This is a genomic window from Stutzerimonas stutzeri (assembly GCF_024448715.1).
Lineage (GTDB): Bacteria > Pseudomonadota > Gammaproteobacteria > Pseudomonadales > Pseudomonadaceae > Stutzerimonas > Stutzerimonas stutzeri_AR.
Genome location: NZ_JAMOHZ010000003.1, coordinates 448,416 through 562,721, shown reverse-complemented (window position 1 = coordinate 562,721; position 114,306 = coordinate 448,416). Strand labels below are relative to the sequence as shown.

Sequence of the window (114,306 nt, the reverse complement as noted above, 5' to 3'; positions counted from 1 at the left end):
CGCGGAAATGAATGCCGTCATCGAGCATGCCTCGGTCGAGGGCAAAGACCAGGGTGATAAACGCGTCGAAGGATGAGGTTTTCGGGCGGGTTCGCTGTCGGATAGGTCGCAGGCGTCTGCGAACAACCTTCTGGAGCGGAGGTCCATTGATTTCATTGCAGAATCTATCCGGGAGTGGCCCGGCTTCGGCTCGGTGGGATCTGGCTGATTCGACCGCTGCTGGCGCTTGTCTCCAGAGGGTTTTGCATCGAGACCTCACGGAGACGCTCCATCTTGCATATCGCCGACATGACCATGTTCTACGCGCCCGCCAGCGGCGGCGTGCGTACCTACCTCGAGGCTAAACACCGCCGTTTGCAGCTGTATTCGGGGGTACGCCACAGCATCCTGGTGCCGGGGGACAGCTACAGCCATAACGCCGGCATTTACCAGATACCCGCGCCGGCTTTACCTTTCGGCAAGGGTTACCGCTTCCCGGTGCGGCGAGCGCCTTGGCGAAATCAGCTGCGTGCCCTGCATCCCGACGTGATCGAAGTCGGGGATCCCTATATGACTGCTTGGGCGGCGCTGGATGCCGGGCGGCGCCTCGACGTTCCGGTAATTGGGTTCTACCACTCAGATCTGCCGCTACTGGTGAGCAACCGCATTGGTGGCTGGCTGGGCACCAACATGAATGGATACGTCTCGCGGCTGTACGGCAGTTTCGATCGTGTGCTGGCGCCCAGTCGGGTGATGGCTGAAAAGCTGCTGGAACTGGGCGTCAGCAACGTTTATGTACAGCCGCTGGGTGTCGATCTGGAGATCTTCCGCCCTGATCGGCGCGACCCGAAGATACGCCGCGAGCTGGGGCTGAATGACGATACCCGGCTGATGATCTTTGCTGGCCGAGGTTCGAGAGAGAAGAATATCGATGTGCTGCTGGAGACCGCCCGATTGCTCGGCAAGCCGTATCACCTGCTGCTGGTGGGATCGAGCATGCCGCACCGCGTCCCGGACAACGTTTCGGTGATCGATCGCTTCTGCCCAGCGACCGACGTGGCGGGCTATATGGCCAGCAGTGACGTGCTGTTGCACGCGGGTAATCAGGAAACCTTCGGTCTGGTCGCTCTGGAGGCCATGGCCAGCGGCATTCCGGTAGTTGCCACGCGAGCCGGCGCGCTGCCCGAACTGGTGCCGTTCCATACCGGCCGTCTGTGCCGCCCGTTGGACGCCCGGGCGATGGCTCAAACCGTGCGCGAACTGTTCGAGGACGACTCCCGGCTGCTCGGCGCCCAGGCGCGTCAGCATGTCGAAGCGCACCACGCCTGGGACGCAGTGGTCGCGGGGCTGCTCGCTCATTATCACGCCGTGCTGGGTACAGCCGATCTGCCGGTCGCCATGCATGGCTGAGCGCAGCCTGATACTGGTGCTGCATGATGTGGCACCGGAAACCTGGCCGGACTATCGACACTTCGTCGAAGCGGTCGACGCACTTGGCCATGTGCCGATTTGCTGGTTGGTGGTGCCGAATTTTCATCGGCGCAATCGACTCGACGAACATCCCGAGTTCTGCCGCTTGCTCGATAGTCGACTGGCGCGCGGCGACGAACTGGTGTTGCACGGCTGCAATCATGCTGACGAGGCGCCAGCGCCGCGCTCACCGCGGGACTGGTTCATGCGTCGGGTGTTCACCCATGAAGGCGAGTTCTATCCGCTGGACCAGGCCGAATCCGCTCGGCGTTTGCAACAGGGCATTGGGTTGTTCGCGCAAAAGCAATGGCCACTGCACGGGTTCGTGGCGCCGGCCTGGCTGCTGGGGCCCGGCGCGCGGCGTGCGCTGGCGACGACCGGCCTGACTTATACCAGTGATCCCGGGCACTTATTCCTGCTTCCCGATTACACCGCCATAGACGCACCCGGGCTGGTCTGGAGCTCCCGCAGTGCCTGGCGCCGCGGCATGTCGCGGCTGGTCAGCGAACAGATGCTCAATCGCCATCGGCAGGCGCCAGTGCTGCGCCTGGGTCTGCATCCTGTGGATATGCGTCATGGGTTTTCGCGCCGCTATTGGCTGAACCTGCTGATCCGGCTGTTGGAAGAAGGGCGACAACCGGTGACCAAGATCGACTGGCTGAATCGCCATGTGCTGGCTCCGAGCGCGGCAGCATGAGCCGCCGTTGGTGGTTGCTGCTCGGCGCGTTGCTGGCGGCCGCCCTGATCCCACTGCTGTTGGGCGGCAGCGGCCTATTCGAGCGGCTGGTGCGTTTTCCGCCGTGGTTGCTGCTGACCATGCTCGGCATGATCATGCTTGGCTGGTACCTCAACTCGCTGCGCCTGCGCTTGCTGATCGGCAGAAGACGCTTGGGACAGCGTCGCGCGCTGGGCATCGTCATCTCCACCGAGTTCGCCATTTGTGCCACGCCTGGCGGTGCCGGCGGGCCGTTGACGATGATGGCGCTGCTGTTGCGTCAAGGCGTGGCGCCCGCTAAAGGCACTGCGACCTTTGCCGTCGAACAGCTGACCGATCTGCTGTTTTTCGCCTGTGCGTTGGTCGGCGTACTGATCTACGCGGTGACTCACTCGCTCAACACCTATATCGCCAGTCTGCTGGGTTTCAGTGCGGCGCTGCTGATCGGTCTTATGGTCGTGTTGGCGCTGCTTGGGCGCTTCCACCGGCAGGTGTTTCTGCTCAACGGCTGGCTGATCGGTCGGCTGGGAATGAAAGCGCCTCGCAAGCGCTATTGGGCGCGCAAGGTGCTGAGCTTCCGCAATGCATTGCTAGAGTGTTTTCGGCTGCCGCGGGCGATATTGCTCGGTGTCTTCATCCTGACGACGCTGCACTGGCTGCTGCGTTACAGCGTGCTCTATCTCACCCTGCAAGGGCTGGGCAGCCAACTCGCCTGGGCCTGGACGTTCATCGTCCAGTTGCTGGCATTGACGGCGGGGCAGCTGAGCTTATTGCCAGGTGGTGCTGGCAGCGCCGAGCTGGCATCGGCCGCTTTGCTCACACCGTTGGTGGGCACGTCGACCGCGGCGGCCGCGATTCTGATCTGGCGCTTCGTGACGTATTACTTTTACCTGATCGCCGGCGCGCCGTTGTTTCTGCATCTGGCTGGGCGTCCGCTATTCAACCGTCTGGTAAGAGCACGAAACGGCTAAGCTGGCGGGGCGCTCTGGAATAAGGCCGCAAGGTACCGTTCCTCGGAAAAGCGAAACTATCCGCCGACGCGCTCTGTCCACTGAACGTAACCAACAGACAGAGAGGAATAGCCATGAGCAGTACCGGAGACAAGATGAAGGGCAACCTCAATGAAGCCGCTGGCAAGGCCAAACAGGGTCTCGGCGAAGCTACTGACAACGAGCGCATGAAAGGCGAAGGTCAGCGTCAAGAAATCAAAGGCGACGCGCAGCAGGTGAAAGGCGAAGCCAAGGACACTTTGAAGAAAGGTGTTGATCGCGCCTAATCCATTGCTTCAACAAAAATGCCCGCATCGCGCGGGCATTTTTTTTCCGGCAGCGCTTAACGCTCCAGATATTGCAGCTTGTCCTTCACGCCGTCCCATTCTTCGGCATCCGGCAGCGATTCTTTCTTCTCAGTGATGTTCGGCCAGACGTCCGCCAGGTCCGCGTTCAGTTGGATATATTCCTGCTGTTCATCGGGCACTTCATCTTCCGAGAAAATCGCCTGGGCCGGGCATTCCGGCTCGCAGAGTGCGCAATCGATGCACTCGTCAGGGTGAATGACCAGAAAGTTCGGGCCTTCATAGAAGCAGTCCACCGGACAGACTTCCACACAGTCGGTGTATTTGCACTTGATGCAGTTGTCGGTGACGACGAAGGTCATTTCTAGCTATCTCCTCAGGCGTGTCAGGTGGCGTTGCATGACGCTCCCCGTTCGGCAGGGCTATAGCGGCACCAGGCAAATGCCGCATATATCCAAAAATGCGCGCGATTCTAGCAGCTTTTTTGTAACCGTCAGACTCGTGTTTTCAGGTTGTATAGCAGGTCCAGCGCCTGACGCGGGGTCATGTCATCGGGATTTACTCTTCCCAATTCCTCGATCACGGGGTGCGGCAGGCTGGCGAACAGGTCGTTCTGCAAGGGTGGTGCGGGCTGGCCGGCGGTTATCTTCGGTGTTTCGTGAGGCAGGCTAGTCGTTTCCAGCCGCGACAGATGGTCGCGCGCACGCTGGATTACATCGGCCGGTACGCCTGCCAGCTGTGCTACCGCCAGGCCGTAACTCTGGCTGGCGGGCCCCGGCAACACGTGGTGGAGGAAGACGATGCGTTCGTTGTGCTCGGTAGCGGACAGATGCACGTTGGCAACTACCGATTCGCTTTCCGGCAGCACTGTCAATTCGAAGTAATGGGTGGCAAAAAGCGTGAAGGCGCGCAGTCCGGCCAGGTGCTCGGCGGCGGCCCAGGCCAGCGACAGGCCATCGAAGGTACTCGTGCCGCGACCGACTTCATCCATTAGTACCAGGCTGCGGTCGCTGGCGTTGTGCAGAATGTTGGCGGTCTCGCTCATTTCCACCATAAAGGTCGAGCGGCCGCCGGCCAGATCGTCGGAAGAGCCGATTCGGGTGAAGATGCGGTCCACCAGCGACAGCTCGCAGGCCTTCGCCGGTACGAAACTACCAATCTGCGCGAGGAGTACGATCAGGGCGGTCTGACGCATGTAGGTGGACTTACCGCCCATGTTCGGTCCGGTGATCACTAGCATGCGCGTGTCGTCGTCAAGGCTCAGGTCATTGGCGACGAAGGGCGTCTGCAGCACCTGCTCGACCACTGGATGACGACCCTGCTCGATTTGCATGCAGGGGTGATCGACGAAGCGTGGACGATTGAGATCGAGAGTCAGGGCGCGTTCGGCCAGATTGCTCAGCACGTCGAGCTCGGCTAGCGCCGCAGCGCTTTCCTGCAGCGGGGCGAGATGACCGATCAGCAGCTCCAGCAATTGCTCGTAGAGTTGCTTTTCGCGTGCCAAGGCTCGGCTCTTGGCCGATAGCGCCTTGTCTTCGAATTCCTTGAGCTCCGGCGTGATGAAGCGCTCGGCGCCTTTGAGGGTTTGCCTGCGGATGTAATCGGCCGGTGCCGATTCGGCCTGCTTGCTTGGCAGCTCGATAAAGTAGCCGTGCACACGGTTGTAGCCGACCTTGAGGTTGGCCAGGCCGGTGCGGGCCTTCTCGCGGGTTTCCAGATCCATCAGGTACTGACCGGCGTTTTCGGACAGCGACTGCAGCTCGTCCAGCTCGGCGTCGTAGCCGGTTTTCAGCACGCCGCCGTCGCGTATGACCGCGGGCGGGTTGTCGATGATGGCCTTGGCTAACAGCTCGGCCAGCTCGGGATAGGTGCGGATGCTGCTAGCCAGATTGGCGAGGTGCGGCGCGACCAGTTCGCGCATACCGTCTTGCAGTTGTGGCAGCGCAGCGAGTGCATCGCGCAGGCGAGCCAGGTCGCGTGGGCGAGCGTTGCGCAGGCCAATTCGCGCAAGGATGCGCTCCAGATCGCCGATTTCCTTGAGCTGTGGCTGGATTTGCTCGAAGCGATAATGCTCAAGCAGGCAGGTAATCGAATCCTGGCGCGCTTCGAGCATGCTGCGGTCACGCAACGGACGGTTCAGCCAGCGGCTGAGCAGACGGCTTCCCATGGCGGTCTGGCAACGATCGACTACCGACTGCAGCGTATTTTCACGCCCACCGCCGAGGTTGATGTCTAGTTCCAGGTTGCGACGAGTCGCGCCGTCGAGTATCACCGTGTCGTCCAGGCGCTCATGGCGCAGGCTGCGCAGGTGGTGCAGGGCGGTACGCTGGGTTTCCTTGGCATAGGTCAGAAGGCAACCGGCTGCCCCGATGGCCAGTGTCAGTTTCTCGCAGCCGAAGCCTTTCAGGTCTTGGGTTCCGAATTGCTGGCAGAGGCCCTTGAACGCGCTGTCGCGGTCGAAATCCCAAGGCGCACGGCGCCTCACGCCACGGCGTTTCTCGACCGGCAGGCCAGCGGGCCAATCGTCTGGAATCATCAGTTCAGCGGGATTCAAACGTTCGACTTCGGCCAGGAGCGTTTCCCAACCGCCAAATTCCTGCACGCTGAAGCGACCGCTGGTGATGTCCAGTACGGAGAGCCCAAACAGCCGTTCATCGCCCACTACGGCGGCAAGTAAATTGTCGCGATGCTCGTCCAGCAGGGCTTCGTCGCTAACCGTGCCGGGCGTGATGATACGCACCACCTGGCGTTCAACCGGCCCCTTGCTGGTCGCCGGATCGCCGATTTGCTCGCAGATCACCACTGACTCGCCAAGTTTCACTAACCGTCCGAGGTAGCCTTCTGCAGAATGAAAGGGAATCCCGGCCATGGGAATCGCCTGGCCACCGGATTGCCCACGAGCGGTGAGGGTAATGTCCAGCAGTTTGGCGGCCTTTTTGGCGTCGTCGTAGAACAGCTCGTAGAAGTCGCCCATGCGATAAAACATCAACTGATCTGGATGCTCATGCTTGAGCCGCCAGTATTGCTGCATCATCGGCGTATGTTTGGACAGATCTTGAGAGTCTTTGGGCATGGGCGCTGGCATGGTTCTGCGTTTGAAGAGAAGCCGCCGTGCATCGCAAGGCAGGCGAAAAAAAGGAGCGCAAGGTTAACATGCAGCTGAGCCTGATCGCAGGAGCCAGGGATGCCTACGCGACAGTAAACGACGTTGGCGCAGTAGCTGACCCGTGCAGACTGCCGAGCCACATATCAAAAAGGAAATGCCTGTGGATCTAACTGAGCTGAGCGCCGAATTAGGGCGAAGATTGCAACACCTGAATGCGCAAGTCACCACAGCGGAATCATGCACTGGGGGTGGTATCGCCGAGGCCATCACCCGCATAGCTGGTAGCTCGGTTTGGTTCGAGGCAGGTTTCGTTACCTATTCCAATGTGCAGAAGACTCGTCAGCTGGGCGTGCCGGAGGAGCTGTTCGGTCGGGTTGGGGCAGTTAGCCGGGAAGTGGTCGAGGCTATGGCGCGGGGCGCGCTACTTATCAGTGGGGCGCGTTTCGCGGTAGCCGTCAGTGGGGTCGCTGGGCCTGGCGGCGGTTCAGCGGAAAAGCCGGTTGGCACCGTCTGGCTGGCGTGGGCGGACGAAGGGGAAGTCTTCGCCCAACGTTTTCAATTCATTGGTGATCGACAGGCAGTGCGCGAGCGGAGCGTGGAGGCCGCGCTTGTAGGCTTGATCCGACTCGCGACTGGAGAAAATCCGCTTCAGGGCTAGGCGCATTATTTTGCCTATGCTCTAATACTGTCTACTTATACAGTTGTCGTGGCCTCTGGCCCTCTTGATCAAGTGAGGATTGTAATGGACGAGAACAAGAAGCGCGCCTTGGCTGCTGCCTTGGGCCAGATCGAAAAGCAATTCGGTAAAGGCGCGGTCATGCGCATGGGCGATCACGATCGTCAGGCGATTCCATCTATTTCCACCGGCTCGCTGGGCCTGGATATCGCGTTGGGTATCGGCGGCCTGCCAAAGGGCCGGATCGTCGAAATCTACGGTCCTGAGTCCTCGGGCAAGACCACCATGACGCTGTCGGTGATTGCCGAAGCTCAGAAGATGGGCGCCACCTGCGCTTTCGTCGATGCCGAACATGCGCTCGACCCCGACTATGCCGGCAAGCTTGGCGTTAACGTTGACGATCTGCTGGTTTCTCAGCCGGACACTGGTGAACAGGCATTGGAAATCACCGACATGCTGGTGCGTTCCAATGCGGTTGACGTGATCATCGTCGACTCCGTGGCTGCTCTGGTGCCAAAAGCCGAAATCGAAGGCGAAATGGGGGATACCCATGTCGGTTTGCAGGCTCGTCTGATGTCTCAGGCATTGCGCAAGATCACCGGTAACATCAAGAACGCCAACTGTCTGGTCATCTTCATCAACCAGATCCGTATGAAGATCGGCGTGATGTTCGGTAGTCCGGAAACCACCACGGGTGGTAACGCACTGAAGTTCTACGCTTCGGTCCGTCTCGACATCCGCCGTACCGGCGCGGTGAAGGAAGGCGACGAAGTGGTCGGCAGCGAAACCCGTGTCAAGGTCGTCAAGAACAAGGTGGCGCCGCCGTTCCGTCAAGCCGAGTTCCAGATCCTTTACGGCAAGGGCATCTACCGCAACGGCGAGGTTATCGATCTCGGCGTGCAGCAGGGGCTGGTCGAGAAGTCGGGCGCCTGGTACGCGTACAAAGGCAACAAGATTGGCCAGGGCAAGGCCAATGCTGCGAAGTACCTCGAAGAGAACCCCGAAATCGGCCGCGAGATCGAGCAGCAAATACGTGACAAGCTGCTGGTTGTTTCGCCGAACACTAAAGCCAATCCGGCAGCTGCAGACCTGGTCGAAGCCGATATCTGATCCGTATGCCGGTCATGCTCGACACCCCCGCTGCGGTGCGGCGGGCTGCAATGGATCTTCTGGCCCGTCGTGAGCATGGGCGCATCGAATTGAGTCGCAAATTGCGTTCACGTGGTGCGCCAGCAGAGCTCATCGAGCCGGTGCTGGATCGGCTGTCCGACGAAGGTCTTCTTAGTGAAGCGCGCTATTTGGAAAGCTTCGTTCGTATGCGCGGCAATGCGGGTTACGGCCCCTTGCGCATACGAGAGGAGCTGGCGCAGCGTGGCTTGGTTCGTGAAAATATCGAGCAGGCGCTGCGTGACAGCGGCTTCGATTGGGGCGAACAGCTGCGTGCAGTCTGGATGCGCAAATTTTCTGGAGAAGTGCCGGGTGACCAGCGGGAGCGGGCCAGGCAGGGACGATTTCTCAGCTCTCGTGGTTATCCGCTGGATATGATTGGACGTCTCCTACGGGGTAGCTCGCTCGATTAGCTTAGGCGCAGTAGCATTGCTGCTCCGGCCCATTGGGGTGCTCTAACCATCCTTAGTCTTCGGCTCCCAGCGGCTCAGCCCAGTTCTCTTTCGCATTGATAAAGTCGGTCAGTTCGCGTAGTCGACCATGATCGCGGCCGTTGAACACGAAGCTCAGCCGCGGTAGCCGCTGCAGCTCCGGCTCGTCCAGTTCTAGCTCGCAGCATGCCTGTTGCTCGAAGCGACCTTTCAGACATAGATCGGCGAATTCGTTATTCATGAAGCGCAGGGCAGCATCGTTCAGCACATGGTTGATGCGCATGACGAATAAGCCCTTTAACCAGCGGCTCGAATGGAAGTTATTGTAGAAATTATCGATCTCTGCAGCTGCGTCTTCGGCGTTATCTACCAAGCGCATCAGGCGCATGTCGGTGGGCAGAATGTAGCGATTGCCTTCCAGTTGACGGCGCATGAAGCTCAACGCGTCCTTCCAGAAGGAACCACCGGGCTCGTCCAGCAGCACGATCGGTACCAGCGGACTCTTACCGGTCTGCACCAGCGTCAGGACTTCCAATGTTTCGTCCAGCGTGCCGAAGCCGCCCGGGCACAGCACCAGCGCATCGGCTTCCTTTATGAAAAACAGCTTACGCACGAAGAAGAAGTGGAACGACAGTAGATGGTCGGTGCCGTCTACCGTCGGGTTGGCATGCTGCTCGAAAGGCAGGGTGATGTTCAGTCCGATGCTGTTGTCCGTACCGGCGCCCTCATGCGCGGCGGCCATAATGCCGCCCCCGGCTCCGGTAATGACCATGAGGTCATAGCGCGCCAGCGTTTCGCCGAGCTCGCGCGCCAACGCATACAGAGGGTGCTCTATGGGTGTACGCGCCGAGCCGAAGACGGTGACCTTGCGACGGCGCTTGAATTGATCAAGTCGGCTGAAGGCGTGTTCCATCTCGCGCATGGTCTGCAGCAAAATCTTGGCGTCCCAGCGGCTCCGATCCGCTTGTGCCATGCGCATGACGGTTACCAGCATTTCCCGGTAGAGCGGCAGGTTCTGGCTGGTTGTGGAGGCGACTTGGGCGAGTAGCTCATCAATCTTTTTTGACAGGTCCGCGCCGCTGGTCTTGAAGTGTCGCGATAGGTAATCGTCCGGTTCGAAAGGCATACAACGTCTCCCCCTGTGTTGGAGCCGGCAGCGCTTGCGGCGTCGCCCTGCGCAGATCCTTGCTTTGCACGGTTTGTTGCAGCTAGTACACCTACTCCAAGGAACTTGAAGAATCGAGAGGTTCCGGCAGTGTCGGCGCGGCCCGGTTGCCCTGATCTAACACTAGCCCATCGCGTTGGTGCGATGCATGACGCTACGCTGGTCTGCACCAAGTCGGCTTGCCAAACGACCTCAGCAATCGCTGGCGCGGTAGCGTTCTGTAGTAATCGGTTTCTTGCTCTGGTATTCGCTGAATTCGAAGCGTAATACCGCGCCCTGGTTCATCAACTGGCGCAGGCCATCATTGCTGCAAACGCTCGCAGCCAGTTGCGTACGGACCTGCTTCGGATTGTCGCGCATCTGCGCGGCATGGCGAGGCTGGACGCTCAGATGATTGACCAACTCATTCCCGTCGACGCTGTAGCCTTCGTCGAGGAGGTCGGAATTGATGGCGCGCGGCGTGCCGACACTGCTTTCTCGAGCGACCTTCTCGAGTAGCTGATCGAGCGCCTGATCCTGTGCCGAAGCAGTGTGAGCAAAGGGCAGGGCGAGGCAGAGCGTGATTAGAGTGGTCAGACGGTGCATGGTGATCTCCTGATGACTGCCGTCGTTCGACCGGCGGCTGCCAGCGCGGTTCATTGGTGCCTGACATCGGTGCCGGTCTGCCTGCTAAACTACCGGCCCGCCCAGATCAATCCCAGTTTCCATGCCACATGCCGTAGCCCGTTTGCGCGATGCGCGCCTGGCCCGTAGCGCCAAGCCCTTTGTCGCGAGGGGTTCGCGTACGCCTCGTTGCGTCCGCTGCCGCGTCGCCAGCAGCCATTGCCTGTGCAGCTGGCTTCCGCAGGCGGAGGCGAGCAGCGGGGTGTGCCTGATCATGCACGACATCGAGCCGCTGAAACCGAGCAACACCGGCTGGTTGATCGCTGACATCGTTGCTGACACCCACGCCTTCACTTGGCAGCGGACCGGGGTCGATCCCGCGCTGCTAGCGCTTCTGGCCGATCCTCAGTATCAGCCGTTCGTGGTGTTTCCCGGCGAGTATGCCGAACCCGAGCGGGTGGTGACCGGTGTCGAAGTGCTCGCGCACAAGCGCCCGCTGTTTATCCTGCTCGATGCTACCTGGATCGAAGCGCGCAAAATGTTCCGCAAGAGCCCGTATCTGAATAGTCTGCCGGTGTTGAGCCTGCAGGCTGATGTACTTTCGCGCTACCGCCTGCGACGCTCGACTCGCAGCGAGCATCTATGCACTGCAGAAGTCGCGGCGCTGTGTCTGGCGTTGGCAGGCGACGGCCTGGCATCTGCAGCGCTGGATGCCTGGCTCGATGGTTTCACGGACCACTATCTCGGGGCCAAGCACCACCGTGAGCCCGATCCAAATGACGCCACCCATCGAACGCTGGCAGCGTTTGGCCAGCGCTGATTGCCTTAAGCGCGGTCAGTGCCTTGCCGGTTGCGGAATCTCGTCGCCGATTGTTGGCGGTAGTGCCTTGCGCGGCCAGAGTTGCGCCGTGAGCATGCCGACGAACATGAGTGCGCAACCAAAGTAGCCGCGAAGACTCAGACTTTCATCGAGGAACAGCGCGCCTGCGATCGCCGCGAACACCGCTTCGAGTGAGAGGATGATGGCGGCATGTGAGGCGATTGCATGCTTTTGCGCGACAACTTGCAAGGTATAACCCACTCCTACTGCGAACATGCCGCCATATACCAGCGCCGGCGCCGCGAGCCAAATGGCGTTCAGACTGGCGTCTTCGAACAGCGCTGCAAGCGCAAGGCTAACAACTGCACAGGTGGCGAATTGCAGAAACGCCAGGCGAATAGCGTCATGGCGGCTGACGAAGAAGCTCACCAGCAGTACATGAATCCCCCAGACGAAGGCGCCGGCCAGCTGTATCCAGTCGCCGGAAGCGACTTGAAAATTCTCTCCGATACTGAGAAAGGCCATTCCGACCACTGCCAGAACGGCACCCAGCCAGGTCCCCATTCCGGTTCGCTGGCCGATAATCAGGCCCAGCAACGGCACGACGATGACGTACAGGCCAGTGATGAATCCTGAATTGGTCACGCTGGTGAAGAGCAAGCCGACCTGTTGCAGGTTGATGCCCAGAGTGAGTGCAAGCCCCATGCAAAAACCTCCCAGCAACAGGCCCCGCTGAAAGAAAGGTTCATGCCGAGCGGCACCGCGGCCTTGATGCAGCACTAGAGGTAAAAGCACGATCGCACCCAAAGCGAAGCGCAGACCTGTGAACAGGAACGGACCGATGTTATCCATACCGACCCGCTGGGCGACAAAAGCCGTCCCCCAGATCATTGCTGTAATGAGCATTAGAAAGTCGGCTCGAAGGGCTTGGTTACGCATGCTTGGGCTCGGGTGGGAAAAGCCGGAAACTTTGCATCAAACCGATGCGCTTGACCACATGTTCATTGATCGGCACGTTCGCGCCGCCTGATTAAATACGGGCCGGTGATCGAATTTCGAGTGGTGGCGCGATATCATCACCTCGTTTCATCTCCGAGCTATATTCGGGGGTGTTGCCGACATGATGTCAGCATCCGGCTAAGGCCGGTTAAAGCGCCAATAAAAACTATAGGTCTGCCATGGCTGCTTACGAAATCCTTATCGCCGATGATCACCCGCTGTTTCGCAGCGCGCTTCAGCAAGCGTTGACACTGGGACTGGGAGATGGCGTGCGACTGTCTGAAGCAGCCAGCATCGCCGAGCTTGAAGTCCTGCTGACCCGAACCTCGGATTGGGATCTGGTGCTGTTGGATCTGAACATGCCGGGCGCCTACGGATTTTCCGGGCTGGTACTACTAAGGGGACAATATCCTCAGCTGCCGGTAGTGATGATTTCCGCTCTGGAAGACGCTACGGTTGTTGCGCGGTCTCGCGAGTTCGGTGCCAGCGGCTTCATTCCCAAGTCCAGCTCGTTGCAAACCATCCAGGAAGCTGTCCGGGTCGTGCTTGATGGCGACGTCTGGTGGCCCACCAATATTCAGGACGTGGCCCATGTCAGTCCCGAAGCCAAAGCGGCCAGCGAAGGCCTCGCCAGCCTCACGCCCCAGCAATTTCGGGTGTTAACGATGGTTTGCGACGGCTTGCTGAATAAGCAGATCGCCTACGAACTCAGCGTTTCCGAGGCGACTATCAAGGCCCACGTCACGGCAATTTTCCGCAAGCTTGGCGTCCGCACTCGGACCCAAGCAGCATTGCTGTTACAGCAAATGGGTTCGATTCCGAGCAACTGATTTCGACGTTTCCGTGTGTCGAGCAGTCGGCTGATGAAAAACCGTCGCGCGAAGCGCGCTTCTTTCATGGCCGACTAGTTCATCCCTTTCAGGCAATTGTCGGCAGCACGATTTCATCACTACGCCGGATTCCGGCCGTAAGCGCCCGGCACTGCTCGACGAACTCACGCATCGCCGCCGTCTGGTATTTCAGCGAATGCCAGATGAAATAGAACTGCCGCGTCAAATCCAGCTCTGGGGTTGTTACCGCAACCAGGCTGCCACGGCGAAATGCGTCACGCAGCGCCAACCTCGAAATGCAGCCAATCCCCAGTCCTGACTCGACTGCTCGCTTGATCGCTTCGGTATGTTCCAGCTCGAGTCGGATATTCAGCTTTGCTGGGTGATGACGCATGGCGTGATCGAACGTCAGGCGAGTCCCTGAGCCCTGTTCCCGAAGAATCCAGGCTTCGCGCGACAGCTCGTCCAGGCCTACGTCCGCGCGCCCAGCCAGCGGATGCTGCGGTGCGCAGAACACTACCAATTCGTCCTCGACCCAAGGAAGCACCTCGATATCTGGGTGCTGGCAATCGCCCTCGATCAGCCCGAGATCCATCTCATGCTGCGCGACTTGCATGACGATATGCGCCGTGTTCTGGACATGCAGCTTCACCCGGCACTCCGGATGGCGCTGCATGAAGCTACCGATCAGCAAGGTCGCAAGGTAGTTGCCCACTGTCAGCGTCGCGCCGACATTGAGTGAGCCAAAGCCGGACTTACCAGCTAGCAGATCCTCAATGGCCTTGGCCTGATCAAGCAGGCTCACCGCTTGCGGCAATAGCTGACGCCCCAGCGCATTGAGCCACAAGCGCTTGCCGGCGCGGTCGAAAAGTTGGCAGCCGGACTGGCGTTCCAGCTCAGCCAGCGAAGTGCTCGTCGCGGATTGCGATAGGGCGAGACTTATCGCTGCGCGGGAAACGCTTTCCTGGCGAGCAATCGAGACAAAGACTTCGAGCTGGCGCAACGTAAAATGCATATCTATATAACCGATAACATATATCGTTAATATTCAGTTCACGGATATTAAAGGTGCCGGTAGACTATCGTAAATATTGAAGTGTCACTGCGCGCTAATAGGGGAATCCGTACATGAGCAACCTGAACGTCGAGCGAGTCCTCAGTGTGCATCACTGGAACGACACGTTGTTCAGTTTCAAAACCACCCGAAACCCGGGGCTGCGCTTTGAAAATGGCCAGTTTGTGATGATCGGCCTTGAGGTCGAAGGGCGGCCCCTGATGCGTGCATACAGCATCGCCAGCCCCAACTATGAAGAGCATCTGGAATTCTTCAGCATCAAGGTTCCGGACGGCCCGCTGACTTCGCGTCTGCAGCATCTTAAGGAAGGCGATTCCCTGATGATTAGCCGCAAGCCGACTGGCACCCTCGTGCTGGATGACCTGCTGCCAGCCAAGCACCTCTATCTATTGAGTACGGGCACCGGCCTGGCGCCGTTCATGAGCGTGATCCAGGATCCGGAAACCTACGAGCGCTTCGAGAAGGTCATTCTCGTTCATGGGGTGCGCTACGTGAACGAAGTTGCCTATCGCGAATTCATCACCGAGCATCTGCCGCAGAACGAGTTCTTTGGCGAAGCATTGAAGGAAAAGCTGATCTATTACCCGACCGTGACTCGCGAGCCGTTCGATAATCAAGGACGCCTGACCGACCTGATGCGTAGCGGCAAGCTGTTCAGTGACATTGGCCTGCCAGCCATCAATCCAGAGGATGATCGCGCGATGATCTGCGGTAGCCCGAGCATGCTGGCCGAAACCAGTGAGGTGCTAGATAGCTTCGGTCTTAAGGCGTCGCCGCGCATGGGCGATCCAGGACACTATCTGATCGAAAGGGCGTTCGTCGAAAAGTAATTCCGCCGGTAGATACAAATAGAGGCCGGCTGGCGTGATGCGCTCGCCGGCCTTGTCATATATAGGCAGCACAGCACTTCTTATATTTTTGGCCGCTGCCGCACGGGCAGGGATCGTTACGATTGGCTTTTAGTGGGATGGTCGGGTCGATGAAGTACCACCGGTCGCCGTGCTGCACAAAGGCCGAGCGCTCGTGCTGGACGTGCTCTCCCTCCAAGTCATGCCAGCGAGCGGTGAAGCTCACCAGCGCATGCTCCGGCTGCCCTCCGATCAGCTGGCTCTCCTCGACTTCCAATCCCAGCCAGGTACTGGTGGCGCTCCAATCCCTCATGGACTGAAGGTCCAATAAAGGCTGCTGAATAGGTAATGTGGTTGCCCTCAGGTAGTCAATCAGCCCCAGCACATAGGCGCTATAACGCGACCGCATAAGCCGCTCGGCGCTCGGTGCTGGCAGCCCGGCATGGAGGCGGCCACAGCACTCTCGGAGTGGATCACCACTGCCGCAGGGGCAATTGGCGTCATGTAGCGGTTCGCAGGTCAGCATTTGGGTCACCACCAGTATCTGCCAAACATTTGTGGGTTGGCCCAGAACTTCGCATTCAGCCAGTCCGGAACCTGCTTGTAATCCAGCAGGTCGTAGGTGAAGAGGGTCAAGGTCTGTTCGTCACGTTCGAAGCGCGCACTGACCTGCAGAGCGAGGGCAAAGAAATCCGTGGCCTGCCAATCGCAGGCATTCAAATCAACCAGAACCGCAATGCGGCTGGCATTGAGGTTACGGATGCCGCCGAGCAACTGTAGGCCGTCTCGCTTCGGTAAGTGTTCCAGGCAGTCGGCAACGAGCGCCAGATCATACCGGCGGCTGGCCAGCTCTTTGGATAGTGGAGGAGTTGGTGCGCGGTCGATCTGGCTGTGTTGGTGGCTGCGGCTGAACGCCTCGATTGCGGGAAGATCGCTAAGGCCTACATGCAACAGGCGCGCTGGGGCGTATTGCTCAAGGAGTGCGGCCAGTGCCTGTTGCGGACTTTGTGATGAGCTGGTTGCGATCAAACCGGGATCCTCGGAGTCAGGCATCGAAAGTTGCAGAGATGCAATTCGTACCGTCTGGCAAAGCGTAAAGACTAGCGCGGCAGCGCATGCCGGCCTAGTCTCGTTACAACTGGAGTCGCTTATGCCCGTCTGCATGGCGCTCTGGCCGATCCCATACTAGGAGATTTTACCGATGAGTAGCTTACGGACAGCAGTACCCGTGATTGTGATGACCACCTTTCTGGCCGGCTGTGCAGGGGTGCAGAAGCAGGATTGGCCCAGCTGTGCAGCTGTCGGCGGCGCCACCGGTGCCGCGCTGGGTGCGATAGAGAGCAGCACCTATACAGGTTACGGCGCATTGATCGGTGGCGGTATAGCGGCTGCTTATTGCTGGGCCAACGGTACCGAGCAGGAGACGGTCGCTATGGTCGAAACCGTCGAGCCGACACCGGTTGCCGAGCCTGAGGAGCCCGAGCCAATGGCTGAGCCCGTTCGTGTCGAGCTCGACGTCAAGTTCGATTTCGACCGTGCGCAGGTCAAGCAGGACAGCATGGACGACATCCAGGATCTGGCAGACTTCATGAAGCAGTATGGTCAGACCTCGACTGTTGTCGAAGGGCATACCGACTCGGTTGGTACTGACGCCTACAACCAGCGCTTGTCCGAGCGTCGTGCCAACGCGGTGCGCGATGTGCTGGTCAATCAGTATGGTCTGGAGGGCAGCCGAGTCGACGCCGTTGGCTATGGCGAATCCCGTCCGGTTGCCGACAACTCAACGGATGAAGGCCGCGCGATCAACCGTCGCGTAGAGGCTGAAGTCGAAGCGCGTCCTTGAGGCGGTGCTGATCTGATGAAGCCGGGCACTTTGCCCGGCTTTTTCTTACTCGTTCGGGTTAGAACAGGGGGCGCGCACTGGCCAACGCCACCACCAGCAATCCCAGCAACAAATTGATACCCACTAGCTTGCGGATCCGTCCCAGCGCCGCGCCGCCTTCCGGCCAGTTCTGCGCAGCGATCGCTCGCTTGAGTTCCGGCAGTTGTAGTAGCTGAATGCGCAGAAACAGCGCCAGCATTACCAGAAACAGTCCCGCCATGATGTGAACATAGCGAGGCGCCGCCGCCAGACCGTCGAAGCGCATATGCCACATGCCAATACCGCTGATCGGCAAGACCGCTATCGTGACCCAGACCCAAATGAAGAAGCGGCGAAACACCTCGGCCCAGAGCTTGAGCCGCTCGGGCGCCTGTAGCTCCGAGACGGCAGCGGGGCGCAGCACCATCCAGGCGAAGAACATGCCACCCACCCAAACCACGGCGGCCAGAACGTGTAGTGAATAGGGCAGAGCGAAAGCGGTCATGACAAATCTCCGGTGGCAGTTGGGAAAACGCGCGCTATCATAGCCACCCGTTCGAAATACTGAAAATATATACAGCTTCCGCGCCCATGCTCAGCACCGAACTTAAGACCCAGATCCAGGGCGCCTACTCACGCTTTCTCGAGGCCAAAGGCCTCAAGCCTCGCTACGGCCAACGCCTGATGATTGCAGAAGTGGCGAAGGTGCTGGGCGCGATCACGGCCGACGATGAAGGCCGCCGGGATGGCGAGCCGGCAATCGTTGCGGTTGAGGCTGGCACCGGTACCGGCAAAACCGTGGCCTATAGCCTGGCTGTGATTCCTACAGCGAAAGCCGCTGGTAAACGTTTGGTAATTGCTACTGCAACCGTCGCGTTGCAAGAGCAGATTGTGCATAAGGACTTGCCGGACCTGATGCGCAATAGTGGTCTGAACTTCTCATTTGCCCTGGCCAAAGGCCGCGGCCGCTACCTGTGTCTGTCCAAGCTCGACGTGCTGTTACAGGAAGGTCAGGCGCAAAGCGCCACCGCGCAGCTGTTCGAGGAAGATGGTTTTCGTATTGATGTGGATGAGCGCAGCCAGAAGCTCTTCGGCAGCATGATCGAAAAGCTCGCAGGCAACCGCTGGGATGGCGATCGCGACAGCTGGTCGGAAGAGCTTGCCGATCCCGACTGGGCGCGCCTGACTACTGACCACAGCCAGTGCACCGGTCGTCACTGCCCCAACTTTCAGCAGTGCGCTTTCTATAAAGCACGTGAGGGCATGACCAAGGTGGACGTCATCGTCACCAACCATGACATGGTGCTCGCTGATCTGGCGCTCGGCGGCGGCGCGGTATTGCCGGATCCGCGAGATACGCTCTATGTATTCGACGAAGGCCACCATCTGCCAGACAAGGCCATCGGCCATTTCGCACATTTCACCCGTCTGCGCTCGACTGCCGATTGGCTTGGTCAGGTCGAAAAGAACCTGACCAAGCTGCTGGCCCAGCATCCGTTGCCTGGTGATCTTGGCCGCTTGATCGAGGCGGTCCCGGAGATCGCCCGTGATTTGCGCAGCCAGCAACAGTTCATGTTCAGTGCCTGCGAGCAACTGGCTGATTTCAAGGCTGGTGAGGACATGGAAGGCCGCGAGCGGCCGCGACATCGGTTCGTCGGCGGGATCGTGCCCGAACACCTGATCGAATTGGGCATCGAGTTGAAAAAGGGCTTTGCCAGGCTTACCGACCTGTTCACCCGGCTCGCCGAGCTGCTCAAGGAAGCGATGGATGGCGAAGCGGGCGTCGGCATCGCCAGCCATCAGGCCGAAGAGTGGTACCCGCTATTCGGCAGCCTGCTCACCCGTGCCCAGGGCAATTGGGAGCTGTGGACCGCCTTCACCGTCGATGACCCTGAGGATAGCCCTCCAATGGCACGTTGGCTGACGCTGGCAGAAGGAGGCGCCCTGTTCGACATCGAGGTCAATGCCAGCCCGATCCTTGCGGCAGAGACATTACGACGCAATCTATGGAATGTCTGTTACGGCGCGCTGGTGACCTCCGCGACCCTCACCGCCCTGAATAGCTTCGATCGGTATCGCATGCGGGCGGGATTGCCGCGTTGTGCAGTGACGGCCGTGGTGCCAAGCCCATTCCATCATGCAGACGCAGGCGTGCTGCGGGTGCCGAATCTCAATGCCGATCCGCGTGATGCCACTGCGCACACGGCAGCGATCGTTCGCGATTTGCCGCAACTGGTGGAAGGCTCGCGTGGCACGTTGGTGTTGTTCTCGTCGCGCAAGCAGATGCAGGATGTTTTCGATGGGCTTGAGCGGGACTGGCGTCGGCGGGTGCTGATCCAGGGCAATCTGTCGAAGCAGGAAACGCTGAACAAGCACAAGGCACGTGTGGACGAGGGTGAGGAGAGTGTGCTGTTCGGCCTCGCCAGCTTCGCCGAAGGCGTCGATCTGCCGGGCGCCTATTGCGAGCACGTCGTGATCGCGAAGATCCCCTTTGCGGTGCCCGATGATCCGGTCGAAGCGGCATTGGCGGAGTGGATTGAGGCGCGCGGCGGCAATCCCTTCATGGAAATTGCGGTGCCTGACGCTTCACTGCGCCTGGTGCAAGCGTGCGGGCGGCTGCTGCGCACCGAAGAGGATCGCGGCAGTATTACGTTGCTCGACCGTCGGGTCGTAACTCAGCGCTACGGCAAGGCAATCCTCAATGCCCTGCCGCCATTTAGACGTGAAATCGGCTAGTTCCGGTGGGCCGGACGTTCTGCCGACCTTGCTGAGCCATGCATGGTTATTCAAGCTGCTGATTGTCCCGTAATTGGCGTCGAGGCGGTTCCCTTGCTCCGGCGCGGCTGAAACAATGCATCGGTCATACTTGATAAGAGGCGCTAGCGTGCAGATCCAGGGATATTTCGATCTTCGTTTCGAGGCGGTCAGAGACACCTTCAGTGATCTGTTCGAACAAACGCAACAGCGTGGCGCGGCGGTCTGTGTGAAGATCGGCGGCGAAACCGTTGTCGACCTCTGGGCGGGCGTGGCAGATAACGCCGGCGAGCAAGCCTGGCAAACCGATACGTTGGTCAATCTGTTCTCCTGCACCAAGACCTTCACCGCCGTAGCTGCGCTGCAGCTGGTAGGTGAAGGCAGGCTGCAACTGGATGAACCGGTGGCGCGGCTCTGGCCGGAATTTGCCGTCAACGGCAAGCAAGACATTACGTTACGGCAGCTGCTCAGCCATCAGGCCGGCTTGCCCGCCGTGCGGCAGCCACTTCCTGCCGAGGCGTTGTACGACTGGGATGCGATGACTACTGCGTTGGCAGCGGAGAGCCCCTGGTGGACGCCAGGTGATGGCCATGGTTATGCCGCGATTACCTACGGCTGGCTGGTCGGCGAGCTGATTCGCCGTGCCGATGGCCGCGAGCCGGGCGAAGCGATCGTCGCGCGCACTGCCCGCCCTCTGGAGTTGGACTTTCACATTGGTTTGGCCGACTCAGAATTTGATCGTGTCGGTTATCTGACCCGGCAAAAGAACAATTTCGGCGATGCAGCTGCGCAACGTCTGTTCAAGGCACTGACCGGGGAACCGCAATCGCTCAGCGCACGAGCTTTTACCAACCCGCCTTCGATCATGAACAGCGCTAACAAGCCCGAGTGGCGCAGGATGGCGCAGCCCGCTGCCAATGGGCACGGTAATGCACGCGCGCTGGCCGGCTTCTATGACGGGCTGCTGCGGGGTGATCTGCTCGATCCAGCGCTGCTGACCGAGATGACCCGCGAGCATTGCCTTGGTGAAGATCGTACGTTGCTGGCCCGCACCCGTTTCGCCTTGGGCTGCTGGCTCGATCAGCCGGACGTGGAAAATGCAACATTTGGCGTGGGACCCGGCGCCTTCGGCCATCCAGGAGCCGGAGGCTGCATTGGTTTTGCTGATCCGCAACGGGATTTGGCGTTTGGTTACGTCACGAACACGCTTGGCCCTTATGTTCTGATGGACCCTCGTGCACAGGCGCTGGCGCGTACGGTAAAAGCCTGCTTGGGCTGAACCGCTCGTCTGTTTGCAATGGTGAGACTTTTCATAACAATGACCTGCGTCCACAATTTGAGGCAAATCCTTGCTTAAGCTGCCGGCTGTCACGCGCAGCTTGTCTTCGCAAACTCATCTTCACGGAACTTGCTCATGAACCTGCTGAAAAGCGCCTCCCTGATTCTCTGCATGGTCATTTCCGGCTGCAGCTCCAACAGCGAAAAGCCTGTCGAAGCAGCCGCTGCGCCGGGCCCTGTGATCGATTATGCCTGGCTGGACGACTACGAGCCCCGGCTTAAAGACGCCTTGAAAGACAGTCGTTTCGAGGTCGAGCGCCGCGAGGGTGTCCTAGTGGTTACTGCGCCGGTCGATGCATCATTTAATCCTGACCGTCCGGGCATGCTGCTTCCCGTCACGCTTGGCCCAATCAGTCGCGTGGCGAAACTGGTGGAAGGTGACGAGAAAACAGCCGTGGTCGTGCTTGGTCACGCGGACAGCACCGGGTCAGTTGAAATCAACCGCGACATCAGCCGCCAGCGAGCTGGTGCCGTTGCTGCGATCTTCCGTCTCAGTGGCCTGAAGCACGATCGGCTGCGCATTCGCGGGCTGGGTTCGGACATGCCCCGCGCGTCTAACGAACATGAAGAAGGCCGTGCCCTGAATCGCCGTGTCGAGATGGTCTTCACTCCTCAGCCCACGTTGCTGGCGTTGATTGCGCAGTACAGCGAGGCACCTGCCAAGTCGACGCAGGTGGCCGCAGCGGAAGTGACCAAAACCAAGTAGCACTCGCCACACCTGTCGTCGGTGCGGCGCCTTCGTTTTGGAGTTGTTTTCCGTTGGATCAATCGGGACTCGGGGCTAAACCGGCTAAGCTGTGGCTTTGACTGTTTCCAGGAACTCGTGCGATGACCCAGACCTTGGCCGATATGCGCCGCGACTACACCCGTGAAGGGCTCAGTGAGGCGAATGCGCCGGACGAACCGTTCGGCCTGTTTCGTCAATGGTTCGATGACGCCGTGCAGACCGAGCAGCTCCCGGTCGAGCCGAACGCCATGACCCTCGCCACGGTTGACGCCGAGGGCCGCCCACATTGCCGTGTACTGCTGCTCAAGGCGCTTGATGACCGCGGTTTCACTTTCTTCAGCAACTACCAAAGCGCCAAGGCCGAACACCTTGAGGCGCGCCCGTTTGCCGCGATGACCTTCTTCTGGCCGAGCCTGGAACGCCAGGTGCGGATTGAGGGACGGGTCGAGAAGGTCAGCGCTGCCGAGTCGGATGCGTATTATCAGATGCGGCCATTGGGCAGTCGTCTCGGCGCATGGGCTTCGCCGCAGAGCAGGGTGATCGGCAATCGCGCCGAACTCGAACGACTGCTCGCTGAAACCGAGCAGCGCTTTCTTGATCAGGCTCCTAATTGTCCGCCCCACTGGGGTGGCTACCGGTTACTGCCGGAACGGATGGAGTTCTGGCAGGGACGTCCGAGCCGGCTACATGACCGGCTCAATTATCGACGAGTCGCCAGCATCTGGCAGCGCGAGCGCCTAGCGCCCTGATTCGCTGGACGATTACCGTCTGATCGGTCTGAAACACAGCGGTAAGCCGGATATCCGGCTTCATCGATGCAGCCCTTTGGTTCGTCTCGTGAAGCAGTTTGAGCGTGCTTCCTGCATGCGGGGCGGGATAGCCTCGGGTAAAGTGGGGTCCTAACCTCATGAATGCTGAGCCAGGTCGAGGCAGTTACCGGTCGCCTTTTCTCCGCAGCGCCTGCCCGATGCGATCGGGATTAACACCCGTTTCCCCAGGAGAGTACCTATGCGCAATTCCATTTTCGTCGCTTCGTTTACCGCCATTGCGTTGGCCATAAGCGGCTGTACATCCAACCTCACCGGGGATTCCTATTCTCGGGACGAGGCGCGAACGGTCCAGACGGTTCGTTACGGAACCATTGAATCCCTGCGTCCGGTCAAGCTCGAAGGTACCAAGACGCCGATCGGCGGCGGTGCTGGCGCGGTAGTTGGCGGTATCGCTGGCAGCGGCGTCGGTGGTGGCCGTGGTAGCGCGGTTGCGGCGGTGATCGGCGCGGTGGCGGGCGGTTTGCTCGGCGCGGCGGCGGAAGAAGGCATCACGCGTGCGCAGGGTGTCGAGATCACCGTTCGTGAGGATGACGGCAACATGCGCGCCTATGTACAGGAAGTAGAGCCCAATCAGGTCTTTCGTGTCGGGCAACGCGTACGGATCATGACCGTCAACGGCACCAGTCGCATAGCGCCTTGATAGCGAACGGACGATAACGACCAGAAAGGCCCCGTTTATCTTCCGCCGCTGCGTCGTGATCGTTGCCGCGTCTTACTGTCGCGACTATGAGGTCGGTGGCTGCATAACTCCTTAGGCGCAGCCTGAGTGCCAACCGGCACGCTCGGGCGGCGCCTTTTGTTTTTAGAAATACATGAATTCATGACGTTGCTGCGGTCGGTGTGGATAATCGGCGCACACCGCGATGCCTCTTTGGGCTGAGATCTGGTTTACCAAGGATATAACTGCCGTGCACTTGCGCGGCTCAAGGGGTTTCTGCTCATGGCGCTTGCGCTGATAATCGCTATGCCGTTTCTGGGGATCTGCCTACCGCTACTGCTCGAACGTTTTGGACGATCCGCCTGTGCATTCGGTGCCGGGCTGGCCCCGTTGCTAGCGCTGGTACTGCTGATGTCCAAGCGTGCCGCCGTGTTTGGCGGAGAAACGGAAGTGCTGACGTTGCCGTGGTTGCCAGAGCTGGGCTTGAACCTGAGCTTGAGACTCGACGGGCTGGGTTTTCTATTTGCTCTGCTGATTCTTGGTATCGGTCTGCTGGTCATTCTCTATGCGCGCTATTACCTGTCGAAGAGTGAGCCGATGGGGCGCTTCTTCGGCTTTTTCCTGTTGTTCATGGGCGCAATGCTCGGCGTCGTGCTGGCAGAAAACCTTTTATTGATGTTGATGTTCTGGGAGTTGACTAGTCTCTCCTCGTTTTTGCTGATCGGCTTTTGGAGCCATCGCTCCGATGCCCGTCAGGGCGCCCGAATGGCCCTCGTGGTGACGGGCGGTGGCGGGCTTGCATTGTTGGCCGGCGTTCTGTTGATCGGGCATATTGTTGGCAGCTACGAGTTGAGCGCCGTTCTTGCTTCAGGCGATCTGATACGGACGAACGCGTTATATCCGCTTACGCTTATTCTCGTCCTGCTTGGCGTATTCACCAAGTCTGCACAGTTTCCGTTCCACTTCTGGTTGCCGCAGGCAATGGCGGCGCCGACCCCGGTATCGGCCTTCCTGCACTCGGCAACCATGGTCAAAGCCGGGGTTTTTCTCTTGGCCCGCCTGTATCCGGCGCTTTCGGATTCTGAATGGTGGTTTTATCTGGTCAGTCTGACCGGCCTCGCAACCCTGCTGATTGGCGCGGTGATGGCGCTGTTTCAGCATGACCTGAAAGGCTTGCTGGCCTATTCGACAATCAGCCATCTGGGCCTGATTACCCTGCTGTTCGGCCTCGATTCGCAAATGGGTGCGGTGGCTGCAATCTTCCACATCATTAACCATGCGACGTTCAAGGCGTCATTGTTCATGGCCGCCGGTATCATCGATCACGAGACCGGGACGCGCGACATGCGGCGCATCAACGGCATGTTGAAATACATGCCGCACACAGCGGTGCTGGCGATGATCGCCTCGTTGGCCATGGCCGGGGTGCCGTTGCTCAATGGTTTTCTCAGCAAGGAAATGTTCTTCGCCGAAACCCTCGATCAGCACCTATTGGGCAGCTTTTACTGGACCATTCCGGCACTGGCGACCCTGGCAGGCGCCTTTTCGGTAGCCTATTCGCTGCGTTTCGTGCATGACGTGTTCTTCAATGGCGAGCCGATCGATCTACCTAAGTACCCACCGCACGAACCAGCGAGGTACATGAAAATCCCGGTGGAAATCCTGGTGCTGCTCTGCCTGCTGGTGGGGATGTTGCCGGCATATACCGTGGCGCCATTGCTGTCGGCAGCAGTTGCCGGAAGCCTCAATGGTCCGATCCCTGAATACAGCTTGTCGATCTGGCACGGCTTTAACCTGCCGCTGCTGATGAGCTTTGTCGCTTTGGGCGGTGGTCTGCTTATTTATTCGCTGCGCAAGTGGGCGTTTCGCTGGTACGAAGGGCTTCCCAGGGTCGATTCGCTACAGGTTTTCGCCCGCGTGATCAGTGATATTGCAAGAGGCGCGTGCTGGATTACCGCGCGCATGGAGAATGGCTCATTGCAGCGGTATTTGGCACTCGTTCTGCTCAGTTCGCTGCTGCTCGTAGTTTATGCGCTGATGCCACTGGAAGCGCTGGGTGGTCCGGTCGCACTCACTCCGCCGGATGTCGTCACTGTGTTCGGGATGTTGATTCTTTGCTTGGCATCGCTGCTGACGGTATTTTTTCACCGTCGGCGTCTGGTGGCGTTGATGGTGTTGAGTGTGGCTGGTCTGATGGTGGCGTTGGCGTTTGCCCGTTATTCAGCACCCGATCTGGCACTGACGCAGCTCTCGGTTGAAGTGGTGACTATCATTCTGCTGATCCTGGCGCTGTACTTCATGCCCGACCGAACCCCGGTGGAGTCGAGTAGTCTGCGCAGCTTCCGCGACCTGGTTCTGGCCAGTAGCTTCGGCACCATGATCGCCTTGCTTACTTATGCCGTACTGACACGACCTTACGACAGCATTGCATCGTTCTTTCTGGAGAACAGTGTTCCAGGCGGCGGCGGAACAAATGTGGTCAACGTTATTTTGGTCGATTTCCGTGGTTTCGATACCCTTGGCGAGATATCGGTACTGGCGATCGCCGCGGTGGGCATCTATGGATTGCTCTACGGGCTGCATCTGCCTCATCCGATTCGAGACTACCGTGGCCGGCTGTGGGCCACCGATAATCATCCGATGATCCTGGATGTGCTGTCGCGTGCGCTACTGCCGATGGCCTTGCTCATTTCCGTGTTCATTTTCCTGCGGGGACACAACCTGCCGGGTGGTGGCTTCATTGCCGGTCTGATCACTGCCGTCGCGCTGATCTTGCAATACATTTCGCACGGTGTTGCCTGGGCGCAGCAACGGCAGCCTTTCAGCTATCACGGCATAGCCGGGCTTGGCGTTCTGATTGCTGGGCTGACCGGTCTGGGCAGCTGGCTGTTCGGCCGTCCATTCCTGACGTCAGCCTTCGGCCATTTTCATCTCCCGTTGATTGGTGATTTCGAACTGGCTACGGCAATGCTTTTCGATCTTGGCGTGTATCTGGCAGTGGTTGGGGCGACGCTGTTGATCCTGTCCAATATGGGCCACGTCAGCCAAGATGAATCGTCCAAGGAGGTGCTCTGATGGAGGCTGTGCTGGCGATAACGCTCGGAATAATGATGGCCAGCGGGGTTTATTTGCTGCTTCGCGCGCGAATATTTCCAGTGGTGATGGGGCTGACGCTGATTTCCTACGCGGTGAACCTGTTTATTTTTTCCATGGGCCGCCTCGCCACAGGCGTGCCGGCAATTATCGGACGGAGCACCGAGTACGGAGACCCCTTGCCGCAGGCGCTGGTGCTAACCGCTATCGTCATCGGCTTCGCGATGACCGCGTTCGTCGTGGTGTTGTCATTGCGCGGTCTGGGTGAACTGCACACCGATCATGTGGACGGCCGGGAGCCGCGCGAATGAATCATGCGTTGATCTTCCCGATCCTGCTTCCGCTGTTCGCCGGTTGCGTACTGCTGCTGAGCCATAGGCAAGGACTACCATTCAAACGTCTGCTGTCACTGGTAGCGACCTGGTTGCTGGTGCCGTTGGCCATATGGCTGCTGTTGCTGGCAAACACGGGTGCGCTGTCCGTATACCAGCTGGGAGACTGGCTGCCACCGTTCGGGATCATGCTCTTGCTCGACCGGCTAAGCGCGCTAATGCTGTTGGTCACCGCAGTGCTTGCAAGCTTTTCGGTAATTTATGCGTCGCGCGGAGACGACAAGCGGGGGCCCAATTTCCATGCGTTGTTTCAATTTCAATTGGCCGGCATCAATGGCGCGTTTCTGACAGGTGATCTGTTTAACCTGTTCGTGTTCTTCGAAATTCTGCTCATTTCATCCTATGCGCTGTTGCTGCACGGCAACGGTGCGAAGCGTGTGCAGGCCGGCATTCATTATGTCGTGCTGAATTTGCTGGGCTCGGGGCTTTTTCTGATCGGGGTCAGTATGTTGTACGGGCTCACCGGGACGCTGAACATGGCTGACCTGGCCATCCAGGTCGGTGCGGCTGATCCAAGGGATGCACCGCTGCTAGCCGCCGCGGGTTATCTGCTACTGGTGGTGTTCGCCCTCAAAGGTGCGATTCTGCCGCTGTATTTCTGGCTTCCGCGTACCTATGCCTCGGCGACGGCACCGGTTGCAGCGCTGTTCGCGATCATGACTAAAATTGGTCTTTATGCGATTGTCCGGGTGTTTACGCTGATTTATGGCAGCGAGGCGGGTGTCCTGAGCAATATGGTGCTCGACTGGCTGTGGCCGCTGTCAATGCTTACCCTTGCCGCTGGTGTGGTCGGTGCGCTCGCTTCGCGCAATCTACAAATCCTGCTGTCGTATCTAGTGGTGGTTTCGGTGGGCACTTTGCTGGCCGGAGTTGCGCTGGGGACTGAGCAGGGGTTGGCGGCAGCGTTGTATTACCTGCTGCACAGTACCCTAGTGACGGGTGGGCTGTTCCTGTTAGCGGACATCATTGCTCGTCAACGCGGCGATACGGCATCGGAGCTGATCTCAGCGCCGGCATTAAGGCAGCCGTTGATGTTGGGCGCACTGTTTTTTGCCGGAGCGATTTCCGTCGCAGGGTTGCCTCCTTTTTCCGGCTTTCTCGGTAAAGTGATGCTGTTGCAGGCGGTACCGCCTGGTATTGGTGCCTCGATACTGTGGTCAGTGGTGCTGGTTTCGGGGCTGGGCATGTTGATCGCTCTGAGTCGCGCCGGAAGCATGGTGTTCTGGCGCCCGAGCGAGGCGGCTACCGTTGGAAAGCCCGCAGATTCGATATGTGTAGCTGCGACCGCCGGCCTATTGCTGGCCAGCGTGGGTCTGGTTGTCGCCGCGCAGCCGATTCAGACGTATATCCAAGCCACGGCTGCACAACTGTTCGATCTCGGCTCCTATCTGCAGATCATCCAGGGAGGAGCTGCATGAAATCTCGTGTTTTGCCGAACCCTGCGTTGACGCTGTCGCTGGCCGCGCTATGGCTGTTGCTCAATAACACTCTGAATCTTGGTCATCTCTTGCTGGGGCTGTTTCTCGGCTGGGCGATTCCGCTACTCGTCGGTGGCTTTCTGATTAAAGTGCCGCGGGTACGCAAACCGCTCAAGCTGTGTCTGTTCATGTTGAAGGTGTTCCATGACATCGTGATCGCCAACGTTCATGTGGCCAAGTTGGTAATTGGCCCCACACGGAATTTGCAGCCCGCGTTCGTCGAGGTGCCGATGTTGATCGAGGATGAGTTCGTCTTGGCGGTGTTGACGAGCATCATCTCGCTGACCCCTGGCACAGTGTCCGCCGGCCTGAGTGAAGATCACACGATGCTGATTCTGCATGCGCTGGATGCACCCGATATCGAGGCGCTGATCGCTGAGGTAAAGAGCAGCTATGAGACGCCGCTGCTGGAGATTTTCGAATGCTAGCGTACGTGATTCCCCTCTGTATGGGCTTGCTGGCCCTGGCGGCATTGCTCAACATCGTTCGCTTGGTCAAGGGGCCGGATATGCCCGACCGGGTGCTGGCGCTGGACACGTTGTACATCAATGGTCTTGCGCTAATCGTGTTGTTCGGTATCTGGCTGGCCTCCGATTTATTCTTCGAGGCCGCGCTGCTGATAGCAGTGATGGGGTTCGTCAGTACCGTTGCCGTGGGCAAGCATTTGCTGCACGGCGACATCATCGATTGAGGGAGAACACATGCCGTTCTGGGTCGAATTGCTGGTCAGCGTGTGTCTGGTCATCGGAAGTATCTTCGCGCTGATCGGTGCGATCGGCTTGTATCGTCTGCCCGACTTTTATACTCGTCTGCATGGACCGACCAAGGCCACCACTCTCGGTGTGGGCGGCATCGTCATCGCATCGATGATCTTCTTCGGTAGCAGGAATGACGGTCTGAGTCTGCACGAGCTGCTGATCCCCCTGTTTTTGTTCATCACCGCTCCGGTCAGTGCCCACATACTGGCGAAGGCGGCCATGCAACAGAAGCTGTCTTGCGTCGAGCAAACTCGCGGCAAGCCTTGGGATTGATCGGGTCATGTACCCGTTCGGTCACCGTTGCATGCTTACCGGCTGTCTGCGCAATTTACCGGATGGGCGCTCAGATGACGATGCTGCTCGGTGACGGTTGACGCTCGTTTTCCTGCGACAGCTGCTTGATCATCGCCTGTTGCAGCTTGAGGCACAGCTGCGGATCTGACAGCGGCTGATTCTCGGCATTGGTCACAAAAAATACGTCCTCGACGCGCTCGCCAAGCGTGGCGATTTTCGCGTTCTGCAGAGATAGATCGAAGTCCAGAAACAGCTGTCCGATGCGAGCCAGCAGCCCGGGGCGGTCGGGTGCGATGACTTCGATGATCGTCTGGGGGCGTTGCATATCGTTGTGAATGGTGACCTGCGGCGGAAACGCGAAGTGCTTGAGCTGTCGGGGCACGCGTTTCTGGATGATCGTCAGGTAATCGTCCGGGTTGCGCAGCGCATCGATTAAGCCTTGACGAATTTCCTCGGTGCGCTCGGGATCGTTGCCGATAGGGCTACCATCGGCATCTAACACGATGTAGGTATCCAGCGTGAACTGGCTGCTCGAGGTAATGATGCGGGCGTCGTGAATGTTCAGGTTCAGCTGATCCATTGCCGCCACGGTCACGGCGAAGAAGTCGTGCTGGTCCGGTGCATAGATGAAAATCTGCGTGCCGCCTTCGAATTCGCGCTGGGTGGTTTCCTTGATCAGAACCAGCGGGCCGCCGTCGCTCGGATGTTCGATGATGGCTTCAGTATGCCAAGCGACGTCTGTGGAGCTGTGACGCATGAAGTAGTCGTCACCCAGTTGCGACCACAATTGCTCGGCGTCGTCTGGATCAGTGCCGTTGCGTACCAGATTGTCGAGCGCGGCACGCTGGGTCTGGCGAATCTGTTCCTCTCGCCCTAACGGATTTTCCAGGCCGCGTTTGAGGGCTCGTTTGGTTTCTGTGTACAGCTGGCGTAGCAGGCTTGCTCGCCAGGAGTTCCACAGCGTTGGGTTGGTGGCGTTGATGTCCGCTACGGTAAGTACATACAGGTAATCGAGGTGGGTCTCGTCGCCGACCATCTGAGCGAAATCATTGATTACTTGCGGGTCGGATAGATCCTTGCGCTGCGCTGTGGTGGACATCATCAGGTGGTTCTCCACCAGCCAGACCACCAAACGCGTATCCCACGCCGGCAGCTTGTGGCGCACGCAAAAGGTATGGGCATCCACGGCGCCAAGCTCCGAATGATTGCCGCCGCGGCCTTTGGCGATATCGTGATAAAGCCCCGCGATATAAATGAGTTCCGGCTTGGGCAGGCGTTCGACCAGCTTGCTGGCCAGCGGATACTTCTCGGCAACGCCGGGCTTGCTGAGCTTGCGCAGATACTTGATGACGTTGAGCGTATGGGCGTCGACGGTATAGATGTGGAAGAGATCATGTTGCATCTGCCCGACAATATGACCGAACTCCGGCAGGTAGCGTCCGAGGATGCCGTAGCGGTTCATTCTGCGCAGGTTGCGGTGTATACCTTCCTTGCACTTGAACAGCTCGATGAACAGGCTGGTGTTGCGGATATCGCTACGGAAATCATCATTGATGAGATGGCGGTGGTCGCGCAACAAACGGATGGTTTCGGCCCGAACCCCTTGGATTTCTGGATGTTGCGCCAACAATACGAACACTTCGAGGATCGCGAAGGGTCTGCGCTTGAAAACCGAATCATTGGCCACTTCGAGATAGCCGTCGCGTAAGACGAAGCGGCTATTGAGCGGCACGGCATCGCCGCTGTCACCTTCCCAGAGAATGACCTCGGCGAAATGTTGCCCCACCAGATCGCCAAGTTCGGAAATGCTCATGACCACGCGGTAGTACTTCTGCATGAAGCGCTCAATGGCCAGTTTGGCGTCGCTGTCTTCATAGCCGAGGAGGGCGGCGAGACTGCGTTGGTGGTCGAAGAGCAGGCGGTCTTCGGCGCGCCCGGCCAACATGTGCAACCCGTAGCGGACGCGCCAGATGAATTCCTGGCTGGACACCAACAGCGAATATTCGCCTTCGGTTAGAAAACCCTGATCGACGATTGCGCTCAGATTCAGGCTGCCGAACTGGCGTCGCGCGATCCACAGAATTGTTTGAATGTCGCGTAGCCCGCCGGGCGAGCCTTTTACGTTGGGCTCAAGGTTGTACTCGGTGTTGTTGTATTTGGAATGACGCGCCGCTTGCTCGTTGCGTTTGGCAAGGAAGAATTCTTTGCTCGGCCACATTTCCGATGGGCTGGTGACCTTCAGCATGTTTTGTCGCAGGCGCTCGGGCCCGGCGATGGTGCGGCTTTCCATCAGGTTGGTGATCACCGTCAGGTCTGCTCGTGCCTCTTCGGCGCATTCCGCCACCGAGCGTACGCTCTGGCCGACCTCCAGACCGATATCCCAAAGCAGGGTCAGGAAGCCTTCGATAGAGTCTCGGAATTTCTCCTGATCGCTATCATCGAGCAGGATCAGCAGATCGATATCGGAGTATGGATGCAGCTCTCCGCGACCATAGCCGCCCACTGCGACCAGTGCGATCTCGGCATCGCTGTTCCAGTCGAAACGCTGCCAGGCTGCGCGCAAGATCTGATCGACGAACCAGGCACGGTCTTCAATCAGGCCACGGATATCGCGGCCTGCTAAAAATCGTGTGTCGAGCACTTCACGTGCTTTGCGGATAACCTTCTTGAAAGCAGCGATGGGACTGGCTTTAAGCGCCAGCTCTGCCTGGAACTGGCTGCGGTCGAACAGTTCGGGATCAACCTGAGGCATGCCAGCGCCCTCCATCAAGGCAACATTGTTGATAACTGATCAGGACGAGGTGCGGGCGATGGTGTCATCGCTGCGCAGGGTAAAGATTTCATAACCATCGGTAGTCACCACAATGGTGTGTTCCCACTGTGCAGACAGCTTGCGATCCTTGGTGATGGCTGTCCAGCCGTCGCCCAGCAAGCGCGTTTCCGAACGGCCCTGATTGATCATCGGCTCGATGGTAAAGGTCATGCCTTCCTTGAGCTCCAGGCCAGTCCCGGCGCGCCCGTAATGAAGCACCTGCGGTTCCTCGTGAAAGACCTTGCCAATGCCGTGGCCACAATATTCACGGACCACGGAGAAGCCGTTCTTCTCGGCATGCTTCTGGATCACTTCGCCAATATCGCCAAGATGGATACCGGGGCGGACGATCTCGATACCTTTATAGAGGCATTCCTGCGTGACCTTGCATAGACGCTCGGCCCATTCCGGTGCTTTGCCGACAATGAACATCTTGCTCGTATCGCCGTGGTAGCCATCTTTGATGACGGTAATGTCGATATTGAGAATGTCACCATCCTTTAGCGGCTTGTCGTTGGGGATGCCATGGCAGACGACGTGGTTGATAGACGTACAGATCGACTTCGGGTAGCCCTTGTAATTCAGCGGGGCGGGTATGGCCTGCTGCACGTTGACGATGTGCTCATGGCAGAGGCGGTCCAGTTCTTCGGTAGTGATACCCGGCTTGACGTGTTCGCCGATCATCTCCAGCACCTCGGCGGCGAGTCGCCCCGCAATGCGCATTTTCTCAATATCTTCGGGCGTCTTGATGGTGACAGTCATTCGAACCTCATTGGCGCCGGGAAGCGCATCAAAAACGAAAGCGCAAATGATAAACCAAATAGACGTGGAGCCGATAAAAGCGCCGAAGGCTGGAAGGCTGAGCGAGACAGCATGCGTGCGGGATGCGCGAGTCGTGCAAATCAGTCTGGCCTCTAGCCTGTCTTTATGCTATAAAACGCGCCGCTCTGCGGGACTGCCCGCCGAGCCTGACCCCACACACGTGTCGACACGGTATCCTGGGTGCTCGCAAGAGTTGGATATCGGGACGCGTGGAGGCCTAACCCGACTATCTGAGGAAGTACCATGACTCAAGTCACCATGCGCGACATGCTGAAGGCCGGTGTGCACTTCGGCCACCAGACCCGTTACTGGAATCCGAAAATGAACAAATACATTTTCGGTGCGCGCAACAAGATTCATATCATCAACCTTGAGCAGACCCTGCCGATGTTCAACGACGCTCTGCGTTTCGTTGAGAAACTGGCTGCTGGCAAGAACAAGATTCTGTTCGTCGGTACCAAGCGTTCCGCTGGCAAGATCGTTCGCGAAGAAGCCGCTCGTTGCGGCTCTCCGTATGTCGATCACCGCTGGTTGGGCGGCATGCTGACAAACTACAAGACCATCCGCGCTTCGATCAAGCGTCTACGTGATCTGGAAGTTCAGTCTCAAGACGGTACCTTCGAGAAGCTGACCAAGAAAGAAGCCCTGATGCGCACTCGCGATCTCGAGAAGCTCGATCGCAGCCTGGGTGGTATCAAGGATATGGGCGGTCTGCCCGATGCTATGTTCGTCGTCGATGTCGATCACGAGCGCATTGCCATCTCTGAAGCCAACAAGCTGGGCATCCCGGTCATCGGTATCGTCGATACCAACAGCAGCCCGGAAGGTGTGGACTACATCATCCCTGGTAATGATGATGCCATCCGTGCCGTGCAACTTTATCTGGGCTCGATGGCCGACGCTGTACTGCGTGGCCGCCAGAACGGCGCTGGCGGTGCTGACCAGTTCGTCGAAGAAGCTGCCCCCGAGGCCGCTCAAGGCTGAGCGCGTTTGCCGCATAGCTGATACCCGTTGAACAGAAAGGGGGCTATGCCCCCTTTTTGCCACTTCCGAATTGATCGCCTGATTAACGAGGCGATGATCGAAAATCGAATCGAGAGGATTTGCGAACATGGCAGAAATCACTGCAGCCCTGGTTAAAGAACTGCGCGAGCGCACTGGCCAAGGCATGATGGATTGCAAAAAAGCACTCACCGCTGCTGGCGGCGACATCGAGAAGGCCATTGATGACATGCGTGCTGCTGGCGCCATCAAGGCAGCCAAGAAAGCCGGCAACATCGCTGCCGAAGGCTCCATCGCGGTCAAGGTTGCCGATGACAACAAGCGTGCCGTGATTATCGAAGTCAACTCGCAGACCGACTTCCTGGCACTGCAGGACGACTTCAAGAATTTCGTCAGCAGCAGCGTTGAGAAAGCCTTCGCCGAGAAGATGACCGACGCCGCGCCGTTGATCGCCGCTCAGGAAAGCAACCGCGAAGCGCTGGTTGCCAAGGTTGGCGAAAACGTCAACATCCGTCGCTTGACCAGTGTAGAAGCTGATTTGGTCGGCTCCTACCTGCACGGTCACCGCATCGGTGTTCTGGTCGCTCTGAAGGGCGGTAGCGTCGAGCTGGCCAAGGAAATCGCCATGCACGTTGCGGCCAGTAACCCGCAATTCCTGAACCCCTCGCAGGTTTCCGAAGACGCAGTTGCCAAGGAGAAGGAAATCTTCCTGGCGCTGAACGAAGACAAGATCAAAGGCAAGCCCGCCGAAATCGTCGAGAAGATGGTTGCTGGTCGCATCAGCAAGTTTCTCGCCGAGGCAAGCCTGGTCGAGCAGGCTTTCGTCAAGGACCCCGAGATCAAGGTCGGCGACCTGGCCAAGAAGGCCGGTGCGGAAATCGTTTCCTTCGTTCGTTACGAAGTAGGCGAAGGCATCGAGCGCGCGGAGGTCGACTTCGCTGCTGAAGTTGCCGCTCAGGTCGCTGCTACCAAGCAATAAGACGCTTTTGCTGTCCTCGAAGAGGCTGCCCGCTCACGCGCGCGGCCTCTTTGTCGAACTGGAGAGCAGAATTATTTTTTTGTCACGGTATAGTCATCGCTAGGCACCAAGCCGCAGTTTCGCTGTCATAGCGCAGATATTTTCTGGCTGTACAGCATGTCAGTCATATAAACGCCGCAGGAGAAACAACGCCAATGGCTCAGCAGATGAGTGCACGCAATCCTCGCTATAAACGCATTCTGCTCAAATTAAGCGGCGAAGCCTTGATGGGCTCGGAAGACTTCGGCATCGATCCCAAAGTGCTGGATCGCATGGCCTTGGAAGTCGGTCAGTTGGTTGGAATAGGCGTAGAAGTTGGCTTGGTCATCGGTGGCGGTAATCTGTTCCGTGGTGCAGCGCTGTCAGCCGCCGGTATGGATCGTGTCACCGGAGATCACATGGGTATGCTGGCTACCGTGATGAACTCACTGGCGATGCGCGATGCGCTGGAGCGTTCCAACATTCCCGCGCTGGTAATGTCATCTATTTCCATGGTTGGCGTCACCGATCATTACGACCGCCGCAAGGCGATGCGTCATCTCAAAAGTGGTGAGGTCGTGATCTTCTCGGCGGGAACCGGCAACCCGTTCTTCACGACCGATTCGGCGGCATGTCTGCGCGCTATCGAAATTCATGCTGACGTCGTGCTCAAGGCCACCAAGGTCGACGGCGTTTACACAGCGGATCCGTTCAAAGACCCGAACGCTGAGAAATTCGAGCAGCTGACTTATGATGACGTGCTTGACCGCAAGCTCGGCGTGATGGACCTGACGGCCATTTGCCTGTGTCGTGATCACAATATGCCGCTGCGGGTATTCAACATGAACAAGCCCGGTGCCCTGCTCAATATCGTGCTCGGCGGCGCTGAAGGAACCCTGATCGAGGAACCGAATCAATGATCAATGAGATCAAACAAGACGCACAGGAACGCATGAAGAAAACCCTGGAGTCCTTGGGTCATGCACTCGCCAAGATCCGTACCGGTCGTGCCCACCCGAGCATTCTCGATAGCGTGATGGTGTCCTACTACGGCAGTGATACACCGCTGCGTCAGATCGCCAACGTTACCGTTGAAGACTCGCGCACCTTAGCACTGGCGGTCTTCGACCGTGGCATGATCCAGGCCGTGGAAAAGGCCATCATGACCTCCGATCTCGGCCTCAATCCGGCCACTGCTGGGACCACCATACGTGTACCGATGCCTGCTCTGACCGAGGAGACGCGTAAGGGTTATACCAAGCAGGCGCGCGCCGAGGCCGAGAATGCCCGCGTTGCTGTACGCAATATCCGTCGCGATGCTATTGCGCAGCTTAAGGATTTGGTGAAGGAAAAGGAAATCAGTGAAGACGAGGAGCGTCGTGCTCAGGATGACATTCAAAAGCTGACCGACAAGCACGTTGCGGAAATCGACAAGACGCTGGAAAGCAAAGAAAGCGACCTGATGGCCGTTTGACGTTGTTGTACCGGGCTTTGTTCGTATCGCTCGTGTCGGAGCGTGCCGGCTTCGTTAGGGGTGGCGCGCGAGGGGCTATTCAGTCGTATCCCCAGGTATTGCCATCGGCAATTCTCCTATTGTTCGCAGCGTGATTGAGCGCAGGTAGAGTCGTTTCATGGAAAAGGTCAGGCAGGTTGCCGGACGGAATGTACCCCGTCATGTCGCAATTATCATGGATGGCAACAACCGCTGGGCAAAGAGGCGCCTTTTGCCGGGCGTGGCCGGACACAAAGCGGGCGTTGATGCGGTCAGGGCTGTCATTGAGGTCTGTGCCGAGGCGGGGGTCGAGGTGCTGACGCTGTTCGCGTTTTCCAGTGAGAACTGGCAACGTCCGGCCGAAGAGGTCGGCGCGTTGATGGAATTGTTTCTTACCGCTTTGCGCCGGGAAGCTCGCAAACTCAACGAAAACGGCATCAGCTTGCGCATCATAGGCGACCGCTCGCGCTTTCATCCTGAGCTGCAGACCGCGATGCTTGAAGCTGAAGAGATGACGGCGGGAAGCAGCCGCTTCGTGCTTCAGGTGGCAGCCAACTACGGTGGTCAGTGGGATGTCCTTCAGGCCGCACAGCGGATGGCCCGTGAGGCGCAGAATGGTCGTCTGAACCCTGATGAGATTACTCCGGCGCTTTTTCAAAGTTACTTGGCCACCGGTGATATGCCGGTGCCGGATCTGTGCATCCGCACCGGGGGCGAGCGTCGGATCAGCAACTTTCTGTTGTGGCAGCTGGCCTACGCTGAGCTGTATTTTTCCGACCTGTTCTGGCCGGATTTCAAGCACGATGCAATGCGCGCCGCGTTGGCCGATTTCGCCAAGCGTCAACGGCGTTTTGGCAAGACCGGTGATCAGGTCGAGACAGAGGTTCGCGCAGAATGTTGAAGCAACGCATTATCACCGCTGCCATTCTCCTGCCGATTGCGCTGATCGGCTTCTTTCTTCTCGAGGGTCTCGCATTCGCCTTGTTCATTGGCGTGGTGGTGGTTCTTGGAGCCTGGGAATGGGCGCGTTTGGCCGGTTGTGCTGGTCAATTCGCGCGGGTCGGTTATGCAGTGATCGTCGGCCTGCTGTTGGCGGTGCTATACCGGTTTCCGGCACTTGCACCTTGGCTGCTCTCGATCAGCGTGGTGTGGTGGTTGGCTGCGACATCCTTGGTGCTCAGTTATCCGCGTAGCCAGCGTCATTGGGGTGGCCGTTTCGGTAGTTTGGTGATCGGCTTGCTGATTCTGCTTCCGGCTTGGCAGGCGTTGGTGCTGCTCAAGCAGTGGCAGCAAGGCAACTGGTTGATCGTGGCGGTTATGGTGTTGGTTTGGGCTGCCGATATCGGTGCATACGTTTCCGGCAAGACCTTTGGCCGGCGAAAGCTCGCGCCGCAAGTCAGTCCCGGCAAGAGCTGGGAGGGGCTGATCGGTGGTCTGATTACAAGTCTGCTTATCACCTTTAGCGTCGGGCTTTATCAGGGCTGGTCGACGCGGGAGCTGGTGTTGGCAGTGCTGGGCGCGGCTCTGGTCGTGGTCATCTCGGTCGTCGGTGATCTGACCGAAAGCATGTTCAAGCGCAGTTCGGGGATCAAGGACAGCAGTCAGTTGCTGCCCGGACACGGCGGCGTGATGGACCGCATCGACAGCCTTACCGCCGCGGTGCCTGTATTCACTGTTCTGTTGTGGCTCGCTGGGTGGGGTGCCTGGTGAGCGAAATCTTGCAGGTGACGGTGCTTGGCGCAACCGGTTCGATCGGTTTGAGCACGCTGGATGTTGTCAGTCGCCATCCCGAATGCTACCAAATCTTCGCGCTGACTGCTTTCAGCCGAATCGCCGAATTGCGTGAATTGTGCCGCTTGCATCGTCCCCGTTACGCTGTGGTGGCCGATAGCTGTCAGGCTCGTGACCTGCAAGGTCGGCTCAGCGACGACGGTGTGCACACTCGCGTCCTGGTGGGGGAGGGTGGCCTGAGTGAAGTGGCAGCGCATCCCGAAACCGATGTGGTAATGGCGGCGATCGTCGGCGCCGCAGGCTTGCGCCCAACACTCTCGGCAGTGCAGGCAAACAAGCGCGTGCTGCTGGCGAACAAAGAGGCGCTGGTTATGTCCGGCGGGTTGTTCATGCAGGCGCTGCGCGACAGCACGGCCGTGCTGCTGCCCATCGACAGTGAGCACAACGCGATATTTCAATGCCTGCCAGGCGACTATTCCGCCGGGCTTGCCAACGTCGGAGTCAGGCGAATCCTGCTCACTGCATCTGGTGGGCCATTCCGTGAGCTTCCACTGGAGCAGCTTGCGGCTGTCACAGCCGAGCAGGCGTGCGCACACCCCAACTGGTCCATGGGACGCAAGATTTCGGTTGATTCGGCCAGCATGATGAATAAAGGGCTTGAGCTCATTGAGGCGTGCTGGCTGTTCGATGCGCGCCCAGACCAGGTCGAGGTGGTCATCCACCCGCAAAGCGTCATTCACTCAATGGTCGACTATGTCGACGGCTCGGTTCTAGCTCAGTTGGGCAATCCCGACATGCGCACGCCGATCGCCCACGCGCTGGCCTGGCCGGAGCGAATCGATTCCGGTGTGTCGGCGCTGGATCTTTTGCAGATAGGTCGTCTGGATTTTCAGGCGCCCGATCAGCAGCGGTTTCCCTGTCTTCGCATCGCCCGGCAAGCTGCGCAGGATGGCGGAACGGCGCCCGCAATGCTCAATGCGGCTAACGAAGTGGCGGTGGATGCGTTCCTCAATGGTCGCATTCGCTTCATCGAAATCGCGAGTATCATCGAAGACGTTCTCGATCTCGAGGCCTCGGTCCCGGCTCGCTGTCTTGCAGATGTGCTTGCTGCCGATGCTCAGGCTCGCATGCTGGCTTCGCGCTGGTTACACAGACGCGATCGGTAGTTGCTGAGAGCGTCGTCCAGCCAACCGCGTGACAGCGGGGCGTCTGTATAGGCTTCGAGTTGCTGGAGCCGGTGACTTCTAAACAGCCTTTCGAGGCAGAGGGGAATATGGGCGCGCTGTACATGATCATCGGCACTCTTGTTGCTTTGGGTGTGCTGGTAACGTTCCACGAATATGGCCATTTCTGGGTCGCGCGCCGCTGTGGCGTCAAGGTGCTGCGTTTTTCGGTGGGCTTCGGTCGTCCACTGTTGCGTTGGCATGATCGCCAGGGCACCGAGTTCGTGATTGCAGCGATACCGCTCGGCGGCTACGTGAAAATGCTTGACGAGCGCGAGGGTGACGTGCCGCCGGCACTGCTTGATCAGGCATTCAATCGCAAGACCGTGAAGCAACGTTTTGCCATCGTATCGGCTGGGCCATTGGCTAACTTCCTTTTAGCCCTGGTGTTCTTCTGGGCGTTAGCGATGCTCGGCAGTGAGCAGGTACGGCCGGTGGTTGGTGCTGTCGAGGTTGGGAGCCTCGCCGAACGTGGCGGTCTGGTCGCAGGGCAGGAAATCGTAGAAGTCAACGGCAAGCCCACCGCTGGTTGGGCAGAGGTCAATCTGCAGTTGATCAGGCGGCTTGGCGAAAGCGGCTCACTGGAAATGCTTGTGCGGGAGGGCGATCACACTCAGGCGCAGCGGGTACAACTGGAGCTGAATGAATGGCTCAAAGGTGTCGAAGAGCCAGATCCGATTAGCTCGCTGGGCATCAGGCCATGGCGCCCGGAAATCACACCGGTGGTGGCTCAGCTTGATCCCGAAGGACCTGCACAGGCAGCCGGCGTACGCCTCGGCGATCGCCTGGTCAGCCTCAATGGCGAGTCGCTGAATCAATGGCAGGAAGTTGTCGACCGAGTCAGGCCGTTGGCGGGCAAGCCGGTGCTGTTGGAAGTCGAACGTGATGGCAAGGTGCTCGAGCTTCCTTTGACCTTGGCCTCGCGCGACGAGGGGGACGACCGTCGCGGCTACCTTGGAGCAGGCGTTGCGGCCGGCGAATGGCCGGCGGGAATGCTTCGAAATGTTAGCTATGGACCACTTGAAGCGGTCGGTGAAGGGCTCCGTCGGACCTGGACGATGAGCGTTTTAACGCTCGATTCGTTGAAGAAAATGCTCTTCGGTGAGCTCTCGGTAAAAAACTTGAGCGGCCCGATAACCATTGCTAAAGTGGCGGGCGCTTCTGCACAGTCCGGCGTGGGCGACTTTCTGAACTTCCTCGCCTATCTGAGCATTAGCCTTGGAGTACTCAATTTATTGCCTATCCCCGTCCTGGATGGAGGGCATCTGCTCTTCTATTTGGTCGAGTGGGTCCGTGGACGTCCCTTGTCGGACAGGGTTCAGGGTTGGGGAGTACAGATCGGTATCAGCCTGGTTGTTGGGGTGATGCTGCTTGCGTTGGTCAACGACCTTGGCCGCCTTTAACCGCCATATACCTTGATGTCGCCGCGCCCAGCGCAGGTTCAATTATCAGGTTTGAAAAGAAAGGACTTCATGAAACGTCTGCTGCTACCTGCGGTAATTTCCGCGCTGATGATTGCCGAAGTTCACGCCGAGTCCTTCACTATTTCAGATATACGCGTTAATGGCCTGCAGCGAGTCTCCGCCGGCAGTGTCTTTGGCGCTTTGCCGTTGAATGTCGGGCAGGCTGCTGATGACAGTCGTCTGGTAGATGCCACCCGTGCATTGTTCCGCACCGGTTTCTTCGAGGATATCCGGCTCGGTCGCGAAGGCGACGTGCTGGTCATCAACGTGGTGGAGCGGCCGTCGATTTCCGGTATCGAGATCGACGGCAACAAGGCTATCAAGACCGAAGATCTGCTTTCCGGCTTGCAGCAGTCGGGCCTCGCCGAAGGCGAAATTTTTCAGCGGGCCACGCTTGAAGGTGTGCGCAACGAGCTGCAGCGCCAATACGTTGCTCAGGGTCGCTACTCAGCCACTATCGAAACCGAAGTCGTGCCGCAGCCACGTAATCGCGTCGCGTTGAAGATTAATATCAACGAAGGCTCGGTCGCTTCGATCAAGCACATCAATGTGGTCGGCAATACGGTTTTTCCTGACGAAGATTTGACCGACCTGTTTGAGCTGAAGACCACCAACTGGCTGTCGTTCTTCCGCAATGACGATAAGTACGCTCGTGAAAAGCTGTCTGGCGACCTCGAGCGCCTGCGTTCCTATTATTTGGATCGCGGCTACATCAATATGGATATTACCTCCACCCAAGTGTCCATCACGCCGGACAAGAAAGACGTTTACGTCACCGTTAATATTGCCGAAGGCGATCGCTATACCGTCAGCGACGTAAAGCTGAGCGGCGACCTGAAGGTGCCGCAAGAAGAGCTGCAATCACTATTACTGGCGAAGGAAGGTCAGATTTTCTCGCGCAAGGTGATGACCACCACCTCCGAACTGATCACGCGGCGATTAGGCAATGAGGGTTACACCTTCGCCAACGTCAACGGAGTGCCGGAAACCAACGACGAAGACAACACCGTCTCGATCACCTTTGTGGTCGACCCAGGTAAGCGGGCCTACGTCAATCGCATTAACTTCCGCGGCAACACCAAGACCGAAGATGAAGTGCTGCGTCGTGAGATGCGCCAGATGGAAGGCGGCTGGGCGTCCACCTATTTGATCGATCAGTCCAAGACCCGTCTCGAGCGCCTAGGCTTCTTCAAGGAAGTGAACGTCGAAACCCCGCAGGTACCCGGCACCGATGACCAGATCGACGTTAATTACAGTGTCGAAGAACAGCCGTCCGGCTCGATCATGGCAAGCATCGGCTTCGCCCAGAACGCCGGCCTGATTCTTGGTGGTTCCATCAGTCAGAACAACTTCTTGGGTACCGGGAACCGTGTCAGCCTGGGCCTGACTCGCAGCGAATACCAATCGCGCTATAACTTCGGTTTCGTCGATCCCTATTGGACCGAAGACGGCGTCAGCCTCGGCTACAATGCCTTCTATCGCACTACCGATTACGATGAGCTTGACTACGACGTCTCCAGCTACTCCGTCGATAGTCTGGGTGGCGGTATCAACATCGGTTATCCGATCAGCGAGACTTCGCGCTTGTCGTTCGGCCTTTCCGCTCAGCAGGACACGATCGACAGCGGGCGTTATACGGTTGATGAAATTTTCGACTTCATGGAAGAGGAAGGTGACAGCTATCTCAACTTCAAAGCGTCGGTCGGCTGGTCCGAATCGACCCTAAATCGTGGGGTTCTGGCGACGCGAGGTCATTCGCAAAGCCTTGCGCTGGAAACCACCCTACCAGGCAGCGACTTGTCGTTCTATAAGCTTGATTACAACGCGCAGCTGTTCGTTCCGGTAACCAAGACGTACACCATGCGTTTTCATACTCAGTTGGGCTATGGGGATGCCTACGGCTCCACTTCGCGACTGCCCTTCTATGAGCACTACTATGCTGGTGGTTTCAACTCGGTTCGCGGCTTCGAGGACAGCAGTCTCGGTCCGCGCAGCACACCAAGCCGCGGCGAGGACGTGACTGGGAACGAGGGCACCATTGCCGACCCGGATCAGGATGCGTTGCCTTATGGTGGTAACGTACTGATCCAGGGGGGGATGGAACTGCTTTTCCCGATGCCGTTCGTAAAGGACCAGCGCTCGCTGCGCACCTCGGTGTTCTGGGATGTTGGTAACGTCTACGATACTAACTGCCCTTCGGAGTCGGACAACTGCAGCGACATTGATTTCGGCGAGGTGGCCAGCTCGGTCGGTGTCGGGCTGACCTGGATCACCGCCATGGGCCCCTTGAGTTTCAGCTTGGCGATGCCTGTGGTTAAGCCTGACGAGGCCGATACTCAAGTCTTCCAGTTCTCGCTGGGACAAACCTTTTAACGACTGGGGCGTCTCGCTCTAGCGCTTTCTTTGAAGAGTGGTAAATACCGTGCGTAAGTTGACCCAATTGCTTCTTGTTGCCGCTGTTATGGTGGCAACCCCCGCGTTCGCCGAAATGAAAATTGCGGTGATGAACTATCAGATGGCATTGCTCGAATCCGACGCTGCCAAGCGCTACTCGGTCGATGCGGAAAAGAAATTCGGGCCGCAGCTGGAAAAGCTCAAAGGGCTCGAGAGCGATGCCAAGCGCATTCAGGATCGTTTGGGCAAAGACGGCGACAAGATGCAGCAGGCCGAGCGCGAGCGCCTTGAGCTTGAATTCAAGCAGAAGGCGCGTGACTTCCAGTTCCTCTCCAAGGAGCTCAACGAATCGAAGGCCTCAGCTGACCGTGACATGCTCAAACAGCTCAAGCCGAAGCTCGACAAGGCTGTCGAAGAAGTCATCAAGAAGGGTGACTATGACCTAGTACTCGAGCGTGGCGCCGTGGTTGATGTCAAGCCGCAGTACGACATCACTCGCCAGGTCATCGAGCGCATGAATCAGCTGCGCTGATGAGCCAGGTCGTCTATACGCTCGGTGATTTAGCCGAGCAGCTGGGAGCTGCATTGCGCGGCGATGCTGCGCAAACGGTTTCGAGCCTGGCTACGCTGCAGGAGGCTGGTCCTGATCAACTGAGCTTCCTTGCCAACGCCCAGTACCGCAAGTTTCTCGCCATCACCCGTGCAGGCGCCGTATTGCTTACACCCGAGGATGCTGAGAGCTACGCCGGTGCCGCGCTGATCGTCGCCAATCCCTATCTTGCATATGCGCGAATCTCACACATGTTCGAGACGCGGCCGCATTCCCCCTGCGGTATTCATCCAAGCGCCATAGTCGAGCCCAGCGCTCACATCGATCCATCCGCAAGCATCGGTGCTCAGGTGGTGATCGAGGCAAACGCGTGGATCGGTCCGGATGTGGTGATTGGCGCTCAGTCCTTTGTCGGTGCGCGTAGCCGTGTTGGCGCCGGGGGGCGCCTGGCTCCGCGAGTGACCCTCTGCCACGACGTTTGCATCGGCGAGCGGGTAGTAATCCAGCCAGGCGCGGTGATTGGCGGCGAAGGTTTCGGTTTTGCCAACCAGCAGGGCAGCTGGGAAAAGATCGCCCAGCTTGGCGGCGTTCGCATCGGCGATGATGTCGAGATTGGCGCCAACACGACCATCGATCGGGGAGCGCTATCGGACACCGTAATTGGCAACGGTGTGAAGCTGGACAATCAGATAATGATCGCCCACAACGTCCAGATCGGCGACAACACCGCCATGGCTGGTTGCTCGGGCATTTCCGGTAGTACAAAAATTGGCCGCAACTGCATGATTGCCGGCGGCGCCGGGCTCGTTGGACATATCGAAGTTTGTGACAACGTATTCATTACCGGTATGACCATGGTGACCCGATCGATTACCGAACCGGGCAGCTATTCGTCAGGAACGGCCATGCAGCCAGCCGGCGAGTGGCGCAAGAGTGCCGCCCGAATTCGACACCTAGACGACATGGCGCGTCGTCTGCAGCACGTGGAAAAACGCCTGGCTGCCGTGACCCCAAGTGGGGATTCGTCTTCAGATGCCTGACCTTATCGTCTGATAGCCCCGCTAGCGGCTGTTTATCAGCGGGGTGTACGGCTGATGTGTGCCAGCTTCCCTAATCATTACAGGCTTTTTCCTCACATGATGGATATCAACGAGATTCGCGAATACCTTCCCCACCGTTATCCGTTCCTGCTGGTCGATCGGGTAGTGGAGCTGGACACGGAAGCCAAGCGAGTTCGCGCGTATAAGAACGTCACCATCAACGAGCCGTTCTTTAACGGTCATTTTCCGCAGCATCCGATCATGCCGGGCGTGCTGATCATCGAAGCCATGGCGCAGGCAGCCGGGCTGCTCGGTTTCAAAATGATGGGAGTCAAACCGGCCGATGGCACGCTTTATTATTTCGTGGGTTCGGACAAACTGCGTTTCCGTCAGCCGGTAGTGCCAGGTGATCAGCTGGTTCTCGAGGCGTCTTTCATCAGCGCCAAGCGCGGGATCTGGAAGTTCGACTGCCGAGCCAGTGTCGATGGCAAGCCTGTATGCTCTGCCGAGATCATCTGTGCGGAACAGAAGATATGAGTTTGATCGACCCTCGTGCCATCGTCGATCCTGCGGCCCGACTCGCGCATGACGTTCAGGTCGGACCATGGTCGATCATTGGCCCGGATGTCGAGATAGGCGAGGGGACGGTGATCGCGTCTCACGTGATTATCAAAGGTCCGACCCGCATCGGTCGCTACAATCGCATCTACCAGTTTTCCTCAGTAGGTGAGGACACGCCTGACCTGAAATACAAGGGCGAGCCGACACGTTTGGTGATCGGCGATCACAACGTGATCCGCGAAGGCGTGACCATTCACCGTGGCACCGTGCAGGATCGCAGCGAGACCACCATCGGCGATCACAACCTGATCATGGCCTACGCACATATCGGTCATGACAGTGTCATCGCCAACCACTGCATTCTGGTCAACAACACCGCGTTGGCGGGTCATGTGCATGTAGGTGATTGGGCAATCCTGTCGGGATATACCTTAGTGCACCAGTATTGCCATATCGGCGCGTACAGCTTTTCCGGAATGGGTACTGCGATCGGCAAGGACGTTCCGGCGTTTGTCACCGTCTTTGGCAACCCGGCCGAGGCGCGCAGCATGAACTTCGAAGGTATGCGTCGCCGTGGTTTCAGTGCAGAAGCCATTCTGGCCCTGCGCAACGCCTACAAGATCGTCTACCGCAAAGGGCTGACGGTTGATGCCGCACTCGCCGAGCTTGCCGCGGATGCGCTGACGTTTCCTGAAGTTGCATTGTTCCGTGACTCGGTGCAAGCATCGAATCGCGGCATCACGCGCTGATATGTCCAGACCATTGACAGTCGCACTGGTGGCCGGCGAGGCATCTGGCGATATTCTCGGTTCAGGCCTGATGCAGGCCCTCAGAGCCCAACGCCCCGATGTCGAATTTATCGGCATCGGTGGGCCGCGGATGGAGGCGCTAGGACTCAAGTCCTATTTTCCGTTGGAGCGTCTCGCGGTGATGGGGCTGGTGGAAGTACTCGGTCGCCTGTCTGAGTTGCTAATGCGGCGCAAGCGCTTGCTGCAGACACTGCTTGACGTGCAGCCCGACGTGTTCATCGGAATCGATGCGCCGGATTTCAATCTGGACCTGGCGCTCAAACTGCGGCGGGCCGGTATCAAGACGGTGCATTACGTCAGTCCCTCGGTCTGGGCCTGGCGGCAGAAGCGGGTACTGAAGATTCGTGATGCCTGCGACTTGATGCTCACGCTATTCCCATTCGAGGCGAAGTTCTACGATGCCCATCAGGTTGCGGTACGCTTCGTCGGGCATCCACTGGCCGATACCATCCCGCTGCAGCCCGATCGCGCCGCCGCACGTGCTGCGCTGAACCTGCCGCAGGAAGGGCTTGTAGTCGCGCTGATGCCGGGTAGCCGTGGTGGTGAGGTGGGCCGCCTTGGCGAACTCTTTCTCTGCGCCGCGGACCGGCTTCGATCGATGCGTCCAGGCATCCATTTCGTGGTTCCCTGTGCCAGTCCCGAGCGCCGTCTGCAGCTGGAACAAATGCTAATTGGGCGAGATCTGCCGCTGACGCTGCTCGATGGCCGCTCCCACGAGGCGCTTGCCGCCTGCAATGCTGTGCTGATTGCCTCTGGTACTGCGACGCTCGAAGCCTTGCTTTACAAACGTCCGATGGTGGTGGCCTATAGCGTCGCGCCGCTGACCTTTCATATCCTCAAGCGCATGGTGAAAAGTCCCTACGTCGCGCTGCCCAATCTACTCGCCCAGCGCTTGCTGGTGCCAGAGCTGTTGCAGGACGCGGCGACTCCAGAAGCGATGGCTCAGCTACTGTCACCCCTGTTGGATAACGGCGACGTACAAACCGAGGGCTTCGACGCTATCCATCGAACCCTGCGATGCGATGCGTCGAGTCAGGCGGCTAGCGCGGTACTTGAGTTGGTCGAGGCGAGCTGATGCAGATTGGTCTGGATTTCAATCTGGTCGAAGAATTGGTTGCCGGTGTCGACGAGGTCGGCCGTGGGCCACTCTGCGGGCCTGTCGTGACCGCTGCTGTAATTCTCGACCCGAAGCGCCCGATCGAAGGGCTCAACGATTCGAAGAAGCTAACCGAGGCGCGGCGTGAAGCGCTGTTCGATGAAATCTGCGAGAAGGCCCTAGCTTGGTGCGTTGCGCGAGCCGAGGTGCATGAAATCGATCAGTTGAACATTCTGCACGCGACCATGCTGGCGATGCAGCGCGCAGTTGAAGGCTTAAGCGTGACGCCGCGATTGGCACTGATCGATGGCAACCGTTGCCCGCAGCTCGCCGTGCCTAGCTCGCCGGTGATTCAGGGTGACGGCCAGGTTCCGGCCATTGCCGCCGCCTCGATTCTGGCCAAGGTCAGTCGCGACCGTGAGATGTGCGCGCTGGATCTGTGTTATCCCGGCTACGGTCTGTCGTCGCACAAGGGCTACCCGACGCCGAACCATCTGGATGCGTTGCAGCGCCTCGGTCCGTCGGTCATTCATCGCCGATCGTTTGCGCCGGTACGCAATCTGCTGGAACAGGCCACTCTAGCCGAAACTGCAAACATCGAAACTGTCAGCGTTCCGACCGCCTTGCTGGTGTGACCTGCACTTCCCTGCGGGTGCCGGCGGATCTGGAGCGCAAACGCGCTGTCGATCCACGCCGGCGTAGAACCCTTCACCAGCAGCCTTAAACCGATCAGGCTTTCCGGTACAATCCCGGGCTTGTCGTTTCGCCAGTCCAAGGTTCGTTCATGCCCGTCTCTTTCGTCCATCTCCGCCTGCACACCGAATATTCTTTGGTAGACGGGCTGGTGCGCGTCAAACCATTGGTCAAGTCGGTGGCGAGTGCAGGCATGCCGGCCGTGGCGGTAACGGATCAGAGCAACATGTGCTCGCTGGTCAAGTTCTACAAGGCTGCGCAAGGGGCTGGAATCAAGCCGGTCTGCGGTGCCGATATCTGGCTTGCCAGTCGCGACGAAGATGGCCCGCTCAGCCGGCTGACATTGCTGGCGATGGATATCAAGGGTTATCGCAATCTTACCGAGCTGGTGTCGCGCGGCTGGACAGACGGCCAGCGCAACGATCAAATCATCATCGAGCGTGAGTGGGTCAAGGGAGCTGCCGAAGGCCTGATCGCGCTGTCCGGCGCCAAAGAAGGGGAGATTGGTCATGCCCTGCTCGAGGGTGACGAGCCGGCAGCCGATGCGTTGTTAGCCGAGTGGCAGGCGGTGTTTCCCCAGCGCTTCTATCTCGAAGTACAGCGTACTAATCGTGTCAATGACGAGGAGCACTTGCACGCTGCAGTCGCTTTGGCTCAGCGCTGCGACGTCCCGCTGGTGGCGACTAACGATGTACGTTTCCTCAAACAGGAGGATTTCGAGGCGCACGAAACACGCGTCTGCATCGGAGAAAGCCGAACGCTCGACGACTCGCGTCGGCCGCGTAACTACTCCGACCAGCAGTACCTGAAAACGCCCGAAGAAATGTGGGAGCTGTTCAGCGACCTGCCGGAGGCGCTGGAAAATACCGTAGAAATCGCCAAGCGTTGCAATATCGAAGTGCAGCTGGGTACCTACTTCTTGCCCGATTTCCCGGTGCCGGAAGGCATGACCATGGACGAATACTTCCGCAAGGTCTCGTTCGATGGCCTTGAGGAGCGTCTCGAGGTGCTGCTGCCCAAGAGCACCCCGGACTACGAAGCGAAGAAGCAGGTCTACGTCGACCGGCTGAATTTCGAGCTGGATATCATCATCCAGATGGGCTTCCCGGGTTACTTCCTGATCGTTATGGACTTCATCCAGTGGGCCAAGAATAACGGCGTTCCGGTGGGGCCTGGGCGTGGATCGGGTGCGGGTTCGCTGGTTGCCTATGTGCAGAAGATTACCGATCTCGACCCATTGGCCTACGACCTGCTGTTCGAACGCTTCCTCAACCCTGAGCGGGTCTCCATGCCCGACTTCGACGTCGACTTCTGCATGGATGGCCGTGACCGGGTCATTGATTACGTGGCCGAAAAGTACGGGCGCAACGCGGTCAGCCAGATCATCACCTTCGGCACCATGGCGGCCAAGGCGGTGGTGCGTGACGTGGCGCGGGTGCAGGGCAAGTCCTACGGGCTTGCCGATCGCCTATCGAAGATGATTCCCTTCGAGGTCGGCATGACTCTCGAAAAAGCCTACGAAATGGAAGAGCCGCTACGCGATTTTCTTGCGGTCGATGAAGATGCCCGGGAAATCTGGGACATGGCGCTCAAGCTCGAAGGCATCACCCGCGGCACTGGCAAACACGCAGGCGGTGTGGTGATCGCGCCGACCAAGCTCACCGATTTCGCGCCCATCGCTTGCGATGATGAAGGCGGCAGTCTGGTAACTCAATTTGACAAGGACGACGTCGAATCTGCCGGCCTGGTCAAGTTCGACTTCCTCGGGTTGCGTACGCTGACGATCATCAAGTGGGCCATGGAGACGATCAATCGCGAGCAGGCCAAGAAGGGTCTGGAGCCGCTGAACATCGATTTCATTCCCCTGGACGACAAACCGACTTTCTCGCTGCTGCAGAAGGCTGAAACCACGGCGGTGTTCCAGCTCGAATCACGTGGCATGAAGGAGCTGATCAAGAAGCTCAAGCCAGACTGCCTGGAAGATCTTATCGCCCTGGTGGCCCTGTTCCGGCCCGGTCCGCTGCAGTCGGGCATGGTCGACGACTTCATCAACCGTAAGCATGGCCGAGCAGAAATTTCCTATCCGCACTCGGACTACCAGTACGAGGGGCTCAAGCCGGTACTGGCGCCCACTTACGGCATCATTCTGTATCAGGAACAGGTGATGCAGATCGCTCAGGTCATGGGCGGTTACACGCTCGGCCAGGCGGATATGCTGCGCCGCGCCATGGGCAAGAAGAAGCCCGAGGAAATGGCCAAGCAGCGCGGCGGTTTCATTGAGGGTTGCGCCAACAACGGTATCGATGGCGATTTGGCGGGTAACATTTTCGACCTGGTGGAAAAGTTCGCCGGTTACGGCTTCAACAAGTCGCACTCTGCCGCTTATGGCCTGGTGTCTTATCAAACCGCCTGGCTCAAAGCGCATTATCCTTCGCCGTTCATGGCCGCGGTGCTCTCGGCGGATATGCACAACACCGATAAGGTGGTCACGCTGATCGAGGAATGCCGCAGCATGAAGCTGCGCATCGACGCACCAGACGTGAACAACTCCGAGTTCAAGTTCACCGTCAGCGACGACGGGCGAATCATCTATGGCCTGGGTGCGATCAAGGGCGTCGGTGAAGGACCGGTAGAAGCCATCGTCGAATGCCGCGGCGAGGGCGGGCCTTTCAAAGATCTGTTCGATTTCTGCAGCCGCGTCGACCTCAAGCGGATCAACAAGCGCACCCTGGAAGCGCTGATTCGTGGTGGTGCGCTAGACCGTCTCGGCCCCTACTTTTCCGACGAGCCCAAGACCTATCAGGCCAATATTGATCGCAATCGTGCTGTTTTGCTGTCGGCCATGGAGGAAGCCGTCCAGGCCGCCGAGCAGACGGCGCGCAGCCTCGACAGCGGTCATATGGACCTGTTCGGCGGTCTCTTCGCCGAGCCCGAGGCAGACGTTTATGTCAATCACCGCAAGGCGCGCGAGCTGTCGCTGAAGGAGCGCCTCAAGGGAGAGAAGGACACCCTTGGACTTTACCTTACCGGACATCCGATCGATGAGTACGAAGGTGAGGTGCGTCGCTTCGCCCGACAGCGGATCATTGATCTGCGGCCGGCGCGGGGCGAGCAGACCATCGCCGGGCTGATCGTCAATCTGCGGGTAATGAAGAACAAGAAGGGCGACAAGATGGGCTTCATCACCCTTGATGACCGCTCCGGGCGGATCGAGGCGTCGCTCTTCGCTGAGGCTTTCAACAGCGCACAAGCATTGTTGCAGACCGATGCGCTGGTAGTGGTCGAAGGTGAGGTCAGCAATGACGATTTCTCCGGTGGCCTGCGCCTGCGTGCCAAGCGCGTGATGAGCCTGGAGGAAGCACGCACCGGGCTCGCCGAGAGCCTGCGTGTCAAGGTCGCCGGCGATGCGTTGAAAGGTGACCGGGTGCGCTGGCTGGCGGACGTCTGCGGGCGTCACCGCGGCGCCTGCCCGATCACGCTGGAATACACTGGCAGCGATGCGCGGGCTCTGCTGCAGTTCGGCGAAAGCTGGCGAATCGACCCAGCCGATAACTTGATTCAGGCATTGCGTGACCAGTTCGGGCGCGACAACGTCTTTTTGCAATACCGATAGCGGGAGCCAGCGGGTCCGTGCCGAGAAAGGCGTGGAGCCAGGCTACCGAGCGACCCGATCCTGGATCGGGTCATGATTGCGAACATTTTGTTCGACCTGAATGCGTCCGTCCCGTAAGGTAGGGCGCAAAAAACGGAACAGCTTCCCGGCCGCCTGGCCGTCGACGCATGACGGATGCCTATGAACCCGAATTTTCTCGATTTCGAACAGCCGATCGCCGACCTGCAAGCCAAGATCGAAGAATTGCGCCTGGTTGGTAATGACAACTCGCTGAATATTGGCGATGAGATTGCCCGCCTGCAGGACAAGAGCGAGTCGCTCACCGAGAGCATCTTCGGCAACCTCACCAGTTGGCAGATCGCTCGCCTGGCTCGACACCCGCAGCGCCCCTATACGCTGGACTACATCAACCACCTGTTTACCGAATTCGAAGAGCTGCACGGCGATCGTCACTTCTCCGATGACGCTGCGATCGTTGGCGGTACTGCTCGCCTCAACGGTGAGCCAGTAATGGTCATTGGTCATCAGAAGGGTCGCGAAGTCCGCGAGAAGGTTCGCCGCAACTTCGGCATGCCGCGCCCCGAAGGCTATCGCAAGGCCTGCCGCCTGATGGAAATGGCCGAGCGTTTCAAAATGCCGATCCTGACCTTCATCGATACCCCTGGCGCCTATCCGGGCATTGACGCCGAAGAACGCAACCAGAGCGAGGCGATCGCCTGGAACCTTCGAGTCATGGCGCGTCTGAAGACGCCGATCATCGCGACCGTGATAGGTGAGGGTGGTTCGGGCGGGGCACTGGCGATTGGCGTCTGTGACCAGCTGAACATGCTGCAGTATTCCACCTATGCGGTGATTTCGCCGGAAGGCTGTGCCTCGATTCTATGGCGCACTGCCGAAAAGGCGCCAGAAGCCGCCGAGGCCATGGGCGTTACCGCTGAGCGCCTGAAGGACCTTGGTATCGTTGATAAAGTCATTTCCGAGCCATTGGGCGGCGCCCATCGTAATCCGGCGGTGACGGCTGCTTCGTTGCGTGAAGAGCTGACCGCCCAGCTCGACATGCTCAAAGGCCTCGACACCGAGGCGCTACTGGCGCGTCGCTACGAGCGTCTGATGAGTTATGGCATCGCCTGATAGTTGCGCTATCGGTTAAGAGAACGGCGGGCCTTCCCGCCGTTTTTTATGCCTGCCAAATAGGCTTTGCCAGCAACTGTCAAACTTAAGCTTGGGGTTAATCGATTGGCTGGCGTGTAACTATTCCGGTTTATGCTGGCGTCACTATTTCTGAGCTGCTATCAGATGTCCCTCGAGTCTCGTCTGCTTGAAGCATTGCAACCCTGTCGTGGCGCGCCGCGTTGGCACGTCGCGTTTTCCGGCGGGCTCGATTCCACCGTGCTGCTGTATTTGCTGGTGCAGTTGTCCGCTCGGGAAAAGCTTCCCCCGATAGGCGCGATCCACATTCATCATGGGCTGCAGACAGTTGCCGATGGTTGGCCAGCGCGCTGCCGTTCGGTCTGTGAACAGCTGGGCGTGGAGTTGCAGATTATCAGCGTGCAAATCGCGGCAGGCCCCAGTTTGGAGCGAGCGGCGCGGGAGGCGCGCTATGCCGCATTTACCGAGATTCTGGGACAGGGCGAAACGCTGCTGACGGCCCAGCATCGCGATGATCAGGCCGAAACCATGCTCTTTCGCCTGCTGCGCGGCGCCGGTGTGCTCGGGCTGGCCAGCATACCTGCCGATCGAGCCCTTGGCGCTGGGAGACTGGTGCGGCCACTGCTGGGCGTCGGTCGGGACGAGCTGGAAGCCTATGCACGGGAGCAGGGGCTCGATTGGATCGAAGATCCTAGCAATCAGTGCCTCGACCATTCGCGTAACTATCTTCGCCATCAGGTTCTGCCGGTGATACGGCAGCGCTGGCCACGAGCCTCTGTCAGCATGGCTCGCGCCGCTGCGCATCTAGGCGAGGCGCAGGCGTTGCTAGGCGAGCTGGCCGCGGTCGATCTTCAAGCTGCCCAGGCGTGCCCCAGCCTTCAGTGGCTGCCTATACCAAGCCTCTCCCTGCATTCGTTGAAAGCGCTCGGTCCCGCGCGTCAGCGCAACGCGCTGCGCCACTGGCTGGGACCTTTCACGACGCTGCCCGATACCGATCATTGGGCTGGCTGGGACGCGTTGCGCGACGCGGCTGCGGATGCCGCGCCGATTTGGCGGCTGGCTACAGGCGAGTTGCACCGGGGCGATGGCTATATCTGGTGGCTATCCGGCCCCTGGCTGGCGGCGCCTGCTGATATTGTCGAATGGCTGCAGCCGGATATGAATCTGCCACTCCCGAACAATGGCAGCCTGCGTTTAGCCGGTGATTGCGGTGCCGGGGATTTACAGGTGCGCTACCGTCAGGGCGGAGAGTCGTTGCGATTGCCCGGGCGAGGGAAGCGTGACCTCAAACGGCTGCTCAACGAAGTTGGCGTGCCGGTTTTTTTGCGCTCGCGACTGCCGCTGCTCTACCGCGATGATGAACTGATCGCTGTCGCCAATCTGCCGCAGTTCGATACTGAAGGACTATCGTTGATCTGGAAGCCGCCGGTGACGCCCAGTTTGAGCTGATAGGGTCTTTCGAGTAGACTACGCTCCCGTCCCAATACAGCTTCTGTGGTTTTCTTCGAAAGCCGTGGCAGTTGCGCTATTGTCGCCTTCGGCGCAGTGGCACCTTCGCTTTTCCCCGGCGGCGCTGACCGCTTAACGCAGACTTCTAGGGTTTTTCATGACGCGCTACATCTTCGTCACGGGTGGTGTTGTTTCTTCATTGGGGAAAGGCATCGCCTCGGCTTCATTGGCGGCCATCCTGGAGGCGCGGGGCCTGAAGGTCACGATGCTCAAGCTGGACCCTTACATCAACGTCGATCCGGGCACCATGAGCCCGTTCCAGCACGGCGAAGTGTTCGTCACACACGACGGCGCCGAGACCGACCTCGACCTGGGCCATTACGAGCGGTTCATCCGCACCACCATGACCCAAAACAACAACTTCACCACCGGTCGCGTCTACGAAGACGTGCTGCGTCGCGAGCGTCGCGGTGATTATCTTGGTGCTACCATCCAGGTGATCCCGCACATCACCGATGAGATCAAGCGCCGCATCATTAAGGGCGCCGGCGATGCGGACGTGGCGCTGGTGGAAGTTGGCGGCACCGTAGGCGATATCGAATCGCAACCATTCCTGGAGGCGATCCGTCAGCTGCGTGTCGAAGTCGGCGCCAAGCGCGCGATGCTGATGCACTTGACGCTGGTCCCCTACATTGCGACCGCTGGCGAAACCAAGACCAAGCCGACCCAGCACTCGGTCAAGGAACTGCGTTCCATCGGCCTGCAGCCGGACGTGCTTGTCTGCCGCTCCGATCACCCGGTCGATGTCTCCTCGCGCCGCAAGATCGCGCTATTCACCAACGTTGAAGAGCGCGCGGTGATCAGCCTGGAAGACGTCGATACCATCTACAAGATTCCGGGCGTGCTGCATGCCCAGGGTCTGGATGATTTCGTAGTCGAGCGTTTCGGGCTGGAATGCGGCGGTGCCGATCTGTCCGAGTGGGATCGCGTGGTCGATGCCAAGCTGAACCCGGAAAAAGAAGTCAACATCGCCATGGTCGGCAAGTACATGGAACTTCTGGATGCCTACAAATCTCTGATCGAGGCAATGAGCCACGCTGGCATCCAGAGCCGTACCAAAGTGAACCTCCGCTATATCGACTCCGAAGACATCGAAAATCAGGGCACCGGCTTGCTGGAAGGCATGGACGCGATCCTGGTTCCGGGTGGCTTCGGTCTGCGTGGCGTGGAAGGCAAAATCGCTACCGTCAAGTACGCACGTGAAAACAAGATTCCTTACTTGGGCATTTGCCTCGGGATGCAGGTCGCGGTAATCGAGTTCGCTCGAGACGTGCTCGGCTGGACCGACGCCAACTCCACCGAGTTCGACAAGGACTCGACCCATCCCGTTGTCGGTCTGATCACCGAGTGGGAGGACGCCGCTGGCACCGTGGAAACCCGCACCGATGCCTCCGATCTGGGCGGCACCATGCGTCTCGGCGCACAGGAGTGCGGTCTCGAAGCCGGCTCCAATGTGTTTGCCTGCTACGGCAAAGAACGCATCGTCGAGCGGCACCGCCATCGCTACGAAGTGAACAATAATCTGCTGCCGCAACTGCAGGCTGCAGGTTTGAAAATTACTGGCCGCTCCGGCGACGGCGCCCTGGTCGAAGTAGTCGAGGCGCCGGACCATCCGTGGTTCGTGGCTTGCCAGTTCCACCCCGAATTCACCTCCACCCCGCGCGATGGCCACCCGCTGTTCAGCGGCTTCGTCAAGGCGGCGCTGGACTACAAGGCGGGCAAGGCATGAGCCAGAAGACCATCCGCGTCGGCAATATCGAGATTGCCAACGACAAGCCGTTCGTGCTTTTTGGCGGTATGAACGTGCTGGAGTCCCGTGATCTCGCGCTGCAGATCTGCGAAACCTATGTGAAGGTGACGGAAAAACTCGGTATTCCGTACATCTTCAAGGCCAGTTTCGACAAGGCCAATCGCTCGTCGATCAACTCCTTCCGCGGCCCGGGCCTGGAAGAGGGCATGCGCATTTTCGAAGAGGTGAAGAAGTCCTTCGGCGTGCCGGTAATTACAGACGTGCACGAGCCGCATCAGGCGCAGCCGGTGGCTGAAATGTGCGACATCATCCAGCTACCGGCTTTCCTGTCGCGCCAGACCGATCTGGTGGTGGCCATGGCCAAGACCGGTGCGGTGATTAACATCAAGAAGGCGCAGTTCCTCGCGCCGCAGGAAATGAAGCACATCCTTGCCAAGTGCGAAGAGGCCGGCAACGATCAGCTGATTCTGTGCGAGCGCGGCTCGTCCTTCGGCTACAACAATCTCGTCGTCGACATGCTCGGCTTCGACATCATGAAGCGGATGCAATATCCGGTGATCTTCGACGTTACCCACGCCCTGCAAATGCCTGGTGGCCGTGCCGATTCTGCCGGGGGGCGCCGTGCTCAGGTGACCGATCTGGCCAAGGCCGGGCTCAGCCAAGGGCTTGCCGGTCTGTTCCTCGAAGCGCATCCCGATCCGGAAAATGCCAAGTGCGACGGTCCTTGCGCCTTGCGTCTCGACAAGCTCGAACCTTTCCTCACCCAGCTCAAGCAGCTGGATGACCTGATCAAGAATTTCCCGCCAATCGAAACTGCTTGAAGCTTTTCAGCTATCTACGGAGTGTTAATAAAAATGGCAAAGATCGTCGACATCAAAGGGCGTGAGGTTCTCGACTCCCGTGGCAACCCCACTGTGGAAGCGGACGTTATCCTGGATAACGGCATCATCGGCAGCGCCTGCGCGCCGTCCGGTGCGTCCACCGGTTCCCGCGAGGCACTGGAGCTGCGCGATGGCGACAAGAGCCGTTACATGGGCAAAGGTGTGCTGAAAGCTGTCAGCAACATCAACGGCCCGATCCGTGATCTGCTGTTGGGCAAGGATCCGCTGGATCAAAAGGCGCTGGACCGCGCCATGATTGAGCTGGACGGTACCGAGAACAAGGCGTCGCTGGGCGCCAACGCGATCCTGGCCGTATCCCTGGCCGCTGCTAAAGCCGCTGCGCAGGATCAGGATCTGCCGCTGTACGCGCATATCGCCAACCTCAACGGCACACCTGGTCAGTACTCCATGCCGGTACCGATGATGAACATCATCAACGGCGGCGAGCATGCCGATAACAACGTCGATATCCAAGAATTCATGGTTCAGCCGGTCGGCGCCAAAACTTTTGCCGATGCGCTGCGCATGGGCGCTGAAATCTTCCATCACCTCAAGGCCGTGCTCAAAGCACGTGGTCTGAGCACTTCGGTCGGTGATGAAGGCGGCTTCGCCCCGAATCTGGCGTCCAATGAAGACGCGCTGGCGGCCATCGCCGAAGCCGTGGCTAACGCCGGGTACAAGCTCGGTGATGACGTGACCCTGGCGCTCGACTGCGCCTCCAGCGAATTCTTCAAAAACGGCAAATACGACCTGGCCGGCGAAGGCAAGGTATTCGATGCCGCCGGTTTCGCCGACTACCTGGCGGGTCTGGCTGAGCGCTATCCAATCATCTCCATCGAAGACGGCATGGACGAGTCCGACTGGGACGGTTGGAAGGTGCTGACTGACAAGATCGGCAAGAAGGTACAACTGGTTGGCGACGACCTGTTCGTGACCAACACCAAGATTCTCAAGGAAGGCATCGAGAAGAGCATCGGTAACTCAATTCTGATCAAGTTCAACCAGATCGGCTCGCTGACCGAAACGCTGGAAGCCATCCAGATGGCTAAGGCTGCCGGCTACACGGCGGTGATCTCGCATCGCTCCGGCGAAACCGAAGACAGCACCATTGCTGACCTGGCTGTCGGTACTGCCGCAGGCCAGATCAAGACCGGCTCGCTGTGCCGTTCGGATCGCGTCTCCAAGTACAACCAGCTGCTACGCATCGAAGAGCAGCTCGGCGGAAAAGCCGCCTACAAGGGGCGTGCCGAGTTTCGCGGCTGATCCCTTGCATGTTAGAAAGGGGCGGCGTTAGTCGCCCTTTTTTATGGGGCACGGTCAGCACTGTTGCGGTGGACCGGAACATACCGGCTATGCCGCAGGATCGCTTGTCAGCAAAGGAAGCCGGCCATGTCGCTGATCGCCACTTACATACCGTTATTGGAAACCAACCGAAGTCGTTCCATGCCTTCCATGCGCAGCTCTAATTGGTTATTCGTCGTATTGCTCCTGCTGCTGGGCGGTCTGCAATATCGTTTATGGGTTGGCGAAGGAAGCCTCGCTCAGGTCAGCGGGTTGAGCAAGCAGATCGCTGAACAACAGGGCGAGAACCAGCGGCTGCTCGAACGCAACCGCATTCTTGAAGCCGAGGTGAGGGAGCTCAAGCAGGGTATGGAAACTGTCGAAGAGCGCGCCCGTCATGAACTCGGGATGGTCAAAGAGGGCGAGACTCTCTACCAGCTTGCCGAATGAGTGCGGCCATGCTTCCACGGTTCTGGACCGTAATACCGGCTGCCGGTATCGGCAGCCGCATGCGCTCTGATCGGCCCAAGCAGTACCTGCAGCTGGCCGGCAAGACCGTCATCGAACATACCTTGGCCTGCTTTCTCAGCCATCCCCAGCTACAGGGGTTGGTGGTCAGCCTGGCGGGTGACGATCCTTATTGGTCGGATCTTCGTTGTGCCAACGATCCGCGTATCCAGCGCGCCAATGGCGGCAGCGAGCGTGCCGATTCGGTGCTTGCTGGTCTGCATCGCCTATCCGAGCTTGGCGCACGCGACGAAGAATGGGTGTTGGTACACGATGCGGCACGTCCCAACCTGTCGCGCGACGATCTTGACCGACTTCTTGCCGAGCTGGTGGATGATCCCATCGGCGGCCTTCTCGCTGTGCCTGCACGAGATACCCTGAAGCGTGCCGGGGGCAACGGACGGGTGCTGAAAACCATCGATCGCAGCGTGATCTGGCAGGCTTTCACGCCACAGATGTTCCGTCTCGGTGCGCTGCGTGATGCGCTTGCCGGTGCGCTCGAAGCTGGTGCGGCAGTTACCGACGAAGCCTCGGCGCTGGAATGGGCGGGGCACAGCCCGCGGCTGATCGAAGGGCGGACGGATAACCTGAAGATTACCCGCCCGGAGGACCTGCAGTGGCTGGAGCAGCGCTGGCGGTCCTGACTGCCAGCGCTGTCATGTCTGGCTCCTGTTAATAACGATATATTGCTGCGGCACCGCTCTCTGTTGGCATGCGCTCGGTGGGCACCGAAATAACTTCGCCGCCTTGCTCCAATGTCCATATGGTCAGTTCGTCGAGCAAATCGGGAGTAGTTGCCGAATCATTCCCGACCGCTAACGCCTTGCCTTGCTGCTTGTCCGTCACGCCCGGAATCTGCCGTTCGGCTTCTACCAGCAGGGTCGCTACGCGCCCTTCAATGGTTGCCTGACCGATTTGATCGAGCTGATCTGTGGCGAGGCCTTGACCATGCGATTCTCCGTACTGGTTGATGAAGCCTTCGAGACGCTTGATATAGCGCGGCTGCATGACCATCCAGCTCTTTTCCCGTAATTCGTCGTGGCTGAGCAGCGATGCGTCGCTCTCAATGCCTTCTGGCAGTAGATGCTCGTTGTGGCTGTGCTTGCGGAAGTGAAATTGATGTTCGGGAAGCGCAGCGAGAATCAACGGCAACCGAGACTTGCGGCTGTGGTGTTCAAGTATCGCGCGGTCCACCTCGCGGAAGAAGCGTTCGCGATCCCGATCGATTTCGTCCTGTCGGCCAGCGCCGCCGCTCTCGACCTGCATCGGATCTCCGCGCTCGCTGGCGCGGCTATAGCCTTGAGGAAAACCGGTCTGGCCCTTCTCGGTCAGCTCGCGCCCAAGCGCCTCCTCCACCGTTTTCGGTACGCCATCGGCCAGCGTAATTTCATCTATACCGTCACGGTTGCCTTCGAACAGGCGAACCGCATCTAGCGTAATCGTGAGGATCTGGTAGCGGTCGGCGGACTGGGCGATACGCAGCAATGGCTTGAGGTGCATGCGGTCGTTGGCGACTGCCAGTTCCGGCACGCTACGCTGCAGGCGAAACACCTCGAAATAACCAGCGGCACCGAATACGGCAAGTCCGTCGCGGTTGGAGTTCCAGAAGTCGGCATCGTCGATCAGGTCATGGAAGGGTTTGAGCAGTGTCTTGGCCTGATCAGTGCGGCCTTGTTGTTTGAGTGAGTCCTCCAGTTGTCGAACCAGATGTTTGAAGCGTATGGGATCCTGCTGGCGCTCGGGAAAGCTGCGGTGAGTGGGCTGGTATAGCGATAGGCATGGCGCGTCGCGCTTTGCAAGCAGTTGGGACATGGTTTCACGATCGAGCAATCTGTTCATGCACGGCCTCTCTCGTAGTCAGGTGGTTCGGTCCCTCGTGGGTTCATCAACGGCCTGGTTAGGCCGGTTTTTTATCGGTGAATGGTCAGTGGTGATTGAGCTTGTCCAGCGCATGGGCCAACGCATGGCTGAGCTTTTCCGCGGCACCATCAATGGCAAGCGTCATTGAGTCTGCCTTGTGGGTCGTGGAGATGGGCTCATGGCCCTTGACCCTGGCTTCCATCTGACAGCGTTTGTCCTGGGGGCCGCTTTTGCCGCTGTTCTCGTCGTTGAGATGAACTTCGACTCGGGTCAGCTGATCATCGAAACGTTCCAGTTCGCTCTCCACCGTTGCCTTTACGTGCTCCTCAAGGTTGCTGGTCACGTTAACGCTGTGATTGCTGTTCACCAGAATCTGCATGATGTCCTCCTGAATGAATCGCCGAGTACCCAGGCAAAGCGCAAAGGCCATCGGCTACAGAATTTCGACGTGGCCGGCAGGGGCGGGTTCCTCCGCCAGCTTGGTAGTCGGACGCGCGGCGTAGCTGCAACTCAGTCGCGTTCGTTACGGTACTCGGGACGTATGGCGAGCCCGTCTTTTAGCGCCTGAATCAGTAACCGTACCTTCGGCAATGGATAGCGCCGCTGCGGATAGACGGCCCAGACCGCCGTATTAGGAGGCTGGTTAGCTTCCAGTAGCGAAACCAGTTCGCCACGGCGCAGCGGCTCTTGCACGTAATAGTCCGGCAGCTGACAGAGGCCAAAACCGCGAAGCGCAGCATCAAGCACGGCCTGACCGCTATTGCAGCGCCAGTTCCCGGTGGGTTTGAACGGCTGCTCGCGCCCCTCTAATTGAAGCATCCAGGTGTCGCCCGTGCCCACCAGGCAGTTGTGCCGCGCCAGTTCCGAAAGTGTATGGGGGCGACCGTAACGTTCGAGATAGGAGGGGGCGGCACAGAGATACATGGCGCGCGGGGCGATTCGCGTCGCCACCAGCCGCGATTCGCTCAGGCGACCCAGGCGTATTGCCAGATCGTAGCCTTCCTGAACCAGATCCAGCGTGCGATTCGAGAGTTCGATATCGACGCGCAACTGTGGATGCTGCGCCATGAATCCATTCACCAGCGGCACGATGAAACGTTCGCCATAAGCCACCGCGGCAGTCATGCGCAGTAGGCCGGTTGGGGCACTGTGCAAGTCGCTAATGGCATGAAAGGCCTCGTCGCGTTCTTCGATCAGCCGCTGGCAGCGCGCCAGAAAGGTATGACCGGCTTCGGTCAGCGACACGCGGCGAGTGGTGCGGTAGAACAGCCGGGCCTGCAGGCGCTCCTCGAGGCGCGCTACTTGGCGACTGATGTGTGAGGATGAGACGCGCAGTAGCTCCGCGGCGCGCATAAAGCTCCCGCACTCGGCTACCGCAACGAACTCGTCCAGGCCTTCCCAGCGATTCAAAAGCTGCACTCCTAATAAATGCCGCGCTCTATCACGACGCTGGCAGGATGGTCGCACCGAGGTTGGACAGCTTGAGCCCACCAAAATCAGACTCTTGGCCGCCGGGACTGCGCCGCGGAACAGTGGAGAATGATGAATGAACGGACTGCGATGCTGCCCGTTAGGCGGCAAGACGCGAATTATCCCCATGTGGCAACAATGTTTCCACAAACGGCCCATTAACCCAACCTGCTGGCCAAACTACACTGCCCCGATCACCACGCATGAGTAGAGTCCATGACCATTAAATCCCGCGCCGCAGTCGCTTTTGCCGCCAACCAGCCCCTGCAAATCGTTGAGGTGGACGTCGAGCCGCCCAAGGCAGGCGAGGTACTGGTGCGGATAATCGCGACCGGCGTTTGTCATACCGATGCGTACACCTTGTCTGGAGAGGACTCCGAAGGTGTTTTCCCCTGCATCCTCGGGCATGAAGGTGGGGGTGTCGTCGAGGCCATCGGCGAGGGCGTGACCTCCGTAGCGGTAGGCGACCACGTCATACCGCTGTACACGGCTGAATGCCGCCAGTGCAAATTCTGCAAATCCGGCAAAACCAATCTCTGCAGCTCGGTACGCGCAACCCAGGGCAAAGGCCTGATGCCGGACGGCACAACGCGCTTCTCCTATAAGGGCGAGCCGATCTACCACTACATGGGCACCTCGACCTTTTCTGAGTACACGGTGCTGCCGGAAGTCTCTGTGGCGAAGATTCCCAAGGAAGCGCCGCTGGACAAGGTCTGCCTGCTCGGCTGCGGTGTCACGACCGGCATCGGCGCGGTGCTCAACACAGCCAAGGTCGAGGAGGGCGCGACCGTGGCGATCTTCGGTCTCGGCGGGATCGGTTTGGCGGCAATCATTGGCGCCAAAATGGCCAAGGCTAGCCGCATCATCGCGATCGACATCAATCCGTCGAAGTTCGCCATTGCCGAAGAGCTGGGCGCTACCGATTTCGTCAATCCAAAGGATCACGACAAGCCGATCCAGGAAGTCATCGTCGAGATGACCGACGGCGGCGTGGACTATTCATTCGAGTGCGTCGGCAATGTGCAGTTGATGCGCGCCGCGCTGGAGTGCGCGCACAAGGGGTGGGGCGAGTCCGTGATCATCGGCGTGGCCGGTGCCGGGCAGGAAATCAGCACCCGTCCGTTCCAGCTGGTAACGGGCCGAGTCTGGCGCGGCAGTGCCTTCGGTGGCGTCAAGGGTCGTACCGAGCTGCCGAGCTATGTGGAGAAGGCGCAGAAGGGTGAAATCCCGCTGGATACCTTCATCACCCACAACATGGGGCTGGAGGACATCAACCAGGCGTTCGATCTGATGCATGAAGGCAAGAGCATTCGGACTGTCATTCATTTCTAAGAACGGCTGGAAACATGAAGCCAGAAGCGCGAAGAGAACGGCAACGAGGTAAACGCTTCTGGCTTCAAGCCCTTCCAGCTTCGGAGAACCCCAAATGACTCTTGAAATCATTGCCAGCCAGAAAAGCTTCGGCGGCTGGCACAAGCGTTACCGGCATCGATCCAGCAGCTTGAACTGCGACATGGTTTTCGCCGTTTACTTGCCGCCACAGGCGGAGCAGGGCGATAAACTGCCGGTGCTGTACTGGCTGTCGGGGCTGACCTGTACCGATGAGAACTTCATGCAGAAAGCTGGCGCACACCGGCTGGCCGCCGAGCTCGGGCTGATCATCGTCGCGCCGGACACCAGCCCGCGCGGTCCGGGAGTGCCGGATGATCCGGACGCGGCCTACGATTTCGGTCTGGGTGCCGGCTTCTACCTCAACGCAACTCAGGAACCCTGGGCCAAGTACTACCGCATGTATGACTATGTGGTGAACGAGCTGCCGTCGCTGATCGAGGCGAGCTTCCCGGTATCGGACAAGCGCGGCATCAGCGGACATTCCATGGGTGGTCACGGGGCGCTGGTATGCGCGTTGAAGAACCCTGGCCGTTACCAGTCGTTGTCAGCCTTCGCGCCCATCAGCAATCCGGCAGCTTGTCCCTGGGGCGAAAAGGCTTTCTCTCGCTACCTGGGCGAAGATCGCTCGCGCTGGCGGGAATGGGATGCCTGTGCGTTGCTTGACGAAGCGGGCGAAAAACTGCCGATTCTGGTGGATCAAGGTGATCGTGATGACTTCATGGCCAGCCAGCTCAAGCCCGACGCGCTGGAGGCTGCGGCCAAGACAGCAGGGCATCCGCTGACGCTGCGCATCCAACCCGGTTATGACCACAGCTACTATTTCATCAGCAGTTTCATTGATGATCATCTGCGCCATCATGCCCAGGCGCTGAAATCCTGATACCAACCCCTCGAATGTAGGAGCGAGCTTGCTCGCGGACCGCCTCAGAAGCTTCGCCAGCAAGGACTAGGCGTCCCACTGGGCTCCTGCGAGAAGAGTTGGCACGACAGCTCAAGGTTACCGAAACGAAAAAAGGCCCGGCCGGAACATCCGGTCGGGCCTTTCCATCGCAAGGAGCTAGAGCGACGGGTAATCGGTATAACCCTCGGCACCCTTGGCGTAGAACAGCTCTGGGCGCGGCTCGTTGAGCGGAGCGTCCTGGCGCAACCGTTCCGCCAGATCCGGGTTGGCAATGTAGGGGATGCCGAAGGCCACTGCGTCGGCCTTGCCTTCTGCCAGCCAGGCGTTGGCCTGATCTTTGGTGAATCGCTCGTTGGCGATATAGACGCCGCCGAAGATCTGCTTCAGCTGTGGGCCGAGGCTGTCTTCGCCCGTCTTCTCACGGGTGCAGATGAAGGCCACGCCACGCTTGCCCAGCTCGCGGGCAACGTAACCGAAGGTCTCGGCGCGGTTGGAGTCGCCCATGTCATGGGAATCCGCCCGCGGCGCCAGATGCACGCCGACACGTCCAGCGCCCCAAACGCTGATCGCGGCATCGGTCACTTCCAGCATCAGCCGTGCACGGTTTTCCAGCGAGCCACCGTATTGGTCGGTGCGCTGATTGGTACTGTCCTGCAGAAACTGGTCGAGCAGGTAACCGTTGGCGCCGTGAATCTCGACGCCATCGAAACCGGCTTCTTTGGCGTTTTCCGCACCCTTGCGATAGGCCTCGACGATGCCGGCGATTTCGCTGGTTTCCAGTGCACGCGGAGTTTCGTAGCCCTTCATCGGACGAACCAGGCTGACATGGCCGGCTGGCTTGATCGCGCTCGGTGCGACGGGAAGCTGGCCGTCGAGATAGATCGGGTCGGAAATACGACCGACGTGCCAAAGTTGCAGAACGATCTTGCCACCCTTCGCATGTACCGCGTCGGTGACCTTCCTCCAGCCTTGAACTTGCTCGGAAGACCAGATGCCGGGCGTGTCTGGATAACCGACGCCCATCGGGGTGACAGAGGTGGCTTCGCTGATGATCAGGCCGGCGTCGGCGCGTTGGCCGTAGTACTCGGCAATCAGATCACCGGGGGACGCGGCCTGGTTCGGCGCGGCAGCGGGTCAGTGGGGCCATGATGATGCGATTGGCCAGTTCTAGTTCGCCAATCTTGATCGGGTCGAAAAGTGTAGGCATAGCGATGCTGCTCCTTTTACACGGAAGGGGTGCGATGGAAATTCAGAGGTCCTGGCCGATGCGTACCAAAAAGTTCTGGATGGCCTGTTCGTTGCGTTTGAAGAAGTGCCACTGACCGACCTTGCGATTGGTGATCAGCCCGGCACGCTGCAACGTTGCCAGGTGTGCCGATACGGTTGATTGCGACAGCCCGGCGCGCTGATCGATTTGCCCGGCGCAGACGCCGTTTTCCAGCGAGTGGTGCTGTTCGGAAAAGTAACGTTCGGGCTCCTTTAGCCACTGCAGGATGTCCCGGCGTAGTGGATGGGCAAGCGCCTTGATGATGTCGTCTAGTTCGTCGGGCATGGGTTCGCCTGGTTCGGTATATCGCGATGGACCGAACTATATATCGCTAAATTACGATATGTGATCGATTCGGTTAATGGTGTTTATCGGGCTTATCGATACGCGTGGCGATTCGTCGGCGGTGTGCGTTGGTTCACCGGGCGGCTGCGTCCTGTAGAATCCTCGGCTGATCTTTCCAGGGCGTTTTGACTATGCGTATCGGCCACGGCTTTGACGTGCACCGTTTCGCCGAGGGTGATTTCGTCACCCTCGGCGGCGTGCGGATTCCTCACAGGTTCGGCCTGCTCGCGCATTCGGATGGCGACGTGTTGCTGCATGCGCTGAGCGATGCACTGCTCGGTGCCGCGGCGTTGGGTGATATCGGCAAGCACTTTCCTGATACCGACCCTCAATTCAAAGGCGCCGACAGCCGAGTGTTGCTGCGACATGTGCTCAAGCAAGTGCAGGCCAAGGGCTGGAAGGTCGGCAACGTCGACGCCACTATCGTCGCTCAGGCGCCGAAAATGGCCCCGCATATCGAGTCGATGCGCAGCGTTATCGCGCAAGACCTGCAAATTGATCTGGATCAGGTCAACGTCAAGGCCACCACTACCGAGAAGCTCGGCTTCACCGGGCGTGAAGAGGGTATCGCGGTGCACGCTGTCGCCCTGCTGGTTGGCGCATGAACGAAGATCAGCTACTTGGCCCCTGGGCTCACGGTGGACCCTGTGGCACAGCGGTGCTCAAGGCCGTCGCCGAGGATTTCCAAGTGGACGAGGTGCTCGATATTCCCTTGTCCGGCGCGGGCGAGCACCTCTGGCTGTGGGTGGAAAAGCGCAACCTCAACACCGAGGAAGCGGCACGTCGCATCGCTCGAGCTGCTGGCGTACCGGTACGTAACATCAGTTACGCCGGCCTGAAGGATCGCCAGGCGCTGACCCGTCAGTGGTTCAGCCTGCATCTGCCCGGCAAGGCAGATCCGCAGTTGGGTAAGGCCGAGGACGAAACGCTCAAAATTCTCAGCACCGGCCGGCACCAGCGCAAGCTGCAACGCGGCGCGCACTCGGCCAACGGCTTCACCCTGCGTCTGACCCAGATGCAGGCCGACCACGCCGAATTGGATGCCCGTCTCGAGCGGATCAAGGCGTGCGGTGTGCCCAATTATTTCGGTCTGCAACGGTTCGGCTTCGAAGGCAGTAATGTTCACGGCGCCCGCGAGTACGCCGAGCGGCACGAGCTGCCCGGCCAGCGCAACCTGCGCTCGCGGCTGCTGTCAGCCGGGCGCAGCTACCTGTTCAATCGAGTGCTGGCCGAGCGCGTTGCTGTCGGTACCTGGAACCAGGCGCAAGTGGGTGATCTGCTCGCGTTCACCGATAGCCGAAGCTTTTTCCAGGCGGGGTACCCCGAGTGCAGCGATCCGCGGCTGGCTCTTCTCGATCTTCATCCAACCGGTCCCTTATGGGGCATGGGCGAGTCGCCTGCAGCTGGCGAAGCTCGGGCGGTGGAGGCCGGAATCGCAGCGGCCGAACCGTCAATCGCCAAGTGGCTCGCAGAAGCCGGAATGAAGCATGAACGGCGCATTCTTCGCCTCCCCATCGGGAGCTTGTCGTGGCATTATCCCGAGCCTGACATTCTGCAACTTGAATTCGTCCTGCCGACCGGATGCTTTGCCACTGCTGTGGTACGTGAACTGGTCAGCCTGGCAGGGCAGACGGACATTTGATGCGTATTTTGATCGCCAACGACGACGGGGTGTATGCACCTGGGCTCGCCGCGCTTTATGACGCGCTGGCAGATTATGCCGAGTGCAGGGTAGTTGCCCCAATACAGGACATGAGTGGCGCCAGCAGCGCATTGACGCTGGATCGCCCGCTCCATCCGACGACCATGCCGAACGGTTTCATCGGCGTGAACGGCACACCCACCGATTGTGTCCATCTGGGCCTCAACGGGCTGCTCGAAGAGGCGCCGGATATGGTGGTCTCCGGTATTAATATGGGGGCCAACCTGGGCGACGACGTGCTGTATTCCGGCACCGTGGCGGCGGCAATCGAGGGACGCTTCACCGGCAAGCCCGCGTTCGCCTTTTCCCTTGTGTCACGGCTGACCGATAACCTGCCAACCGCCGCCTATGTGGCGCGCAAGCTGATCGAGCAGCAACAGGCGCTCGATTTGCCGCCACGTACCGTACTCAGCATTAACGTCCCCAATCTGCCGCTAGATCATATTCGCGGCATTCAGCTGACTCGACTCGGGCATCGTCGTCGGGCTAAGCCGCCAATCAAGCAGGCGAACCCGCGTGGTAAGGACGGTTACTGGATTTCGGTAGCAGGCGACGTCGAAGACGGTGGGCCGGGGACCGATTTTCTCGCGGTGATGCAGGGTTACGTTTCGATTACGCCGCTGCAGCTCGATCGGACCTTCCATGAGGCCTTCGAAGGCCTCGATAGCTGGCTGGAGGGCGTGCTGTGAACCATCGCGGACCTGACAACCTGTTGCGTCACGGAACCGGTATGACGTCGCAACGCACCCGCGACCGTCTGATTCAACGGCTGTACGAGGAGGGCCTGTCCGACCCTCGAGTACTCGAAGTCATCCGGCGTACACCGCGCCATCTGTTCGTCGATGAGGCACTGTCTCATCGTGCTTACGAAGATACCGCTCTGCCAATCGGCCATAACCAGACCATTTCGCAGCCCTTTATGGTCGCGCGCATGAGTGAACTGCTGCTGGCTGACGGTCCGCTGGACAAGGTGCTGGAGATCGGCACCGGTTCTGGTTATCAAACCGCGGTGCTGGCGCAATTGGTCGAGCGTGTATTCTCCGTCGAGCGCATCCAGGCTCTGCAGGACCGAGCGAAAGAGCGCCTGGTCGAACTCAAGTTGCGCAATGTGGTCTTTCGCTGGGGTGATGGCTGGGAAGGTTGGCCTGCATTGGCTCCCTACAACGGCATCATCGTTACTGCGGCGGCAGCCGACGTGCCACAGGCCCTGCTCGATCAACTGGCTCCCGGCGGGCGGCTGGTGATCCCGGTTGGAGTTGGCGAAGTCCAGCAATTGATGCTGATCATTCGAGAGGAAGACGGTTTTTCCCGCCACTTGCTGGATACCGTGCGCTTCGTGCCGCTGCTCAATGGACCTGTAGTTTGATCTCAGCGGAAGGAAGCATGAAAAACACGTTGTTGCTGTACGCCAAGGGCATCGCGATGGGTGCGGCGGATGTGGTGCCGGGAGTGTCCGGCGGTACCATCGCGTTTATCACCGGGATTTATGACGAATTACTTCGGTCGATCGGCGCGGTACCTGGCGCTGCCGTGCTGTTGTTCCGTGGCCGCATTCGGGACGCATGGCAGGCGGCCAATGCCAACTTTCTATTGATTCTTTTGGGCGGTATTTTCACCAGCGTGCTCAGCCTGGCCAAGCTGATCACGTATCTGCTTGACGCTCATCCGATCCCTGTGTGGTCGTTCTTCTTCGGCCTGATTCTGGTTTCGGTGCATCTGGTCGGTAAGGAAATCCAACGCTGGGATTGCTCGCGAATCGTCGGGTTGATACTCGGCATCGCCTTCGCCTACGTGATAACCGTGGCCGCTCCGGTACAGTGGAGCGACAGCGGCTTGAGCTTGTTTTTCGCCGGCGCCATCGCGATCTGCGCAATGATCCTGCCGGGTATTTCCGGTAGCTTCATCCTGGTACTGCTCGGGCTGTATCCGGTTGTGCTCGGCGCGGTGAAGAATCTCGATATAGCTGTACTGGCGATTTTTGCGGCAGGCTGTCTCGTGGGTATTCTGAGTTTCGCACGCGTGCTCAGTTGGATGCTCGAACGTTGGCGCGATCTCACTCTAGCCTTTCTAACCGGGCTGATGCTTGGCTCGCTGAACAAAGTGTGGCCTTGGAAAGAAACGCTGACCTGGCGCATCGACTCCCACGGTGCGCGCGTGCCCCTACTGGAGCAGAACCTGCTGCCCGGTACCTTCGGCGATCTGACAGGGCAGGATCCTCAGCTGCTGTTGGCAATGCTGCTGGCGGTAGCCGGTATCATCCTCGTGCTCGGGCTCGAATGGTTCGCCGGACGGCGTCAGCCGTTGGCAGAAACTGCCTGAACATATTGTCGATCAAAGGGAGCGGGCATTGAAGCTCACAGCCAGCATGCAGTGGATACGCACCTCGTCAGTCCATTGCGCGCTTGCCGCCATCCTGGCCGGCATATTGCTCGTCGGGTGCGCCAGTTCACCGTCCGGTGGCGTGCATGTCGTGGATCGCAACAGCCGCGACCGAGTCACCAGCGGCCAGTATGTTGTCCAGCGCGGCGATACCCTGTGGTCGATCGCCTTTCGCTTTGGCTGGGATTGGCGGGACTTGGCTCGGCTCAACCGCATCAGCCCGCCTCATGTCATCTATCCCGGACAGACGATTCGCTTCAGCGGGCAAGCGCCTCGTGTTGTAACCGCTCGTCCGGCTCCGCCACCAAGCGCTAGACCGTCTGTGGTTGCGACGCCGGTGCCCATCCCGCCGCCGCTGACCAGGCCCAGCGTACCGGCACCCAAGGCGCCTGTGGCAACCACTCCGGTCAAGCCAGTAACCCGCTCCGCGAGCGGCTGGGCCTGGCCTACAGGCGGCACGGTTATCGGTAGGTTTTCCTCAAACGGCAGTTTGAATAAAGGCATTGATATCGCCGGGGAATTAGGACAGCCTGTTTTAGCTGCTTCTGATGGGGCTGTTGTGTACGCCGGCAGTGGTTTACGGGGTTACGGCGAACTTGTGATCATCAAGCACAGCGATACCTATGTAAGTGCCTACGGCCACAACCGCAGGCTGCTGGTTCAGGAGGGTCAACAAGTCAAAGCTGGGCAGACCATTGCCGAGATGGGATCGACTGGAACCGACCGGGTGAAGCTGCACTTCGAGATTCGCCGCCAAGGCAAGCCCGTGGACCCGCTGCAATATCTGCCAAAGCGATGATTTGATACTGCCTGTTCTGGCACTAGGAGGGGCTTGAGCGATGCCAGGGAGTGCGCGCCGCCCGAGCCTGTTGTCGAACTCAGAACAGGAAAACAATAATGGCTCTCAAAAAAGAAGTGCCGGAGTTTGACGTAGACGATGCTGTTCTACTCATGGAACCATCCGCGGACGCCGATCTCATCAGCGACATTTCCCGCGTCGGTTCAGTTGGCACTCGATCCAAAACCACGACCGTCAAGCAACACAAGTTCATCGACTACACCCGGGCGCTAGACGCCACTCAGCTGTACCTCAACGAAATCGGTTTTTCCCCCCTGCTGACTCCCGAGCAAGAGGTGCACTTTGCACGTCTTGCGCAAAAGGGCGATCCGGCGGGGCGCAAGCGCATGATCGAAAGCAACCTGCGACTGGTTGTGAAGATTGCCCGGCGCTATGTCAATCGCGGGCTGTCCTTGCTGGACTTGGTCGAGGAGGGCAACCTGGGTCTGATACGGGCCGTCGAGAAATTCGATCCCGAGCGTGGCTTCCGTTTCTCCACCTATGCTACCTGGTGGATTCGGCAAACCATCGAACGGGCGATCATGAATCAGACCCGCACCATCCGCCTGCCGATACATGTGGTCAAGGAGCTGAACGTCTACCTGCGCGCTGCTCGCGAACTGACGCAGAAACTCGATCACGAACCCAGCCCGGAGGAAATTGCCAACTTGCTCGAGAAGCCGGTTGCGGAGGTCAAGCGGATGCTAGGGTTGAACGAGCGCGTAACCTCTGTCGATGTCTCTCTCGGCCCGGATACCGACAAGACATTGCTCGATACCCTGACCGATGATCGGCCGAGTGATCCTTGCGATCTGCTGCTCGATGACGACTTGTCGGAAAGCATTGACCAATGGCTATCCGACCTGACCGAGAAGCAGCGCGAAGTGGTTATCCGGCGCTTTGGGCTGCGTGGACATGAAAGTTGCACGCTCGAAGAAGTCGGTCAGGAGATTGGACTGACCCGTGAGCGGGTACGGCAGATCCAGGTCGAAGCGCTCAAGCGCTTACGCGAAATTCTCGAGCGTAATGGTCTGTCGAGCGAGTCACTGTTCCGTTAGGCTCGGTTGCCCCTTACCGCTCTGGTAAGGGGCCGCACCACCTCCTTTAATTGCTAATCCTTTTCCCTTGCTCGGGCAGTTTTGGGCTGATTATGTGGGGCGCCAGATGCCAGGGTTGATCCACCCATAAGGTTAATTCTCGCTCTTTCCTAGAAAGCTTTTTGGCATGTAAGCATTCACTTACAAAGCATGTAAGCAAAGCCTGTAAAACAGCTCAGGTAGAACGCTTGGCGAAATATTTTTATGTGTAAGTTATTGATTTTTATTGAAATAAATATCAGATTGCATAATTACTCGTTTGCCATCATGCATTTTTCCGAGTTGCCGTTGTCGGCCGAAGCCTTAATATCGCACCTGTGCTCAGGGACAAGCACAACCGGCAAGGATGTTGGTCGGGACCAATCGCAGGATGCGGTTTCATCAGGACGATGAGCAGGAAATAAAGGGAAGCATGGAAGGAGGCGGGCGGGGCTTAAACCCCGCCCCTTTTTTTGTCCGCAATAATGTAGCGGTGGACGGTTCGCCGAACGACTCCTTTGCACAGTGGCCTAACGTTCGTGACACACTCAGAGGAGTTCATCATGAACGGTAAAGACACCAACGAGCCTACCCAGCCTGGGCAGAATCAGGAAGACCAGATAAAACGCCGCCCAGACGAGGCCGACGAGGATCATCTGGACGAAGCCCTGGAAGAAACCTTTCCTGCCAGCGATCCCATCTCGCCATAGGCTGGAACAGCCTGAGCGGTGCTCAGCGTGTTATCGCGATGAGCCGCTCACGCAATACGGGGAGTACCTGTTCGCGAAGCAGCGGGGCGACATGTTCCAGCTGTTGCGCGTGCAGCTCCAGCCAATCTAGTACCTCAATTTCCGCTTGCACCTTCACGTCGCTTGCAAGATGTCCTACGAAGACATCCGCTTCGACCCAGTGGTCCGGCTCGTTAGCTGCGCGCGCTTGGAAGTGCCCGAGCGATTGCAGCTGGGATTCCTCCATCCGTAAATCAAGCTCTTCGTGAAGTTCGCGCCGAAGTGCCTGTAGCGACGTTTCTTCTGGTTCGATCTTGCCGCCAGGCAGCATGAAGAAGCGGGTGCCACGCTTGCGTACTACCAGTAGTCGGCCGTCATCGTTGAACAGGCAGGCTGTGGCAATTTTCAGAACGGTAGGGGGCATGCATATCTCTTGTCGTCGTGCCATAGCGCTATGAGCGCCTTGTTTCGGTTGTAGCGCTGTAGACGCGCGGCGAGCGCTTCAGGCAGTACGCTGGCCGGCTCACTGAAGCCGAGCTGCTGGTAGAAAGCTTTTAGCTTCGGATCGCAGAACAACCACACAGGGCCTTCGCTGTTGCTCAGCGCCTGCTCGATCAGTTGCTTTGCCAAGCCCTGATTGCGCTGGCCGGGCGCGACCAACAAACCAGTCAGCCAGTGCCCATCGTCGATTCCGGTCAAGCACAGCCCCGCAACGATCTCAGTATTCCCTGCTATCCAACAGCGTGCCCCGGCTGGTACGCGCATGTGGCTGCGATGGGCTCGGTAAAACTTGTTCAGTAAAGGCCGGCATTCGGCCGGTAGCTGACGCAGTTGAATTTCAAACATAAGCACATCCTGCGAGACCGTGGATGGTAGCCCATCTGACTGCGGCACAGCGGCTTTCACGCCCCTGTGGCGCAGATCGCTCCGTTCATCCGAACGCTGCAATCTTTCGTTATTTCGCAGGTTCTCAAGCAGAACAGCTCTCCAACAAGGACAAAACCAATATGTTGGATTTACTGATAGTGACGGCTTTCATCCTGTATGGCCTGGGTTCCGGTCTGCGTGCTCGCGGTAAAGCTTCGCAGAGCCTTGACGAATATTTTCTGGCAGGCAGGACGATCAAGGGTTGGAAGGCTGGCTTCTCGATGGCTGCGACGCAGTTCGCTGCAGATACTCCGTTGCTGGTTACCGGTCTGGTTGCGACGGCAGGTATCTTCGCCCTCTGGCGTTTGTGGATCTACGGCATCGCGTTTCTGCTGATGGCATTCGTGTTTGCAGTTGGTTGGCGCCGTGCCGGGGTGTTGACCGACGCCGAGCTGACCCGCGTGCGTTATAGCGGCAAGGGTGTGACGCCGTTGCGTCTGCTCAAGGCCATTTATTACGGCACCGTAATCAATTGCGTGGTGCTCGCCATGGTACTGGTAGCGGCGGTTCGCATCGCTGAAGTATTTCTACCGTGGCATTTATGGCTGCCTACCGGAGTTTACGAGCCTATAGTCGGCTTCGTTACCAGCGCTGGGCTTCAGCTAGGCGAAAGCATTACGGGCCTTGAGCCGAGCATGATGACGGCCAACAACCTCATCTCGATTCTGCTAATTCTTGCGTTTACCGCCATGTACTCGATCACGGGTGGGCTGCGCGCGGTGGTCCAAACGGATGTGGTGCAGTTCAGCCTGGCAATGATCGGAACGCTGCTTTACGCCTGGTTCGTCATCGATGCAGTGGGAGGGTTGGGCGGGCTGACGGACCGCATCGTCGAACTCTACGGTGCCGAACAGGCCGGCAAGATGCTCTCCTTCGCGCCGCCAACCGATGCCGGGGAGTTGTTGATGCCGTTTTTGGTGATCATTGGGCTACAGTGGTTTTTCCAGATGAACTCCGATGGCACCGGCTATCTTGCGCAGCGAAGCATGGCCTGCCCGACCGACCGCGACGCCCGAATCGCCGGATTGGTATTCACCTGGTTACAGATTCTCCTGCGTAGCCTTTTCTGGCTCGCGATCGCCGTCGGTCTGTTGGTGCTTTATCCCTTCACGCCGAGTGAGATGGCCGGCGAGGGGTTCACTGCGGCCCGAGAAGCCTTGTTCGTGACAGGCATCGAAGATCTGCTACCGCCGGGTGTACGCGGATTGATGCTGGTCGGCTTGCTTGCAGCACTGGCCTCGACTGTCGATACGCATCTCAATTGGGGTGCGTCCTACTGGAGCAACGATGTCTATGGCGGCGTGTTCGCACCCCATGTGCTCAAGCGCAAGCCCAGGGACCGAGAGCTCGTGGTCGTTGCGCGTTTATCGAATGTGCTGATTCTGGTGATCGCGATGATCATCATGGCCAACCTCGGCTCGATCCAGACTGCCTGGTTCATCTCGCTGCTATTCGGTGCGGGAATGGGTTCGGTCCTGGTGCTGCGCTGGCTGTGGGAACGAATCAATCTGTATTCGGAACTGACCGCCATGGCGGTGTCGCTGATCACCGCGCCGCTGCTGCTCTATTACCTGGGTACCGACCCAGAGCGTGAATGGATTCGCCTCGGCATCATGGCCCTGACCACAACATCCGCGGCCATTCTGGTGACCTTCATCACGCCAACGACAGATGATGCGACGCTCAAGCGCTTCTATCGCCGGGTGCGTCCGTTCGGGTTCTGGCGGCACGCAGCGATGCTCAACGGTGTCGCTGCAGCTGTGTCAGTCAAGGCGCTCGGCACTCGGTTGCTTGCGGTCGCAGTGACCGCGGTTTCGCTGTTCTCGCTGTTGGTTGGCGTGGGCCGCTTAATGTTTCCGCCGCCTGACGGCAGTTCGGTTATCAGTTGGGTGTGTCTGGCACTCGGTCTGCTGTTGGTACCCGTATGGCTGCGCATCGCCATGGGTCGCGACTTCGACACGGACCCGGAAGGCGAGCCACTGCGTGAAGATATTTCAAGCAGGCAAGGTGGCTCTGCCTGATTAATAGGCGCTACTTCCGGCCCCGATTCGCCATCTGCTAGTGAGTCGGGGCCGTTTCGTTAATTAGCTTAATATAAAAGAGCCGCTCTGTTTGTTGGTGAAGGACTATCGCTGTTGCGCTTTTTAATGTGGCTCGGTTTAGTATTAAAGGTTAACTACCGAAGCGGTTGATGAAAATAAAAGTCTTGTAAAATTAACGAGTTGCTTCATATACCTAAAATAAAATGAACAGTCTTGGTGTGCTTGGGTCATTAGCATACGCATCGCGTCAGCGACTTGCGTATTTCGCCATAGCAGAACAAGAGGTGGTGTCATGAACCGACTTTTCAAAACTTCCCTGCTGGTAGCCGCTATGTTTCCAACCTTCGCAGGTGCCGCTCCGATGGCAGGTGATCGCGAAGTTACTCTGAGCGGCGCGGGCAGTAGCGACAGGGACTTCGACGACACAGTGTTCTCCGTACAGGGCAGTTGGGGTACGTATTTGGATGAAGCTTCCATGTGGGGCATCCGACAAACAGTCAATGCGCGTGACTCGGAAGGTGAGAGCGTCCAGTTCGACGGCTCCACGCGAGCGTTTTATGACTATCACTTCGGTAGCGGAAAAACCCGTCCATTCATTGGTGTGAGCGTCGGCGGGCTCTATGGCGAGGAGGTTGACGAGACCTTCATGGGTGGCCCTGAGTTGGGCATCAAGTACTGGGTGCAAGACAAGACATTCATCACTGCAATGGCCGAGTATCAGTTCCTGTTCAAGAGCGGGAGCGATGCGCAAGATCGTTACGATGATGGAGCGTTCTTCTATAGCGTCGGTATTGGTTATAACTACTGATCGCTACGTGTGCGATGCCAACGGCATCGCACACCTTGTTTCGCCTCGCTTGATCAGGTTGGACTTGAAACTTTGCCGGAGTGTTAATCACGCCTCTACCAGCTCCCTCAGAAAATTCTTCAAAGCCAGCCCTGGTTCATCATCTTCCGAAGTAACCATCTGAATACCCCATTGGCTGAGAATCTCTTCCTGTACGGGATTGGGTTTGTGCGAGAAGACATAGGAAATCGGCCGAACACCGAGCGTCTCATGCTCATTCCACATCTTCGAAAGCTTGTAGAACAACAGCCGAATATTGGTATCGGAAAGGCTATAACCAATAAATAACACTGCTTTGCTCAAGGTGTCTGCGCGCAGTTTGATATCCAGCGGCGTCTCGAACTGCAGGCGCTCGTAATAACTGGTCTCATCCAACACGATCGAGTCATCGTCATCGAAATCCCCGTGGAACTTAACGATCTGCCGGACTCCGTCACGGGCTTTTACCAGGTCGCTCGCATTGGCGATCTTGATATAGCTGACGCCATGAGCGTCGTGAGCGTTCTCCAGCCAGCGGTCATAATTGGTCGTATAGATTGCAGGAAACCTGCCCTGAACGATCAGTCGGTGAATTTCCGAGTCGCGGATTTCGATATTCCGGTGCCACTCACGGTCCATCCAACTGCGCAAAGGGCCGATATTGCCTTTTTTGATGCGGTAGTACTCGGCTAGCGAGAGGAAATTGCCATAGGTGTCGAATACGTCGGGGTCGTAGTCGAGTTGTAGAGCGATCTCGTTGATCAGGTCTCGCCAGGGGGGCAGCCCGATATTGGCCGACACTCCGGAGCCAACGAAAAGAATCAGACGATCGTGCCGGTAGGCTTCCAGAAGCTTCTGCATCGATTTGCCCTCAGGTTTCGCGCAAGTGGGTCACGAAGGCATCCAGTGCCCGCTTTCGCATGGACAGATCGTTATGGACCCCACCCAACTCGGCGAACGTACAAGAGTAACCGTCGGGGATGAACACGTTGTCCCACTCGAAGCCTTCACCGCCCGCCGGTTCGCGGGAAATCTTCCCGGCAACCTCACCTTCGAAAAAATGCCGTTTGCGTCCGTCGCAATAGCCGATTAGGGTTCGCGCCACCGCTGAAGGATCATCCAGACCGCCAATCAGTTCGGAAAAGCGCACGGCGTGCAATCGATCCCAGAATGTCTGGGTCAGACCGCCGGGAAAGCCGTTCAGGCTATTGATGAACAGCCCGGAATGTTCGACGAAGACCGGTTTACCTATCAGCTTGAAGGCATCCAGCAATTTATCGCTGACCAGTTGATACAAGTCTTCCGTCTGGGTTTCAACGATCCGCACCGGAAAGTTGATGATCTCTATGCCGCTCTGCTCTAGAAATTCCCCTATGTCACGGATTTTCTGCTCGTTGACCGAGGCAAAGCGGATCTTCATCTTGATTACCTGACAGCGCGATTCGAAGCGTCGATGCTGCAGGGCGCGCATTTTTACCCCGCTAGGGATAGACGCATCGATGCGCTCAGGGGTTCAGCTAACGCTAGGGCTGAAGTGATTGGGGGCGTGCCGGGCATGCCTGCCGTCCGGCCTGGAGGATGCGCTCTGCCGGCACTCGCAACTGCGCCAGCAGATAGGCGGCGAAATCCGCTGTGTAATCCTGTCTGGAAATGGCGAGCGCCATGCAGTCGAGCCAGGCGTCCCGTTCGGCTTCGCCTACCGTCCAGCGAGTATGGAATTGCGGAATGCTGATGCTGCCGTACGTCTCCGCATAACGACGCGGCCCACCCAGCCAGCCGCTGAGAAACGCCGCCAACCGTTCACGTGACGCGCTCAAGTCCTCAGGGTACAGGAGGCGCACGCAAGCGGCTGTTTCGGTTTCATCCATGATCCGGTAGAAATCCGCGACCAGACACTCGATGCCGATTTCGCCGCCGGCTGCCTGAAATGAAGCGTCACCGACGCCAAACGGGGTTTTACAAGTTGTACTCATCAGCTGGCCTATGAGATAGGGCGGTTCGCAAAAGGAGATTTAAGAAGCGGTCGTGCTGCCGGACGTGATTAAGCATTGGTCTATGCTGATTTACACTCTCCATGGAGGTCTACATGCGCACCGTTCTTTTAGCTTACGACGGTTCGGACAATGCCAAGCGGGCATTGCAATACATCATCGATTTCGCAGCTGACGCATCTAAGGCGCTCAACGTGCATGTGCTGAACGCGCAACAGGAACCGGTTATCTATGGTGAGTTCGTCACCCCCAGTACGGTTGAGGAACTCAATAACGGCCTCCTAGCCAAATCGCACCATACGCTTGAAGAAGCCGCTACAGCGCTGCAAGCGGCCGGGGTTGCGCACCAGACCCATGCTGTTTTGGGCAACGTGGCGGAGCAAGTGAATGACGCGGTGAAGCGACTCGGATGCGACACCGTGGTGATGGGCACTCGCGGCCTGGGTGGTTTCACCGGCATGCTACTTGGCTCGGCGGCCAACCGAGTGATTCATGAAGTTTCGGTGCCGGTACTGCTGGTGAAGTGACAGGCACCGAAAGGCAGGTTTTGGTCAGTCCTGTTTGCCCTTGAGCAAATCGCCCAGGTTGGCGAAGGCCTTGAACGTCTCCTTTGGGCCCAGGTCGCTGCCGGGCCTGGCTTCCGCCTGGTACTGATTGTCCGTATAGCGCGAGTGTTCGTTGTCGTGGCAGTACAGGCAAAGCAGCTCCCAGTTAGAGCCGTCCTCCGGATTGTTGTCGTGGTTGTGGTCTTTATGGTGGACGGTCAATTCGCTCAGGCGCTTGCCCGAAAACTCTCGCGCGCAACGCCCACAGACCCAGGGGTACATCTTCAGTGCTTTCTCGCGATAGCCCTGTTCGCGCTGAGCGTAAGGCGTATTCGGTTTGTTTGTGCTCATCGTGTTTGCCTCTACTGAACTCGATCCGGACTAAATCAGCCCGCCAATCCGACGTATACGTTCTGCACGTCGTCATGGGCATCGATGGCGCTAAGGAAGGCTTCGACTTCCTCGAGCTCCGCGTCGGACAGGGTTGTGACCGGATTCTTCGGCCGATAGCCGAGTTGCGCTGCCTGCACGGTAAAACCGTGATCGGGGAGGGCGCGGCAGACCACGTCCATGTCCGTGGCATCGCTGATGAATAGTGTGGCGCCGTCTTCAGCAGCTTCGAAATCCTGTGCGCCGGCTTCGATCGCGGCGAGTTCCGGGTCGGCATCGGCGGCATTCGGCGCCGCTTCGATCATGCCGCAGTGGTCGAAATCCCAGGCGACCGAGCCGGATGCGCCGAGTTGACCCTTGCGGAACAGTACGCGGATCTCAGCCACAGTGCGGTTGACGTTGTCGGTCAGGCACTCGACGATCACCGGCACCTGGTGCGGCGCGAAACCTTCATACGTGGTGCGCTCGTAGTTGACGCTTTCGCCGAGCAGGCCGGCGCCTTTCTTGATCGCTCGTTCCAGCGTTTCGCGTGGCATTGATGCCTTCTTCGCCTGTTCCACTACCAGACGTAAGCGGGGATTCATGTCCGGATCGGCACCGCTGCGGGCCGCGATCATGATTTCCTTCGACAGTTTGCCGAACGTACGTCCCTTGGCGTTGGCTGCCGCTTCCTTATGTTTCGCTTTCCACTGTGCGCCCATGGTTACTCTCGTGTTTGGTACGGGTTGATGGTGTCGACCGATTAGACGCCGATTCTAGCCGTTGCAGCTGAAGCAGGCACGGCCCGCGCGTCACTGCGTCATGCGGCGAGATGCGCGGCGCCTGTTTGCGCAAGTGTCGCGGACTGTATTGCCGAATTGCATGTTCGCTGTATGAGTGCGCCTGCATTGCGCCCAGCTTTAATGAGTCTTTGCTTGCGGAGAATCTGCCATGTCGCCCAAGGACCTGCTGCTGGCCCTGGTCGTGATCATCGTCTGGGGCATGAATTTCGTGGTGATCAAGATCGGTCTGGATGACATCCCGCCGATGCTGCTCGGATCACTGCGCTTTCTGCTGGCGGCGTTCCCGGCTGTGCTCTTTATCAAGCGTCCGCAACTTCCGCTGCGCTGGTTGCTCGCCTATGGCGCGACTATTTCGCTGGGTCAGTTCGCCTTTCTGTTTTCGGCGATGAAGGTCGGCATGCCGGCCGGGTTGGCCTCGCTGGTATTGCAATCCCAAGCGTTCTTCACCTTGTTCTTCGCCGCGCTATTTCTCGGCGAGCGGCTGCGTGCCACCAACCTGGTCGGGCTACTGATCGCCGCCGGCGGTCTGCTGCTGATTGGTCTACAGGGTGATCGCAGCATGACGCTGGCGGGCTTCGTGTTGACCATCTGCGCGGCGTCGATGTGGGCTCTTGGCAATATCGTCACGCGTAAGGTAGGCAAGGTGAACCTGGTCGGTCTGGTGGTCTGGGGCAGCCTGATTCCGCCGATTCCCTTCTTTGTGCTGTCATGGATGCTGGAAGGTCCGCAGGTGATCGAAAGCGCGTTGCGCGGCATCGCCTGGGATTCGATTCTGGTGCTGGTCTACCTGGCGTTCGGTGCGACGATCCTTGGCTACGGTCTGTGGAGCCGGTTGCTGTCGCGCTATCCGGCAAACACCGTGGCACCTTTCTCGCTATTGGTGCCGGTGGTGGGCCTGACCTCCGCCGCGCTGTTGCTCGATGAGCATTTGGGTGTGCTGCAAGCGATCGGTGCGCTGTTGGTGATGCTGGGGCTGATCATTAATGTGGGTGGCGGCTGGCTGCTTGGCCGGGTGCGCATGGCACTGGGTAGTTCGGTGGCCTGAGGGAGCCGGATCGCGCATTCGTGGCCTACTCAGCTCCGGAGGCTGTGGCAGAAATCAGGCCTTGAAGCGGTCGATCAACGCATTAGAACAGCGCTCCCTGATCGCGCTGTCGCCGCCGCGCATCGAGGCGTTGGCGGAATCGTCGGCGATATTCGGTCGCCAATGGCTCCAGTTCGACCAGCCAGGCCAGCTCAGCGTCGCTGGCATCGTCATCGGTGAAGCCGCGCCATATGCGAGCGACACTGGCGGTTGGGCACGAACGCTCAACCAGATGTAACGGGGTACAGATGGCGATCTCACCGGGCTCGATTGTGCGGTACAACCAGCCGATTCTGCCGCTTTGCGCCAGTTGTTTTGCCAGCCCGCGTGCAGCGTGGCGCCGATCAAGATTGGCGCATGGTGAGCGCGGCTGGCTCACTTCGATCAACGCATCACCCCAGCGAAAGCGATCGCCTATGCAAACCTGGCGCTCATCGATACCAGTGGTAGACAGGTTTTCGCCAAAAGCGGCGGAACCGAGTCGTTGCAGGTGCGGATAGGCCTTACGCCAATGGCTATAGTGTTCGGCCGGGTAGTGACAGAGACTGCGATCAGGTCCGCCATGAAAGCGACGATCGGCAACTCGGTCACCGAGCAGCCCATCCATGCCGAGCCAGACCGTTTCCTGCGCCAACTGCTTGCCGATAGCCGACGGTTTTTCAGTATCGGGCAGGCGTAGCAGCTGCTTACTCAGAAAGGGGCCATCAACCGACCATTGCATGTTGTTTTTTCCTGACCCGAATAGAGACTGCGTGACCGTGGCTATTCAGCCTTCGTTTAAGCGCGCTAGCTCACGACGAACCATCGCCGCGTATTCCGGTGGGGTGAGTTGATACAGCTCCGAGGCGACCCAGGCCAGCCAGCGAGCACCCAGTGCCGACCGCTTTTCAAGCAGCCGCCTTGCTTCTGCTGCGGCGCGCTCGGCATGTTGTTGATGAAAATTCGATCGGCTCATGATGGCTTCGCTTCATGCTGGGACGGCCGATTCTAATCGAGAGGGCGCTACGGTAGTGCCCTACGGTCTTGGTAAAGCCGTCATGCCGCGCTAGGCTCCTCAATCCTTTTTGTTAGCGAGTTCGACCCATGCCGGGGCCCGTCAATTTCAAGCACAAGATTTCCCGTCAGCGACCTCATGGCCGTGTCGAGTCGGACCTCCTGGCCTCCGAAGATATGTCGCTGATCATCGATGCGCTTGAGAGCGACCGCGGGCGCATCGTCAATTCAGCTGCCGTGCGCCGCTTGCAGCAGAAAACACAGGTGTTCCCGCTGGAGCGCAATGCGGCAGTGCGCAGCCGCCTGACGCATTCATTGGAAGTGCAACAGACCGGCCGTTTTATCGTCCGGACGCTGTACAAGCAGCTCGGCGACAAGGCCGGTCAGTACGGCCTCGATGGTTTGGAAAGCGCACTGGAAAGTTTGGTGGAAATGGCCTGCCTGATGCACGACATCGGTAATCCCCCCTTTGGACATTTCGGCGAGTTCGCCATCGGCGAGTGGTTCGCACGTAACCTTGAGGCTCTGTTTGACGTCGCGGTTCCGGCTGGGCAGGGCGATGTCGAGCTACGCACGCGCATGCTCGTCGATCTCAAACAGTTCGAAGGCAACGCCCAGGCGATCCGGCTGGTGGTCAGCCTGCTGCGGCTGAACCTGACCTACACCCAGTCCGCCGGCTTGCTCAAATATGTGCGTGCCGCCTATACGCCGAGGCCGCCGCAGGGCTCGCCGGGTGCTTATCTGCATAAGAAGCCGGGCTTTTATCTGTCCGAAGAGCCGTTTGTAGTCGGTATGCAGGCAGCTCTGGATCTTCAACCGGGCACTCGCCATCCGGTCGCCTACATCATGGAAGCGGCAGACGACATCGCCTATTGCCTGGCAGATATCGAAGACTCGGTGGAGAAGGGCATCTTCACCATCGAGCAACTAGCGCGACTGCTGGTCGACAAGTTCGCCGAGCACGGCTCGCCAGACGAGCCGATTGGCGCGACCGGTCGCAGTTTCCGCAACATGGTCACCTATGCCGAGTCGCGTGCGGAAAAAGAGCCGATCAACAAGGTCGGCGAGTTCTTCATCTGGTTGCGGGTGAACATGGTCCATCCGTTGGTGCAGCACGCGGCCCAGCAGTTCATCGAACATATCGAGGCGGTGTATCACGGCACCCTGGACCGTGCTTTGCTGGAAGACGCCAGCTTGCCTAACGCCATCGTGCAGACCTTCAAGGATGTAGCGATGGACCGCGTCTTCTGCCATCGCGAAGTGGAAACCCTGCAGTTGCAGGGATACCGAATTCTTCAAGGTCTGTTGGATACCTATGCACCGCTACTGCGTGTCGCTCCAGCAACGTTCCAGGCCTTGACCGAGGGTGGTTGCCGTCGCGAACCGCATCTGCAAATGCTGGCCCGCCGGCTACCGAGCCAGTTGATCAAGGCCTACCACGAGGCCATGAAAGCTCATTCAGAGGATTCGCCCGATCAGTCGCTGTGGGAGTTCTACTACCGCTGCCGAATGCTGCAGGATTTCGTCAGTGGCATGACCGATCAACTGGCGCAGGACGAATTCCGTACGTTGTCCGCGCTTTAAACGCATTGCGATGCTGCCCCGCTCTGGGGCGCTCGACTTCTCCAGGCTGTAGGCGCTTCCCCCGGCGCCTGTCTCGCCCGCTACCCGGCATACCTTGCGCCAACTTGGGCCGTCTTTCCGCTTCGCTGGTACAGGCCTTGCAACGGCTTGGTGCGTATTTTTCGCTGTTGGCTCTCAAATGGCGCAGCGGAAAAGTCGGTTCCAGGTGGCAGTGGCTATAGATCCTTGAATTTGAAGGTTCAGCAAACCGGAACTCAGCAAATCCTGGCAGCCGGCCGGGGCAGGCAATGGCGAGCAATCAATCAGGCGTGACGCATCATGGTGCGTTTGTCTGGTAATTCTGGCCGTTTTGGTGCGACTCAATGGCGGGAAGCAGTAAATGGAAAATCCAAATAGTGCCGTGGAGGTGCTAATCCATAGCGCCAATTCTTTATTTATCCTGATGGGCGCTGTAATGGTGCTGGCGATGCATGCGGGTTTCGCCTTCCTTGAAGTTGGCACCGTACGCCTGAAGAATCAGGTCAACGCGCTGTCCAAAATCATCGCCGATTTCGCCGTTTCAACGCTGGCGTATTTCTTCATCGGGTATTGGGTCGCCTACGGTGTGACATTCATGCAGCCAGCTGACCAGCTCATCGCTGAAAACGGCTATTCGCTGGTGAAGTTCTTTTTCCTGCTCACCTTTGCCGCGGCGATACCGGCAATCATCTCCGGTGGCATCGCCGAACGCGCGCGTTTCGGCCCGCAGTTGTGCGCGACGCTGCTTATCGTCGCGTTCATTTATCCCTTCTTCGAAGGGCTGATGTGGAACGGCAACTTCGGTCTGCAAGCCTGGCTGGAAGCGACGTTCGGCGCTCCGTTCCATGACTTCGCGGGCTCGGTGGTCGTGCACGGCATGGGTGGCTGGTTGGCGCTCGGGGCGGTCCTTCTGCTGGGGCGGCGCAACGGGCGATATCGTGATGGACGACTGGTGGCGTTCGCGCCGTCGAACATTCCGTTCCTGGCGTTGGGCTCGTGGATCCTGATCGTCGGCTGGTTCGGCTTCAATGTAATGAGTGCACAGACACTTGAGGGTGTCAGCGGACTGGTGGCGATCAATTCACTGATGGCGATGGTGGGCGGGACTGCCGTGGCCTGGTTGGTCGGTCGCAACGACCCAGGCTTCCTGCATAACGGCCCGCTGGCTGGCCTGGTTGCCGTCTGTGCCGGTTCCGATGTGATGCATCCGGTCGGTGCGCTGGCAACCGGCGTGGTGGCAGGGGCCTTGTTCGTCTGGTCGTTCACAGCGGCGCAGAACAAGTGGAAGGTCGATGATGTGCTCGGCGTGTGGCCGCTGCACGGCCTGTGTGGCGTCTGGGGTGGGCTGGCCTGCGGAATCTTCGGTCAGCAGGCCCTGGGTGGGCTGGGTGGAATCAGTATTTTAAGCCAGCTGGTCGGCTCGGTTCTGGGCATATTGGTTGCGTTGCTTGGCGGATTTTTGATCTACGGCGTCCTCAAAGCGACCGTTGGGATACGCCTGAGCCAGGAAGAAGAGTTCAACGGAGCTGACCTGTCCATCCATCGGATTGGTGCGTTGAGCCACGACTGACAAGCAGCCGCAACATGCAGAAATGAAAGCGAGCCTCGGTCGCATCGTGCGTTCGGGTTCGCCGTCGTCGTCTCAGTCTGTCTCGTGCTACCCAGCGCCATAGGCACGCATAAATAAGGCGATGCAGTCCTGTACGTGCTTTTCCGCCTCTTCAGCGCTCGGCAAATCGGCATAGCCGATCAGCAGGCGGAAATGCGCCGCGCCTTTGATCAGTGAGCAGAAGTGTTCAGCGGCACGCATGGGCTCGGGAATCTTCAGCATGTCGCTCTCATCCGCCTGGATGAGTAACTGCTCGAGATCAACCAGCAACCGCTGCGGGCCGGCATCGAAAAACATACGGGACAGCGCCGGGTTCTGTGTCGCCATCGCTACCATGACGCGATGCAGGCCGATGGATTCCGGGCTGTTGACCAGTTCATGGAACGCATGACCGATGTCCAGCAACACCTGCTTGATTGAGCAGCCATCCGCCAACGCGAACAGTTTTCGCGGCAGACGCGTTTCGCAGGTGGCTTTCACCGCGTCGCCGAACAGCGCCTCCTTGTCTTTGAAATGGCTATACAGCGTGAGCTTGGAAACGCCGGCCTCGGCAGCGATGGCCTCCATGCTGCTTCCTTCGTAGCCGTTGCTGAGGAATAGCACTTTGGCGGCGGCCAGTATCGATTCGCGCTTGGCTGGATCCTTTGGACGGCCTGGGCCAGAGGCTGCGGATGGGCTTTCTGTCATATGCGTTTTTAATACTAGACTGGTGAGTACGGTATTTTTACTATACCGGACAGTATAGGTATTAAAGCCCGCTTTGCGACAGAGAGAGATCCACCGTGTTCCGACATGCCCTGCCTTTCCTCGGTGTCATTGGTTTCGCGTTGCTTGCCGGCTGCGGCAATGGCGAGCCCGAGCAACTCTCGGCAAGGCCGGTGATGGTGGTTCAACCGCAACCGGCTAGCGAGGCGGTCGAGAGCTATCCGGGCGAGGTGCATGCGCGTTACGAGCCCGAGCTGGCGTTCCGTATCGGCGGGAAGGTGACCGAGCGCTTGGTCGAGGCTGGAGAGCGGGTGCGCAAGGATCAGCCGTTGGCCAAGCTCGACCCGCAAGACGTGCGGCTGCAACTCGAAGGTATCCGCGCTCAGGTCGCTGCCGCCGAGGCCAACCTGAGGGTCGCCCGCGCCGAACACGAGCGCTACAAGACGCTCATGAATCGGCAACTGGTCAGCCGATCGCAATTCGACGCTTCGGAAAATGCCTTTCGTTCGGCCCAGGCACGCCTGAAACAGGCACGTGCCGAGTTCGACGTCGCGAGCAACCAGGTCGACTACGCGACTCTGCGCGCGACGCGCGACGGGGTGATCGCCAGGCGTCTGGTCGAAGTCGGGCAGGTAGTCGCGGCCGGGCAGACGGCATTCGTTCTAGCCGCCGATGGTGAGCGTGAGGTCGCGATCAATCTCCCCGAGCAAGCGCTGGATCGTTATGCGATCGGCCAGAAAGTTTCGGTGGAAATCTGGTCGCAACCGGGCAAGCAGTACCCCGGCAAAATTCGTGAGCTGTCACCAGCGGCCGACGAGCAGTCGCGTACCTACTCGGCGCGGGTCGCATTCACAGATGCGGCTGTGCCCGCCGAACTCGGTCAGAGCGCATTGGTATCGATCCGCACTAATGGAGACGTGCCCCTGGCTGTCCCGCTTTCGGCTGTTACGGCGGAGCAGGGCAAGGCCTTTGTCTGGCGGATAAAAGACGACGCCACGCTGGAGCGGGTGGCCGTGCGGACCGGGGCCTACGGCGACACGCTGGTGCCGGTACTCGAGGGTCTGCGAGCCGATGACTGGATAGTGCTGGCCGGTGTGCAGATGCTCCACGAGAACCAGTCGGTGAGGGCAGTCGATCGTGATAACCGCCCGGTCGTACTGGCTGCTCAGGAGTAACCGCGATGCGCTTCAATCTTTCCGCCTGGGCGCTGGGCAACCGGCAGATCGTCATTTATCTGATGTTGCTGATGGCCGTTGTGGGGGCGCTGTCGTACAGCAAGCTCGGTCAGAGCGAAGACCCCCCATTTACCTTCAAGGCGATGGTGATCCAGACCCAATGGCCGGGTGCTACCGCTGAGGAAGTCTCCCGGCAGGTTACCGAGCGCATCGAAAAAAAGCTGATGGAGACCGGCGAATACGAGCGCATCGTCTCCTTTTCGCGTCCGGGCGAATCCAACGTGACCTTCATGGCGCGTGACTCGTTGCGCTCCGAACAAATTCCTGACCTCTGGTACCAGATACGCAAAAAGATCGGTGACATCCGCCACACGCTACCGGCCGGGGTGCAAGGTCCGTTCTTCAACGACGAGTTCGGCACCACCTTCGGCAACATCTATGCGCTAACCGGCAAGGGCTTCGACTACGCCGTGCTCAAGGACTACGCCGACCGTATCCAACTGCAGCTGCAGCGTGTGAAGAACGTCGGCAAGGTCGAGCTGATCGGTCTGCAGGACGAGAAGATCTGGATCGAGCTATCCAACGTCAAACTGGCGAACCTGGGTGTGTCGCTAGAAGCAGTACAGCAAGCCTTGGAAGCGCAGAACACGGTGATGTCGGCGGGCTTCGTCGAGACGCCCAGCGACCGTATTCAGTTGCGTGTTACCGGCAGTTTCGAGACGGTGAAGGAAATCCGCGATTTCCCTATCAGAGTTGCTGGCAACACTTTCCGTATTGGCGATGTGGCCGAGGTTTACCGCGGTTTCAACGACCCACCGGCGCCCCGTATGCGCTTCATGGGCGAGCCGGCGATCGGGCTGGCGGTTTCAATGAAAGCCGGTGGCGACATCCTCATGCTCGGCGAAGCGCTGCAAGGCGAATTCGCCAGGTTGCAGCAGGAGCTGCCGGCCGGCATGGAATTGCGCAAGGTGTCCGACCAGCCCGCGGCGGTAAAGACCGGCGTTGGCGAGTTCGTGCGGGTGCTGATCGAGGCGTTGGTGATCGTGCTGCTGGTGAGCTTCTTCTCGCTCGGCGTGCGCACCGGGCTTGTAGTCGCGTTGTCGATTCCGCTGGTGCTGGCGATGACATTCGCGGCCATGCACTACCTGGACATCGGTCTACACAAAATTTCGTTGGGTGCGCTGGTGTTGGCGCTCGGGTTGCTGGTAGACGACGCGATCATCGCCGTGGAGATGATGGCGATCAAGATGGAACAGGGCTTCGATCGGCTCAAGGCGGCGAGTTACGCCTGGACCAGCACGGCCTTCCCGATGCTTACCGGCACCCTGATCACCGCGGCCGGCTTTCTACCGATTGCCACGGCGCAGTCGAGTACTGGTGAATACACCCGTTCGATCTTTCAGGTGGTGACCATCGCGCTGGTTGCCTCGTGGATCGCCGCGGTGATGTTCGTCCCTCTATTGGGCGCGAAGCTGCTGCCGGATCTGGCCAAGCGTTACGCGCAAAAGCACGGCGGTAGCGATGCAGGGCACGATCCCTATTCGACGCCGTTTTATCAGCGGGTGAGGCGGATCATTTACTTCTGCGTGCGTCGGCGCAAAACCGTGATCGTACTGACGCTGTTGCTCTTCGTCGGCGCGATCGGCCTGTTCCGTGTCGTTCCGCAGCAGTTCTTCCCGGCGTCTGGGCGTCTGGAGTTGATGGTCGATCTCAAACTGACCGAAGGCGCTTCGCTCAAGGCCACCGAAGCCGAGGTGCGCCGCCTCGAAGACATGCTTAAGGGTCATGCTGGTATCGATAACTACGTCGCCTATGTCGGTAATGGCTCGCCGCGCTTTTACCTGCCGCTCGACCAACAATTACCCGCTACTAGCTTTGCCCAGATCGTGGTGCTGGCGAAGAGCATCGAGGAACGCGAAGCCCTTCGCAGCTGGCTGATCGAGCGCCTGCGTGAAGATTTCCCGACCTTGCGCGGACGCGTCAGTCGTCTGGAAAACGGTCCGCCGGTAGGCTACCCGGTGCAGTTCCGAGTGACCGGCGAGCATATCGATGTGGTGCGCAAGTTGGCGCGTCAGGTCGCCGCCAAGGTGCGTGAGAATCCCTACGTTGCCAACGTGCATTTGGACTGGCAGGAGCCGAGCAAGGTGGTCTGGCTGAATGTCGATCAGGACCGCGCACGCGCCCTCGGGGTGAGCACGGTCGAGCTGTCGAGTTTCCTCAAGCGTACTTTCACCGGCGCCACTGCCGGCCAGTTTCGTGAGGACAATGAGCTAATCGAGATTCTATTGCGCGGTACCGCACGCGAGCGCGAGACGCTATCGATGCTGCCGAGCCTGGCGATTCCCACCGCCAGCGGTCTCAGCGTGCCGTTGTCGCAAGTCGCCACGCTGGAATATGGCTTCGAGGAAGGCGTGATCTGGCATCGTGATCGCTTGCCGACGGTGACGGTGCGTGCCGATATCTACGGCGATCAGCAGCCGGCCTCGCTGGTGCAGCAGATCCAGCCGACACTGAGCGAGATCCGCGACACGCTGCCCAGCGGTTATCTGCTGGAAGTCGGCGGCACTGTGGAGGACTCCAGTCGCGGGCAGGCTTCGGTGAATGCTGGTATGCCACTGTTCATTATCGTCGTGGTCAGCTTGTTGATGCTGCAGCTCAAGAGCTTCTCCCGCGCGGCGATGGTGTTTCTTACTGCACCGCTGGGGCTGATCGGCGTCACCCTGTTCCTGCTGTTGTTCGGCAAGCCGTTCGGTTTTGTCGCGATGCTCGGCACCATCGCGCTGTCCGGGATGATCATGCGCAACTCAGTGATTCTGGTGGACCAGATCGAGCAGGACATCGGTGCCGGTCATGACCGCTTCAACGCCATCGTCGACGCCACGGTGCGCCGCTTCCGGCCCATCGTGTTGACCGCGTTGGCCTCGGTGTTGGCGATGATTCCGCTGTCACGCAGCGTGTTTTTCGGGCCTATGGCGGTGGCGATCATGGGTGGCTTGATCGTCGCTACCGCGTTGACGCTGCTGTTCCTGCCGGCGCTTTACGCCGCTTGGTTCCGCGTGAAGGAAGAGCGCCCGGCATAAGAGCGCGCTATCCGGCATCACCTCAAATACCGGCGGCCTGCAGCAAGTGGTCGGCCGCCGCCTTGGCCAGAAGCGCCTGATCGGCCGGCCCTTCGATGTGCGCCATGCTCAGCGCACCCTCGATCAGAAACTGCAATTGCCGCGCAAGGTGCTCTGGCTGCGGTGCGTCGAGCGCTTCGAGCAGTTCGCGCAAGTGCGTCTGGAACTCTGCCTTGTAAGTAGCCGAACGCTGATGAATCGGATGATCGCGATCGTGGTATTCGGCCGCGGCGTTGATGAACAGGCAGCCACAGAACGCGCTCGGGTTGTGAATCATGTTGTTCAATCCTTCAAACACACCGAGCAATGCCTTGCGTGGTGGCAGCTTGTCGCGCGCTTCGCGTAAGCGCTCGAGCATCGGCTGCTGACGTGCGTCGAGCACCGCCAGGATCAATTCTTCCTTCGACTTGAAGTGCTTGTACAGCGTCATCTTGGCCACACCGGACTCGCTGAGAATCCGGTCGATGCCCGTGGCGTGGTAACCCTCTGTGTAGAACAGCCGCTCGGCAGTGCTGAGCAGTAGGTCGCGCTTGTTCGTCGTCATGTAGGTCTCCTCGGACGGCCATTATGCGGGAGCGATTCTTTTCCCTCCAATCGCCATCCTCATGAACATTTTGCGCTTGCAGTGTACAGACAGGTCTGTCTACTATCCAGTCGTGCCTTACCAATCCCCATCTTGCGAAGGAGCGACACGATGAAACTTTACGATCTGACCTTGTCCGGTAACTGCTACAAGGCGCGCCTGTTTCTCAGCCTGATCGGCCAGCCGGTTGAGCTGGTGCCGGTGAACCTGCTGCAAGACGAGCACAAGCAACCGCCGTTTCTCGCCATCAATCCGCGCGGACAGGTGCCGGTTCTGGAGGATGGCGATACCCGAGTGGCCGACTCCCAGGCCATTCTCGTCTATCTGGCGCGACGCTACGCCGATGAAGCCTGGTATCCGCAGGACGCGCTTGCTCAGGCGCGCATCGTTGGTTGGCTGAGTTTCGCTGCCAACGAGATGCACCACGGTCCGGCTACGGCTCGGGTAGGGCGCTTGTTCCGCCGTCCGATAGACGAACCCTTGACCGCCAGCCGTGCACTCGCCGCTTTGCAGCTAGTCGAGCAGCAACTCACCGAACATGCCTGGCTGGCCGAGACCGCTGTGCCAACCATCGCCGATCTCGCGGTATACCCCTACGCGGCGCTGGCCGGTGAAGGCGACATCGATCTCGATCCGTACCCGGCAATACGTGCCTGGTGCGCGCGCATCCGTGAGCTGCCGGGCTACATCGGCATGCCTGGCCTGGAATAGGACGGCTTGGAATAGGAGTAACCGCTATGAGCAGCCCCTTCCACGTCGGCGAGCAATTGATTCAGACTCGCGCTGGCGTCCGCGAAAAAGCCGAGCAAATAGGCAGTCGCATGATCCGCCCGTTCATGCCTGAGCAGCATCGGGAATTCTTCGCGCAATTGCCGGCTTTGCTGGTGGCGGCAGTAGACAGCGAAGGGCAGCCTCATGCATCGGTACTTAGCGGCGCGGCTGGTTTCGCCTGGTCGCCGCACCCAGCCCTGCTATGTATCGACGCCAAACCACAGGCCGACGATCCAATCGCATCATTGTTGCATCCGCGCGCTGCGGTCGGTCTGCTCGGGCTCGAGTGGCCAACTCGTCGACGCAACCGCATGAATGGACGAATCGTAGAGAGCGACGAGCGGGGCTTCAGCGTTGCGGTCGCTCAGTCGTTCGGCAATTGCCCGAAGTACATCCAGGCGCGCGATTGGGAGGCAACTCCGCGTCTACCAGGCTTAATGCTCGAAGGCGACGGCCTGGACGAACAATGGTTGGGGCTGGTGCAGACGGCGGACACGCTGTTTATCGCCAGCCAGAGTCCGGACCCGCAGGGTGGCGGGGTGGATATTTCGCATCGTGGCGGACCGGCCGGTTTCATTGAAATCGGCCGGGACGGTCGTTTATGGATGCCGGACTACAGCGGCAATCGGCTGTTCAATACGTTCGGCAATTTGCTGCGCGAGCCGCGCTGTGGGCTGCTGTTTATCGATTTCAGCAGCGGCGATTTGCTGCACCTGCAAGCACGGGCCGAGCTGGTCTGGCCTGAGCAATACGCCGTGTTGGGCGTCATGCCGCCGCCTGGCGCCGAGCGCATGCTCGTTCTGACTCCGGGGCGCTGGACGCTGCGACGTTCACGCCTGCCATTGGCGTTCGCTGCAGCGCAGATCTCGCCGTTTCTTCCCGAGGCAGGAGTGTGAGCCATGCGCAGCCTGAGGATTATTGGCTTGTCATTGACGTTATTGGCCGGAACCCTGAGCGCGGCGGAACTGCGTTTCAGTTTGGTGCGCACCGCCCAGACCACGTCCAGTGGTGAATTCGCCTGGCGTGACGGTGGCTGGGTACAGCCGCCAATCATCAACCACATCGCCGTCTTGATCGAGCATCAGGGCAGTCGGCTGCTATTCGGCACGGGCTTAGGCCGGCAGATCGATGCGCAGCTGGACAGCGCGATTCCCTGGCGGGAAAAGCGCTACGGGGCCGTGCAGCCCGTGCGTGATCAGCTTAATCGCGATGGCATCAGCGTCGACCGGGTCGTGCTGGGGTGTGCCCGTTGGGAATACGCGTCCGGGTTGGCTGACTTCGCCGATCTGCCAGTTCTGGCCAATCCGGAAAGCATTCATTACGCCAGCACCGCAACGCCGCCCGCGGTAATCCCGGCGCAATTCGCCCATGGGGTTAGATGGCAACCACTGCGCTTTGAACGGCGACCTTTTTATGGGTTTGAGGAAAGCCTCGACCTGTTAGGCGACGAACGGCTGGTGCTGGTAAAACTGCCCGGACATGGTGCCTTGGGGCTGTTTCTTACGCTGGATAATGGGCAGCGCTACTTCTTTCGTGGCGATGCTGCCGATAGCGAAAATAGCCCAAAGCCACTGCCTGTGGAGATCTTGCAAATACAGGATGTGCAATTGCAGTCTCAGTTGGGTTTTTACCCGCGCTGGATTGAATAAACACGAGCCTTGATTGCATCGTGTCACTGCTCTGTCAGGCCCGTTTTTGAGCGCCTCCGTTCGTCTGCTTGGCACGCTGAGCGAAGCGCCTCCAGCTAAGCTTAAGCCTGTGATTTCTCTTGAAAGCCAGGCCGGAAAAGATGGGCGCAGTATGGCGGACCGATACATCCCGGGTAGGTGGCAGCAAACGAGCGCCATCCATCAAAAAACCCGGTAAGAAGCCCTCGCACGGCAGCCGCTTGGCACGTCGTATGAGCATGGTGCTGGGCGTTTCGTTGCTTGCGGGCGGTGGCTATGCCGCTTGGCATGAGATGCATACATCAAAGTTGCAGGCGCTCTGGCTGAGCCGTTACGCGGAAAATCTCGATTATCAGGTCGCGCCGGGTGCCAGTGCCAATATCCTGTTTCCCGAGGCCGGGCCTTTCGACCGTCGTCTGGGCTACGCCGACCTGCCGACCTTTTTGCAGCGACTGACCGAGCGTGGCTTCGACATTGAGCAGCAAGTGCGTTTTTCGCCAGCGTTGCAGCGGTACGCCAGTCGTGGCTTTTTTGTGCCTTATCCGGAGAAATCCCAGGCCGGGCTGACGATCGAAGACTGCCGCGGCGAGCCGCTGTACGCCAACAGTTACCCGCATCAGTACTACGAAACGTTCAATGATGTACCGCCTGTCATCGCGATGAGTCTGCTGTTCATCGAGGATCGCGGCCTGCTTAATGCCGAGCGCCCCCGTGCCAACCCTGCGGTGGACTGGCCGCGTTTCACCATGGCCGCGGTGAGCCAGGTCGAGAAGAAGCTCGGCCTGCCGGTCCAGGCGGCTGGGGGCAGTACGCTCGCCACGCAAGTGGAAAAGTACCGGCACTCTCCTGAAGGCCGGACCGGTAGCGCCGAGGAAAAAATCCGGCAGATGGTTTCGGCGAGCGTGCGTACCTATCGCGAAGGCCCGCAGACGATGGATACCCGCAAGCGCATCGTCCGCGATTATCTCAACAGCGTTCCGCTGTCCGCTGCCTACGGCCACGGCGAGGTACATGGCATCGCCGATGGCTTGCGCCTCTGGTTCGGTGCCGACTTCGCCGAGGTCAACCGTCTGCTCGATTCGCGCCGCAATGCCGGCACCAGTCTGGAGGCTCAGGGTCTGGCGCTTCGTCAGGTGTTGTCGCTACTGATCGCGCAGCGCCGCCCGTCCTATTACCTGGGTGCGGGTCGTGATGACATGGCTGAACTCACCGACAGCCACATTCGCTTGCTGGCCAACGGCGGTGTGATCGGCACCCGGTTGCGCAACGCGGCGCTGCAGCAAAAGGTCAGCTTCCGCGATCTGCGCCTTGAACCGGGCATCCGCGAAGTGCCATCCAGCAAGGGCATCACTGCCGCGCGTATGCGCCTGAGCAGTCTGCTCGGCGTGTCGCTGTACGAACTGGATCGCCTAGATTTGGCCGCGACCACGCCGCTGCATGGCGAATTGCAGAAGCAGGTCAGCGAATATCTCCAGCGTCTGGCAGAGCCGGAGTTCGCCGGTGAGGTCGGGCTGTTCGGCGAGCGCATGTTGTCACCGGAGCGCACCGCTGACGTCCGCTACAGCTTCACGCTGTTCGAGCGCGGCGAGCAGGGTTTCCGCGTGCGGGTACAGACCGACAACACCAACCAGCCATTCGACATCAACGAGGGCAGCAAGCTGGAGCTGGGCTCCACGGCGAAGCTGCGCGTGCTGACCACCTATCTCGAGGTCATCGCCGAGCTGCACGACCGCTACGCGCGGAGCGAGGTCAGTGAATTGCGCAAGGCCGAGGCGGTCGATCCACTGACGCGCTGGGCTCTGGGTTATCTGATCCAGAACGAGGACCGCAATCTGCCGGCGATGCTCGATGCGGCGTTGGAACGGCGCTATTCCGCCAGCCCGACCGAGCGCTTCTTCACTGGAGCCGGAATGCACCGTTTCGGCAACTTCCGCCACCAGGATGACGGCCGTTTGCCGACCATGCGCGAGGCTCTGCAGGAATCGATCAACCTGCCATTTGTGCGGCTGATGCGCGACTTGGTGAGCTACAGCACTTACCAGACGTCCAACGGCGCTGAGTTGTTGAAAAGCGATGACAATCCCGAGCGGCGCGAATACCTGAGGCGTTTCGCCGATCGCGAGGGCTCGGTATTCCTTCAGCGGTTCTGGAAAAAATACCGAGGCAAGACCGCCGACGAGCGCATCGAAGTGCTACTCGACGGCATGCGTCCAACGCCGCCCCGGCTCGCTGCCGTGCATCGCTATCTGATGCCGGAGGCGGATCGCGCCGCCTTCGACCGATTCCTCAAGAAAGGCTTGCCTGACGCCAAGCTCACCGACAAGGCGCTCGATTCTCTGTACACCCGCTACGGCCTCGGCACTTACAGCCTGCCGGATCAGGGCTATATCGCGCGCGTGCATCCGCTGGACTTGTGGCTGCTGGGTTATCTGATCAAGAACCCCGACGCGGGTATTTCCGAGGTGATTACCGCCAGCACCGCCGAACGTCAGGAAGTCTATGGCTGGCTGTTCCGCAGCCGACACAAGAGCGCCCGTGACAGCCGCATTCGCATCATGCTGGAAGTGGAGGCATTTACCGATATCCATCGCCGCTGGCAGCGTCTGGGTTATCCCTTCGATCATTTGGTGCCGTCGCTGGCAACCGCACTGGGCAGCTCCGGTGATCGTCCCGCCGCGCTGGCGGAGTTGATGGGCATCATCGTCAACGATGGCGTACGGCTGCCCAGCGTGCGGATCGACAGTCTGCATTTCGCCAGCGACACGCCGTACGAGACCCGTTTGGGGATCAAGCCGGATGCAGGCGTTCGGGTGCTGCATAGCGAAGTCGCGGCGGCCTTGCGTGAAGCGTTGGCCACTGTGGTCGAGGGGGGAACTGCGCGACGTCTGCGAGACACCTTTCTGCAAGCGGATGGTGAGTCACTGCGGGTCGGCGGCAAGACCGGAACGGGGGATAACCGTATCCAGACCGTTGGCGCGGGTGGCCGCTTGATCAGCTCGCTAGCGATCAACCGGACCGCAACCTTCGTCTTCTATCTCGGACCGAACCACTTCGGCACCCTGACCGCTTATGTTCCGGGGCGCGGCGCAGACAGCTTCCGCTTTACCTCGGCGCTACCGGTGCAGGTGTTAAAGGGCATGGCGCCGATTCTTCAGCCCTATCTACAGGTTGGCGCGCAGACGCAATGTCAGCCGCCGGCAGAGCCGATCAAGCCCACGCTCACTGCGAGTATGGCGTCGAGTTCCTGACCCAGCCGGCGACCTCTGCATCGTCGGCCGCCTGTCACTCAGGAAGATTGCCGGGCGCCCCCCGCTCGGCGAGACTGGCTCGATCAGCGCGCCCGACGGCGGGCGCGCGCCGGGATGAGGGCCGAGCATGAAACTGCCGATCTACCAAGTCGACGCATTTACCGATGAGCTGTTCAAGGGCAACTCCGCTGCGGTGGTGCCGCTGGAGCGATGGCTGAGCGATGCGCAGATGCAGTCGATCGCTATCGAGAACAACCTGTCGGAAACGGCCTTTCTGGTCCGCGAACCGGACGGTGCCTATCACATCCGCTGGTTCTCGCCCTTGACCGAAATTGACTTCTGCGGTCACGCAACCCTGGCCAGCGCCTTCGTGCTGCTCAGTCAGGGAATGGCGACGGCGCCGCTGACCTTTCGGGCCGCCGCGGTGGGGGACGTCAGCGTTGTGCAACAGGACAACGGCCTGCTGGAAATGAACTTCCCCAATCGTGAGCCGGAGCGCGTGGAGAACCCTCCGGCGGAGCTGCTCAACGGCCTTAAAGTCGTTCCCCTAGCAGTTCTGAAGAACCGTCAGGCCTGGTTCGCCGTATACGAGGACGAGGATCAAGTACGCGACCTGACGCCGGATCTGCCTGCTTTCAAAACGCTCGCGCCTCTGGATGTGGTGATCACCGCGCCGGGGCGTGAGCAGGACTTCGTCTCACGTTACTTTTGGCCCGCCAATGGTGGAGATGAAGACCCGGTCACCGGCTCGATTCATGCTGGCCTCGCACCGTACTGGGCCGGACGTCTTGGCAAATCGTCGCTGGTCGCGCTGCAGGCCTCGCGTCGCAGCGGGCTGCTGTATTGCCGGGTGGAAGGGGAGCGAGTCTTCGTTGCCGGGCGGGCGGTGCAGTACTTGCAGGGAACGATTGAGGTCTAAGCCGTCGTTCGTGAGGCGCCAACCTAGAACGACTTGATCATTCGTCCAAGCAACTCCATCGCCTTCTCGCTGCGCGCATCCCAGGGGTAGCCATAGTTCAACCGCGCGCAATTTTGGAACCGTTGTGTGGCCGAAAAAATCGGACCTGGGGCGAGGCTGATGCCTTGGGCGAGAGCAAGCTGCAGCAGCTGCAGGGAGTCGACCTGCTCCGGAAACTCGAACCACAGGAAGTATCCCCCGCTGGGGCGTGTGACCCGCGTAGTCGCCGGGAAATGCCGAGCGGCGGAGGCGAGCATGGCGCCTTGTTGCATTTCCAGCGCGTGTCGCAGCTTGCGCAGGTGACGGTCGTAGCCGCCGTGCTGCAGGTAATCGGCGATGGCTGCCTGGGCCGGGACCGAAGGTGAAATGGTGGTCATCAACTTGAGTCGGCTGATCTGCTCGGCGTAACGACCGCCGGCGACCCAGCCGATGCGATAGCCCGGCGCAAGGCTTTTGGAGAATGAGCCGCAGTGCATGACCAAACCGTCGCGGTCATGGCTTTTGACGGGCTTGGGCGGTTCCTGGGTGAAATAGAGCTCGGCGTAGACGTCGTCTTCGATCAGCGGCACCTGGTGCTGTCGCAGCAGCTCGTAAAGCTGCAACTTCTTCGGCTCGCCCATGCTCGCGCCCAGCGGATTCTGCAGGCTGCTCATGAACCAGCACGCTTTGATCGGAAGCTTGGTAAGGCCGTCAGCGAGTGTTTCCAGGTCGATGCCCTCGCGCGGATGCACCGGAATTTCCACCGCTTTGAGCTTGAGCCGCTCCAGTACCTGCAGCGTGGCGTAGAAGGCGGGCGCTTCGATGGCGACCAGATCGCCGGGCTCGGTCACGACCTGCAGACACAGATTCAGCGCCTCCATGGCGCCGGTCGTGATCACCAGTTCGTCCATCGGCAGCATCACGCCGCTGACCATGTAGCGCAGGGCGAGCTGCCGGCGCAGGTCCGGATTGCCGGCCGTCATCTCGGCGACTACCGCGCTGGCCGGCATGTCGCGTACGCACTGTGCCATGGAGCGCGCCAGGCGTTGTAGGGGAAAGAGCTCCGGGCTGGGAAAGGCCGAGCCGAAGGGCACGGTGTCAGGGTCACGTAGCGAGGCGAGCACCGAGAACACCAGCTCGCTGACGCCGACCTCGGTGGTTTCGGCCAGCCGTGGGCCGATCTCGGGTTCGTGCAGCGGCCGCTTGGCGTGTTCGCGAACGAAGTAGCCAGAACGTGCCCGCGCCTGAATCAGGCCACGATCTTCAAGGAGGTAGTAAGCCTGGAACACCGTCGACGGGCTGATTCCATAGGTGCGGCTGGCATGGCGCACCGACGGCACTCTTTCCCCCGGCCCCAGTACGCCGGTGCGGATCAGTTCGGCTATCTCGTCAGCGAATTTTTCGTAGCGCTTCATGCGTCTGGCTCAGCGGCGGCAATGCTAAGTGACGATACTGCACGAAGCGCGGACGGTGCGTCTCGGGTTAAGCGGATCATGACGCGCTCACGGATTGGCCGGCGCGACGAAGGTGCTGTGAGTACTGACGGCGCTGTGCGGATCGTCGAGATCATGAACCTCGAACTGCAGTCTGCGGCTCAGCGCCCGGCTATGGCTGGCATCGGTGAGTGCCACGCTGACCGGCAGATCGGCGATCTCGCCGGGAGCCAGGCTTATTTCGCGTCGACCGTGCAGCTCGAATGGACCCTCGCCGAGCGATATCGCGTACTGCCGGTGCTGTTGGGTCTTGTTGATGACCTTGAGGCTGTACATGTTTTCGATCTGCCCCTGCACGTTTTCGCGATACAGGGTGCGGTCCTTGGTGACATCCAGCGACAGCATCGGTCGAGCATCCAGCTCCCAGACGAAGGCGCCGATCATCAGCAGCAGTGCCGCTGCGTAGCCGATTAGGCGCGGTCGAAACAACCTCGTCCTGCAACCTTGCAGCGCTCGCTCGGATGTATAGCGAACCAATCCGCGTGCGTAGCCCATTTTGTCCATCACGCTGTCGCAAGCGTCTATGCATGCACCGCAGCTGATGCAGTCGAGTTGCAGGCCGTCGCGGATGTCGATGCCGGTTGGGCAGACCTGCACGCACAGCGTGCAGTCGATGCAATCGCCAAGGCCCTGCGCGCTCGGATCGCTGCCCTTGCGGCGTGCACCGCGATTTTCGCCTCGCCCGGCGTCGTAGGAAACTACCAGGGTGTCGGCGTCGAACATTACGCTCTGAAAGCGCGAGTAAGGGCACATGTGCAGGCAGACCTGTTCCCGTAGCCATCCTGCATTGATGTAGGTGGCAGCGGTGAAGAAGAACAGCCAGAAGCCGGCGGTCGGGCCCACATCCAGCGTGAGCAGGTCGCGCACTAGCTCACGTACCGGGGTGAAGTAGCCGACAAAGGCGAGTGCCGTGGCGAGACTCACCGCCAGCCAGAGCACGTGCTTGGCCGTGCGGCGTAACAGTTTCGCGGCTGTCCAGGGCGCAGCGTCGAGCTTGATTCGTTGGCCGCGGTCACCCTCGGTGACCTTCTCCGCCCACATGAAAATCCAGGTCCAGGTGCTTTGTGGGCAGGCGGAGCCGCACCATACGCGGCCGGCCAGCACGGTGACGAAGAACAGGCCGAAGGCCGCGATGATCAGTAATGCCGACAGCAGGATGAAGTCCTGCGGCCAGAAGGTGGCACCGAAGATATGGAACTGCTGTTTGCCCAAGTCCCAGAGCACCGCTTGCCGACCTTCCCAGTTCAGCCACTGGGTGCCGAAATAGAGCAGGAACAAAAGGCCGCCACCCAGCAGGCGCAGAGTGCGGAACAGGCCAGTGAAACTGCGGGTATGAATCGGTCCGCCAGTCTGGGCAGGTGTTAGGCGTATGGGTTTGTTCGGATCAACGCTGTCGATGATCGTGGCGGGAATTCGTTCGGTCATTGTGTCGCCCCATCAGGCATTCAGACGGGGCGGATAATCAGTCCACGATGATATGCATAACAGGCTCAGGTAAAAGCCAAAAATACGGATCAGATAGATTGTGGATGACAATGCGAATGTCTGTTGGCGGAGCGGCCCGCCCGCCGTCTGGGCTCGCGGCCAGGTTCGCTTTCCAATCTGGCAAAGGGCACGGGCAGACCTGCGGCGCTACGCCACAGGCAAATTGGAAAGATCACAGATCTGTGATCCGCTTTTTTCGTGGCTATCTGCACCTGTTTCGCTGCCGCTGCGCCGGGTGATAGTCCTACGCTTGCATCGGTCGCGGGCGCGTGCTGCCATCCGTCGTCTGGCTTTGGCCAATCTGCGTTCTGTTCTGCTGTCGATTAAGGAAACATCATGATTCTCAAAGGCCTGACCTGGCTGGTAGTGCTGCAATTGCTTGGCAGCGTCATCAATCTCTCGCTGCTCCCTGCGTTACCCGGTCCGATCATCGGCATGGTGCTGCTGTTCGGCCTGCTGTTGCTGCGCCGTGGCATTCCTGAGCCACTTGAGAAGACCGCAGCGCTGCTGCTGCAATACCTGCCGCTGTTGCTGATCGTACCGGCGGCGGGAATCATGACCAGCAGCGATGCCTTGCTGGCTGACTTGCTCGCCATTGCGGCCGGCCTGGTGTTGTCGCTTATGGTGACCGTGCCGTTCTGCGGCTGGCTGATGCAACTCCTCATCCGGCGGATGGATCGGCGGCAGGAGGAGCAGGCATGAGTCGTCTGGAATGGAGCCAGGTCTGGGCGATGACGTTGGATCACCCGCTGTTTTCCGTGGCGTTGACGCTAATCGCCTTTCAACTGGCGCTGGCGCTGTACCGGCGCAGCGGCTGGCTGGTGCTGCAGCCGGTGATGATAGGAATGCTGTTGGTTGTCGGAACGCTCTACCTATGCGGAATCGATTATGCGAGCTACCGCGAGGGTGCTTCGATGATCGCCGTGCTGGTCGGCCCCGCGACGGTGGCGTTGGCGGTGCCGCTGTATCGCCATCTCAGGCGCATCCAGCAATTGTTCTGGCCAATCCTCATTACGCTGGTTAGCGGCGGCGTGCTTGGCGTTTTCCTGACACTGGTAATAGCCCGCGCGCTGGGTGCGGACTTGTCGGTATTGATGAGTCTGTCACCCAAGGCCGCAACCATGCCAATCGCCATGCTGGTGGCCGAGCAAATTGGCGGTCTCGCTTCGCTGGCAGCGGTTTTCGTCATGCTTACAGGCGTTATCGGTACTGCGCTGGGACCATGGCTGATGGGCTGGGCCGGTGTGAAACATCCGGCGGCGCGCGGCCTGAGCTACGGCATCAACGCCCACGCCATCGGCACGGCGCGCGCGCTGGAAGAGGGCGATGAATGTGGCGCCTTCGCCGCGCTGGGAATGAGTCTGCTGGGGATTCTCATCGCTTTGTTTCTGCCGCTGGGTTTTGGGTGATTTGCGGCGCTAGGTCGATGATGATCTGGATTAATCACGCTCAGATGTAGTGGTCGGAAGAAAAACAGCCCAAAAATGGCGAAAGCGGCCCGGTTAGAGATTTTTGAATAACTTATTCGACTACTTTCGGGCTGGTACATTGGATGCTGTTCATCTTTTTCTCTGACACTGCAACTGAACATTCTTGAGTAAACTCGCCGGGTGTACTGTTGGAATAATAATTAAATTTAAAGTCAAGGGCGTCGTTGCCGAAGTGAAGGTTTTCGAAGCTCGAGTATGTGTAGCCCTCAGTTAGCGACAAGCCGTTCATTTCACATATGTCCAATTTTTCGACAATATTCCAATCGCCTTGCGGTTTGATTAACTCGAGTCGCAGGCATGGGAAAGGCGATTCGGAATTAAATCTTGTATATCGGAACAAAAGACCATTGATCCGTTTGGTGTTCATTTCCATCGCGTAAGCAGGAATATTGTCTGCCGCAAACGTGCCAGTCGTAGAAAATAAAATAGTAGTGAGCGCTATAAAGGGCTTGTATGTTTTCATTATTCATCCAAAAAATTTGATCTTTTGATGAAACGATCGTTGGGAAGGTTAGTCGGCCAAATCGCTCGATTTTTGATGGCTCTAGTGAAACTTAGTAAGTCGTTATTGGCTACATGCTGTTGAATTTCTGATCGTATGGAGGGCGTATAATCACCGCGGTATCGCAGGTCCACTAATACGTCTTTGATTTTTGGATGAAGCGCTTCCCAATCCGTGCCCCCGAAGGCCTCGATTACATCTCGTTTGTTGCAAATTCTTTTGACGTCCTTCTCCATGGACTCGTATACGAAAAGGAAAAGCACATGCTGCTGTTTCCTTGAAATTTTCTGGCTTCTGATTTCTGCGCTTGCGTTACGTAAGTAATCTCTAGCAAGTTCTTTCTTCAGGCCCTTTCCGCTGTCCAGCCAGGATAGAAGAGGTTCTGATACTCCTGCTGTTTGTAGATCACTCCTAACGTTATGCTGATGCCCAACATCATAACCTCTGCCAATGGTGACTCCAGAGGCCCCTACAGGTGGCCAATGGGCGACCCTACTAAAATACATCGAGCTATCGTCATCATTCCCTTCGACATCAAAAGTTAATTGTCCACGTGGCACGTTTAGCCATTTGATATCGTCTTCGTCATCCGCCGTTCCGACGCATGCAAGTAACCCAATTGGCTGAAAATGCCAAGCCACCCCATCCGCCGCTATCCCATACTTCCCGGCCACATCCTTCCACCACGCTAGTTTCTCTATCCGCTTTTTCTCTTCAACCCAATCCAAGTTCGGGACGGTTGGGCTGTGGTCCATCAGCTCATCCAACTCATCCCATTTACCCGGATTCCAGAACCATTCGCTTTCGTGGCGGGTAATCAGCTGGGCGATGGACTGGGCGTGCCAGGGTTTACTTATGGCGGTGCGGATTTCTTCTAGGGTGATTTTCCGGTCGCCGTTTCCGTCAAGGATGGCGTGCAAGCGCTGCTTGATCGGGCCTTTGTCGGACAAGTCGATCATGCTTTGATAATTGGCCCGCTCATCATCAGTCAAACGGCGGAGGGCTTCGAGGTGATAGGCCAAAGCCCCGGCTGAGCGTTCGCTATTTTCGATGAAGTCGTAGCCCTCCCATTCCCAAGGGCTGTGGCGAGTGGTGATCATCTCCTGTTCAGCCAGCCAGCCGCTGATCGGTTTGCCGTCCTGGTCAGCCAGCAGATTATCGAGCCGCCACCAGCGGATCTCTGGGGTACCCGACATGGCCCCGGTGCTGGGCGGCACGACAAGCTTGGCGTCGGCGGGCAGGCTGTCGAGCAGGCTTTGCGGGAGGATCAGGTCAACGCCGATTGTGACGCCCTCATCGCTGATATTAGGTGGGTTGTTGGCGCTAATACCTGCGCGGTGCGGGATAAGTTTGCTGGCGCCCTTATGAATTTTCAGAAGGGTTTTTTGTTCGTCCGGCAGGCGAGCGGCGTGTGCTCGGCTCGACGCGATGAATGCGGGTACGTCCTCACAGCTGAACACCTCCAGGTGCAGCAGCGCCTGAGGCATGCCCTCGCTTTGATTCTGATATTGGCCAAGGTGGCCGATAAGGGCGCCGGCCTTGATCGATATCGGAGTGTCCAATACCACCACCTTGTCCTTGGTCTGGGGTTCGTATTGCGCTTTGAGAAATTTGTTCGCGAGGTAACCCGGCAGGTTTTCCTCGCCGCCGGTAGGCTCCAGCGCTGGTACCGCCGAGCCGCTGACGATGCTCAGCAGTTTGCAGAAATCGCCATCGTTGGCACCGATCTTGACCCGTGCTCCGTTGGCTAAAGCGGCCAGAATGGGCGCGTTCTGGCTGGCCTCGGCGCGCACATTGAGGCTCGAGCCCTGGGTTTCGACCCGATATGTCCCGTCAGCCCAGAATTCCGGACGTGGCAGGGTTGTTCGGTGTTGGTAACCGGCCCATTCCTGCAAATGCATATACAGGCTGTAGAAGGTCAGCGCTGGCGCGATGGACGTAGACGTTTTGCCTAGCGGTGGTAGCGCCAAGCGATGCCTCACCAAGACGAACCCCGTGGAGAAAGGCGCCCGTTTGATCAGCGGGATGTCGCCTGTGTATTCGCTGATCGGATATTGCTCGTCGATACGGTAAGCGATTACTTCACCATCGGCGATGCAACGAACACTGGACTGATCGAAGACCGTGTCGGTGCCTTTGTCAAAATGCACTCCGCCATGCCACAGGCCGTTCGCCCCCATTGGATAATGTCCGCCGTTGGCTTTGGCCAGGCTGGTCAAGTTTGCGAGCGGACTGGCGGCATTGCCGGCAAAGGGATAACTCCAGTTTATAACGCTGTCAGGCATCGCCACGATCCTTGTTCTGCATGGGGCGGACATCATTGTCCGCGCTTGTTTTTCCGTCCGATTAACCGGCTAAGCTCAGCTCTCACTTGGCCGCGCAAACCATGCGACAAAGCAGTCCTGTGATGCAATTGAACAGCGCAGTTTTATGGCCTGATTCGCAGCAATAGCCCCGACTGCGCAATGAGTTGCGCAGTCGGGCTGCTAATTTCGTGTGTTTAATTGATGGTCATGCCGCCGGTATCCGAGGCAGCACGGGTTTGGCTACAGCATCCAGTGAAAAGGACGCTGTACGAGACGATGTATCTCATCTTCCACCTCCCGCTGGCTTGTCTGATGGCTGTTGTTGCGCTCGGACAATCTGCGCCTAGGATTAACAGCCACCACCAGGAGTGATCCCATGTTCGAGCAGTTTCAGCGAGACGAGTGTGAAGTCAACGGCGTGCGAATTGCTTATCGCAAAGCGGGTTCCGGGCCGCCCTTGCTACTGCTTCACGGCTACCCGCAGACCCATGTCATCTGGCATAGAGTTGCCGATCAGCTGGCTGAACGTTTCACCGTCGTGGCGGCTGACTTGCGCGGCTACGGCGATAGCAGCAAGCCGGAGGGCGGCAGAGATCACATCGCCTATAGCAAACGGGAAATGGCGCGCGATCAAGTCGAGTTGATGCGGGCGCTTGGCTTCGGGCGCTTCGACATCATCGCCCATGACCGAGGCGCGCGAGTCAGCCATCGGTTGGCGATGGACTTTCCGGCAGCTGTGCGCTGCCTCGTCTTGCTCGACATCGCGCCAACCCTGGCCATGTACAGCCAGACCGATGAAACCTTCGCTCGCGCCTATTGGCACTGGTTTTTCCTGATTCGCCCGGCGCCGCTCCCGGAAACCCTGCTCGAAGCTGACCCGGAGCTGATCCTGCGCACTGCCGTCGCCACCCGCGCCGACCACGTGCATCCCTTCAGCGATGCCGCCTATGCCGAGTATCTGCGCTGCATGAAGCTGCCCGGCACTATCCATGCGTTTTGCGAGGACTATCGCGCAAGTGCCGGTATCGATCTTCAGCACGACCGCGAAGACCGCGCCGCTGGCCGGCGCATCGAAGCGCCATTGCTGGTGCTCTGGGGCGCCAAAGGCGTCATCGAACGTTGCTTCGATCCACTGAAGGAGTGGCGCGAGGTAGCGACGAACGTACAGGGCAAAGCGCTGCCGGCTGGTCATTACATACCGGAAGAGGTGCCCGATCTGTTGCTGGAGGAGGCGCTGGGATTTCTGGCGTAACCGAAAAACGACAACAACGTTGATTTATCGAATTTTCAGATCTATTTATGCTGGAAAATCCACCCATGGGTCGAGCATTTCAATAGAAGATGACCTCAATCATCGCCCGATAGCGCTTTAACCCCTCGCCGGGCTGATATCACTCAGAGGCTATCGAACGATTGTTGAGTCCTACCGAATACACAACCCAGAAAGAGGAAACAGAGATGGCGAAGATTCTCGTGCTGTACCACTCGATGTACGGTCACATCGAAACCATGGCCAACGCGGTAGCCGAAGGCGCGCGCCGCGTTCAGGGCGCCGAAGTGACCCTCAAGCGCGTGCCGGAAACCATGCCGGCGGAAGCTTTCAAGAACGCAGGCGGAAAGGTCGATCAGGCCGCGCCGGTGGCCAGCCCGGCCGAGCTCGCCGATTACGATGCGATCATTTTTGGTACGCCGACACGCTTCGGCAACATGTCCGGGCAGATGCGCAACTTCCTCGATCAGACCGGCGGCCTCTGGGCCAAGGGCGCGCTGCACGGCAAGGTTGCCAGCGTGTTCACCTCCACCGGAACCGGCGGTGGGCAGGAAATGACCATCACCTCCACCTGGACGACTCTGGCGCACCACGGAATGATCATTGTGCCGACCGGCTATGGGATCGGTGAGTTCTTCGATATCTCCGAAACCAACGGCGGTACGCCTTATGGCGCATCGACCATCGCGGGTGGCGATGGCTCGCGTCAACCATCGAACAAGGAGCTGACCATTGCTCGCTATCAGGGTGAGCTGGTGGCTCAGGTCACGACAAAGTTGAAAAACTAAAGCTGTCGACGCGGTGTTGGGCGGTTCAGGCCGTCTACACCGCGTGCTTATCCTGATCAGTCGCGACTCACCGCTCGTTTAGCAACAAGCCATACATCAGTTCATCAACGCAGCTCTCATCGGAGGCACGCTTGTAGGCGGCCCGTTGAGTACCTTCGTGGATAAACCCGAAGCGTTCGTAGAAGGCGATCGCACGCGGATTATCTGCCTCCACCGTCAACTCGACTCGGGTGATACCGGCGTTGCGCAGCCGGGAGAGGGCATCGCCCATCATCGTTCTGGCTATCCCGCTGCCTTTCACCTGCGGCGCTACCGCCAGGGTTCCCAGATAGGCAACATGCGCGGCGCGTCCCAAATGCCGTTGCGCCTTGTAAAAGCCCTGTACGCAGCCCCCGACTTCGTACACGTAGAAGCAGCCGCTCTCGAACAATGGATCGAACACCTTGCCGAAGCCCTCCCGCGGCATCGGGTCGAAGCCGAGAAAGGGCACTACTTCTTCGTGCATGTAGATGTCGTAGACGCGGTCCAAGTCGGCTGGGGTCGCGAGTCGGCGCATGTGTCTCTCCGTAATGTCCTGTGCGCATTGGCTGCAAATGGAGTTCTGATGCTCATCGTCAGGTACCGGTTGGGCGATTGCGGTGATAATGCCGCGACAGTCATTCTGCTCATCGCCAACCAGGGATTAACTAATGGTGATATTCGAGATCAACAAGCAGCTTAGCCCCGAAACCTACCGTCAACAGACTCGCCGCAGCACGCTGATCGTCGCCGTGACCTTCGCGGTACTGGCCATGGGGCTGGCCGCCCTGGCGGTCGCAGTGTTCGGCGAGGCGGGCGGGGATAACCTCCTTTGGAATGCTGCGGGCGTCGCTGCCGGACTGCTGCTGACCATTGCGCTTGTGCGTTCGGTGTACTGGAAGCAGCCTTGGATGAGTTGTGCGGCCTATGGCTGGCGCCTCAAGCGCAGCCTGATGCGTGTGACCAACGTCATGCATCACGTCACTGCCGGTGTGTCCGTTGGCGATTTGGATGCGATGAAATTGTTGCGTTTCTACCATTTAGGTTTGACGCAAATGCATCAGTTGGACGGCAACAGCGCGGCCCTGAGCGAGGCAACTCGCGAGATCGATCGACACCGGGAAGCGTTGGATGCGCGTGGAATTGAAACCGATCAGAACCGGCTGGACTCCGACTGGCTCGAATCGGTAAAGCGCTTCGCTGCAACGACCTAAGCACGCTATCTGTGCTCCGCTTTCGCATACGCGCCGCAGTATCCGCTCGGGCCGCAAAGTGCTGGCCTCTGGCTTGTAACAGGCTGCGGCATTCATACTCGGCAAGTGGCTAGCCGACAACGCCGCTGGCCACGCGGAATGCCAAAACGCCCCGTAAGCCAGGAATCTCTAATGAAAAGGCTTTATCTGTTCGGCTTAATCGCCGGCCTTTCGCTTCATGCTGCCGCCGCTAAGACCGGACCTGATTTGCTGGATGACAAACCAGCCTTCATTGCCAGCTTGATAGAACAAATGACGCTCGAAGAAAAGATCGGACAATTGCGTTTGATCAGCATCGGCGCGGACATGCCACGACCACGCATTCTTAAGGAACTGGCTGCGGGACATATTGGCGGAACCTTCAACACCGTCACCCGGCAAGACAATCGGCCAATGCAAGATGCCGCGCTGCAGAGCCGGCTGAAGATCCCGATCTTCTTCGCTTACGACGTTGTGCATGGGCACCGAACAATCTTCCCCATCGGTCTGGGGTTGGCGTCGAGCTGGGACTTGGACGTAATTGCCAAGAGCGGGCGCGTGTCGGCCATCGAAGCCAGCGCCGACGGGCTGGATATGACGTTCGCCCCCATGGTCGATATTTCCCGCGATCCTCGCTGGGGCCGCACCTCCGAAGGTTACGGCGAAGATCCTTATTTAGTTTCGGAAATTGCCCGCACCATGGTTAAGGCCTATCAGGGCGAATCGCCTGCGGCCTCCGACAGCGTGACCGCCAGCGTCAAACATTTCGCCCTTTATGGCGCGGTTGAAGGCGGGCGTGACTACAACGTGGTGGATATGAGCCCGATGCGCATGCACCAGGACTTTTTGCCGCCTTATCGCGCCGCCATCGACGCGGGGGCGGGCGGGGTGATGGTCGCGCTGAATTCCATCAACGGCGTGCCGGCGAGCGCCAATACATGGCTGCTACAGGATCTGCTAAGGCGAGACTGGGGCTTTGACGGCGTCACCGTCAGCGACCACGGCGCCATCAGCGAACTGATGCGCCACGGTGTGGCACGCGACGGGCGTGAGGCCGCTCGACTGGCGATCAAGGCTGGCATCGACATGAGCATGGCCGATTCGCTGTATCGCCAGGAGTTGCCAGCGTTGGTCGAGGCGGGCGATGTCGAAATCGGGGAAATCGACTCGGCTGTGCGCGAGGTGCTGGGCGCTAAGTACGACATGGGCCTGTTCCATGACCCCTACCGGAGAATTGGCGTAGCCCGGGATGACCCAAAAGACACTAACGCCGAAAGCCGTCTGCACCGCGAGGCCGCGAGAGACGTTGCTCGCCAGTCGATCGTGCTGTTGGAGAACCACGACCAAACGCTGCCGTTGAAGAAGGGAGGCACCATCGCCTTGGTCGGCCCGCTGGCGGATTCGTACGTGGACATGATGGGCAGCTGGTCGGCGGCGGGCGTCGCTAAACAGTCGGTGACGTTGCGCCAAGGGATGCTCGACGCGCTGGGCGACGAGGCTGTCCTGCTCCATGCGCGCGGGGCCAACATCACCGACGACCAGCATATGGTCGAGTACTTGAACTTCCTCAACTGGGACGATCCCGAGGTGGTGCAGGACCCTCGCCCAGCGGACGAGATGATTGCCGAAGCGGTAGCCGCCGCCGAGCAGGCCGATGTGATCGTCGCCGCGGTGGGTGAATCGCGTGGCATGTCCCACGAGGCATCGAGCCGCACCAGTCTGCAAATCCCGCCGAGCCAGCAGGCGTTGCTAAAGGCATTGAAAAAAACCGGCAAGCCTCTGGTGCTGGTGCTGATGAACGGCCGGCCGCTGGAGCTCAACTGGGCAAAGGCGAACGCCGAAGCAATCGTGGAAACCTGGTTCAGTGGCACCGAAGGCGGTCATGCCATCGCCGACGTGCTGTTCGGCGATTACAACCCGTCCGGCAAGCTGCCGATTTCGTTCCCGCGTTCGGTGGGGCAGATTCCCACCTACTACAACCACCTGCGCGTCGGTCGGCCTTATGTCGAGGGCAAGCCTGGCAACTACACCTCACAGTATTTCGAAGAGCCCAACGGCCCGCTGTACCCCTTCGGTTATGGCTTGAGTTACACCGGTTTCGAACTGTCCAAGGTGCGTTTGTCGAGCCCGACCCTGCCACGCGAAGGCACGCTTGAGGCAAGCGTGACGGTAAAGAATACCGGCCAGCGCGATGGTGCCACTGTCGTGCAGCTGTACATTCAGGATCTGGTGGCCTCGGTAATCCGCCCGGTAAAGGAGCTCAAGGCCTTTCGCAAGGTCGTCCTCAAAGCGGGCGAGGAGCGAGAGATTCGTTTCAGCCTCGACGAAGACGACCTGAAGTTCGTCAATGCCCAGCTGCAACGGGTGGCCGAATCGGGTGAGTTCGAGGTGCAGATCGGGTTGGATTCGCAGCACGTGAAGCAGCAGCGTTTCGTGCTGGAGTGATTGCGATGGTTGCGATGGTTGCGCCAATCCGATATCAGCCCGCCCGGGGCGGGCTGCAGGAAAAAATCGTCCCAGAGGTAGCTATCCGGCCAATTGCCGGCATGGGATGATCTCGCCGCTTCGATTACTAACCACGGGCCGGGGAATCATTTTCCGCTGCGGCAGACCAACGAAAGCAAACCGGCCGGATAACGGCCGGAGGAAATCGTGTAGCTCAGGAGGCGATGTGTCACGTTTTTTTAATTTCATAACAGCCGCTCGCAAAGGTGGGGTACTGGGCGTGGCGCTGAGCTTGTCCATGGCTCTGGTGACGGGTAATAGCTGGGCTTTCGGTATCGAAGACGTTGCCGTAAAAGCCGAGAAATTGGCTGCAGAACGCTACGTAGCACCACAGAGCAATCTGCCGGCGGTATTCCGCAGCATGGCGTTCGGTGACTATCAGCAACTGCGCTTTCGTGGCGACAAGGCACTGTGGCACGAGGCGGAGACGCCGTTCGAGTTGCAGTTCTACCATCAGGGCATGCACTTCGACGTGCCGGTAAAAATTAACGAGATCACCGCGGCGGGCGTCGAAGAGATTCGCTACGACCCGGAAATGTTCGATTTCGGCAAGGTGCAGATCGAGCCCGCGGCGCTGGAAAATCTCGGCTTCGCCGGTTTCAAGGTGCTGTATCCGCTGAACAAGCCGGACAAGGCGGACGAGTTGATGACGCTGCTCGGCGCCAGCTATTTCCGCGTGGTTGGAAAAGGCCAGGTCTATGGCTTGTCGGCGCGTGGCCTGGCGATCGATACCGCGCTGCCCGGTGGGGAGGAGTTTCCGCGCTTCCGCGAGTTTTGGGTGGAGCGTCCGCAGGCCGACCGTCGCAATCTGGTGATCTACGCGCTGCTGGATTCACCTCGCGCAACTGGCGCCTACCGCATGGTGGTGACGCCCGGTAAGGACAGCACTGTCGACGTGCAGGCGCGGGTCTACTTGCGCCAACCGGTCGAAAAGCTCGGCATCGGTGCCTTGACCAGCATGTATCTGTTCGGCGCCAACCAGCCCAGCAGCCAGCTCAACTATCGACCGCAGCTTCACGACTCCGAAGGGCTGGCGATTCATACGGGCGACAACGAATGGATCTGGCGACCGCTGAACAATCCCAAGCGTCTATCGATCAGTAGCTATAGCGTCGAAAATCCTCGTGGCTTCGGCCTGCTCCAGCGCACTCGGGATTTTGGCCGTTACGAGGATCTGGACGATCGCTACGATCTGCGCCCAAGCGGATGGGTCGAGCCGCGTGGCGATTGGGGCAAGGGGCGAGTGGAGTTGATTGAGATTCCCACACCCGATGAAACCAACGACAACATCGTTGCTTTCTGGGTCCCCGAAGAGCCGCCGCAGCCGGGCACGCCGCTGGATTTCGGTTATACCCTGCACTTCACCATGGACGAGCCGGCGCTCCATGACCCGGCGCTAGCCTGGGTCATGCAGACGCGCCTTTCCGCTGGTGACGTCAAGCAATCTAACTTGATCCGTCAGCCCGACGGCAGCACCGCGCTAATCGTCGATTTCGTCGGTCCAAACCTGGCCAAGCTGCCGGCGGATGCGCTGGTGAGCACCCAGGTCAGTGTCGGCGATAACGCCGAGCTGGTGGAAAACAACCTGCGGCACAACCCCGTGACCAAGGGTTGGCGCTTGACCTTGCGGCTGAAGGTGCGCGACCCAGCCCGGCCGGTAGAGCTGCGGGCAGCCCTGGTGGAAGGCGAGAAGACACTTTCCGAAACCTGGAGCTACCAGATTCCGTCCCATGAATAACCCAGTGGAGCCACCGATTACGGGACGTTATATCGACCAACTGCCTCTCAGTGCCGAACAGCGCGAAGCCCTGGCTCGCGAGACGGAGCGAGAAGGCGGCGAGCTGGACGATCTGCATCGCGTCCTGGCCCGTACCGCACCGACCGTTGGCGTTAGTGAGCCGAGCGCAGGCGGTTTGCTGGGCTCGGTCGCCGCGCGGCTGAAGCTCGGCTGGGGCGAAACCCTGGAGCGTGGTCGGGCGCTGGCGCGCGATGACCAAGGCCGCGTCTGTATTCAGTCAACGCCGCCGATCGTGCGCACCCGGATGGTGCCGGAGCCCTGGCATACCAACGTGCTGCGCCTGAGCTGGTGGCGCCTGCTGCGTAAGAAGAACCGCGCGGTCGACATACCGCCAGCGCCGGAAATCAACCGTTCCGGATGGCGTCAGGTTGCCGGGGTTCGTCGCAGCATCCTGCTGTTGCTGATGCTGGTGCAGACTGTCATCGCAACCTGGCATATGAAATCCGTGCTGCCTTATCAGGGCTGGGCACTGGTGAATCTGCAGGAGGTGTTTCAGCAGCCGCTGCAGCAGTCGGCGAGTCAGATTCTTCCGTATGTGGTGCAGACGAGCATCCTGCTGCTCTTCGCATTGCTGTTCTGCTGGGTGTCGGTAGGGTTCTGGACCGCGTTGATGGGTTTTTTCCAGCTACTCAAGGGTCGTGATCGCTACAACATTTCAGCCACCACCCTCGGTGACGAGCCGATTCCGGACGATGCACGCACGGCCCTGGTGATGCCCATCGCCAACGAGGATGTACCGAGAGTATTTGCTGGACTGCGCGCCACCTACGAGTCGCTCAAGGCGACAGGGCAGATCAAGCATTTCGACATTTTCGTTCTCAGCGACAGCAACGATCCGGACACCTGCGTTGCCGAGCAGAAGGCGTGGCTGGAGTTGTGTCGCGAGGTCGACGGCTTCGGCCACATCTTCTACCGCCGCCGTCGGCGCAGGGTGAAGCGCAAGAGCGGCAACATCGATGACTTTTGTCGCCGCTGGGGTAGCAGCTATCGCTACATGGTGGTGCTCGATGCAGACAGCGTAATGAGCGGCGAATGCCTGACGAGCCTGGTGCGGCTGATGGAAGCCAATCCTGGTGCCGGCATCATCCAGACCGCACCGAAGGCGTCGGGCATGGATACGCTTTATGCACGGATGCAGCAATTCGCTACGCGGGTTTACGGACCGTTGTTCACCGCCGGCCTCAATTTCTGGCAGCTGGGCGAATCCCATTACTGGGGGCATAACGCGATCATCCGGGTCAAGCCCTTCATCGAGCATTGCGCCTTGGCGCCGCTACCCGGCAAAGGGTCGTTCGCCGGCGATATCCTTTCTCATGACTTCGTCGAAGCCGCGCTGATGCGGCGGGCTGGTTGGGGCGTGTGGATCGCCTATGACCTGCCGGGTAGTTACGAAGAGTTGCCGCCGAACCTGCTCGACGAGCTCAAGCGCGACCGCCGCTGGTGCCACGGCAACCTGATGAATTTCCGACTGTTCCTGGTCAAGGGCATGCACACCGTGCATCGGTTCGTGTTCCTTACCGGCGTCATGTCGTATCTATCGGCACCGCTCTGGTTTGTTTTCCTGGCTTTGTCGACCGGGCTACTGGCGATTCACACGCTGATGGTGCCGGAATACTTCCTGCAGCCGAACCAGCTGTATCCGCTATGGCCGCAATGGCATCCGCGTGAAGCCATCGCGCTGTTCTCGGCGACGCTGACGTTGCTGTTCCTGCCCAAACTTCTCAGCGTA

General features: G+C 59.1%; 107 protein-coding genes and 2 pseudogenes (2 of these 109 running past the window's edge). 77 read left to right on the top strand and 32 right to left on the bottom strand.

The window, feature by feature from the left end; all coding sequences use genetic code 11:
• The 5 genes from NAV33_RS09480 to NAV33_RS09460 all read left to right on the top strand — a co-directional run.
• Positions 1-76 carry the 3' end of a YihY/virulence factor BrkB family protein gene (locus NAV33_RS09480; protein WP_255979244.1) on the top strand. It extends 800 nt beyond the left edge of the window, so only the last 76 of its 876 coding nucleotides appear in the window; its start codon lies beyond the left edge, outside the window; its stop codon occupies positions 74-76.
• A gap of 197 nt (positions 77-273) precedes the next feature.
• Entirely contained in the window at positions 274-1,389 is a 1,116-nt protein-coding gene (locus tag NAV33_RS09475; RefSeq protein WP_255979242.1) for a glycosyltransferase family 4 protein, read from the top strand.
• Complete coding sequence (locus NAV33_RS09470) at positions 1,382-2,146, top strand: DUF2334 domain-containing protein (RefSeq protein ID WP_255979240.1); 765 nt, start codon at positions 1,382-1,384, stop codon at positions 2,144-2,146. Before NAV33_RS09475 ends, NAV33_RS09470 begins: the two co-directional genes overlap by 8 nt.
• Positions 2,143-3,135 (top strand): lysylphosphatidylglycerol synthase transmembrane domain-containing protein, encoded by a 993-nt coding sequence (locus tag NAV33_RS09465; protein ID WP_255979238.1) that lies wholly within the window; start codon positions 2,143-2,145, stop codon positions 3,133-3,135. Before NAV33_RS09470 ends, NAV33_RS09465 begins: the two co-directional genes overlap by 4 nt.
• A 113-nt stretch (positions 3,136-3,248) precedes the next feature.
• Positions 3,249-3,440, top strand: coding sequence for a CsbD family protein (locus NAV33_RS09460; protein ID WP_255979236.1), 192 nt, complete (start codon positions 3,249-3,251; stop codon positions 3,438-3,440).
• Positions 3,441-3,496: 56 nt separating this feature from the next.
• On the opposite strand, the gene fdxA is transcribed toward NAV33_RS09460, so the two are convergent.
• Entirely contained in the window at positions 3,497-3,820 is a 324-nt protein-coding gene (fdxA, locus tag NAV33_RS09455) for a ferredoxin FdxA (RefSeq protein WP_255979234.1), read from the bottom strand.
• A 131-nt stretch (positions 3,821-3,951) separates the two neighbouring features.
• Positions 3,952-6,531, bottom strand: a complete 2,580-nt coding sequence (gene mutS / locus NAV33_RS09450; RefSeq protein ID WP_255979232.1) for a DNA mismatch repair protein MutS — start codon at positions 6,529-6,531, stop codon at positions 3,952-3,954.
• A 193-nt stretch (positions 6,532-6,724) separates the two neighbouring features.
• Here mutS and NAV33_RS09445 point away from each other — a divergent pair, with 193 nt between their 5' ends.
• From NAV33_RS09445 to recX, 3 genes are all read left to right on the top strand, one after another.
• A complete protein-coding gene (locus tag NAV33_RS09445; RefSeq protein ID WP_255979230.1) occupies positions 6,725-7,222 on the top strand; it encodes a CinA family protein in 498 nt (165 codons plus the stop codon).
• Between the two features lie 84 nt (positions 7,223-7,306).
• A complete protein-coding gene (gene recA / locus NAV33_RS09440; RefSeq protein ID WP_255979228.1) occupies positions 7,307-8,350 on the top strand; it encodes a recombinase RecA in 1,044 nt (347 codons plus the stop codon).
• A gap of 5 nt (positions 8,351-8,355) precedes the next feature.
• A complete protein-coding gene (recX, locus tag NAV33_RS09435; RefSeq protein ID WP_255979226.1) occupies positions 8,356-8,820 on the top strand; it encodes a recombination regulator RecX in 465 nt (154 codons plus the stop codon).
• 52 nt (positions 8,821-8,872) lie between these two features.
• Here the strand turns inward: recX and NAV33_RS09430 are convergent, their stop codons facing one another.
• Together NAV33_RS09430 and NAV33_RS09425 are read right to left on the bottom strand one after the other, a co-directional pair.
• A complete protein-coding gene (locus NAV33_RS09430) occupies positions 8,873-9,964 on the bottom strand; it encodes a TIGR00730 family Rossman fold protein (protein WP_255979224.1) in 1,092 nt (363 codons plus the stop codon).
• Positions 9,965-10,195: 231 nt separating this feature from the next.
• Positions 10,196-10,588 (bottom strand): PA3611 family quorum-sensing-regulated virulence factor, encoded by a 393-nt coding sequence (locus tag NAV33_RS09425; RefSeq protein WP_255979222.1) that lies wholly within the window; start codon positions 10,586-10,588, stop codon positions 10,196-10,198.
• Between the two features lie 121 nt (positions 10,589-10,709).
• Between NAV33_RS09425 and NAV33_RS09420 the strand changes: the two genes are divergently transcribed.
• Positions 10,710-11,426: a tRNA-uridine aminocarboxypropyltransferase gene (locus NAV33_RS09420; protein WP_255979220.1), complete on the top strand. Its 717-nt coding sequence runs from the start codon at positions 10,710-10,712 to the stop codon at positions 11,424-11,426.
• 15 nt (positions 11,427-11,441) lie between these two features.
• Here NAV33_RS09420 and NAV33_RS09415 read toward each other — a convergent pair whose 3' ends face one another.
• Entirely contained in the window at positions 11,442-12,365 is a 924-nt protein-coding gene (locus NAV33_RS09415; protein ID WP_255979218.1) for a DMT family transporter, read from the bottom strand.
• Between the two features lie 239 nt (positions 12,366-12,604).
• Between NAV33_RS09415 and erdR the strand changes: the two genes are divergently transcribed.
• The gene (gene erdR / locus NAV33_RS09410; RefSeq protein ID WP_255979216.1) at positions 12,605-13,255 is read left to right on the top strand and encodes a response regulator transcription factor ErdR; all 651 of its coding nucleotides are present in this window, start codon (positions 12,605-12,607) and stop codon (positions 13,253-13,255) included.
• A gap of 88 nt (positions 13,256-13,343) precedes the next feature.
• Here erdR and NAV33_RS09405 read toward each other — a convergent pair whose 3' ends face one another.
• Complete coding sequence (locus NAV33_RS09405) at positions 13,344-14,270, bottom strand: LysR family transcriptional regulator (RefSeq protein ID WP_255979214.1); 927 nt, start codon at positions 14,268-14,270, stop codon at positions 13,344-13,346.
• A gap of 113 nt (positions 14,271-14,383) precedes the next feature.
• Between NAV33_RS09405 and fpr the strand changes: the two genes are divergently transcribed.
• On the top strand, positions 14,384-15,160 hold the full coding sequence (fpr, locus tag NAV33_RS09400) for a ferredoxin-NADP reductase (protein ID WP_255979212.1): 777 nt from the start codon (positions 14,384-14,386) through the stop codon (positions 15,158-15,160).
• Between the two features lie 55 nt (positions 15,161-15,215).
• On the opposite strand, the gene NAV33_RS09395 is transcribed toward fpr, so the two are convergent.
• Positions 15,216-15,704, bottom strand: a complete 489-nt coding sequence (locus NAV33_RS09395) for a YchJ family protein (protein ID WP_255979210.1) — start codon at positions 15,702-15,704, stop codon at positions 15,216-15,218.
• Between the two features lie 5 nt (positions 15,705-15,709).
• The gene (locus NAV33_RS09390; RefSeq protein ID WP_255979341.1) at positions 15,710-16,207 is read right to left on the bottom strand and encodes a DUF6231 family protein; all 498 of its coding nucleotides are present in this window, start codon (positions 16,205-16,207) and stop codon (positions 15,710-15,712) included.
• Between the two features lie 208 nt (positions 16,208-16,415).
• Between NAV33_RS09390 and NAV33_RS21425 the strand changes: the two genes are divergently transcribed.
• Positions 16,416-17,021, top strand: a complete 606-nt coding sequence (locus tag NAV33_RS21425) for an OmpA family protein (protein ID WP_272887297.1) — start codon at positions 16,416-16,418, stop codon at positions 17,019-17,021.
• 58 nt (positions 17,022-17,079) lie between these two features.
• Here NAV33_RS21425 and NAV33_RS09380 read toward each other — a convergent pair whose 3' ends face one another.
• The gene (locus NAV33_RS09380; protein ID WP_255979208.1) at positions 17,080-17,544 is read right to left on the bottom strand and encodes a CopD family protein; all 465 of its coding nucleotides are present in this window, start codon (positions 17,542-17,544) and stop codon (positions 17,080-17,082) included.
• 86 nt (positions 17,545-17,630) lie between these two features.
• Between NAV33_RS09380 and dinG the strand changes: the two genes are divergently transcribed.
• From dinG to NAV33_RS09325, 11 genes are all read left to right on the top strand, one after another.
• Positions 17,631-19,775, top strand: a complete 2,145-nt coding sequence (dinG, locus tag NAV33_RS09375) for an ATP-dependent DNA helicase DinG (protein WP_255979206.1) — start codon at positions 17,631-17,633, stop codon at positions 19,773-19,775.
• A 148-nt stretch (positions 19,776-19,923) separates the two neighbouring features.
• Positions 19,924-21,072, top strand: a complete 1,149-nt coding sequence (locus NAV33_RS09370) for a serine hydrolase domain-containing protein (RefSeq protein ID WP_255979204.1) — start codon at positions 19,924-19,926, stop codon at positions 21,070-21,072.
• Between the two features lie 135 nt (positions 21,073-21,207).
• On the top strand, positions 21,208-21,837 hold the full coding sequence (locus NAV33_RS09365; protein WP_255979202.1) for an OmpA family protein: 630 nt from the start codon (positions 21,208-21,210) through the stop codon (positions 21,835-21,837).
• Between the two features lie 122 nt (positions 21,838-21,959).
• Positions 21,960-22,607, top strand: coding sequence for a pyridoxamine 5'-phosphate oxidase (pdxH, locus tag NAV33_RS09360; protein ID WP_255979200.1), 648 nt, complete (start codon positions 21,960-21,962; stop codon positions 22,605-22,607).
• A 259-nt stretch (positions 22,608-22,866) separates the two neighbouring features.
• Complete coding sequence (locus NAV33_RS09355; RefSeq protein ID WP_255979198.1) at positions 22,867-23,328, top strand: hypothetical protein; 462 nt, start codon at positions 22,867-22,869, stop codon at positions 23,326-23,328.
• Between the two features lie 300 nt (positions 23,329-23,628).
• The gene (locus NAV33_RS09350; protein WP_255979196.1) at positions 23,629-26,421 is read left to right on the top strand and encodes a monovalent cation/H+ antiporter subunit A; all 2,793 of its coding nucleotides are present in this window, start codon (positions 23,629-23,631) and stop codon (positions 26,419-26,421) included.
• Positions 26,421-26,750 carry a Na+/H+ antiporter subunit C gene (locus NAV33_RS09345; RefSeq protein ID WP_255979194.1) on the top strand — a complete coding sequence of 110 codons (330 nt, stop codon included), beginning with the start codon at positions 26,421-26,423 and terminating at the stop codon, positions 26,748-26,750. The genes NAV33_RS09350 and NAV33_RS09345 overlap by 1 nt, the downstream gene beginning before the upstream one ends.
• Positions 26,747-28,249, top strand: a complete 1,503-nt coding sequence (locus NAV33_RS09340) for a monovalent cation/H+ antiporter subunit D (protein WP_255979192.1) — start codon at positions 26,747-26,749, stop codon at positions 28,247-28,249. Before NAV33_RS09345 ends, NAV33_RS09340 begins: the two co-directional genes overlap by 4 nt.
• Positions 28,246-28,737, top strand: coding sequence for a Na+/H+ antiporter subunit E (locus NAV33_RS09335; RefSeq protein ID WP_255979190.1), 492 nt, complete (start codon positions 28,246-28,248; stop codon positions 28,735-28,737). Before NAV33_RS09340 ends, NAV33_RS09335 begins: the two co-directional genes overlap by 4 nt.
• Positions 28,731-29,000 carry a K+/H+ antiporter subunit F gene (locus NAV33_RS09330; RefSeq protein WP_255979188.1) on the top strand — a complete coding sequence of 90 codons (270 nt, stop codon included), beginning with the start codon at positions 28,731-28,733 and terminating at the stop codon, positions 28,998-29,000. The genes NAV33_RS09335 and NAV33_RS09330 overlap by 7 nt, the downstream gene beginning before the upstream one ends.
• 10 nt (positions 29,001-29,010) lie before the next feature.
• A complete protein-coding gene (locus tag NAV33_RS09325) occupies positions 29,011-29,340 on the top strand; it encodes a Na+/H+ antiporter subunit G (RefSeq protein ID WP_255979186.1) in 330 nt (109 codons plus the stop codon).
• A 70-nt stretch (positions 29,341-29,410) separates the two neighbouring features.
• Here NAV33_RS09325 and NAV33_RS09320 read toward each other — a convergent pair whose 3' ends face one another.
• Together NAV33_RS09320 and map are read right to left on the bottom strand one after the other, a co-directional pair.
• Positions 29,411-32,113, bottom strand: a complete 2,703-nt coding sequence (locus NAV33_RS09320; RefSeq protein WP_255979184.1) for a [protein-PII] uridylyltransferase — start codon at positions 32,111-32,113, stop codon at positions 29,411-29,413.
• 39 nt (positions 32,114-32,152) lie between these two features.
• The gene (gene map / locus NAV33_RS09315) at positions 32,153-32,935 is read right to left on the bottom strand and encodes a type I methionyl aminopeptidase (protein WP_255979182.1); all 783 of its coding nucleotides are present in this window, start codon (positions 32,933-32,935) and stop codon (positions 32,153-32,155) included.
• 303 nt (positions 32,936-33,238) lie between these two features.
• Between map and rpsB the strand changes: the two genes are divergently transcribed.
• The 23 genes from rpsB to ispD all read left to right on the top strand — a co-directional run bounded on the left by rpsB (position 33,239) and on the right by ispD (position 59,380).
• The gene (gene rpsB / locus NAV33_RS09310) at positions 33,239-33,979 is read left to right on the top strand and encodes a 30S ribosomal protein S2 (RefSeq protein ID WP_255979180.1); all 741 of its coding nucleotides are present in this window, start codon (positions 33,239-33,241) and stop codon (positions 33,977-33,979) included.
• Positions 33,980-34,106: 127 nt separating this feature from the next.
• Positions 34,107-34,976: a translation elongation factor Ts gene (tsf, locus tag NAV33_RS09305; RefSeq protein WP_255979178.1), complete on the top strand. Its 870-nt coding sequence runs from the start codon at positions 34,107-34,109 to the stop codon at positions 34,974-34,976.
• Between the two features lie 194 nt (positions 34,977-35,170).
• Positions 35,171-35,914, top strand: coding sequence for a UMP kinase (pyrH, locus tag NAV33_RS09300; RefSeq protein ID WP_255979176.1), 744 nt, complete (start codon positions 35,171-35,173; stop codon positions 35,912-35,914).
• A complete protein-coding gene (gene frr, locus NAV33_RS09295) occupies positions 35,911-36,468 on the top strand; it encodes a ribosome recycling factor (protein WP_255979174.1) in 558 nt (185 codons plus the stop codon). Before pyrH ends, frr begins: the two co-directional genes overlap by 4 nt.
• 157 nt (positions 36,469-36,625) lie before the next feature.
• On the top strand, positions 36,626-37,387 hold the full coding sequence (gene uppS / locus NAV33_RS09290) for a polyprenyl diphosphate synthase (protein WP_255979172.1): 762 nt from the start codon (positions 36,626-36,628) through the stop codon (positions 37,385-37,387).
• The gene (locus NAV33_RS09285; protein WP_255979170.1) at positions 37,381-38,196 is read left to right on the top strand and encodes a phosphatidate cytidylyltransferase; all 816 of its coding nucleotides are present in this window, start codon (positions 37,381-37,383) and stop codon (positions 38,194-38,196) included. The genes uppS and NAV33_RS09285 overlap by 7 nt, the downstream gene beginning before the upstream one ends.
• A complete protein-coding gene (gene ispC / locus NAV33_RS09280) occupies positions 38,193-39,383 on the top strand; it encodes a 1-deoxy-D-xylulose-5-phosphate reductoisomerase (RefSeq protein WP_255979168.1) in 1,191 nt (396 codons plus the stop codon). Before NAV33_RS09285 ends, ispC begins: the two co-directional genes overlap by 4 nt.
• 107 nt (positions 39,384-39,490) lie before the next feature.
• On the top strand, positions 39,491-40,843 hold the full coding sequence (gene rseP / locus NAV33_RS09275; RefSeq protein ID WP_255979339.1) for an RIP metalloprotease RseP: 1,353 nt from the start codon (positions 39,491-39,493) through the stop codon (positions 40,841-40,843).
• A gap of 69 nt (positions 40,844-40,912) precedes the next feature.
• Positions 40,913-43,276 carry an outer membrane protein assembly factor BamA gene (bamA, locus tag NAV33_RS09270; RefSeq protein ID WP_255979166.1) on the top strand — a complete coding sequence of 788 codons (2,364 nt, stop codon included), beginning with the start codon at positions 40,913-40,915 and terminating at the stop codon, positions 43,274-43,276.
• A 49-nt stretch (positions 43,277-43,325) separates the two neighbouring features.
• The gene (locus NAV33_RS09265) at positions 43,326-43,829 is read left to right on the top strand and encodes an OmpH family outer membrane protein (protein WP_255979164.1); all 504 of its coding nucleotides are present in this window, start codon (positions 43,326-43,328) and stop codon (positions 43,827-43,829) included.
• The gene (gene lpxD, locus NAV33_RS09260; protein WP_255979162.1) at positions 43,829-44,887 is read left to right on the top strand and encodes a UDP-3-O-(3-hydroxymyristoyl)glucosamine N-acyltransferase; all 1,059 of its coding nucleotides are present in this window, start codon (positions 43,829-43,831) and stop codon (positions 44,885-44,887) included. Before NAV33_RS09265 ends, lpxD begins: the two co-directional genes overlap by 1 nt.
• A gap of 96 nt (positions 44,888-44,983) precedes the next feature.
• Positions 44,984-45,424 carry a 3-hydroxyacyl-ACP dehydratase FabZ gene (gene fabZ / locus NAV33_RS09255; protein WP_255979160.1) on the top strand — a complete coding sequence of 147 codons (441 nt, stop codon included), beginning with the start codon at positions 44,984-44,986 and terminating at the stop codon, positions 45,422-45,424.
• A complete protein-coding gene (gene lpxA, locus NAV33_RS09250) occupies positions 45,421-46,197 on the top strand; it encodes an acyl-ACP--UDP-N-acetylglucosamine O-acyltransferase (RefSeq protein ID WP_255979158.1) in 777 nt (258 codons plus the stop codon). Before fabZ ends, lpxA begins: the two co-directional genes overlap by 4 nt.
• Position 46,198: 1 nt before the next feature.
• Complete coding sequence (gene lpxB / locus NAV33_RS09245; protein WP_255979156.1) at positions 46,199-47,332, top strand: lipid-A-disaccharide synthase; 1,134 nt, start codon at positions 46,199-46,201, stop codon at positions 47,330-47,332.
• A complete protein-coding gene (gene rnhB, locus NAV33_RS09240; RefSeq protein WP_255979154.1) occupies positions 47,332-47,988 on the top strand; it encodes a ribonuclease HII in 657 nt (218 codons plus the stop codon). The genes lpxB and rnhB overlap by 1 nt, the downstream gene beginning before the upstream one ends.
• A 149-nt stretch (positions 47,989-48,137) precedes the next feature.
• Positions 48,138-51,659: a DNA polymerase III subunit alpha gene (gene dnaE / locus NAV33_RS09235; protein WP_255979152.1), complete on the top strand. Its 3,522-nt coding sequence runs from the start codon at positions 48,138-48,140 to the stop codon at positions 51,657-51,659.
• Between the two features lie 180 nt (positions 51,660-51,839).
• Positions 51,840-52,790 carry an acetyl-CoA carboxylase carboxyltransferase subunit alpha gene (locus tag NAV33_RS09230; protein WP_255979150.1) on the top strand — a complete coding sequence of 317 codons (951 nt, stop codon included), beginning with the start codon at positions 51,840-51,842 and terminating at the stop codon, positions 52,788-52,790.
• A 165-nt stretch (positions 52,791-52,955) separates the two neighbouring features.
• The gene (gene tilS, locus NAV33_RS09225) at positions 52,956-54,257 is read left to right on the top strand and encodes a tRNA lysidine(34) synthetase TilS (RefSeq protein WP_255979148.1); all 1,302 of its coding nucleotides are present in this window, start codon (positions 52,956-52,958) and stop codon (positions 54,255-54,257) included.
• A 157-nt stretch (positions 54,258-54,414) separates the two neighbouring features.
• Positions 54,415-56,046 (top strand): CTP synthase, encoded by a 1,632-nt coding sequence (locus tag NAV33_RS09220; RefSeq protein ID WP_255979146.1) that lies wholly within the window; start codon positions 54,415-54,417, stop codon positions 56,044-56,046.
• Entirely contained in the window at positions 56,043-56,888 is an 846-nt protein-coding gene (gene kdsA / locus NAV33_RS09215; RefSeq protein WP_255979144.1) for a 3-deoxy-8-phosphooctulonate synthase, read from the top strand. The genes NAV33_RS09220 and kdsA overlap by 4 nt, the downstream gene beginning before the upstream one ends.
• A 33-nt stretch (positions 56,889-56,921) precedes the next feature.
• A complete protein-coding gene (gene eno, locus NAV33_RS09210) occupies positions 56,922-58,211 on the top strand; it encodes a phosphopyruvate hydratase (RefSeq protein WP_255979142.1) in 1,290 nt (429 codons plus the stop codon).
• Between the two features lie 189 nt (positions 58,212-58,400).
• Entirely contained in the window at positions 58,401-58,679 is a 279-nt protein-coding gene (ftsB, locus tag NAV33_RS09205; RefSeq protein WP_255979337.1) for a cell division protein FtsB, read from the top strand.
• Positions 58,676-59,380: a 2-C-methyl-D-erythritol 4-phosphate cytidylyltransferase gene (gene ispD / locus NAV33_RS09200; protein ID WP_255979140.1), complete on the top strand. Its 705-nt coding sequence runs from the start codon at positions 58,676-58,678 to the stop codon at positions 59,378-59,380. Before ftsB ends, ispD begins: the two co-directional genes overlap by 4 nt.
• Before the next feature lie 28 nt (positions 59,381-59,408).
• Here the strand turns inward: ispD and NAV33_RS09195 are convergent, their stop codons facing one another.
• From NAV33_RS09195 to NAV33_RS09185, 3 genes and pseudogenes are all read right to left on the bottom strand, one after another.
• The gene (locus NAV33_RS09195; protein ID WP_255979138.1) at positions 59,409-60,575 is read right to left on the bottom strand and encodes a hypothetical protein; all 1,167 of its coding nucleotides are present in this window, start codon (positions 60,573-60,575) and stop codon (positions 59,409-59,411) included.
• A 97-nt stretch (positions 60,576-60,672) separates the two neighbouring features.
• Positions 60,673-60,975: pseudogene (gene hpf, locus NAV33_RS09190) on the bottom strand (ribosome hibernation-promoting factor, HPF/YfiA family); the annotation flags it as partial.
• Between the two features lie 131 nt (positions 60,976-61,106).
• The gene (locus tag NAV33_RS09185; RefSeq protein ID WP_255979134.1) at positions 61,107-62,006 is read right to left on the bottom strand and encodes a LysR substrate-binding domain-containing protein; all 900 of its coding nucleotides are present in this window, start codon (positions 62,004-62,006) and stop codon (positions 61,107-61,109) included.
• Positions 62,007-62,282: 276 nt separating this feature from the next.
• Here NAV33_RS09185 and NAV33_RS09180 point away from each other — a divergent pair, with 276 nt between their 5' ends.
• Positions 62,283-63,398 (top strand): S-(hydroxymethyl)glutathione dehydrogenase/class III alcohol dehydrogenase, encoded by a 1,116-nt coding sequence (locus NAV33_RS09180; RefSeq protein ID WP_255979132.1) that lies wholly within the window; start codon positions 62,283-62,285, stop codon positions 63,396-63,398.
• Between the two features lie 94 nt (positions 63,399-63,492).
• Positions 63,493-64,338 carry an S-formylglutathione hydrolase gene (fghA, locus tag NAV33_RS09175; RefSeq protein ID WP_255979130.1) on the top strand — a complete coding sequence of 282 codons (846 nt, stop codon included), beginning with the start codon at positions 63,493-63,495 and terminating at the stop codon, positions 64,336-64,338.
• 177 nt (positions 64,339-64,515) lie between these two features.
• Here fghA and NAV33_RS09170 read toward each other — a convergent pair.
• A pseudogene (locus NAV33_RS09170) lies at positions 64,516-65,566 on the bottom strand (alkene reductase).
• Positions 65,567-65,608: 42 nt separating this feature from the next.
• The gene (locus NAV33_RS09165) at positions 65,609-65,911 is read right to left on the bottom strand and encodes an ArsR/SmtB family transcription factor (RefSeq protein WP_255979128.1); all 303 of its coding nucleotides are present in this window, start codon (positions 65,909-65,911) and stop codon (positions 65,609-65,611) included.
• Between the two features lie 191 nt (positions 65,912-66,102).
• Between NAV33_RS09165 and ispF the strand changes: the two genes are divergently transcribed.
• The 8 genes from ispF to NAV33_RS09125 all read left to right on the top strand — a co-directional run bounded on the left by ispF (position 66,103) and on the right by NAV33_RS09125 (position 72,676).
• Entirely contained in the window at positions 66,103-66,576 is a 474-nt protein-coding gene (gene ispF, locus NAV33_RS09160; protein ID WP_255979126.1) for a 2-C-methyl-D-erythritol 2,4-cyclodiphosphate synthase, read from the top strand.
• Positions 66,573-67,613 carry a tRNA pseudouridine(13) synthase TruD gene (gene truD, locus NAV33_RS09155; RefSeq protein ID WP_255979124.1) on the top strand — a complete coding sequence of 347 codons (1,041 nt, stop codon included), beginning with the start codon at positions 66,573-66,575 and terminating at the stop codon, positions 67,611-67,613. Before ispF ends, truD begins: the two co-directional genes overlap by 4 nt.
• Positions 67,613-68,362, top strand: coding sequence for a 5'/3'-nucleotidase SurE (surE, locus tag NAV33_RS09150; RefSeq protein WP_255979122.1), 750 nt, complete (start codon positions 67,613-67,615; stop codon positions 68,360-68,362). Before truD ends, surE begins: the two co-directional genes overlap by 1 nt.
• A gap of 41 nt (positions 68,363-68,403) precedes the next feature.
• Positions 68,404-69,039, top strand: a complete 636-nt coding sequence (locus tag NAV33_RS09145; RefSeq protein WP_029404859.1) for a protein-L-isoaspartate(D-aspartate) O-methyltransferase — start codon at positions 68,404-68,406, stop codon at positions 69,037-69,039.
• 17 nt (positions 69,040-69,056) lie between these two features.
• Entirely contained in the window at positions 69,057-69,992 is a 936-nt protein-coding gene (locus NAV33_RS09140; protein WP_255979120.1) for a DUF368 domain-containing protein, read from the top strand.
• Positions 69,993-70,038: 46 nt separating this feature from the next.
• Positions 70,039-70,851: a peptidoglycan DD-metalloendopeptidase family protein gene (locus NAV33_RS09135; RefSeq protein ID WP_255979335.1), complete on the top strand. Its 813-nt coding sequence runs from the start codon at positions 70,039-70,041 to the stop codon at positions 70,849-70,851.
• Between the two features lie 98 nt (positions 70,852-70,949).
• On the top strand, positions 70,950-71,948 hold the full coding sequence (rpoS, locus tag NAV33_RS09130) for an RNA polymerase sigma factor RpoS (RefSeq protein ID WP_255979118.1): 999 nt from the start codon (positions 70,950-70,952) through the stop codon (positions 71,946-71,948).
• Between the two features lie 581 nt (positions 71,949-72,529).
• Entirely contained in the window at positions 72,530-72,676 is a 147-nt protein-coding gene (locus NAV33_RS09125; protein WP_255979116.1) for a hypothetical protein, read from the top strand.
• A 22-nt stretch (positions 72,677-72,698) separates the two neighbouring features.
• Here NAV33_RS09125 and NAV33_RS09120 read toward each other — a convergent pair whose 3' ends face one another.
• Together NAV33_RS09120 and NAV33_RS09115 are read right to left on the bottom strand one after the other, a co-directional pair.
• The gene (locus NAV33_RS09120) at positions 72,699-73,118 is read right to left on the bottom strand and encodes an NUDIX hydrolase (protein ID WP_255979114.1); all 420 of its coding nucleotides are present in this window, start codon (positions 73,116-73,118) and stop codon (positions 72,699-72,701) included.
• Complete coding sequence (locus tag NAV33_RS09115) at positions 73,100-73,540, bottom strand: GNAT family N-acetyltransferase (RefSeq protein WP_255979112.1); 441 nt, start codon at positions 73,538-73,540, stop codon at positions 73,100-73,102. Before NAV33_RS09115 ends, NAV33_RS09120 begins: the two co-directional genes overlap by 19 nt.
• A gap of 161 nt (positions 73,541-73,701) precedes the next feature.
• Between NAV33_RS09115 and NAV33_RS09110 the strand changes: the two genes are divergently transcribed.
• Both NAV33_RS09110 and NAV33_RS09105 read left to right on the top strand, forming a co-directional pair.
• Entirely contained in the window at positions 73,702-75,642 is a 1,941-nt protein-coding gene (locus tag NAV33_RS09110; protein ID WP_255979110.1) for a sodium:solute symporter family protein, read from the top strand.
• Positions 75,643-75,955: 313 nt separating this feature from the next.
• Entirely contained in the window at positions 75,956-76,471 is a 516-nt protein-coding gene (locus NAV33_RS09105; RefSeq protein WP_255979108.1) for a hypothetical protein, read from the top strand.
• Between the two features lie 87 nt (positions 76,472-76,558).
• Here the strand turns inward: NAV33_RS09105 and NAV33_RS09100 are convergent, their stop codons facing one another.
• From NAV33_RS09100 to NAV33_RS09090, 3 genes are all read right to left on the bottom strand, one after another.
• Positions 76,559-77,350: an SIR2 family protein gene (locus NAV33_RS09100; RefSeq protein WP_255979106.1), complete on the bottom strand. Its 792-nt coding sequence runs from the start codon at positions 77,348-77,350 to the stop codon at positions 76,559-76,561.
• 10 nt (positions 77,351-77,360) lie between these two features.
• Positions 77,361-77,909, bottom strand: a complete 549-nt coding sequence (locus NAV33_RS09095; protein WP_255979333.1) for a non-canonical purine NTP pyrophosphatase — start codon at positions 77,907-77,909, stop codon at positions 77,361-77,363.
• A 103-nt stretch (positions 77,910-78,012) separates the two neighbouring features.
• Positions 78,013-78,462, bottom strand: coding sequence for a group II truncated hemoglobin (locus NAV33_RS09090; protein WP_255979104.1), 450 nt, complete (start codon positions 78,460-78,462; stop codon positions 78,013-78,015).
• A 113-nt stretch (positions 78,463-78,575) separates the two neighbouring features.
• Between NAV33_RS09090 and NAV33_RS09085 the strand changes: the two genes are divergently transcribed.
• Positions 78,576-79,007 carry a universal stress protein gene (locus NAV33_RS09085; RefSeq protein ID WP_255979102.1) on the top strand — a complete coding sequence of 144 codons (432 nt, stop codon included), beginning with the start codon at positions 78,576-78,578 and terminating at the stop codon, positions 79,005-79,007.
• A gap of 24 nt (positions 79,008-79,031) precedes the next feature.
• On the opposite strand, the gene NAV33_RS09080 is transcribed toward NAV33_RS09085, so the two are convergent.
• Together NAV33_RS09080 and NAV33_RS09075 are read right to left on the bottom strand one after the other, a co-directional pair.
• Positions 79,032-79,376 (bottom strand): YajD family HNH nuclease, encoded by a 345-nt coding sequence (locus tag NAV33_RS09080; RefSeq protein ID WP_019342425.1) that lies wholly within the window; start codon positions 79,374-79,376, stop codon positions 79,032-79,034.
• Between the two features lie 35 nt (positions 79,377-79,411).
• On the bottom strand, positions 79,412-80,116 hold the full coding sequence (locus tag NAV33_RS09075) for a YebC/PmpR family DNA-binding transcriptional regulator (RefSeq protein ID WP_255979100.1): 705 nt from the start codon (positions 80,114-80,116) through the stop codon (positions 79,412-79,414).
• Between the two features lie 229 nt (positions 80,117-80,345).
• Here NAV33_RS09075 and NAV33_RS09070 point away from each other — a divergent pair, with 229 nt between their 5' ends.
• Positions 80,346-81,242 carry an EamA family transporter gene (locus NAV33_RS09070; RefSeq protein WP_255979098.1) on the top strand — a complete coding sequence of 299 codons (897 nt, stop codon included), beginning with the start codon at positions 80,346-80,348 and terminating at the stop codon, positions 81,240-81,242.
• A gap of 82 nt (positions 81,243-81,324) precedes the next feature.
• Here the strand turns inward: NAV33_RS09070 and NAV33_RS09065 are convergent, their stop codons facing one another.
• Complete coding sequence (locus NAV33_RS09065; protein WP_255979096.1) at positions 81,325-82,002, bottom strand: MOSC domain-containing protein; 678 nt, start codon at positions 82,000-82,002, stop codon at positions 81,325-81,327.
• Positions 82,003-82,047: 45 nt separating this feature from the next.
• Positions 82,048-82,236: a hypothetical protein gene (locus NAV33_RS09060; RefSeq protein ID WP_255979094.1), complete on the bottom strand. Its 189-nt coding sequence runs from the start codon at positions 82,234-82,236 to the stop codon at positions 82,048-82,050.
• Between the two features lie 128 nt (positions 82,237-82,364).
• Here NAV33_RS09060 and dgt point away from each other — a divergent pair, with 128 nt between their 5' ends.
• Both dgt and NAV33_RS09050 read left to right on the top strand, forming a co-directional pair.
• Positions 82,365-83,858: a dGTPase gene (dgt, locus tag NAV33_RS09055; RefSeq protein WP_255979092.1), complete on the top strand. Its 1,494-nt coding sequence runs from the start codon at positions 82,365-82,367 to the stop codon at positions 83,856-83,858.
• A gap of 379 nt (positions 83,859-84,237) precedes the next feature.
• The gene (locus NAV33_RS09050) at positions 84,238-85,446 is read left to right on the top strand and encodes an ammonium transporter (RefSeq protein ID WP_255979090.1); all 1,209 of its coding nucleotides are present in this window, start codon (positions 84,238-84,240) and stop codon (positions 85,444-85,446) included.
• Between the two features lie 87 nt (positions 85,447-85,533).
• Here the strand turns inward: NAV33_RS09050 and NAV33_RS09045 are convergent, their stop codons facing one another.
• On the bottom strand, positions 85,534-86,172 hold the full coding sequence (locus tag NAV33_RS09045; protein ID WP_255979088.1) for a TetR/AcrR family transcriptional regulator: 639 nt from the start codon (positions 86,170-86,172) through the stop codon (positions 85,534-85,536).
• A gap of 95 nt (positions 86,173-86,267) precedes the next feature.
• Here NAV33_RS09045 and NAV33_RS09040 point away from each other — a divergent pair, with 95 nt between their 5' ends.
• Positions 86,268-87,365: an efflux RND transporter periplasmic adaptor subunit gene (locus NAV33_RS09040; protein ID WP_255979086.1), complete on the top strand. Its 1,098-nt coding sequence runs from the start codon at positions 86,268-86,270 to the stop codon at positions 87,363-87,365.
• Positions 87,366-87,370: 5 nt separating this feature from the next.
• A complete protein-coding gene (locus NAV33_RS09035; protein WP_255979084.1) occupies positions 87,371-90,445 on the top strand; it encodes an efflux RND transporter permease subunit in 3,075 nt (1,024 codons plus the stop codon).
• A gap of 22 nt (positions 90,446-90,467) precedes the next feature.
• Here the strand turns inward: NAV33_RS09035 and NAV33_RS09030 are convergent, their stop codons facing one another.
• Positions 90,468-91,028 carry a TetR/AcrR family transcriptional regulator gene (locus tag NAV33_RS09030; protein ID WP_255979082.1) on the bottom strand — a complete coding sequence of 187 codons (561 nt, stop codon included), beginning with the start codon at positions 91,026-91,028 and terminating at the stop codon, positions 90,468-90,470.
• Positions 91,029-91,178: 150 nt separating this feature from the next.
• On the opposite strand from NAV33_RS09030, the gene NAV33_RS09025 reads away from it, so the two are divergent.
• From NAV33_RS09025 to NAV33_RS09005, 5 genes are all read left to right on the top strand, one after another.
• The gene (locus NAV33_RS09025; protein WP_255979080.1) at positions 91,179-91,778 is read left to right on the top strand and encodes a glutathione S-transferase family protein; all 600 of its coding nucleotides are present in this window, start codon (positions 91,179-91,181) and stop codon (positions 91,776-91,778) included.
• A gap of 26 nt (positions 91,779-91,804) precedes the next feature.
• Positions 91,805-92,734, top strand: a complete 930-nt coding sequence (locus NAV33_RS09020; protein WP_255979078.1) for a pyridoxamine 5'-phosphate oxidase family protein — start codon at positions 91,805-91,807, stop codon at positions 92,732-92,734.
• A 3-nt stretch (positions 92,735-92,737) separates the two neighbouring features.
• Positions 92,738-93,487, top strand: coding sequence for a Zn-dependent hydrolase (locus NAV33_RS09015; protein WP_255979076.1), 750 nt, complete (start codon positions 92,738-92,740; stop codon positions 93,485-93,487).
• A 140-nt stretch (positions 93,488-93,627) separates the two neighbouring features.
• The gene (locus tag NAV33_RS09010; RefSeq protein WP_423836658.1) at positions 93,628-96,753 is read left to right on the top strand and encodes a transglycosylase domain-containing protein; all 3,126 of its coding nucleotides are present in this window, start codon (positions 93,628-93,630) and stop codon (positions 96,751-96,753) included.
• A gap of 139 nt (positions 96,754-96,892) precedes the next feature.
• The gene (locus NAV33_RS09005) at positions 96,893-97,672 is read left to right on the top strand and encodes a PhzF family phenazine biosynthesis protein (RefSeq protein WP_336605367.1); all 780 of its coding nucleotides are present in this window, start codon (positions 96,893-96,895) and stop codon (positions 97,670-97,672) included.
• Between the two features lie 23 nt (positions 97,673-97,695).
• On the opposite strand, the gene mapR is transcribed toward NAV33_RS09005, so the two are convergent.
• Positions 97,696-99,105, bottom strand: coding sequence for a GntR family transcriptional regulator MpaR (gene mapR, locus NAV33_RS09000; protein WP_255979070.1), 1,410 nt, complete (start codon positions 99,103-99,105; stop codon positions 97,696-97,698).
• Between the two features lie 87 nt (positions 99,106-99,192).
• Positions 99,193-100,608, bottom strand: a complete 1,416-nt coding sequence (ccoG, locus tag NAV33_RS08995; protein ID WP_255979068.1) for a cytochrome c oxidase accessory protein CcoG — start codon at positions 100,606-100,608, stop codon at positions 99,193-99,195.
• Between the two features lie 396 nt (positions 100,609-101,004).
• Here ccoG and NAV33_RS08990 point away from each other — a divergent pair, with 396 nt between their 5' ends.
• Together NAV33_RS08990 and NAV33_RS08985 are read left to right on the top strand one after the other, a co-directional pair.
• Positions 101,005-101,370, top strand: coding sequence for a CidA/LrgA family protein (locus tag NAV33_RS08990; RefSeq protein WP_255979066.1), 366 nt, complete (start codon positions 101,005-101,007; stop codon positions 101,368-101,370).
• Complete coding sequence (locus NAV33_RS08985) at positions 101,367-102,077, top strand: LrgB family protein (RefSeq protein ID WP_255979064.1); 711 nt, start codon at positions 101,367-101,369, stop codon at positions 102,075-102,077. The genes NAV33_RS08990 and NAV33_RS08985 overlap by 4 nt, the downstream gene beginning before the upstream one ends.
• Before the next feature lie 112 nt (positions 102,078-102,189).
• On the opposite strand, the gene NAV33_RS08980 is transcribed toward NAV33_RS08985, so the two are convergent.
• Positions 102,190-102,621, bottom strand: a complete 432-nt coding sequence (locus NAV33_RS08980; RefSeq protein ID WP_255979062.1) for a hypothetical protein — start codon at positions 102,619-102,621, stop codon at positions 102,190-102,192.
• Positions 102,621-104,945 carry a pesticin C-terminus-like muramidase gene (locus tag NAV33_RS08975; protein WP_255979060.1) on the bottom strand — a complete coding sequence of 775 codons (2,325 nt, stop codon included), beginning with the start codon at positions 104,943-104,945 and terminating at the stop codon, positions 102,621-102,623. The genes NAV33_RS08980 and NAV33_RS08975 overlap by 1 nt, the downstream gene beginning before the upstream one ends.
• Positions 104,946-105,342: 397 nt before the next feature.
• Between NAV33_RS08975 and NAV33_RS08970 the strand changes: the two genes are divergently transcribed.
• Both NAV33_RS08970 and wrbA read left to right on the top strand, forming a co-directional pair.
• Complete coding sequence (locus NAV33_RS08970; protein WP_255979058.1) at positions 105,343-106,218, top strand: alpha/beta fold hydrolase; 876 nt, start codon at positions 105,343-105,345, stop codon at positions 106,216-106,218.
• Positions 106,219-106,424: 206 nt separating this feature from the next.
• Complete coding sequence (gene wrbA / locus NAV33_RS08965; protein ID WP_255979056.1) at positions 106,425-107,024, top strand: NAD(P)H:quinone oxidoreductase; 600 nt, start codon at positions 106,425-106,427, stop codon at positions 107,022-107,024.
• 67 nt (positions 107,025-107,091) lie between these two features.
• Here the strand turns inward: wrbA and NAV33_RS08960 are convergent, their stop codons facing one another.
• Positions 107,092-107,580 carry a GNAT family N-acetyltransferase gene (locus NAV33_RS08960; RefSeq protein WP_255979054.1) on the bottom strand — a complete coding sequence of 163 codons (489 nt, stop codon included), beginning with the start codon at positions 107,578-107,580 and terminating at the stop codon, positions 107,092-107,094.
• A gap of 133 nt (positions 107,581-107,713) precedes the next feature.
• Here NAV33_RS08960 and NAV33_RS08955 point away from each other — a divergent pair, with 133 nt between their 5' ends.
• The 4 genes from NAV33_RS08955 to mdoH form a co-directional block, all read left to right on the top strand.
• A complete protein-coding gene (locus tag NAV33_RS08955; protein ID WP_255979052.1) occupies positions 107,714-108,256 on the top strand; it encodes a DUF3087 domain-containing protein in 543 nt (180 codons plus the stop codon).
• Positions 108,257-108,427: 171 nt separating this feature from the next.
• A complete protein-coding gene (gene bglX / locus NAV33_RS08950; protein ID WP_255979050.1) occupies positions 108,428-110,719 on the top strand; it encodes a beta-glucosidase BglX in 2,292 nt (763 codons plus the stop codon).
• Between the two features lie 298 nt (positions 110,720-111,017).
• Positions 111,018-112,517 (top strand): glucan biosynthesis protein G, encoded by a 1,500-nt coding sequence (locus tag NAV33_RS08945; RefSeq protein ID WP_255979331.1) that lies wholly within the window; start codon positions 111,018-111,020, stop codon positions 112,515-112,517.
• Positions 112,510-114,306, top strand: the 5' portion of a protein-coding gene (gene mdoH, locus NAV33_RS08940; RefSeq protein WP_255979048.1) for a glucans biosynthesis glucosyltransferase MdoH. The gene runs 789 nt beyond the window's last position; the window shows 1,797 of its 2,586 coding nt (coding positions 1-1,797); the start codon lies at positions 112,510-112,512; its stop codon lies beyond the right edge, outside the window. Before NAV33_RS08945 ends, mdoH begins: the two co-directional genes overlap by 8 nt.

Coding starts and splice junctions, on each gene's coding strand:
- NAV33_RS09470 (WP_255979240.1), top strand. CDS start 1,382: ATGGCTGAGCGCAGCCTGATACTGGTGCTGCATGATGTGGCACCGGAA.
- NAV33_RS09465 (WP_255979238.1), top strand. CDS start 2,143: ATGAGCCGCCGTTGGTGGTTGCTGCTCGGCGCGTTGCTGGCGGCCGCC.
- NAV33_RS09460 (WP_255979236.1), top strand. CDS start 3,249: ATGAGCAGTACCGGAGACAAGATGAAGGGCAACCTCAATGAAGCCGCT.
- fdxA (WP_255979234.1), bottom strand. CDS start 3,820: ATGACCTTCGTCGTCACCGACAACTGCATCAAGTGCAAATACACCGAC.
- mutS (WP_255979232.1), bottom strand. CDS start 6,531: ATGCCCAAAGACTCTCAAGATCTGTCCAAACATACGCCGATGATGCAG.
- recA (WP_255979228.1), top strand. CDS start 7,307: ATGGACGAGAACAAGAAGCGCGCCTTGGCTGCTGCCTTGGGCCAGATC.
- recX (WP_255979226.1), top strand. CDS start 8,356: ATGCCGGTCATGCTCGACACCCCCGCTGCGGTGCGGCGGGCTGCAATG.
- NAV33_RS09430 (WP_255979224.1), bottom strand. CDS start 9,964: ATGCCTTTCGAACCGGACGATTACCTATCGCGACACTTCAAGACCAGC.
- NAV33_RS09425 (WP_255979222.1), bottom strand. CDS start 10,588: ATGCACCGTCTGACCACTCTAATCACGCTCTGCCTCGCCCTGCCCTTT.
- NAV33_RS09420 (WP_255979220.1), top strand. CDS start 10,710: ATGCCACATGCCGTAGCCCGTTTGCGCGATGCGCGCCTGGCCCGTAGC.
- NAV33_RS09415 (WP_255979218.1), bottom strand. CDS start 12,365: ATGCGTAACCAAGCCCTTCGAGCCGACTTTCTAATGCTCATTACAGCA.
- erdR (WP_255979216.1), top strand. CDS start 12,605: ATGGCTGCTTACGAAATCCTTATCGCCGATGATCACCCGCTGTTTCGC.
- NAV33_RS09405 (WP_255979214.1), bottom strand. CDS start 14,270: ATGCATTTTACGTTGCGCCAGCTCGAAGTCTTTGTCTCGATTGCTCGC.
- fpr (WP_255979212.1), top strand. CDS start 14,384: ATGAGCAACCTGAACGTCGAGCGAGTCCTCAGTGTGCATCACTGGAAC.
- NAV33_RS09395 (WP_255979210.1), bottom strand. CDS start 15,704: ATGCTGACCTGCGAACCGCTACATGACGCCAATTGCCCCTGCGGCAGT.
- NAV33_RS21425 (WP_272887297.1), top strand. CDS start 16,416: ATGACCACCTTTCTGGCCGGCTGTGCAGGGGTGCAGAAGCAGGATTGG.
- NAV33_RS09380 (WP_255979208.1), bottom strand. CDS start 17,544: ATGACCGCTTTCGCTCTGCCCTATTCACTACACGTTCTGGCCGCCGTG.
- dinG (WP_255979206.1), top strand. CDS start 17,631: ATGCTCAGCACCGAACTTAAGACCCAGATCCAGGGCGCCTACTCACGC.
- NAV33_RS09365 (WP_255979202.1), top strand. CDS start 21,208: ATGAACCTGCTGAAAAGCGCCTCCCTGATTCTCTGCATGGTCATTTCC.
- pdxH (WP_255979200.1), top strand. CDS start 21,960: ATGACCCAGACCTTGGCCGATATGCGCCGCGACTACACCCGTGAAGGG.
- NAV33_RS09355 (WP_255979198.1), top strand. CDS start 22,867: ATGCGCAATTCCATTTTCGTCGCTTCGTTTACCGCCATTGCGTTGGCC.
- NAV33_RS09350 (WP_255979196.1), top strand. CDS start 23,629: ATGGCGCTTGCGCTGATAATCGCTATGCCGTTTCTGGGGATCTGCCTA.
- NAV33_RS09345 (WP_255979194.1), top strand. CDS start 26,421: ATGGAGGCTGTGCTGGCGATAACGCTCGGAATAATGATGGCCAGCGGG.
- NAV33_RS09340 (WP_255979192.1), top strand. CDS start 26,747: ATGAATCATGCGTTGATCTTCCCGATCCTGCTTCCGCTGTTCGCCGGT.
- NAV33_RS09335 (WP_255979190.1), top strand. CDS start 28,246: ATGAAATCTCGTGTTTTGCCGAACCCTGCGTTGACGCTGTCGCTGGCC.
- NAV33_RS09330 (WP_255979188.1), top strand. CDS start 28,731: ATGCTAGCGTACGTGATTCCCCTCTGTATGGGCTTGCTGGCCCTGGCG.
- NAV33_RS09325 (WP_255979186.1), top strand. CDS start 29,011: ATGCCGTTCTGGGTCGAATTGCTGGTCAGCGTGTGTCTGGTCATCGGA.
- NAV33_RS09320 (WP_255979184.1), bottom strand. CDS start 32,113: ATGCCTCAGGTTGATCCCGAACTGTTCGACCGCAGCCAGTTCCAGGCA.
- map (WP_255979182.1), bottom strand. CDS start 32,935: ATGACTGTCACCATCAAGACGCCCGAAGATATTGAGAAAATGCGCATT.
- rpsB (WP_255979180.1), top strand. CDS start 33,239: ATGACTCAAGTCACCATGCGCGACATGCTGAAGGCCGGTGTGCACTTC.
- tsf (WP_255979178.1), top strand. CDS start 34,107: ATGGCAGAAATCACTGCAGCCCTGGTTAAAGAACTGCGCGAGCGCACT.
- pyrH (WP_255979176.1), top strand. CDS start 35,171: ATGGCTCAGCAGATGAGTGCACGCAATCCTCGCTATAAACGCATTCTG.
- frr (WP_255979174.1), top strand. CDS start 35,911: ATGATCAATGAGATCAAACAAGACGCACAGGAACGCATGAAGAAAACC.
- uppS (WP_255979172.1), top strand. CDS start 36,626: ATGGAAAAGGTCAGGCAGGTTGCCGGACGGAATGTACCCCGTCATGTC.
- NAV33_RS09285 (WP_255979170.1), top strand. CDS start 37,381: ATGTTGAAGCAACGCATTATCACCGCTGCCATTCTCCTGCCGATTGCG.
- rseP (WP_255979339.1), top strand. CDS start 39,491: ATGGGCGCGCTGTACATGATCATCGGCACTCTTGTTGCTTTGGGTGTG.
- bamA (WP_255979166.1), top strand. CDS start 40,913: ATGAAACGTCTGCTGCTACCTGCGGTAATTTCCGCGCTGATGATTGCC.
- lpxD (WP_255979162.1), top strand. CDS start 43,829: ATGAGCCAGGTCGTCTATACGCTCGGTGATTTAGCCGAGCAGCTGGGA.
- fabZ (WP_255979160.1), top strand. CDS start 44,984: ATGATGGATATCAACGAGATTCGCGAATACCTTCCCCACCGTTATCCG.
- lpxA (WP_255979158.1), top strand. CDS start 45,421: ATGAGTTTGATCGACCCTCGTGCCATCGTCGATCCTGCGGCCCGACTC.
- lpxB (WP_255979156.1), top strand. CDS start 46,199: ATGTCCAGACCATTGACAGTCGCACTGGTGGCCGGCGAGGCATCTGGC.
- rnhB (WP_255979154.1), top strand. CDS start 47,332: ATGCAGATTGGTCTGGATTTCAATCTGGTCGAAGAATTGGTTGCCGGT.
- dnaE (WP_255979152.1), top strand. CDS start 48,138: ATGCCCGTCTCTTTCGTCCATCTCCGCCTGCACACCGAATATTCTTTG.
- NAV33_RS09230 (WP_255979150.1), top strand. CDS start 51,840: ATGAACCCGAATTTTCTCGATTTCGAACAGCCGATCGCCGACCTGCAA.
- tilS (WP_255979148.1), top strand. CDS start 52,956: ATGTCCCTCGAGTCTCGTCTGCTTGAAGCATTGCAACCCTGTCGTGGC.
- NAV33_RS09220 (WP_255979146.1), top strand. CDS start 54,415: ATGACGCGCTACATCTTCGTCACGGGTGGTGTTGTTTCTTCATTGGGG.
- kdsA (WP_255979144.1), top strand. CDS start 56,043: ATGAGCCAGAAGACCATCCGCGTCGGCAATATCGAGATTGCCAACGAC.
- eno (WP_255979142.1), top strand. CDS start 56,922: ATGGCAAAGATCGTCGACATCAAAGGGCGTGAGGTTCTCGACTCCCGT.
- ftsB (WP_255979337.1), top strand. CDS start 58,401: ATGCGCAGCTCTAATTGGTTATTCGTCGTATTGCTCCTGCTGCTGGGC.
- ispD (WP_255979140.1), top strand. CDS start 58,676: ATGAGTGCGGCCATGCTTCCACGGTTCTGGACCGTAATACCGGCTGCC.
- NAV33_RS09195 (WP_255979138.1), bottom strand. CDS start 60,575: ATGAACAGATTGCTCGATCGTGAAACCATGTCCCAACTGCTTGCAAAG.
- NAV33_RS09180 (WP_255979132.1), top strand. CDS start 62,283: ATGACCATTAAATCCCGCGCCGCAGTCGCTTTTGCCGCCAACCAGCCC.
- fghA (WP_255979130.1), top strand. CDS start 63,493: ATGACTCTTGAAATCATTGCCAGCCAGAAAAGCTTCGGCGGCTGGCAC.
- NAV33_RS09165 (WP_255979128.1), bottom strand. CDS start 65,911: ATGCCCGACGAACTAGACGACATCATCAAGGCGCTTGCCCATCCACTA.
- ispF (WP_255979126.1), top strand. CDS start 66,103: ATGCGTATCGGCCACGGCTTTGACGTGCACCGTTTCGCCGAGGGTGAT.
- truD (WP_255979124.1), top strand. CDS start 66,573: ATGAACGAAGATCAGCTACTTGGCCCCTGGGCTCACGGTGGACCCTGT.
- surE (WP_255979122.1), top strand. CDS start 67,613: ATGCGTATTTTGATCGCCAACGACGACGGGGTGTATGCACCTGGGCTC.
- NAV33_RS09145 (WP_029404859.1), top strand. CDS start 68,404: ATGACGTCGCAACGCACCCGCGACCGTCTGATTCAACGGCTGTACGAG.
- NAV33_RS09140 (WP_255979120.1), top strand. CDS start 69,057: ATGAAAAACACGTTGTTGCTGTACGCCAAGGGCATCGCGATGGGTGCG.
- NAV33_RS09135 (WP_255979335.1), top strand. CDS start 70,039: ATGCAGTGGATACGCACCTCGTCAGTCCATTGCGCGCTTGCCGCCATC.
- rpoS (WP_255979118.1), top strand. CDS start 70,950: ATGGCTCTCAAAAAAGAAGTGCCGGAGTTTGACGTAGACGATGCTGTT.
- NAV33_RS09125 (WP_255979116.1), top strand. CDS start 72,530: ATGAACGGTAAAGACACCAACGAGCCTACCCAGCCTGGGCAGAATCAG.
- NAV33_RS09120 (WP_255979114.1), bottom strand. CDS start 73,118: ATGCCCCCTACCGTTCTGAAAATTGCCACAGCCTGCCTGTTCAACGAT.
- NAV33_RS09115 (WP_255979112.1), bottom strand. CDS start 73,540: ATGTTTGAAATTCAACTGCGTCAGCTACCGGCCGAATGCCGGCCTTTA.
- NAV33_RS09110 (WP_255979110.1), top strand. CDS start 73,702: ATGTTGGATTTACTGATAGTGACGGCTTTCATCCTGTATGGCCTGGGT.
- NAV33_RS09105 (WP_255979108.1), top strand. CDS start 75,956: ATGAACCGACTTTTCAAAACTTCCCTGCTGGTAGCCGCTATGTTTCCA.
- NAV33_RS09100 (WP_255979106.1), bottom strand. CDS start 77,350: ATGCAGAAGCTTCTGGAAGCCTACCGGCACGATCGTCTGATTCTTTTC.
- NAV33_RS09095 (WP_255979333.1), bottom strand. CDS start 77,909: ATGAAGATCCGCTTTGCCTCGGTCAACGAGCAGAAAATCCGTGACATA.
- NAV33_RS09090 (WP_255979104.1), bottom strand. CDS start 78,462: ATGAGTACAACTTGTAAAACCCCGTTTGGCGTCGGTGACGCTTCATTT.
- NAV33_RS09085 (WP_255979102.1), top strand. CDS start 78,576: ATGCGCACCGTTCTTTTAGCTTACGACGGTTCGGACAATGCCAAGCGG.
- NAV33_RS09080 (WP_019342425.1), bottom strand. CDS start 79,376: ATGAGCACAAACAAACCGAATACGCCTTACGCTCAGCGCGAACAGGGC.
- NAV33_RS09075 (WP_255979100.1), bottom strand. CDS start 80,116: ATGGGCGCACAGTGGAAAGCGAAACATAAGGAAGCGGCAGCCAACGCC.
- NAV33_RS09070 (WP_255979098.1), top strand. CDS start 80,346: ATGTCGCCCAAGGACCTGCTGCTGGCCCTGGTCGTGATCATCGTCTGG.
- NAV33_RS09065 (WP_255979096.1), bottom strand. CDS start 82,002: ATGCAATGGTCGGTTGATGGCCCCTTTCTGAGTAAGCAGCTGCTACGC.
- NAV33_RS09060 (WP_255979094.1), bottom strand. CDS start 82,236: ATGAGCCGATCGAATTTTCATCAACAACATGCCGAGCGCGCCGCAGCA.
- dgt (WP_255979092.1), top strand. CDS start 82,365: ATGCCGGGGCCCGTCAATTTCAAGCACAAGATTTCCCGTCAGCGACCT.
- NAV33_RS09050 (WP_255979090.1), top strand. CDS start 84,238: ATGGAAAATCCAAATAGTGCCGTGGAGGTGCTAATCCATAGCGCCAAT.
- NAV33_RS09045 (WP_255979088.1), bottom strand. CDS start 86,172: ATGACAGAAAGCCCATCCGCAGCCTCTGGCCCAGGCCGTCCAAAGGAT.
- NAV33_RS09035 (WP_255979084.1), top strand. CDS start 87,371: ATGCGCTTCAATCTTTCCGCCTGGGCGCTGGGCAACCGGCAGATCGTC.
- NAV33_RS09030 (WP_255979082.1), bottom strand. CDS start 91,028: ATGACGACGAACAAGCGCGACCTACTGCTCAGCACTGCCGAGCGGCTG.
- NAV33_RS09025 (WP_255979080.1), top strand. CDS start 91,179: ATGAAACTTTACGATCTGACCTTGTCCGGTAACTGCTACAAGGCGCGC.
- NAV33_RS09020 (WP_255979078.1), top strand. CDS start 91,805: ATGAGCAGCCCCTTCCACGTCGGCGAGCAATTGATTCAGACTCGCGCT.
- NAV33_RS09015 (WP_255979076.1), top strand. CDS start 92,738: ATGCGCAGCCTGAGGATTATTGGCTTGTCATTGACGTTATTGGCCGGA.
- NAV33_RS09010 (WP_423836658.1), top strand. CDS start 93,628: ATGGGCGCAGTATGGCGGACCGATACATCCCGGGTAGGTGGCAGCAAA.
- mapR (WP_255979070.1), bottom strand. CDS start 99,105: ATGAAGCGCTACGAAAAATTCGCTGACGAGATAGCCGAACTGATCCGC.
- ccoG (WP_255979068.1), bottom strand. CDS start 100,608: ATGACCGAACGAATTCCCGCCACGATCATCGACAGCGTTGATCCGAAC.
- NAV33_RS08990 (WP_255979066.1), top strand. CDS start 101,005: ATGATTCTCAAAGGCCTGACCTGGCTGGTAGTGCTGCAATTGCTTGGC.
- NAV33_RS08985 (WP_255979064.1), top strand. CDS start 101,367: ATGAGTCGTCTGGAATGGAGCCAGGTCTGGGCGATGACGTTGGATCAC.
- NAV33_RS08980 (WP_255979062.1), bottom strand. CDS start 102,621: ATGAAAACATACAAGCCCTTTATAGCGCTCACTACTATTTTATTTTCT.
- NAV33_RS08975 (WP_255979060.1), bottom strand. CDS start 104,945: ATGCCTGACAGCGTTATAAACTGGAGTTATCCCTTTGCCGGCAATGCC.
- NAV33_RS08970 (WP_255979058.1), top strand. CDS start 105,343: ATGTTCGAGCAGTTTCAGCGAGACGAGTGTGAAGTCAACGGCGTGCGA.
- wrbA (WP_255979056.1), top strand. CDS start 106,425: ATGGCGAAGATTCTCGTGCTGTACCACTCGATGTACGGTCACATCGAA.
- NAV33_RS08960 (WP_255979054.1), bottom strand. CDS start 107,580: ATGCGCCGACTCGCGACCCCAGCCGACTTGGACCGCGTCTACGACATC.
- NAV33_RS08955 (WP_255979052.1), top strand. CDS start 107,714: ATGGTGATATTCGAGATCAACAAGCAGCTTAGCCCCGAAACCTACCGT.
- bglX (WP_255979050.1), top strand. CDS start 108,428: ATGAAAAGGCTTTATCTGTTCGGCTTAATCGCCGGCCTTTCGCTTCAT.
- NAV33_RS08945 (WP_255979331.1), top strand. CDS start 111,018: ATGGCTCTGGTGACGGGTAATAGCTGGGCTTTCGGTATCGAAGACGTT.